Annotated in this window: 102 protein-coding genes (2 of these 102 only partly in view); 52 read left to right on the top strand and 50 right to left on the bottom strand. The window is 71.6% G+C overall.

The features are described from left to right. The 4 genes in view from GC092_RS13195 to GC092_RS13180 are tightly spaced (at most 41 nt apart) and all read left to right on the top strand, a layout consistent with a single transcriptional unit that may run on beyond the window. Nucleotides 1-1,002, top strand: the 3' portion of a protein-coding gene (locus GC092_RS13195; RefSeq protein ID WP_324012474.1) for an MFS transporter. The gene continues 336 nt to the left of window position 1, outside the view; only the last 1,002 of its 1,338 coding nucleotides appear in the window; its start codon lies beyond the left edge, outside the window; the stop codon is at nucleotides 1,000-1,002. Nucleotides 1,003-1,028: 26 nt separating this feature from the next. Continuing rightward, nucleotides 1,029-6,080, top strand: a complete 5,052-nt coding sequence (locus GC092_RS13190) for a family 78 glycoside hydrolase catalytic domain (RefSeq protein WP_324012472.1) — start codon at nucleotides 1,029-1,031, stop codon at nucleotides 6,078-6,080. Between the two features lie 41 nt (nucleotides 6,081-6,121). After that, on the top strand, nucleotides 6,122-7,147 hold the full coding sequence (locus GC092_RS13185) for an alpha/beta hydrolase (RefSeq protein WP_324012471.1): 1,026 nt from the start codon (nucleotides 6,122-6,124) through the stop codon (nucleotides 7,145-7,147). Continuing rightward, complete coding sequence (locus GC092_RS13180; RefSeq protein WP_324012469.1) at nucleotides 7,144-8,601, top strand: NAD-dependent epimerase/dehydratase family protein; 1,458 nt, start codon at nucleotides 7,144-7,146, stop codon at nucleotides 8,599-8,601. The genes GC092_RS13185 and GC092_RS13180 overlap by 4 nt, the downstream gene beginning before the upstream one ends. A 29-nt stretch (nucleotides 8,602-8,630) precedes the next feature. Here the strand turns inward: GC092_RS13180 and GC092_RS13175 are convergent, their stop codons facing one another. Then, nucleotides 8,631-9,425: a DNA/RNA non-specific endonuclease gene (locus tag GC092_RS13175; protein ID WP_324012468.1), complete on the bottom strand. Its 795-nt coding sequence runs from the start codon at nucleotides 9,423-9,425 to the stop codon at nucleotides 8,631-8,633. Between the two features lie 251 nt (nucleotides 9,426-9,676). Here GC092_RS13175 and GC092_RS13170 point away from each other — a divergent pair, with 251 nt between their 5' ends. From GC092_RS13170 to GC092_RS13135, 8 genes are all read left to right on the top strand, one after another. Further along, nucleotides 9,677-11,293 (top strand): ABC transporter substrate-binding protein, encoded by a 1,617-nt coding sequence (locus GC092_RS13170; protein WP_324012465.1) that lies wholly within the window; start codon nucleotides 9,677-9,679, stop codon nucleotides 11,291-11,293. A 62-nt stretch (nucleotides 11,294-11,355) separates the two neighbouring features. Then, nucleotides 11,356-12,381, top strand: coding sequence for an ABC transporter permease (locus GC092_RS13165; protein ID WP_324012464.1), 1,026 nt, complete (start codon nucleotides 11,356-11,358; stop codon nucleotides 12,379-12,381). Next, entirely contained in the window at nucleotides 12,375-13,289 is a 915-nt protein-coding gene (locus GC092_RS13160) for a carbohydrate ABC transporter permease (protein WP_416383275.1), read from the top strand. The genes GC092_RS13165 and GC092_RS13160 overlap by 7 nt, the downstream gene beginning before the upstream one ends. 3 nt (nucleotides 13,290-13,292) lie before the next feature. Next, entirely contained in the window at nucleotides 13,293-13,976 is a 684-nt protein-coding gene (locus GC092_RS13155; RefSeq protein WP_324012460.1) for a hypothetical protein, read from the top strand. Further along, nucleotides 13,973-15,190 (top strand): endo-1,4-beta-xylanase, encoded by a 1,218-nt coding sequence (locus tag GC092_RS13150; RefSeq protein WP_324012458.1) that lies wholly within the window; start codon nucleotides 13,973-13,975, stop codon nucleotides 15,188-15,190. Before GC092_RS13155 ends, GC092_RS13150 begins: the two co-directional genes overlap by 4 nt. A gap of 78 nt (nucleotides 15,191-15,268) precedes the next feature. Next, nucleotides 15,269-16,282 carry a LacI family DNA-binding transcriptional regulator gene (locus tag GC092_RS13145; RefSeq protein ID WP_282978964.1) on the top strand — a complete coding sequence of 338 codons (1,014 nt, stop codon included), beginning with the start codon at nucleotides 15,269-15,271 and terminating at the stop codon, nucleotides 16,280-16,282. Between the two features lie 75 nt (nucleotides 16,283-16,357). Next, complete coding sequence (locus tag GC092_RS13140; protein WP_324012456.1) at nucleotides 16,358-17,896, top strand: molybdopterin-dependent oxidoreductase; 1,539 nt, start codon at nucleotides 16,358-16,360, stop codon at nucleotides 17,894-17,896. A 70-nt stretch (nucleotides 17,897-17,966) separates the two neighbouring features. Further along, nucleotides 17,967-19,289 carry a DUF3500 domain-containing protein gene (locus GC092_RS13135; RefSeq protein WP_324012455.1) on the top strand — a complete coding sequence of 441 codons (1,323 nt, stop codon included), beginning with the start codon at nucleotides 17,967-17,969 and terminating at the stop codon, nucleotides 19,287-19,289. Nucleotides 19,290-19,295: 6 nt separating this feature from the next. On the opposite strand, the gene GC092_RS13130 is transcribed toward GC092_RS13135, so the two are convergent. Beyond that, entirely contained in the window at nucleotides 19,296-19,748 is a 453-nt protein-coding gene (locus GC092_RS13130; RefSeq protein WP_282978961.1) for an Lrp/AsnC family transcriptional regulator, read from the bottom strand. 62 nt (nucleotides 19,749-19,810) lie between these two features. On the opposite strand from GC092_RS13130, the gene GC092_RS13125 reads away from it, so the two are divergent. The 3 genes from GC092_RS13125 to GC092_RS13115 are packed head-to-tail and all read left to right on the top strand — an operon-like array spanning nucleotide 19,811 to nucleotide 21,416. After that, entirely contained in the window at nucleotides 19,811-20,521 is a 711-nt protein-coding gene (locus GC092_RS13125; RefSeq protein WP_324012452.1) for an AzlC family ABC transporter permease, read from the top strand. Further along, entirely contained in the window at nucleotides 20,514-20,843 is a 330-nt protein-coding gene (locus tag GC092_RS13120; RefSeq protein WP_324012447.1) for a branched-chain amino acid transport AzlD family protein, read from the top strand. Before GC092_RS13125 ends, GC092_RS13120 begins: the two co-directional genes overlap by 8 nt. A 33-nt stretch (nucleotides 20,844-20,876) precedes the next feature. Beyond that, the gene (locus GC092_RS13115; protein WP_324012446.1) at nucleotides 20,877-21,416 is read left to right on the top strand and encodes a YaeQ family protein; all 540 of its coding nucleotides are present in this window, start codon (nucleotides 20,877-20,879) and stop codon (nucleotides 21,414-21,416) included. Between the two features lie 75 nt (nucleotides 21,417-21,491). Here GC092_RS13115 and GC092_RS13110 read toward each other — a convergent pair whose 3' ends face one another. The 4 genes from GC092_RS13110 to GC092_RS13095 are packed head-to-tail and all read right to left on the bottom strand — an operon-like array spanning nucleotide 21,492 to nucleotide 23,714. Next, nucleotides 21,492-22,253, bottom strand: a complete 762-nt coding sequence (locus GC092_RS13110) for an ABC transporter permease (protein WP_324012445.1) — start codon at nucleotides 22,251-22,253, stop codon at nucleotides 21,492-21,494. Further along, nucleotides 22,250-23,017, bottom strand: a complete 768-nt coding sequence (locus GC092_RS13105; protein ID WP_271173097.1) for an ABC transporter ATP-binding protein — start codon at nucleotides 23,015-23,017, stop codon at nucleotides 22,250-22,252. Before GC092_RS13105 ends, GC092_RS13110 begins: the two co-directional genes overlap by 4 nt. Beyond that, entirely contained in the window at nucleotides 23,014-23,379 is a 366-nt protein-coding gene (locus GC092_RS13100) for a DUF1048 domain-containing protein (protein ID WP_324012444.1), read from the bottom strand. Before GC092_RS13100 ends, GC092_RS13105 begins: the two co-directional genes overlap by 4 nt. A 2-nt stretch (nucleotides 23,380-23,381) precedes the next feature. Then, on the bottom strand, nucleotides 23,382-23,714 hold the full coding sequence (locus GC092_RS13095) for a PadR family transcriptional regulator (protein ID WP_324012442.1): 333 nt from the start codon (nucleotides 23,712-23,714) through the stop codon (nucleotides 23,382-23,384). A gap of 192 nt (nucleotides 23,715-23,906) precedes the next feature. Between GC092_RS13095 and GC092_RS13090 the strand changes: the two genes are divergently transcribed. Both GC092_RS13090 and GC092_RS13085 read left to right on the top strand, forming a co-directional pair. Further along, the gene (locus GC092_RS13090) at nucleotides 23,907-25,928 is read left to right on the top strand and encodes an aldo/keto reductase (RefSeq protein WP_324012441.1); all 2,022 of its coding nucleotides are present in this window, start codon (nucleotides 23,907-23,909) and stop codon (nucleotides 25,926-25,928) included. Further along, nucleotides 25,907-26,944, top strand: coding sequence for a LacI family DNA-binding transcriptional regulator (locus GC092_RS13085; RefSeq protein WP_324012440.1), 1,038 nt, complete (start codon nucleotides 25,907-25,909; stop codon nucleotides 26,942-26,944). The genes GC092_RS13090 and GC092_RS13085 overlap by 22 nt, the downstream gene beginning before the upstream one ends. 30 nt (nucleotides 26,945-26,974) lie before the next feature. On the opposite strand, the gene GC092_RS13080 is transcribed toward GC092_RS13085, so the two are convergent. Continuing rightward, nucleotides 26,975-28,144, bottom strand: coding sequence for an RtcB family protein (locus tag GC092_RS13080; protein ID WP_324012439.1), 1,170 nt, complete (start codon nucleotides 28,142-28,144; stop codon nucleotides 26,975-26,977). A 385-nt stretch (nucleotides 28,145-28,529) separates the two neighbouring features. Here GC092_RS13080 and GC092_RS13075 point away from each other — a divergent pair, with 385 nt between their 5' ends. After that, entirely contained in the window at nucleotides 28,530-30,101 is a 1,572-nt protein-coding gene (locus tag GC092_RS13075; protein ID WP_324012437.1) for an HNH endonuclease signature motif containing protein, read from the top strand. On the opposite strand, the gene GC092_RS13070 is transcribed toward GC092_RS13075, so the two are convergent. The 4 genes from GC092_RS13070 to GC092_RS13055 form a co-directional block, all read right to left on the bottom strand. Further along, entirely contained in the window at nucleotides 30,002-30,784 is a 783-nt protein-coding gene (locus GC092_RS13070; protein ID WP_324012436.1) for a DUF429 domain-containing protein, read from the bottom strand. The genes GC092_RS13075 and GC092_RS13070 overlap by 100 nt on opposite strands. A 28-nt stretch (nucleotides 30,785-30,812) precedes the next feature. Then, nucleotides 30,813-31,925: a baeRF11 domain-containing protein gene (locus GC092_RS13065; protein WP_324012435.1), complete on the bottom strand. Its 1,113-nt coding sequence runs from the start codon at nucleotides 31,923-31,925 to the stop codon at nucleotides 30,813-30,815. Between the two features lie 64 nt (nucleotides 31,926-31,989). After that, on the bottom strand, nucleotides 31,990-33,405 hold the full coding sequence (locus tag GC092_RS13060) for an amino acid permease (RefSeq protein WP_324012433.1): 1,416 nt from the start codon (nucleotides 33,403-33,405) through the stop codon (nucleotides 31,990-31,992). Nucleotides 33,406-33,431: 26 nt separating this feature from the next. Beyond that, complete coding sequence (locus GC092_RS13055) at nucleotides 33,432-34,004, bottom strand: TetR/AcrR family transcriptional regulator (protein WP_282978941.1); 573 nt, start codon at nucleotides 34,002-34,004, stop codon at nucleotides 33,432-33,434. A gap of 65 nt (nucleotides 34,005-34,069) precedes the next feature. Between GC092_RS13055 and GC092_RS13050 the strand changes: the two genes are divergently transcribed. Next, nucleotides 34,070-35,257: an MFS transporter gene (locus GC092_RS13050; protein ID WP_271173087.1), complete on the top strand. Its 1,188-nt coding sequence runs from the start codon at nucleotides 34,070-34,072 to the stop codon at nucleotides 35,255-35,257. Between the two features lie 95 nt (nucleotides 35,258-35,352). Continuing rightward, entirely contained in the window at nucleotides 35,353-36,285 is a 933-nt protein-coding gene (locus GC092_RS13045) for an aldose 1-epimerase family protein (RefSeq protein WP_324012431.1), read from the top strand. A 9-nt stretch (nucleotides 36,286-36,294) separates the two neighbouring features. Here the strand turns inward: GC092_RS13045 and GC092_RS13040 are convergent, their stop codons facing one another. From GC092_RS13040 to GC092_RS13015, 6 genes are all read right to left on the bottom strand, one after another. After that, nucleotides 36,295-36,447, bottom strand: a complete 153-nt coding sequence (locus GC092_RS13040; protein ID WP_271173085.1) for a hypothetical protein — start codon at nucleotides 36,445-36,447, stop codon at nucleotides 36,295-36,297. A gap of 414 nt (nucleotides 36,448-36,861) precedes the next feature. Further along, a complete protein-coding gene (locus tag GC092_RS13035) occupies nucleotides 36,862-38,043 on the bottom strand; it encodes a thiolase family protein (RefSeq protein ID WP_324012429.1) in 1,182 nt (393 codons plus the stop codon). Between the two features lie 31 nt (nucleotides 38,044-38,074). Continuing rightward, entirely contained in the window at nucleotides 38,075-39,253 is a 1,179-nt protein-coding gene (locus tag GC092_RS13030; protein WP_324012428.1) for a bifunctional 2-methylcitrate synthase/citrate synthase, read from the bottom strand. Between the two features lie 13 nt (nucleotides 39,254-39,266). Beyond that, nucleotides 39,267-40,166, bottom strand: a complete 900-nt coding sequence (prpB, locus tag GC092_RS13025; RefSeq protein WP_324012426.1) for a methylisocitrate lyase — start codon at nucleotides 40,164-40,166, stop codon at nucleotides 39,267-39,269. Beyond that, nucleotides 40,166-41,692 carry an MmgE/PrpD family protein gene (locus GC092_RS13020; RefSeq protein ID WP_324012424.1) on the bottom strand — a complete coding sequence of 509 codons (1,527 nt, stop codon included), beginning with the start codon at nucleotides 41,690-41,692 and terminating at the stop codon, nucleotides 40,166-40,168. The genes prpB and GC092_RS13020 overlap by 1 nt, the downstream gene beginning before the upstream one ends. Before the next feature lie 76 nt (nucleotides 41,693-41,768). Continuing rightward, nucleotides 41,769-42,527 carry an SDR family NAD(P)-dependent oxidoreductase gene (locus GC092_RS13015; RefSeq protein WP_324012423.1) on the bottom strand — a complete coding sequence of 253 codons (759 nt, stop codon included), beginning with the start codon at nucleotides 42,525-42,527 and terminating at the stop codon, nucleotides 41,769-41,771. A gap of 156 nt (nucleotides 42,528-42,683) precedes the next feature. Here GC092_RS13015 and GC092_RS13010 point away from each other — a divergent pair, with 156 nt between their 5' ends. Together GC092_RS13010 and GC092_RS13005 are read left to right on the top strand one after the other, a co-directional pair. Next, on the top strand, nucleotides 42,684-43,433 hold the full coding sequence (locus tag GC092_RS13010) for an enoyl-CoA hydratase/isomerase family protein (RefSeq protein WP_324012421.1): 750 nt from the start codon (nucleotides 42,684-42,686) through the stop codon (nucleotides 43,431-43,433). Nucleotides 43,434-43,516: 83 nt separating this feature from the next. Beyond that, nucleotides 43,517-43,726, top strand: a complete 210-nt coding sequence (locus GC092_RS13005; protein WP_271174728.1) for a hypothetical protein — start codon at nucleotides 43,517-43,519, stop codon at nucleotides 43,724-43,726. A 58-nt stretch (nucleotides 43,727-43,784) separates the two neighbouring features. Here GC092_RS13005 and GC092_RS13000 read toward each other — a convergent pair whose 3' ends face one another. The 4 genes from GC092_RS13000 to GC092_RS12985 are packed head-to-tail and all read right to left on the bottom strand — an operon-like array spanning nucleotide 43,785 to nucleotide 46,991. Next, on the bottom strand, nucleotides 43,785-44,708 hold the full coding sequence (locus GC092_RS13000) for a carbohydrate ABC transporter permease (protein WP_324012419.1): 924 nt from the start codon (nucleotides 44,706-44,708) through the stop codon (nucleotides 43,785-43,787). Further along, nucleotides 44,705-45,598 carry a carbohydrate ABC transporter permease gene (locus tag GC092_RS12995; RefSeq protein ID WP_324012417.1) on the bottom strand — a complete coding sequence of 298 codons (894 nt, stop codon included), beginning with the start codon at nucleotides 45,596-45,598 and terminating at the stop codon, nucleotides 44,705-44,707. Before GC092_RS12995 ends, GC092_RS13000 begins: the two co-directional genes overlap by 4 nt. Continuing rightward, nucleotides 45,595-46,554 (bottom strand): ABC transporter substrate-binding protein, encoded by a 960-nt coding sequence (locus tag GC092_RS12990; RefSeq protein ID WP_324012416.1) that lies wholly within the window; start codon nucleotides 46,552-46,554, stop codon nucleotides 45,595-45,597. The genes GC092_RS12995 and GC092_RS12990 overlap by 4 nt, the downstream gene beginning before the upstream one ends. Further along, nucleotides 46,551-46,991 carry a hypothetical protein gene (locus GC092_RS12985; RefSeq protein ID WP_324012411.1) on the bottom strand — a complete coding sequence of 147 codons (441 nt, stop codon included), beginning with the start codon at nucleotides 46,989-46,991 and terminating at the stop codon, nucleotides 46,551-46,553. The genes GC092_RS12990 and GC092_RS12985 overlap by 4 nt, the downstream gene beginning before the upstream one ends. A 255-nt stretch (nucleotides 46,992-47,246) precedes the next feature. On the opposite strand from GC092_RS12985, the gene GC092_RS12980 reads away from it, so the two are divergent. Then, the gene (locus GC092_RS12980) at nucleotides 47,247-47,729 is read left to right on the top strand and encodes a YciE/YciF ferroxidase family protein (RefSeq protein WP_271174732.1); all 483 of its coding nucleotides are present in this window, start codon (nucleotides 47,247-47,249) and stop codon (nucleotides 47,727-47,729) included. Between the two features lie 69 nt (nucleotides 47,730-47,798). Here the strand turns inward: GC092_RS12980 and GC092_RS12975 are convergent, their stop codons facing one another. From GC092_RS12975 to GC092_RS12965, 3 genes are read right to left on the bottom strand one after another with little or no spacing between them, the layout of a single operon-like run. After that, the gene (locus GC092_RS12975; RefSeq protein ID WP_324012407.1) at nucleotides 47,799-49,463 is read right to left on the bottom strand and encodes an ABC-F family ATP-binding cassette domain-containing protein; all 1,665 of its coding nucleotides are present in this window, start codon (nucleotides 49,461-49,463) and stop codon (nucleotides 47,799-47,801) included. Nucleotides 49,464-49,510: 47 nt separating this feature from the next. Continuing rightward, nucleotides 49,511-50,188, bottom strand: a complete 678-nt coding sequence (locus GC092_RS12970; protein ID WP_324012406.1) for a DUF6766 family protein — start codon at nucleotides 50,186-50,188, stop codon at nucleotides 49,511-49,513. Between the two features lie 10 nt (nucleotides 50,189-50,198). Then, the gene (locus GC092_RS12965) at nucleotides 50,199-50,330 is read right to left on the bottom strand and encodes a hypothetical protein (protein WP_324012404.1); all 132 of its coding nucleotides are present in this window, start codon (nucleotides 50,328-50,330) and stop codon (nucleotides 50,199-50,201) included. Nucleotides 50,331-50,536: 206 nt separating this feature from the next. On the opposite strand from GC092_RS12965, the gene GC092_RS12960 reads away from it, so the two are divergent. Beyond that, the gene (locus GC092_RS12960) at nucleotides 50,537-51,016 is read left to right on the top strand and encodes an SRPBCC family protein (RefSeq protein WP_324012402.1); all 480 of its coding nucleotides are present in this window, start codon (nucleotides 50,537-50,539) and stop codon (nucleotides 51,014-51,016) included. 53 nt (nucleotides 51,017-51,069) lie between these two features. Next, nucleotides 51,070-51,396 (top strand): DUF7882 family protein, encoded by a 327-nt coding sequence (locus GC092_RS12955; RefSeq protein ID WP_271174737.1) that lies wholly within the window; start codon nucleotides 51,070-51,072, stop codon nucleotides 51,394-51,396. 4 nt (nucleotides 51,397-51,400) lie between these two features. On the opposite strand, the gene GC092_RS12950 is transcribed toward GC092_RS12955, so the two are convergent. After that, nucleotides 51,401-51,709, bottom strand: a complete 309-nt coding sequence (locus GC092_RS12950) for a DUF7882 family protein (protein ID WP_271174738.1) — start codon at nucleotides 51,707-51,709, stop codon at nucleotides 51,401-51,403. A gap of 81 nt (nucleotides 51,710-51,790) precedes the next feature. Between GC092_RS12950 and GC092_RS12945 the strand changes: the two genes are divergently transcribed. Both GC092_RS12945 and GC092_RS12940 read left to right on the top strand, forming a co-directional pair. Continuing rightward, a complete protein-coding gene (locus GC092_RS12945) occupies nucleotides 51,791-52,504 on the top strand; it encodes a GTP pyrophosphokinase (RefSeq protein ID WP_324012401.1) in 714 nt (237 codons plus the stop codon). A gap of 18 nt (nucleotides 52,505-52,522) precedes the next feature. Next, a complete protein-coding gene (locus GC092_RS12940) occupies nucleotides 52,523-53,008 on the top strand; it encodes a glutaminase (RefSeq protein ID WP_324012400.1) in 486 nt (161 codons plus the stop codon). A 64-nt stretch (nucleotides 53,009-53,072) separates the two neighbouring features. On the opposite strand, the gene GC092_RS12935 is transcribed toward GC092_RS12940, so the two are convergent. Continuing rightward, on the bottom strand, nucleotides 53,073-53,822 hold the full coding sequence (locus GC092_RS12935; RefSeq protein ID WP_324012399.1) for a LysR family substrate-binding domain-containing protein: 750 nt from the start codon (nucleotides 53,820-53,822) through the stop codon (nucleotides 53,073-53,075). 68 nt (nucleotides 53,823-53,890) lie between these two features. On the opposite strand from GC092_RS12935, the gene GC092_RS12930 reads away from it, so the two are divergent. Continuing rightward, the gene (locus GC092_RS12930) at nucleotides 53,891-54,418 is read left to right on the top strand and encodes a transferase (protein ID WP_271174743.1); all 528 of its coding nucleotides are present in this window, start codon (nucleotides 53,891-53,893) and stop codon (nucleotides 54,416-54,418) included. 38 nt (nucleotides 54,419-54,456) lie between these two features. Here the strand turns inward: GC092_RS12930 and GC092_RS12925 are convergent, their stop codons facing one another. The 3 genes from GC092_RS12925 to GC092_RS12915 are packed head-to-tail and all read right to left on the bottom strand — an operon-like array spanning nucleotide 54,457 to nucleotide 60,326. After that, nucleotides 54,457-54,885, bottom strand: coding sequence for a rhodanese-like domain-containing protein (locus GC092_RS12925; RefSeq protein ID WP_324012397.1), 429 nt, complete (start codon nucleotides 54,883-54,885; stop codon nucleotides 54,457-54,459). 60 nt (nucleotides 54,886-54,945) lie between these two features. Further along, the gene (locus GC092_RS12920; protein ID WP_324012395.1) at nucleotides 54,946-55,746 is read right to left on the bottom strand and encodes a DNA-formamidopyrimidine glycosylase family protein; all 801 of its coding nucleotides are present in this window, start codon (nucleotides 55,744-55,746) and stop codon (nucleotides 54,946-54,948) included. Beyond that, nucleotides 55,746-60,326: an ATP-dependent helicase gene (locus GC092_RS12915; protein WP_324012393.1), complete on the bottom strand. Its 4,581-nt coding sequence runs from the start codon at nucleotides 60,324-60,326 to the stop codon at nucleotides 55,746-55,748. Before GC092_RS12915 ends, GC092_RS12920 begins: the two co-directional genes overlap by 1 nt. Nucleotides 60,327-60,581: 255 nt before the next feature. On the opposite strand from GC092_RS12915, the gene GC092_RS12910 reads away from it, so the two are divergent. After that, nucleotides 60,582-63,239 (top strand): hypothetical protein, encoded by a 2,658-nt coding sequence (locus GC092_RS12910; RefSeq protein ID WP_324012391.1) that lies wholly within the window; start codon nucleotides 60,582-60,584, stop codon nucleotides 63,237-63,239. A gap of 51 nt (nucleotides 63,240-63,290) precedes the next feature. Here the strand turns inward: GC092_RS12910 and GC092_RS12905 are convergent, their stop codons facing one another. Together GC092_RS12905 and GC092_RS12900 are read right to left on the bottom strand one after the other, a co-directional pair. Next, nucleotides 63,291-64,934, bottom strand: a complete 1,644-nt coding sequence (locus GC092_RS12905) for an ABC-F family ATP-binding cassette domain-containing protein (RefSeq protein ID WP_324012390.1) — start codon at nucleotides 64,932-64,934, stop codon at nucleotides 63,291-63,293. 245 nt (nucleotides 64,935-65,179) lie between these two features. After that, nucleotides 65,180-65,815 carry an alpha/beta hydrolase gene (locus GC092_RS12900; protein WP_324012389.1) on the bottom strand — a complete coding sequence of 212 codons (636 nt, stop codon included), beginning with the start codon at nucleotides 65,813-65,815 and terminating at the stop codon, nucleotides 65,180-65,182. Nucleotides 65,816-65,863: 48 nt separating this feature from the next. On the opposite strand from GC092_RS12900, the gene GC092_RS12895 reads away from it, so the two are divergent. Beyond that, nucleotides 65,864-66,487 (top strand): NUDIX hydrolase family protein, encoded by a 624-nt coding sequence (locus GC092_RS12895; RefSeq protein ID WP_271174750.1) that lies wholly within the window; start codon nucleotides 65,864-65,866, stop codon nucleotides 66,485-66,487. Nucleotides 66,488-66,586: 99 nt separating this feature from the next. Beyond that, complete coding sequence (locus GC092_RS12890) at nucleotides 66,587-67,516, top strand: sulfite exporter TauE/SafE family protein (protein WP_324012387.1); 930 nt, start codon at nucleotides 66,587-66,589, stop codon at nucleotides 67,514-67,516. 9 nt (nucleotides 67,517-67,525) lie between these two features. Here the strand turns inward: GC092_RS12890 and GC092_RS12885 are convergent, their stop codons facing one another. From GC092_RS12885 to GC092_RS12850, 8 genes are all read right to left on the bottom strand, one after another. After that, nucleotides 67,526-67,969, bottom strand: a complete 444-nt coding sequence (locus GC092_RS12885; protein ID WP_271174752.1) for an RrF2 family transcriptional regulator — start codon at nucleotides 67,967-67,969, stop codon at nucleotides 67,526-67,528. A gap of 686 nt (nucleotides 67,970-68,655) precedes the next feature. Beyond that, on the bottom strand, nucleotides 68,656-68,976 hold the full coding sequence (gene fdxA, locus GC092_RS12880; protein ID WP_271172157.1) for a ferredoxin: 321 nt from the start codon (nucleotides 68,974-68,976) through the stop codon (nucleotides 68,656-68,658). Next, on the bottom strand, nucleotides 68,973-70,325 hold the full coding sequence (locus GC092_RS12875; protein ID WP_271174427.1) for an FAD-dependent oxidoreductase: 1,353 nt from the start codon (nucleotides 70,323-70,325) through the stop codon (nucleotides 68,973-68,975). The genes fdxA and GC092_RS12875 overlap by 4 nt, the downstream gene beginning before the upstream one ends. Beyond that, entirely contained in the window at nucleotides 70,322-71,116 is a 795-nt protein-coding gene (cobA, locus tag GC092_RS12870; protein ID WP_324012383.1) for a uroporphyrinogen-III C-methyltransferase, read from the bottom strand. The genes GC092_RS12875 and cobA overlap by 4 nt, the downstream gene beginning before the upstream one ends. Further along, a complete protein-coding gene (locus GC092_RS12865) occupies nucleotides 71,109-72,425 on the bottom strand; it encodes a sulfate adenylyltransferase subunit CysN (protein ID WP_324012381.1) in 1,317 nt (438 codons plus the stop codon). Before GC092_RS12865 ends, cobA begins: the two co-directional genes overlap by 8 nt. Next, the gene (gene cysD, locus GC092_RS12860) at nucleotides 72,425-73,357 is read right to left on the bottom strand and encodes a sulfate adenylyltransferase subunit CysD (protein WP_271174429.1); all 933 of its coding nucleotides are present in this window, start codon (nucleotides 73,355-73,357) and stop codon (nucleotides 72,425-72,427) included. Before cysD ends, GC092_RS12865 begins: the two co-directional genes overlap by 1 nt. Continuing rightward, nucleotides 73,354-74,097: a phosphoadenylyl-sulfate reductase gene (locus GC092_RS12855; protein ID WP_271174430.1), complete on the bottom strand. Its 744-nt coding sequence runs from the start codon at nucleotides 74,095-74,097 to the stop codon at nucleotides 73,354-73,356. The genes cysD and GC092_RS12855 overlap by 4 nt, the downstream gene beginning before the upstream one ends. Further along, nucleotides 74,094-75,827, bottom strand: a complete 1,734-nt coding sequence (locus GC092_RS12850) for a nitrite/sulfite reductase (RefSeq protein WP_324012380.1) — start codon at nucleotides 75,825-75,827, stop codon at nucleotides 74,094-74,096. Before GC092_RS12850 ends, GC092_RS12855 begins: the two co-directional genes overlap by 4 nt. Nucleotides 75,828-76,059: 232 nt before the next feature. Here GC092_RS12850 and GC092_RS12845 point away from each other — a divergent pair, with 232 nt between their 5' ends. Then, on the top strand, nucleotides 76,060-77,334 hold the full coding sequence (locus tag GC092_RS12845; RefSeq protein WP_324012379.1) for a sensor histidine kinase: 1,275 nt from the start codon (nucleotides 76,060-76,062) through the stop codon (nucleotides 77,332-77,334). Nucleotides 77,335-77,458: 124 nt separating this feature from the next. After that, on the top strand, nucleotides 77,459-78,094 hold the full coding sequence (locus tag GC092_RS12840) for a response regulator (RefSeq protein WP_271174433.1): 636 nt from the start codon (nucleotides 77,459-77,461) through the stop codon (nucleotides 78,092-78,094). 8 nt (nucleotides 78,095-78,102) lie between these two features. Here the strand turns inward: GC092_RS12840 and GC092_RS12835 are convergent, their stop codons facing one another. Further along, entirely contained in the window at nucleotides 78,103-79,104 is a 1,002-nt protein-coding gene (locus GC092_RS12835) for a LacI family DNA-binding transcriptional regulator (protein ID WP_324012377.1), read from the bottom strand. Nucleotides 79,105-79,399: 295 nt separating this feature from the next. Between GC092_RS12835 and GC092_RS12830 the strand changes: the two genes are divergently transcribed. The 3 genes from GC092_RS12830 to GC092_RS12820 all read left to right on the top strand — a co-directional run bounded on the left by GC092_RS12830 (nucleotide 79,400) and on the right by GC092_RS12820 (nucleotide 82,585). Further along, nucleotides 79,400-80,656: an ABC transporter substrate-binding protein gene (locus GC092_RS12830; protein WP_324012375.1), complete on the top strand. Its 1,257-nt coding sequence runs from the start codon at nucleotides 79,400-79,402 to the stop codon at nucleotides 80,654-80,656. A 64-nt stretch (nucleotides 80,657-80,720) separates the two neighbouring features. Then, nucleotides 80,721-81,680, top strand: a complete 960-nt coding sequence (locus GC092_RS12825; protein WP_324012373.1) for a carbohydrate ABC transporter permease — start codon at nucleotides 80,721-80,723, stop codon at nucleotides 81,678-81,680. Next, entirely contained in the window at nucleotides 81,680-82,585 is a 906-nt protein-coding gene (locus GC092_RS12820; RefSeq protein ID WP_324012372.1) for a carbohydrate ABC transporter permease, read from the top strand. The genes GC092_RS12825 and GC092_RS12820 overlap by 1 nt, the downstream gene beginning before the upstream one ends. Here the strand turns inward: GC092_RS12820 and GC092_RS12815 are convergent. Then, the gene (locus GC092_RS12815) at nucleotides 82,575-83,618 is read right to left on the bottom strand and encodes a LacI family DNA-binding transcriptional regulator (RefSeq protein ID WP_324012371.1); all 1,044 of its coding nucleotides are present in this window, start codon (nucleotides 83,616-83,618) and stop codon (nucleotides 82,575-82,577) included. The genes GC092_RS12820 and GC092_RS12815 overlap by 11 nt on opposite strands. Before the next feature lie 171 nt (nucleotides 83,619-83,789). Between GC092_RS12815 and GC092_RS12810 the strand changes: the two genes are divergently transcribed. Genes GC092_RS12810 through GC092_RS12800 form a run of 3 tightly spaced genes read left to right on the top strand, consistent with a single transcriptional unit; the run spans nucleotide 83,790 to nucleotide 86,866 of the window. After that, nucleotides 83,790-84,548, top strand: a complete 759-nt coding sequence (locus tag GC092_RS12810) for a ThuA domain-containing protein (RefSeq protein WP_324012370.1) — start codon at nucleotides 83,790-83,792, stop codon at nucleotides 84,546-84,548. A 57-nt stretch (nucleotides 84,549-84,605) separates the two neighbouring features. Then, complete coding sequence (locus tag GC092_RS12805; RefSeq protein WP_324012369.1) at nucleotides 84,606-85,403, top strand: ABC transporter ATP-binding protein; 798 nt, start codon at nucleotides 84,606-84,608, stop codon at nucleotides 85,401-85,403. Further along, nucleotides 85,400-86,866 carry an FtsX-like permease family protein gene (locus GC092_RS12800; RefSeq protein ID WP_324012367.1) on the top strand — a complete coding sequence of 489 codons (1,467 nt, stop codon included), beginning with the start codon at nucleotides 85,400-85,402 and terminating at the stop codon, nucleotides 86,864-86,866. The genes GC092_RS12805 and GC092_RS12800 overlap by 4 nt, the downstream gene beginning before the upstream one ends. Before the next feature lie 7 nt (nucleotides 86,867-86,873). Here GC092_RS12800 and GC092_RS12795 read toward each other — a convergent pair whose 3' ends face one another. Next, on the bottom strand, nucleotides 86,874-87,374 hold the full coding sequence (locus GC092_RS12795; protein WP_271174438.1) for a hypothetical protein: 501 nt from the start codon (nucleotides 87,372-87,374) through the stop codon (nucleotides 86,874-86,876). A 38-nt stretch (nucleotides 87,375-87,412) separates the two neighbouring features. Then, nucleotides 87,413-88,072, bottom strand: coding sequence for a DNA-binding response regulator (locus GC092_RS12790; protein WP_324012365.1), 660 nt, complete (start codon nucleotides 88,070-88,072; stop codon nucleotides 87,413-87,415). A 97-nt stretch (nucleotides 88,073-88,169) separates the two neighbouring features. Here GC092_RS12790 and GC092_RS12785 point away from each other — a divergent pair, with 97 nt between their 5' ends. Beyond that, nucleotides 88,170-89,099, top strand: a complete 930-nt coding sequence (locus tag GC092_RS12785; protein ID WP_324012363.1) for an oxidoreductase — start codon at nucleotides 88,170-88,172, stop codon at nucleotides 89,097-89,099. Here the strand turns inward: GC092_RS12785 and GC092_RS12780 are convergent. Then, on the bottom strand, nucleotides 89,083-89,604 hold the full coding sequence (locus tag GC092_RS12780; protein ID WP_324012361.1) for a GNAT family N-acetyltransferase: 522 nt from the start codon (nucleotides 89,602-89,604) through the stop codon (nucleotides 89,083-89,085). The genes GC092_RS12785 and GC092_RS12780 overlap by 17 nt on opposite strands. An 80-nt stretch (nucleotides 89,605-89,684) precedes the next feature. On the opposite strand from GC092_RS12780, the gene GC092_RS12775 reads away from it, so the two are divergent. Continuing rightward, a complete protein-coding gene (locus GC092_RS12775) occupies nucleotides 89,685-90,317 on the top strand; it encodes a 2-phosphosulfolactate phosphatase (protein WP_324012360.1) in 633 nt (210 codons plus the stop codon). A 502-nt stretch (nucleotides 90,318-90,819) separates the two neighbouring features. On the opposite strand, the gene GC092_RS12770 is transcribed toward GC092_RS12775, so the two are convergent. Then, entirely contained in the window at nucleotides 90,820-92,223 is a 1,404-nt protein-coding gene (locus GC092_RS12770) for a cation:dicarboxylate symporter family transporter (protein WP_324012358.1), read from the bottom strand. Between the two features lie 155 nt (nucleotides 92,224-92,378). Between GC092_RS12770 and GC092_RS12765 the strand changes: the two genes are divergently transcribed. Together GC092_RS12765 and GC092_RS12760 are read left to right on the top strand one after the other, a co-directional pair. Continuing rightward, nucleotides 92,379-94,070 (top strand): sensor histidine kinase, encoded by a 1,692-nt coding sequence (locus tag GC092_RS12765; protein WP_324012355.1) that lies wholly within the window; start codon nucleotides 92,379-92,381, stop codon nucleotides 94,068-94,070. Continuing rightward, nucleotides 94,067-94,756 carry a response regulator gene (locus GC092_RS12760; protein ID WP_324012352.1) on the top strand — a complete coding sequence of 230 codons (690 nt, stop codon included), beginning with the start codon at nucleotides 94,067-94,069 and terminating at the stop codon, nucleotides 94,754-94,756. The genes GC092_RS12765 and GC092_RS12760 overlap by 4 nt, the downstream gene beginning before the upstream one ends. 14 nt (nucleotides 94,757-94,770) lie before the next feature. Here the strand turns inward: GC092_RS12760 and GC092_RS12755 are convergent, their stop codons facing one another. After that, nucleotides 94,771-95,259, bottom strand: a complete 489-nt coding sequence (locus tag GC092_RS12755; RefSeq protein ID WP_271174452.1) for a SprT-like domain-containing protein — start codon at nucleotides 95,257-95,259, stop codon at nucleotides 94,771-94,773. A gap of 776 nt (nucleotides 95,260-96,035) precedes the next feature. Between GC092_RS12755 and erm the strand changes: the two genes are divergently transcribed. Then, nucleotides 96,036-96,803, top strand: coding sequence for a 23S ribosomal RNA methyltransferase Erm (gene erm, locus GC092_RS12750; protein ID WP_324012349.1), 768 nt, complete (start codon nucleotides 96,036-96,038; stop codon nucleotides 96,801-96,803). A gap of 3 nt (nucleotides 96,804-96,806) precedes the next feature. Here the strand turns inward: erm and GC092_RS12745 are convergent, their stop codons facing one another. The 3 genes from GC092_RS12745 to GC092_RS12735 all read right to left on the bottom strand — a co-directional run bounded on the left by GC092_RS12745 (nucleotide 96,807) and on the right by GC092_RS12735 (nucleotide 98,778). Further along, on the bottom strand, nucleotides 96,807-97,334 hold the full coding sequence (locus GC092_RS12745) for a hypothetical protein (RefSeq protein WP_271174454.1): 528 nt from the start codon (nucleotides 97,332-97,334) through the stop codon (nucleotides 96,807-96,809). A gap of 115 nt (nucleotides 97,335-97,449) precedes the next feature. Further along, nucleotides 97,450-98,310: a spermidine synthase gene (locus GC092_RS12740; RefSeq protein WP_324012347.1), complete on the bottom strand. Its 861-nt coding sequence runs from the start codon at nucleotides 98,308-98,310 to the stop codon at nucleotides 97,450-97,452. A gap of 54 nt (nucleotides 98,311-98,364) precedes the next feature. Next, nucleotides 98,365-98,778 (bottom strand): GIY-YIG nuclease family protein, encoded by a 414-nt coding sequence (locus GC092_RS12735; RefSeq protein WP_324012345.1) that lies wholly within the window; start codon nucleotides 98,776-98,778, stop codon nucleotides 98,365-98,367. A 338-nt stretch (nucleotides 98,779-99,116) separates the two neighbouring features. Between GC092_RS12735 and GC092_RS12730 the strand changes: the two genes are divergently transcribed. From GC092_RS12730 to GC092_RS12705, 6 genes are all read left to right on the top strand, one after another. Continuing rightward, nucleotides 99,117-102,611, top strand: coding sequence for a DNA-directed RNA polymerase subunit beta (locus tag GC092_RS12730; protein WP_324012344.1), 3,495 nt, complete (start codon nucleotides 99,117-99,119; stop codon nucleotides 102,609-102,611). 42 nt (nucleotides 102,612-102,653) lie between these two features. Further along, nucleotides 102,654-106,529, top strand: a complete 3,876-nt coding sequence (rpoC, locus tag GC092_RS12725; protein ID WP_271174458.1) for a DNA-directed RNA polymerase subunit beta' — start codon at nucleotides 102,654-102,656, stop codon at nucleotides 106,527-106,529. A 129-nt stretch (nucleotides 106,530-106,658) separates the two neighbouring features. Next, entirely contained in the window at nucleotides 106,659-106,838 is a 180-nt protein-coding gene (locus tag GC092_RS12720; protein ID WP_271174459.1) for a hypothetical protein, read from the top strand. 95 nt (nucleotides 106,839-106,933) lie between these two features. Further along, the gene (locus GC092_RS12715; protein WP_324012341.1) at nucleotides 106,934-108,190 is read left to right on the top strand and encodes a CvpA family protein; all 1,257 of its coding nucleotides are present in this window, start codon (nucleotides 106,934-106,936) and stop codon (nucleotides 108,188-108,190) included. After that, nucleotides 108,187-108,672 (top strand): DUF6121 family protein, encoded by a 486-nt coding sequence (locus GC092_RS12710; protein ID WP_324012339.1) that lies wholly within the window; start codon nucleotides 108,187-108,189, stop codon nucleotides 108,670-108,672. The genes GC092_RS12715 and GC092_RS12710 overlap by 4 nt, the downstream gene beginning before the upstream one ends. 45 nt (nucleotides 108,673-108,717) lie before the next feature. Further along, nucleotides 108,718-109,389 (top strand): spermidine/putrescine ABC transporter substrate-binding protein, encoded by a 672-nt coding sequence (locus GC092_RS12705; RefSeq protein WP_282980224.1) that lies wholly within the window; start codon nucleotides 108,718-108,720, stop codon nucleotides 109,387-109,389. A 77-nt stretch (nucleotides 109,390-109,466) separates the two neighbouring features. Here GC092_RS12705 and GC092_RS12700 read toward each other — a convergent pair whose 3' ends face one another. Further along, nucleotides 109,467-109,856 (bottom strand): META domain-containing protein, encoded by a 390-nt coding sequence (locus tag GC092_RS12700; RefSeq protein ID WP_324012338.1) that lies wholly within the window; start codon nucleotides 109,854-109,856, stop codon nucleotides 109,467-109,469. A gap of 174 nt (nucleotides 109,857-110,030) precedes the next feature. Between GC092_RS12700 and GC092_RS12695 the strand changes: the two genes are divergently transcribed. Continuing rightward, entirely contained in the window at nucleotides 110,031-112,148 is a 2,118-nt protein-coding gene (locus GC092_RS12695) for a trypsin-like serine protease (RefSeq protein ID WP_324012337.1), read from the top strand. A gap of 299 nt (nucleotides 112,149-112,447) precedes the next feature. Then, on the top strand, nucleotides 112,448-112,580 hold the 5' portion of the coding sequence (rpsL, locus tag GC092_RS12690) for a 30S ribosomal protein S12 (protein WP_067194597.1). Its footprint extends 236 nt past the window's final position; 133 of the gene's 369 nt are visible here — the first part of the coding sequence; its start codon is at nucleotides 112,448-112,450; the stop codon falls past the right edge of the window.

Raw genomic sequence — 112,580 nt, 5'->3', positions numbered from 1 at the left:
CGGCGACGCCCCTTCATGATCGGCGGCATGGTCGTGGGCGTCGCGTCGCTGGTGGTCATGGCGCTCGCCCCGAACGTGCTCGTCGTCGGGCTCGGCTGGATCCTCGCGCAATGGGGATGGGGTACGGCGCTGAGCAACCTCCAGATCTCCACAGCGGACCGCCTGCCGGAATCCCAGCGCGGCAAGGTCGCAGGGCTGACCAGCTTCGCCACGCAGATCGCGCCCGTGTTCGGTGTGATCCTCGCCCAGTTCTTCACGGGCGACCCGCTGCTGCTCTTCCTCGTGCCGGGCGCGGTCGGAGTCGTCTTCGTCGTGCTGTTCGTCACGCTCGTGCACGAGGACGACAGCCGAGGCCTGCCGAAGGACCCGATCACGGTCCTCCAGCTGCTCTCGAAGTACCTCTACGACCCGCGCAAGCACCCCGATTTCTCGTGGAACTGGCTGGGCAGGTTCCTCTTCTACACCGGCATCACGCTGAACACGACCTACACGGCGTTCTTCTTCGCCGACCGCCTCGGCATCGCCGTGGAATCGGTCGCGGGGATCATGGCATCCCTCAGCATGGCCGGAGTGCTCGCCGTGACACTGGGCGCGATCGGCGGGGGGTTCCTCTCCGACCGGCTGAAGCGGCGCCGGCTGTTCGTGCTGATCGGGGGGCTCATCATGGCCGGCGGGATGCTGGCACAGGCATACGCTCCCGACCTCGCTGTTCTCGTCGCCGGTTCGCTGGTGACGTCCGTCGGACTCGGGCTCTTCGCCGCGGTCGACCAGGCGCTGCTTCTGGACGTGCTCCCCGAGCGCGAGACCGACGCCGGCCGGTTCATGGGGATCACCGGGTTCGCCACGTCGATCCCCCAGTCGATCGCGCCGCTCGCCGCGTCCGGGATCCTCCTCATCGGGGCGGAGGGCGGCGACCGCAACTACACGCTGCTGTTCATCGTCGCCGCTGTCTCGGTGCTCCTGGCCGGCATCGCCGTCCTCCGCATCCGCTCCGTTCGCTGATCCCTCCTCTCAGAAAGCTCCACGCGATGTCGCTCACCCTCAGTCCCATCCGCTTCGAGCACTCCTCGAACGCCCTCGGAATCGGCCAGCCCCGGCCCCGTCTCTCCTGGGTCGTCACCGACGCGCCCGCCGACTGGTCGCAGTCGGCCTACGAGGTGCAGCAGCGCGACGGTGCGAGTGTGCGCGTCGACAGCCCGGACTCGGTTCTCGTGCCGTGGCCGTTCGAGCCCTTGGCGTCGCGCGAGCGCAGGGAGATCCGCGTCCGAGTGGTCGACGCGGACGGTTCCGCCAGCGACTGGTCCGCATGGGCGTGCGTCGAGGCCGGACTGCTGGAGCGGTCTGACTGGTCCGCGCAGATGGTCGGGCCCGCCGATTCCGCCGTCGCTTCACCCCTGGTGCGCGGGGCCTTCCGGACCCGCTCGGACAGCGAGGTGGTGCGGGCCAGGGTCTATGCCACCGCCCACGGGCTGTTCCAGCTGGAACTGAACGGACACCGGGTCGGCGACGACGAGCTCGCGCCGGGATGGACCGCCTACGAGTCGCGGCTCCGATACACCACGTACGACGTCACCGGTCTCGTGCGGAGTGGCGAGAACGCCATCGGCGCGTGGCTGGCGGATGGATGGTGGCGCGGCTACCTCGGGTGGGGTGGCAAGCGGGGCCTCTACGGCGACGACCTCGGCGTCATGGTCCAGCTGGAGGTCCACTACGCGGACGGCGCCCGGCAGACTGTCGCCTCCGGGACGGACTGGGTCGCGGGAAGGGGACCGATACACGCCGCGGATCTGTACAACGGCGAGGACTACGACGCGCGCGACTTCGATCCCGCGTGGTCGACGGTTGACGCCGCGACGGACGGCTGGACTCCCGTCGCCCTGCGCCCGCTCGGCGAGGTCGAGCTCTCGGCGCCCGACGGGCCTCCTGTCCGAGTCGTGGAGAGGATCCCCGTGCAGCGGGTGCTCACCTCGCCGTCGGGAGCGACCATCCTGGACTTCGGGCAGAACCTCGTCGGCAGACTGCGTCTCACCGTCGAGGGTGAAGCGGGCACCCGCGTCACCCTTCGCCATGCCGAGGTCCTCGAAGGCGGCGAGCTCGCGGTCGCGCCGCTGCGCGGAGCGAAGGCGACAGACAGCTACACGCTCGTCGGGGTCGGCACCGAGAGCTGGGCGCCGCGCTTCACGTTCCACGGGTTCCGGTACGCCGAGGTCACGGGCTGGCCCGGCCCGATCGACCCGGAGGCCGTGACGGCCGAGGTGCTGCACTCCGACATGCAGCGCACGGGATGGTTCGAGACCGACCATCCGCTCGTGAACCGCCTCCACGAGAACGTCGTATGGGGGATGAGGGGCAACTTCGTCGACGTCCCGACAGACTGCCCCCAGCGCGATGAGCGATTGGGGTGGACGGGCGACCTGCAGGTGTTCGCGCCCACCGCGACCTACCTCTACGACTCGGCCGGCTTCCTGGTGTCGTGGCTGAAGGATCTCGCGGCAGAGCAGAGGAAGTACGGCGGCACGACCATGGTCGTCCCGGCGATCGTCACCGGCTACACCGGCCCGACGGCGGGCTGGGCCGATGCCGCCACCGTCGTGCCGTGGACCCTGTACCAGGCCTACGGCGACATCGGAGTGCTCGAGACGCAGTTCGAGAGCATGGCAGCGTGGGTCGACGAGGTCACCGCCGCTGCCGGCCCTGACCGGATCTGGAGCGCGGGATTCCAGTTCGGCGACTGGCTCGACCCGACCGCGCCGGCCGACCGCCCCGAACAGGCCCAGACCTACCCCGAGATCGTGGCCACCGCCTACTTCGCGCGCTCCGCCCGGATCGTCGCGGACGCGGCGGCGCTGCTGGGGCGCTCTGCGGACGCCGAACGGTACGGCGCGCTGGCGAGCGAGGTGAAGGCGGCCTTCCATCGCGAGTACGTCTCGCGCTCCGGGCGCCTGCTGTCCGACTCCGCGACCGCGTACTCCCTCGCCCTGACGTTCGATCTCATCGACGACGCCGATGAGCGTCGCCACGCCGCCGACCGTCTCGCGGAGATCGTCGCGGGCAACGGGTACCGGATCCCGACGGGCTTCATCGGCACGCCGATCCTCACCGACGCGCTCAGCGCGAACGGGCACGCCGACACGGCGTACCGACTGCTGCTGCAGACCGAGGCGCCCTCATGGCTGTACACGGTCGAACAGGGAGCCACGACGATCTGGGAGCGGTGGGACTCGCTCCTGCCGGACGGGAGCGTCAATCCCAGCGGGATGACGTCCTTCAACCACTACGCGTTCGGCGCGGTGGCCGACTGGATGCACCGCGTCGTGGCCGGGCTCGCGGCCGCCGCTCCCGGATACCGACGGCTTCGCATCGCCCCGCAGCCGCCGCGTCGCGGCCTGAGCTCCGCTTCGGCGACCCTGCACACGCCATACGGAATCGCCTCGGCGGGCTGGGAGCTCCGCGATGGCGGGATCCTGGTCTCCACCACGATCCCGGTGGGAGTGAAGGCCGAGGTCGTCCTCCCCTCGGGCAGAGCGTTCGAGGTCGCCGCGGGTGAGCACCACTGGCAGGAGCCGTTCGAGGTGGATGCCGAGGTCGCGCGGGTGTACACGGTCGACTCGCGGATGGGCGACATCGTCGACCACAAGCCCGCACTCGACGTGCTCAAGGGCGTCATCGGCAAGTGGGTGCCGGGCGCCGCCGACCACATGTCCGGCGGGCTCCGGGGCCAGGAAGACCTCACACCGCGGCAGATCACGGGGATGCTCCCCGACCCGGCGGGGGTGCTCGCCGACCTCGAACGCGGATTCGCCGCTCTGAACGCCGGCGAGCCGATTCCCGCCGACGTGTTCACCGCCCCCGCGCCGATCGCGGCGGACTCGGACCTGCAGGAGAAGGCCATGCTGCTGTCCGGCCGCGACTTCTGGTCGACGCAGGAAGCCGCCGGAGTGCCGTCGATGATCATGGTCGACGGACCGCACGGCGTGCGTCGGCAGGACCGTGCGGTCGACAGCCTCGGCTTCAACGAGTCCCTGCCCGCCACGTGCTTCCCACCCGGGGTCGCGATGGGCTCGACGTGGGACCCGGAGCTGATGTGCGAGGTCGGGGTGGCACTGGGCGAGGAGGCTCGCGCGCTGAACGTGAACATGATCCTCGGGCCGGCGATCAACATCAAGCGATCCCCGCTCGGCGGCCGCACCTTCGAGTACCTGTCGGAGGATCCGCTGCTCACGGGGGTGCTCGCCACGGAGTACGTCCGTGGGGTGCAGTCCACCGGCGTCGGCACGTCGGTGAAGCACTTCGCCGCGAACAACCAGGAGACCGGGCGCATGCGCGTCAGCGTGGAAGCCGACCAGCGGACCCTGCGCGAGATCTACCTCCCCGCGTTCGAGCGCGTGGTGACGGAGGCCCGGCCGACCTCGGTGATGAGCGCGTACAACGCGATCAACGGCGTCTTCGCGTCGGAGAACCGCTGGCTGCTGACCGAGCTCCTCCGCGACGAGTGGGGCTTCGACGGTCTCGTGGTCTCAGACTGGGGTGCCATCAAGGACCGGGTCGAGGCCCTCCGCGCGGGGCTGGATCTCGAGATGCCGGGCACCGGCGACGAGGGTACGGAGGCGATCCTCCGGGCTGTGCGCGACGGCCGGCTCGACCGGGCCGTCGTCGAACAGGCCGCCGCGCGCGTGGCCGCGCTCGTCGACCGAACGCGGCTGCCAGACGAGCCGTCCGCGTTCGACGCGGAGGCGCACCACGCGCTGGCGCGGCGCGCTGCGGCCGCGGGCGTGGTGCTGCTGCGCAATGAGGACCAGACCCTGCCCCTGCGCGAGGGCCAGAAGGTCGCCGTCATCGGCACCCTCGCGGTCGAGCCGCAGTTCCAGGGCGGCGGCAGCTCGCATGTCACGCCGACGCGTCTCGACATCCCGCTCGACGAGCTGCGGGTCGCGCTCGGAGAGACGAGCGTCTCGTTCGCCCCGGGCTATGCGGACGACGGAGATCCGGCGCAGCTGCGTGCGGAGGCCGCAGAAGCGGCTGCTGCTGCCGACGTGGCCGTGGTGTTCGTCGGGCTCTCCGAGAAGGAGCAGTCAGAGGGCTTCGATCGTTCGACGATCGACCTGCCACAAGAGCATGTGGCCCTCATCCACGCCGTGGCCGGCCGTGCGCGTCGCACCGTCGTTGTGCTCTCCAACGGCGGCGTCGTCTCACTGGAGCCGTGGCATGACTTCGTGGACGCGATCGTCGAGGGATGGGCGCTGGGCCAGGCCGTCGGCGGGGCTCTCGCCGACGTGCTGACGGGGGCGGTGAACCCATCCGGCCGGCTGGCCGAGTCCATCCCGCTCCGGCTGCAGGACACCCCGTCGTACCTCAACTTCCCCGGCGAGAACGAGGTCGTCCGATACGGCGAAGGGGTCTTCGTCGGCTACCGGTACTACGCCACGGCCGACCGGCCGGTTCGGTACCCGTTCGGGCATGGCCTGTCGTACACGACGTTCGCTCACGACGTCGTCGAACTCGCCGTCACGGGCCCGGACGCGGCGGTCGTGCGGGTCGCCGTCCGCAACACGGGGCAGGCAGCCGGGGCGGAGGTCGTCCAGGTCTACGTCGCGCCCGCGCCCGCACCGGTGCGTCGCCCGGTCCGCGAGCTCGCGGCCTTCCGCAAGGTGCATCTCGAGCCGGGCGAGACCCGGACGGTGGAGATGGCCCTCGACAGGCGGGCGTTCGCCTACTGGGACACGCAGCGCGAACGCTGGCAGGTCGAGCCGGGCGAGTATCGCGTCGAGATCGGCCGATCGTCGGCGGACATCACGACCGCGGCGACCGTCACTCTCGACGGCGATGTCGACCGGCCGGCGCCTCTGAGCCTGGAATCCACGGTCGGCGACTGGTTCGGCCACCCCGTCGTCGGCCCGGCGCTCATGCAGGCCATGGTGTCCGAGGCCACCGCTGAGCAGAGAGCCGCCGCCGAAGACAGTGCAGACATGCTGCGGATGGTCGAGTCGATGCCGATGGCGCAGTTCGCGCGGTTCCCCGGTGTGGAGATCTCCGACGACGCGCTCGACCAGCTCATCGCCCTCAGCCGCTCCGGCAGCTGACGCCTGGCAACCCCACACACCCACTCGTCGAGGAGATGCTCATGACGACACCTGCCCGCCCACCGCTCGACCCGGCGCTCGCGACGATCGTCGAGATGGTGCCCGCCCTGTCAGCGCCGCTGACGCTTGAAGGCATCGCGGCATCCCGCGCGACGTCCTTCGACCCGCCGATCGATGACCTCCTGAGCGGGCGGGGCCTGGTCCGCTCCGATCACACCGTGCAGACTGCGGATGGCGGCCAGATCCTCGTCAGCGTCATCGCGCGCGCGGAGCACGGCGATCCCTCCGCGCCGGGCGTCCTCTGGATCCACGGAGGCGGCATGGTGGCAGGTGACAGGCACTCCGGCGTCGCACTGCCGCTTCAGTGGGTGGAGGAGCACGACGCTGTCCTCGCGAGCGTCGAGTACCGGCTGGCGCCTGAGCATCCGGACCCGATCCCCGTCGAGGACTGCTACACCGCGCTGTGCTGGTTCTCCGCCCACGCGGAGGATCTGGGGTTCGATCCGGAGCGGCTCCTGCTCGCGGGAGGAAGCGCGGGCGGCGGACTCGCGGCGGGGGTCGCGCTTCTGGCGCGCGACCGGCGGGGCCCGCAGATCGCTTGGCAGCTGCTGCAGTGCCCGATGCTCGACGACCGAGACCGGACCGTCTCGTCGCACCAGTTCGTCGATGGCGGGCCGTGGCCGCGCCGCAGCAACCAGACCGGCTGGAGAGCGCTGCTCGGAGATCGGGTGGGCGGGCCCGAGGTGTCGCACTACGCGGCGCCGGCCCGAGCTGCCGACCTCACCGGGCTGCCGCCGACATTCATCGACGTCGGCGACGCGGAGGTGTTCCGCGATGAGGCGGTGGAGTACGCGTCGCGACTCTGGCGGGCCGGGGTCAACTGCGAACTTCACGTCTGGCCCGGCGGTTTCCACGGGTTCTCGAATGTGCCTGGCGTGCCCGTCGCCGAGTCGGCGACGCGCGCCATCCACGACTGGGTGAGGCGTCGACTCCAGCCGCCGCTCGATCTGAGCGCGCAGCTGTTCGCAGCGAGCTCGTCGCCAGTCGGCCCGGAGCTCGAGTCGTGAGCCCCCGTCCGCCCCGCACCGTCCTCCTCACGGGCGCCACCGGGAACTGGGGGCGAGCGACGCTCCGCGCGTTCCGCGAGCACCCCGAGCTGACGGTCCGTGCGTTCGCGCTGCCGAATGCCGCCGATCGGAGCGTGCTCGACGAGTTCCGCGATATGCCGAATCTGCAGGTCGTGTGGGGCGACCTCGTCCGGTATGACGACGTGCTCGCCGCGGTCACCGGAGTCGACGTCGTGCTTCATGTCGGCGCCGTGGTCTCGCCCGCTGCCGACGAGAAGCCCGCGCTCGCCCGGCGCGTGAACATCGGGTCGATGCAGAACATCATCCGGGCCGTCCGCGCGCAGGACGACCCTGGATCGATCGCGGTGGTGGGGATCGGCTCCGTCGCCCAGACAGGCGACCGCCAGGAGCCGGTGCACTGGGGTCGGGTGGGAGATCCCCTGCGGGTCTCTCAGTTCGACGAGTACGGCCAGACGAAGATCGTCGCGGAGCGCCTCCTCATCGACTCGGGTCTGCCCCGCTGGGCGTGGCTCCGGCAGACCGGCATCTTCCACCCCGCGATGCTGGAGATCAGGGACCCGATCATGACCCACTCTCCGTTCGGCGGGGTCATGGAGTGGGTCTCGGTCGAGGACGCGGCGCGGCTGCTCGTGGGCATCTCGGCGTCCGATGTGCCCGAGGAGCTCTGGGGAGGCATCTACAACATCGGGGGCGGGGAGGGGTGGCGTCTGACCAACTGGGAGCTGCAGACAGCGCTCGGCGCGGCGATGGGCGTTGCCGACATCCGACGCTGGTATGACCGCAACTGGTTCGCGCTTCAGAACTTCCACGGCCAGTGGTACACAGACAGCGACCGGCTCGACGCGCTCGTTCCCTTTCGTCGCGACACGTTCGCCGAGGCCCTCGAGCGTGCGATCAGGTCCGCGCCCCGCTCCGTTCGGTCGGCGGGACGGGTGCCGTCGTGGATCGTCAAGAACCTGGTGATGCGCCCCCTCACTCGCCGGCCGCGGGGCACGATGGCCGCCGTGCGCACGCGGAACATCGAGGAGGTGTCCGCCCATTTCGGCTCATGGGAGCAGTGGGAGCGGATCGGCGGCTGGGAGACATTCATCCCGCCCGCACCCTCGAGGACTCCTGCGTTCCTGGACCACGGGTACGACGAGTCGAAGCCGTCGGCCGAGTGGGATGCCGACGACTACCGCGAAGCCGCGGCCTTCCGCGGCGGTGAGCTGCTCGGCGACGCCTCCGTCGGCGACGCGGCGACTCCGCTCATCTGGAGATGCGCGCTCGGACACGTCTTCGCGGGGAGTCCGAGGTTGATTCTCCGCGGGGGTCACTGGTGCCCCGAGTGCACGCGAGACCCCTCGAGCTATGAGCGCCAGGCGGAGGAGAACCTGTTCCTCCGCCAGGTGGTGGAGCCCGGCCTGGCGGTGTCGCGCCCGACGCCGGTCTGAACCCTCCCCGCCCGCACAGCCCACTCCGCTCACACGATGACGTCCTCCCGCGAGCTCAGCGCGCGCCATCCGCTCGCCCGCACCTCGGGGCGATCGAGCACGTCGGCGGTCGGCAGCAGTCCGAGGTCGAGCTCCGCGAGCTCGGCGATGTCGGCGATCGGCACCTGGAACGTGCGGAATGCGCCGAGCGGCGGCGTCGCGAACCGGCCGCCGCTCGTGTCGACGAGGTCGGTCTGATCGAGCACGAAACCGGCCGCCGCGAGCGCGCTGTCGGTGCGCCACGCGGCGATCTTCCAGAAGCGCAGCGGCACCCGGATGCCGCGATAGGGCGGGTCGTCGCCATCGAGCACCGGGGCGGTGAAGACCGAAAGACGCTGATCGGTCGTCTCGGCGTACGCGAGCACGTGGTTCTCGAGGCCGAGCCAGAGCTCCTTCGACTGGTTGAAGCCCGCGGCCTGGGGCGCGGCGTTCGTGTAGAAGAACGTCGCCTCCATCGCGGCGCGCGCGTCGTTCACCGAGCCCCAGCCCGGGTCTCGGCGGCGGACGAGGTGCCCGCGATCGAGGTCGTTGCCGGCATACACCGCGGGCCCGGTCTGCTCACGCTCGGGCACGCGCGGATCGAGGCGCCACTCGCCGCTGCGGCGCAGATCCTGCAGCTGAGCGCCGTCGATGTTCACGGCGGTGACCGCCGCCAGCCGGCGATCGGTGTCGAGGAGGACGGAGAACCGCGGATAGGCCAGCTCGCGGATGGCGCGAGCCGGATCGGGCGCGGGAAGGGGGAGATCGATGTCGAGGAAGTCGGACGCATAGCCGTCTGAGGTCACGCGAGCAGTCTCGCGCGGACCCCGGACACTGTCGACGCCTGGGTCACGCCGGATGCTCGAGGCGGGCTCCTCCCTCGCGCTAATTGTGGCTATTGACAACGTTTCGGGCCCGCCCTACTCTTCAGAAAGTCTCGAAGTCGCTTCCGATAGTTTCGGAGCCGCGAGCACAGCAGCCGATCTCGAAGAGGAGAATCATGGTTCGTTCCACGCGCCGGACAACGTGGGTCCGCGCAGTCGCAGCAGCGGGGGTGGTGGCCGGCCTCGTCGCGACGAGCGCCTGCACGGCAGAGGGCGGAGACGCCGCCGAAGTCGATGTCGATGCGCAGTCGGTCGGGGCGATGGAGGACTTCGCCGCCGACGAGCAGTTCACGGCGACGGAGCCGTTCGACCTCTCGATGCTCTGGACCGACTGGCCCGAGGTGCCGGTCACCGACGACTGGCAGATCTTCGACGTCATCGAGGAGCGGACAGGCGTCTCGATCGACCTCACCCACATCCCCTTCAGCGACGCGACCGAGAAGCGCAGCCTGCTGATCTCGGCCGGCGACGCCCCCACGGTCATCCCGCTCGTCTACACGGGCGAGGAGGAGCCGTTCGTCTCGTCGGGCGCCGTCCTCCCCATCAGCGACTACGTCGAGTACATGCCGAACTTCCAGAAGTACGTCGAGGAGTGGGACCTCGGCGCGATGGTCGAGCGGCTCAAGCAGTCCGACGGCAAGTACTACATGCTGCCGGGCCTGCAGGAGGTCTCGGTCCCGGTCTTCACGCTCATCATCCGCAAGGACGTGTTCGACGAGGTCGGCGCTCCGGCGCCCGAGACCTGGGAGGACCTCCGCACGGGCCTCGAGCTCATCAAGGAGAAGTACCCCGACTCGAAGCCCCTGGCCGACGGCTTCGAGGGCCAGTCGATGCTCAACTACGCGGCCCACGCGTTCGGCACGCAGGCCGGATGGGGCTTCGGCGACGGCACGATCTGGAACGAGGAGAAGGGCGAGCTCGAGTACGCCGGCACGTCCGAGGGCTACCGCTCGATGGTCGAGTACTTCCACGGGCTCGTCGAGGCCGACCTGCTCGACACCGAGTCGTTCACGGCGGCCGATGCGGGCGGCGGCGCGGCGAACGTCGCGGAGAAGATCGCGAACAACCAGGTCTTCGCCGCCTCCGGCTCGAACGGCACGGTGAACGAGTTCGCGGCGGCCCTCGACGCGGCCGGCGTGACCGACTACGAGCTGGTCCAGCTCGCGCCCCCGGGCGGAGAGGCGGGCATGCTCGTCGAGCCGCGCAACTTCTGGAACGGGTTCATGCTGAGCGCCGACATCGCGGAGTCGCCGAACTTCATCGCGACGCTGCAGTTCCTCGACTGGCTCTACTACAACCCCGAGGCGCGCGAGCTGCTCCGCTGGGGCGTCGAGGGAGAGACCTACGACAAGGCGGCCGACGGCACGATCACCCTGAAGCCCGAGTTCTCGTACGACGACTTCAACATCAACCCCGACGGCGCGACCGACATCAAGAAGGATCTCGGATGGGGCAACGACGTGCTCGCGGGATCGACCGAGTCGCGAGAGCTCAAGGAGTCGTACAACGCACCGCAGTTCGTCGAGTACATCGACACCGTCCTGTCGACGCGGACGCCGCGCGACCCGAACCCGCCCGCCCCGCTCGACGAGGCCGAGCTCGAGCAGGCGTCGCTCCTGTCGACGCCGCTCTCTGACGCGGTCCGCACCGCGACGCTGCAGTTCATCCTCGGAGACCGCGACCTCTCCGAGTGGGACGCGTACGTCGCGGAGCTGGAGGCCGCCGGCCTGCAGACCTATGTCGATCTCATCGACGGCGCGCGCGAGCGCTTCGCGGAGCAGAACGGCTGACGCACTCCGGGTCGCCGCCGCGCGCGCGGCGGCGACCCGGAACCCGTCGAAGGGATGACGACATGACCTCCACGACCACGGGTGCGGCGCTCGCCGCAGACCCGTCCTCCGCTCCGCCGGGCGCGACGACGACCCGCGTGATCACGACCGCGGGCGGGCCCCGCGGCCGCGCTGGGCGACGCGGCCGGACGCCCTGGCGCACCGCGCTGCGGCGGGACTGGCAGCTCTACGCCCTCGCCCTGCTGCCCCTGATCTTCTTCGCGATCTTCCGCTACGGCCCCATGATCGGCAACGTCATCGCGTTCCGCCGGTTCCGCCCCGGCGGGAGCATCCTCGGCGAGGAGTGGGTGGGCTTCCGCTACGTCGAGATGTTCATCAAGGACCCGGCCTTCTGGCAGGTGTTCGCGAACACGGCCATCCTCGGCGGCCTCACCCTCCTCGTGTGCTTCCCGCTGCCGATCATCCTCGCCCTCATGCTCAACGAGGTGCGCAAGCGCGCGTTCAAGCGCGTCGTGCAGTCGATCTCGTACCTGCCGCACTTCCTGTCGGTCGTGATCGTCGTCGGCATGGTCATGCAGCTGCTGTCGCTGCAGGGCACGGTCAACCAGATCATCACCGCGATGGGCGGCGAGGCCATCCCGTTCCTGCAGCGGCCGGAGTGGTTCCGCGCCGTCTACGTCGGGTCCGAGGCGTGGCAGACCGTCGGATGGGGGACCATCCTCTACCTCGCGGCGCTCACGACGATCGACGAGTCGCTCTACGAGGCCGCGCGCATCGACGGCGCGAACCGGCTGCAGCAGATCTGGCACGTGACGCTCCCGGGCATCCGGCCGACGATGATCACGCTGCTCATCCTCAACATCGGGTCGTTCCTCAACGTCGGGTTCGAGAAGGTGCTGCTCCTCTACAACCCGCTGACGTACTCGACGGGAGACGTCATCTCGACGTACCTGTACCGCGTCGGCCTCGTGTCGAACAACCTCAGCTACGCCGCCGCGATCGGACTCTTCCAGGCCCTCATCGGCCTCGTGATGGTCCTCGGCGCGAACTACCTGTCCCGGCGAATGGTGGGAACGAGCCTGTGGTGACTCTTGCTCAGCGGGCGCCGTCCCGCACTGTCGGCAATCGCGACTCCGTCGGGTACCGCGTGTTCACGGTCGTGAACACGGGCCTGCTCATCCTCGTGTGCCTCGCGATGCTCTATCCGTTCATCACGGTGCTCGCGCAGTCGTTCAGCTCGTCGGGCGCGATCAAGGCCGGGCAGGTGAGCTTCTGGCCCGTCGACTTCAACGTCGACACCTACGCGGCCGTGATCGGCAACGGGATGTTCTGGCGCAACTACGGCAACACCGTGCTCTACACGGTCGTCGGCACGGCGATCGCGATGGCGCTGACGACGTCGTACGCCTACGTCCTCTCGAAGCACCACCTCCGCGGGCGCCGTCTGCTCATCGGCATCGCCGTGTTCACGATGTTCTTCAACGGCGGCCTCGTGCCGAACTACGTGCTCATCTCGTCGCTCGGCATGAAGAACACGATGTGGGCGATCGTGCTGCCCGGCGCGATCTCGGTGTTCAACCTGCTCGTGATGAAGTCGTTCTTCGAGAACCTCCCGCACGAGCTCGAGGAGGCCGCGCAGATCGACGGGCTCGGGTGGTTCGGGATCTTCACGCGCATCGTCCTGCCGCTGTCGAAGGCCGTGATCGCGACGATGATCCTGTTCTACTCGGTCGCGTTCTGGAACGACTGGTTCAGCGCGTTCCTGTATCTCGACAAGAACGAGCTCTTCCCGGTCACGCTGTTCCTGCGGAACCTCATCGCGGGCGCCTCCACGACCGCGAGCGAGAGCGCGGCCGTGGGCAGCACCGCGGCCGACCTCAACGCGAACATCCAGTCGGTCACGATGATCCTCACGGTCATCCCGATCCTCTGCGTGTACCCGTTCGTGCAGCGCTACTTCGTCTCGGGCGTCATGCTCGGCTCGGTGAAGGGCTGACGGATGGCCGCCGAGCTCGTCGACGAGGTGGGCACCGGGGTCCTCTCCCGGGCCACGGCCGTCGTGTACCGCTGGATCGTCCTCGCGGCGTTCCTCGCGCTGCTGGGCGCGCCGACCCTGCTCGCGTGGATGGCGCTCGGCCTCGCCGACGGCGTCTCGCCGGCGCTCTACGTCGTGGCGCTCCTCCCGGTCGCGCCGGCTCTCTCGGCGGCGCTCTACGCGCAGCGCGCGTGGGCGGAGGCGCCCGACCTCCGCCCCGCGCGCGCCCTGTGGCGCGGGCTCGCGCGGAACGCGAAGGACGTCGCGCTCTGGTGGGCGCCCGTCCTCGCGGCGGCCGCGATCCTGGTCGTGAACGCGACCGGAGCGGATGCCGCGCCCGGCGGCGCCGTGCTGCGTCCGGTCGCGATCGTGCTGCTCGCGGTGCTCGCGCTCTGGTCGGGGCACCTGCTCGTCGTGACCGCGTACTTCTCGTTCCGCACGCGCGACGCCCTCCGGATCGCGGCGGCCGAGCTCTTCTCCCAGTGGCGCGCCACCCTCGGGTTCGCGTCGCTCGCGATCGTCGCGGCCGCGGTCGTGGCGCTCGCGTCCGAAGCCGTCCTCCTGCTGTGCGCGTGGGCCTTCGCGCTCCTCCTGCGCAGCGTCTCCCGTCCTGTCGAAGCCGATGTGAAAGCGAGATTCACCCGATGACCGATGTCCTCACCTCCTCCCGATACCGCCACCGCGAGGTGGACGCGAGCGTGCTCGTGCGCGGCGCCGACGGGGAGCCCCTCCGCGAGCACGACGTGACCGTGGCGCAGCTGCGCCACGAGATCGGGTTCGGATGCACGGCTCCCGGTGTGCCGGGGGAGGGGCCGCTCGCGCGCTGGCTCGACCTGTTCGACACGGCGACCCTGCAGTTCTACTGGGGGCGCTACGAGCCGGAGCCCGGGCAGACGAAGGAGGCCGAGCTGACGCGTCAGGCGCGCGCGCTGAGCGGGCACGGGGTGCGGCTCAAGGGCCATCCGCTCGTCTGGCACACGGTCAAGGCGCCCTGGGTCGACGCCCTCCCGCTGGATGAGGCCGAGGCGGCCCTGCGCGGCCGCATCCGCCGCGAGGTGAGCGCGTTCGCGGGGCTCGTCGACACGTGGGACGTCGTCAACGAGGCCGTGATCATGCCCCGCTTCGAGAACGAGCCCGACGGCATCCGCAACGCCATCACGCGCCTGTGCGAGAAGCACGGACGCGTGGAGTTCATCCGGATGGCCGTCGACGAGGCGCGCGCGGTCAACCCCGACGCGGTGCTCGTCCTCAACGACTTCGATCTCGGGCCCGACTACGAGCGGCTCATCGAGGAGGTGCTCGACGCGGGCGTGCGCATCGACGCGATCGGCCTGCAGTCGCACATGCACCAGGGCTTCCGCGGCGAGGAGCAGGTGCACGCCATCTGCGAGCGCTTCGCGCGCTTCGGGCTGCCCCTGCACTGGACCGAGACGTCCCTCGTCTCGGGCGACCTCATGCCGAAGCACATAGACGACCTCAACGACTACGTCGTCGAGGACTGGCCGTCGACCCCGGAAGGGGAGGAGCGGCAGGCCGACGAGATCGTGCGGCACTACCGCACGCTCGTCGAGCATCCGTCGGTCGCGGCCATCACCTACTGGGGCTTCGACGACGCCACGGCGTGGCTGAACGCGCCGAGCGGCCTCATCCGCCGCGACGGCTCGCCGAAGCCCGCGTACGACGCGCTGCGCGATCTGGTCCGCGGCGAGTGGTGGCTCGAGCCGACGACCGTGCGGACCGACGCCGACGGCCGGCTTCCGCTGCGGGCGTTCGCGGGCGAGTTCGAGGTGACCGCCGCCGGGCGGCGCGGCGTGCTCTCGGCGGCCGCGGGCGCTTCGGACGCCGAGGTCGAGCTGCGCTGATCCGAGGGTGCCGGGGCCTGCGAGCCCCGGCACCCTCGGGCATAGGATGTTCCGGAAGTCTCGGCGGGGAGGGTGCGGATGCCACGAGGCGGCGCGACGATCGCGACGATCGCCAGAGAGGTCGGCGTCTCGGTGCCCACGGTCTCGCGCGTGCTCAACGGGCGCAGCGACGTCGCCCCCGCGACGCGTCGCCGCGTCGAGGAGGCCCTCGCGCGGCACGACTACCGCAAGCCGGTCGGGCCGGCGTCCCCCACGAAGACCGCGGGGCTCCTCGACCTCGTGTTCCACGAGTTCGGCAGCTCGTGGGCGCAGGAGATCATCGTCGGCGTCGAGAAGGCGGCGGCGCCGCGTCGCGTCGGCGTCGTGCTCAGCGAGCTCGGCGGCTCCCACCGCCCGCCGCAGGAGTGGATCGACAGCATCACGGCCCGCGGCACGCGCGGCGTGCTCCTCGTGCTCTCGCGCCTCGACGACACGCAGCAGCGGCAGCTCATGGCCCGGTCGATCCCCTTCGTCGTGCTCGACACCGACGGCGAGACTCCCGCCGGCGTGCCCACCGTGGGGTCGAACAACTGGAGCGGCGGCCTCGCGGCGACGCGGCACCTCATCGAGCTCGGGCATCGCCGCGTCGCCATCATCTCGGGGCCGGAGAACGTGCTGTGCTCGCGCGCCCGTGTCGACGGCTTCCGCAGCGCGCACACCGAGATCGGGCTCGACGTCGACCCGTCGCTCGTCCGCTGGGGCACGTTCGAGGTCGAGGGCGGCTACGAGCACGGGCTCGAGCTCCTGCGCCGCCCGGATCGGCCGACCGCGGTGTTCGCGGGGTCCGACGTGCAGGCACTCGGGTTCATCCGCGCGGCGCACGAGCTCGGCCTGCGGGTGCCCGAGGACGTCTCCGTCGTCGGCTACGACGACCTGCCGCTCGCGTCGTGGCTCGCGCCGTCGCTCACGACCGTGCGCCAGCCGCTCGCCGAGATGGCCGCGCTCGCGACGCAGATGCTCATCGCGCTCTCGGATGGCGAGCCCCTCGCGTCGCAGAAGGTCGAGCTCGGGACCGAGCTCATCATCCGGGAGTCGACCGCCCCGCCGGCGTGAGACGCCCTCCCGCCGCGCCCGCATCCGCGCGATGATGGGAGCGGGCCGCTTCTCGGCTCCGATCGCGGGAGAGCGATGACGACACGGGCGGGCGACATCGCCGCGGACGCCGGGCAGAGGCGACGCGCGGCGGGAGCCGGCGCGGCCGCCGTGATCCTCGGCGCCGGCCTCGGCGAGCTCATCGCCGCATGGTGGGCTCCGGCGTCGCGGCCGACCGCGGTCGTCGGCGCGGCGCTCATCGATCTCGCGCCGCCGTGGGCCAAGGATCTCGCGATCGCGCTGTTCGGCACTGCCGACAAGATCGCCCTGCTCGTCGGCATCGCGCTCGTGCTCGCCGCGGTCGGCGCCGGGGCCGGGCTGCTGCAGCGCGCGCGGCCGCACTGGGGCGCCGTCGCCCTCCTCGCGGTCGGACTGGTCGGGGTCGCGGCCGCCCTCACGCGGGCCGACGCCGACGCGCTCTCCGCGGTCCCGTCCGCCGTCGCGGGGATCCTGTCCGCGGCGGCCCTCGCCGTCCTGGTGCCGGCGCGCCGCGGAGGCCCGCGCGGCGACGGGCTCTCGCGGCGGCGATTCCTCCTGCTCACCGTGTCCGCGGCGGTCGTGGGTGCGGCGGCCGCGGTCGCGTCGACGACGAGCCGCGTCGCGAGCAGCGCGGTCGCGGCCATCCGCGACGCCCTCGTGCTGCCGCGCGCGTCGACGCGCGCGACGGTGCCCGCGTCGGCGTCCCTCGACATCGAGGGGATCGCGCCCGTGATCACCCCGAACGACGCGTTCTACCGCATCGACACCGCCCTCGTCGTGCCCGAGCTCGCCCCCGCCGACTGGAGGCTCCGCATCCACGGCCTCGTCGACCATCCGTACGAGCTCACCTGGGACGACCTCATGGCCCTGCCGCTCGAGGAGTCGGTCACGACGCTCGCGTGCGTGTCGAACCCCGTTGGCGGCGACCTCATCGGCAATGCCGTCTGGCTGGGGTATCCCGTGCGCGAGCTCCTCGCGCGGGCGGCGCCGCAGCCCGATGCCGACATGGTGCTGTCGCGCTCGGTCGACGGCTTCACGGCGGGAACGCCGCTCGAGGCGCTCACCGACGCGCGGAACGCGATCCTCGCGGTCGGGATGAACGGCGAGCCCCTCCCGCTCGCGCACGGCTTCCCCGCGCGGCTCGTCGTGCCCGGCCTCTACGGCTACGTGTCCGCGACGAAGTGGGTGGTCGAGCTGGAGGTCACGCGCTTCGATCGCGCGCGGGCGTACTGGACGGATCGCGGATGGTCCGAGCGCGGCCCGATCAAGCTGCAGTCGCGCATCGACGTGCCGCGCAGCGGCGCTGTCGCGGCGGGCCGGGTCGTCATCGCGGGCGTCGCGTGGCAGCAGCATGTGGGGGTCGCGCGCGTCGAGGTGAGTGTCGACGACGGCGCATGGCAGGACGCCGAGCTCGCGACGGCGATCTCCGACGACACGTGGGTGCAGTGGTCCGCCGCGGCCGATCTCGCTCCCGGGGAGCACACCATCCGCTGCCGCGCCGTGAGCGCGGACGGCGAGGTGCAGACGGGGGAGGCGGCGCCGGTCGTCCCCGACGGCGCGACCGGCTGGCACACGGTGCGCGTCACGGCGCGCTGACCCCGGGGTCGAATCCGGCTCATGGATCGGCCATAGAGGCCGCATAGATCGGGTTCCTACCGTCGAGGGCATGGATCAGAACCCCCAACTCAACCAGCCGCGACACCGTCCCGTCTTCCGTCGCAAGCCTCTCTGGATCGCCTCGACGCTCGTCGTCGGAGGGCTCGCGCTCGCGGGCTGCTCGGCCGTCGCGCAGACAGCAACCGATACGACGTCTGAGTCATCGTCGACGACCGCCTCCGCGTCGACCGCCTCGACCGCAGGGGACGCGATCATCACGGCCTCGACGGGCTCGGAGGATGCGACGACGACGCAGGAGACGATCGCCGACACGACGGCCGCGGTGGAAGCGTTCCTCGCGACGCTGTCGGACGAGCAGGTCGAGGCGGTGACGTACGACTACGACGACGAGACGAAGACGACGTCCTGGTCGAACTTCCCGGTGACGTTCGTCGAGCGCGCGGGCCTCAACCTGGCGGAGCTGACCGATGAGCAGCAGGAGGCCGCGATGGCCGTGCTCGAGGCGCTGCTGAGCGACGACGCGTACGCCACGGTGACGGCGATCATGGGCGGAGACCAGTACCTGCTGGAGAACAGCAGCACGACCGAGACGTCGCTGGGCCAGTACTACATCGCGTTCTTCGGCGACGCGTCCGACACGGACGCGTACGCGGTGCAGTTCGGCGGACACCACCTCGGCATCAACGCCGACCTGAACGGCTCGGAGAACGCGATCACCTTCGCGCCGACGCATCTCGGGGTGCAGCCGGCGGTGTACACGAACGAGGATGGCGAGGAGGTGCAGCCCTTCGACGCGATCTACACCGACGCGTTCGCCTTCTACGGCAGTCTCACGGCGGAGCAGCAGGCGACGCTGACCTCGGGCGATGTGACGTTCTGCGCTCCCGGCGACACCTGCGAGTACGAGAGCGGTGCCGGTCTCTCGGGAGCGGACCTCACGGACGAGCAGAAGGAGCTGCTGCTCGAGCTCATCGCGAACTGGGCGGGCATGGCCGACGAGGAGACCACCGAGACCGAGCTGGCCGAGATCGAGGCGACGCTCGATGAGACGGTCATCGCCTGGTCGGGCGAGACGACGTACGACATGAGCACGGGAGACGGGATCAGCTTCTCGATCTCGGGCCCGAATGTCTACCTCGCGTTCCAGGCGCAGAGCGGTTCGGCCGGTGCTGACGTGGAGGGCGTGTCAACCAGCGGGTGGGGTCACGTGCACACGATCTACCGCGATCCGTCGAACGACTACGCGAACAGCGTCGAGCAGCAGGCGGCGACCGGCGGCATGGGCGGCGGCGCACCCGGCGGAGAGATGCCGTCGGGCGAGCCGCCCGCCGACGGAGAGGCGCCCTCGGGTGCGGCAGCCGAGGGGAGCTGACCCCGCCTACTCCTTGACGAGCCACATCGTCTGATGCGACGTGATGCGGTTGACGGCGGGCAGGCGCGAGAGCTTCGGCAGGGTCTCGAGCGCGTACTGGTCCTGATCCGCGACGAGGATGCGCAGGTAGTAGTCGGGCTGCCCGAACATGCGGCGCAGCTCGAAGACCTCGGGCACGGCGCTCGCGGCGGCCTCGAAGTCCTCGATCGTCTGGCCGTCGTTGACGGCGATGTCGATCGACGCGATCACCTCGAAGCCGCGCCCCGCGGCCTTCGGGTCGAGCACGGCTCGGTACCCGCGGATGACTCCGGTCGCCTCGAGGCGCTGCACGCGGCGCAGGCACGGGGCCGGCGTGAGGCCGACGCGGCGGGCGAGCTCGAGGTTCGTCAGACGCGCGTCCGCCGTGAGCTCGCGGATGATTGCGTGGTCGATGTCATCCAGCTCGTGTTTATTGCGCATGATCTGATTATCCCGCCTGATCTCGCAAGCACTGTGCGCGCTGATTTCCTTACGATTGCGGTGTGATCACATCCGTCCGCTCCGCGCGCGCGACCGGCGACATCCGGGCCGGCGCGCGCACGGTCGCCCCGGCCTGCCTCGCGGTGATCCCGCTCGGGCTCGCGCTCGGCGTCCTCGTCGTCCAGTCGGGGCTCGACTGGTGGTGGGGGCCCGTCATCGCGGCGTTCGTGTTCGCCGGCTCGCTCGAGTTCCTCCTCGTGGGGATGATCGCGGCCGCCGCGCCGCTCGCGCAGATCGCGGTGAGCGCCCTGCTCGTGAACTTCCGTCACGTGTTCTATGCGCTCTCCTTCCCGCTGCACCGCGTGCGCGGACGCGGCGCGCGGGCCTACAGCACGTTCGCGCTCACCGACGAGGCCTATGCCCTCACCGCGACGCCGGAGTCCGCGGGCTGGAGCGGTGCGCGCATCCTCGCGATCCAGGGACTCTTCCACGGCTCCTGGGTGGCGAGCGTCGCGGCGGGCTCGGCGCTCGGCGTGCTCATCCCGCCGCAGGTCGTGGGGCTCGACTTCGCCGTGACGGCGCTGTTCGTCGTCCTGAGCATCGATGCGTACCGCATCCGGCGGTCCATCCCGGTCGCCGTGGTCGCCCTGCTCTGCGCGCTCATCGCCGCGGTCGTGACGCCGCACGACATGCTGCTCACGGCCATGGGCCTGTTCCTCGCGGCGCTCGTCGGGCGGTTCCTCATCGAGCGGAAGGGGTCGCGCCGTGGATGAGCGGTACATCGCCGCGGCGATCGCGATCTCGGGGCTCATCACGTGGGCGCTGCGCGCGGTGCCCTTCGCACTGCTGCGTCCGCTGCGCGACAGCGAGCTGCTCGCCTACGTGGGCGAGCGGATGCCGCTCGGCGTGATGGTCATCCTCGCGGTCTACACGCTGCACGACGTCCGCCCGGAGATGGCGTCGGCGCTGCCGCCCCTTGTCGCACTGGCGGTCACGGTCGCCCTGCACCTGTGGCGCGGCAACGCCGTGCTCAGCCTCTTCGCCGGCACGGTCGTGTGCACCGTGGTCGCCTCGACGCTCGCGGCCTGGGCCTGACCGCGGGGTCGGCGGCCGATAGGCTCGGTCTCCATGGCCATCGGCGCGACGATCCACACCTTCACGGTCCAGCTGGCGGACGTCGACCGCGGCGTGTACGACGAGCTCGTCCTCCGCGTCGCGCGCCATCCGTCCGAGACGGACGCCTACATGGCGACGCGGGTGCTGGCGTACTGCCTCGAGCACGCGGAGGGGATCGCGTTCGGCGAGGGAGTCTCGTCGACGGATGAGCCCGCCGTGCTCGTGCGCGATCTCACCGGCGCGATCACCGCGTGGATCGAGGTCGGCGCGCCCGACGCCGAGCGGCTCCACTTCGCGAGCAAGCTCGCCGAGCGCACCGCGGTGTACACCCACCGCGACCCCGCGAAGGTCGTCGCGGCGCTCGCGGGCAAGACGATCCACCGGGCCGACGACATCGTCGTGCACAGCTTCGACCCGGGTTTCATCGACGATCTCGTGCGCGTGCTCGAGCGGCGCAACACGATGACCGTCTCGGTCTCCGACCGGCACCTCTACGTCGACCTCAACGGGTCGAGCTTCAGCTCCGCCGTCCAGGATCACGCGATCGCCTGACGCGAAGAGCCCCGTCCCGTCCGAATCTGCTCGGACGAGACGGGGCTCGGGTGCGGTCGATGCGACGTGCCCGCCTCACGCGAACCGGCGGCGGTACACGGCCAGGGATGCGAGATACGCGACGACGAGGATCCCGATGCACCACGCGAGCGCGACCCACAGGTCGGCGCCCACAGGCTGCTCCGCGAGGAGGCTCCGGATGCTGTTCACGATCGACGTCACGGGCTGGTTCTCGGCGAACCAGCGCACGGGCCCCGGCATCGACTCCGTGGGGACGAACGCCGAGCTGATGAACGGCAGGAAGATGAGCGGGTACGAGAACGCACTCGCGCCATCCACCGTCTTGGCCGAGAGGCCCGCGATCACGGCGACCCACGTGAGCGCGAGGGTGAAGACCGTGACGATCCCGGCGACCCCGAGCCAGGCGCCGAATCCCGCGGGCGAGCGGAAGCCCATCAGCAGGGCCACGAGCACGACCACGAGCACCGACACGAGGTTCGCGAGGACCGAGGTCGCCACGTGGGCCCACAGGACGGCCGAGCGCGCGATCGGCATCGACTGGAACCGCTCGAGGATGCCGCCCTGCAGATCCATGAAGAGCCGGTACGCCGTGTAGGCGATGCCCGACGCCACGGTGATGAGCAGGATGCCCGGCAGCAGGTAGTCGACGTACGATCCCGCTCCCGTCTCGATCGCGCCGCCGAGCACGAAGACGAACAGCAGCATGAGCGCGATCGGCGTGACCACCGTCGTGATGATGGTGTCGGGGCTGCGCCCGATGTGCCGCAGCGAGCGCCCGGTGAGGACGGCCGTGTCGGCGAGGACATGCGCGGTCATGCCGCTTCTCCTTCCGTGTCGCCCACGAGCGCGAGGAACACGTCCTCGAGGCTGGGCTGCTTCTCGATGTACTCCACCTCGGCCGGCGGCAGCAGCCGCTTGAGCTCGGCGAGCGTGCCGTTCACGATGATCCGGCCGCGGTGCAGGATGGCGATGCGGTCGGCGAGCTGCTCGGCCTCGTCGAGGTACTGCGTCGTGAGCAGGACGGTCGTGCCGCCGGCCGCGAGCTCCCTGACCGTCTCCCACACCTCGATGCGCGCCTCGGGGTCGAGGCCGGTGGTCGGCTCGTCGAGGAAGATGATCGACGGATCGCCGATCAGGCTCATCGCGATGTCGAGGCGGCGGCGCATGCCGCCCGAGTACTCGCCCGCCTTGCGGTCGCCCGCGGCCGTGAGCGAGAAGCGCTCGAGCAGCTCGTCCGCGACGGCGCGCGGGTTCGGCAGGTGACGCAGTCGCGCCACGAGAACGAGGTTCTCGCGGCCCGTCAGCACCTCGTCGACCGCCGCGAACTGGCCCGTGAGGCTGATCGCCTCGCGGACCTGCCCGGCCTGCGTCGCGACGTCGAGCCCCGCGACCTGCGCACGGCCGGCGTCGGCCGCGAGCAGAGTCGAGAGGATCCTCACGAGCGTCGTCTTGCCGGCGCCGTTCGATCCGAGCAGCGCGAAGATGCTGCCGGGCGCCACCTCGAAGTCGACGCCGCGCAGGACGGCGAGGTCCTTGTAGGACTTCTCGATCCCCTGCACGCGGATGGCCGGCGCGGTCATGATCGCCCTCCCGTCGCGTCGTCGACGGCCTTCCGGAGCCGCTCGCGCTCCCGGTCGATCCACTGACGGCTCCGATACGAGCGCACGAACTCGTCCGCGAACTCGACCGGGTCGTCGCCCACGATCTCGCGCACGGCCATCCCGTCGACCGCCGCGCGCTCGAAGAGGTCGGCGAGGTCGCCGAGCATCGTGATCATCGTGTCGCCGTCGGTGATGCCGCCCTGGTACATGAGGTAGCGGTCGACCGCCTGCGCGACCGTGCGGTGCGGCTCGGGGAGCTCCTCGATCCGCGCCTTGTACTGCCGGTACTGCTTCTTCTGCTCGAGCGAGCCCGTGAGGGCTTCGATCCACTTCGCTGCCATGGTCACCTCTCCTTGTCGTCGTGGAGCTGTTCGATGCGCTCTGCGAGGAAGCTCCACGTCCTCCAGAACTCGGCAAGCTGCTCGCGCCCCTGCGGGTTGAGCGAGTACACCTTGCGCGGCGGGCCCTTCTCCGACGGGACCTTCTCGACGTCGACGAACCCCTTCTGCTCGATCCGGACGAGCAGGGCGTAGACGGTGCCCTCGACGAGGTCCGTGAACCCCTGCTCGCGCAGCCGGGCCGTGATCTCGTAGCCGTACGCGGGCCGCCCGGCCAGGAGCGCGAGCACGATGCCCTCGAGCGTGCCCTTGAGCATCTCGGTCATCTGATTGCCCATCGCTCACCTCCTCTACTCTGTGTTGCTGACTACCACTAGACGGTAACACTGAGTACCGGTACTTGGCAACACTGAATACTGAATTCTGTGGAACACGCCGTGAGCGTTCACGGAACTCTTGACCTCACCGCGCGGTGTGCCTATCGTGGTGCACGCCGTGAACGTTCACGGCCTTCGATCGAAAGGACGATGGTGACCTCTCCTCAGCTGGCTTCCGCAGACCCCTCGACGCGACCGACCACGGGCGGATGGGCGGTGCTCGGCCCCGGGCAGATCGCGCGACGGTTCCTCGGCGAGCTCTCCGAGAACGGCGGCGGCCTCGTCGCCGTCGGCAGCTCCGACAGCGGCCGTGCCCGCGCGTTCGCCGACGAGGCGGAGGAGCGCGGGGCGACGGATGTGACCGCGGGCACGTACGAGGAAGCCCTCGCCGACCCGCGTGTCGCCGCGGTCTACGTCTCCGCCGTGCACACCGCGCACCCGGCGCTCGTCGTCGCCGCGATCGACGCGGGGAAGGCCGTGCTGTGCGAGAAGCCGCTCTCGGTGAACCACGGCACGACGATGGCCCTCGTCGACGCGGCCCGCGAGGCCGGCGTGCCGCTCGTCGAGGCGTACATGTACCGGTTCCACCCGCAGACCCGCGCGGTGCTCGACCTCGTCCGGGAGGGCGCGATCGGCCGGGTCGTGCACGTCGACGCGTCGTTCGCGTTCCGCGTCCCGCAGCGCGGGGGCCGCCTCTTCGATCCGGCGGTGGCCGGCGGCGGCATCCTCGACGTCGGCGGCTACCCCGCGACGATGGTCTCCGCGATCGTCGATGCGGCCGAGGGCGCGCACGCGTCGGAGCCGGTCGACCTCTCGGCGACGGGCGACGTCGGCCCCACGGGGGTCGACGAGTGGACGGTCGCGCGCGCGACCTATCGCGGCGGCATCACCGCGACGCTCTCGGCCGGCGTCCGGGCCACCGCGCCGAACGACGTCACGATCCTCGGCGAGAAGGGGCGCATCCGCATCCCGGAGCCCTGGGTGCCCACGGGCGCGACGACGATCGAGCTCACGACCGTCGACGAGGGCGAGCGCGTCATCGAGATCGACGCGGCGCCGGCCTACGCGCTCGAGGCGCAGGCGACGCTCGCTGCCCTGCGCGACGGCGCTCTCGAGGCGGCCGAGATGACGTCGGCCGAGACCCTCGCGACCGCGCGCACCCTCGACCGCTGGCGTGCGGCCATCCGCCTGCGCTACCCCTTCGAGGCGGAGACCGCCGACATCCCGCCCGTGCGCCCGCTCGTCGTCTCGGACGCGGCGATGCGGTACGGCGAGATCCCGGGCGTCGGCAAGCGCGTCTCGCGCCTCGTCATGGGCGTCGACAACCAGCCCGACCTCGCCCACGCGTCGGCGATGTTCGACCACTACTTCGCGCAGGGAGGCAACGCGTTCGACACGGCGTACATCTACGGCGACGGCGCGCTGGAGGGGCGCCTGGGCCGGTGGATCGCGAACCGCGGGGTGCGCGAGGACGTCGTCGTCATCACGAAGGGCGGCCACACGCCGCACTGCGACCCCGAGTCGGTGTCGCGTCAGCTGCTCGAGAGCCTCGAGCGCCAGGGCACGGACTACGCCGACATCTACATGCTGCACCGCGACAATCCCGACGTGCCGGTGGGCGAGTTCGTCGACGTGCTGGACGAGCACTTCCGCGCCGGGCGCATCCGCGTGTACGGCGGCTCGAACTGGACACCCGCGCGCATCGACGAGGCGAACGCCTACGCGCGCGCGAACGGGCGCCAGGGCTTCACGGTGGTGAGCAATCACTTCGGCCTCGCCGAGGCGCTCGACGTCCCGTGGGAGGGCTGCGTGCACGCGACCGACGCCGCATCCAAGCGCTGGCTCGCCGAGCGCGGCATCCCGCTGCTGCCGTGGTCGTCGCAGGCCCGCGGGTTCTTCACGGGGCGTGCGCGGCCCGACGACCTCAGCGACCCCGAGCTCGTGCGCTGCTACTACAGCGACGAGAACTTCGAGCGGCTGCGTCGCGCCGAGCAGCTGGGCGCCGACCGGGGCGTGCCCGCCACCGCCATCGCGCTCGCGTACGTGCTCGCGCAGCCCTTCCCGACGTTCCCCCTCTTCGGCCCGCGTACGATCGAGGAGGCCCGGTCGTCGATGCGGGGCCTGTCCATCGAGCTCACGGCCGAAGAGGTGGCATGGCTGGACCTTCGCAGCTGACGGGAGCGGACGACCCCGCGCCCGCGGGGTCGTCCGCCGCCGGGCGCCGACGCGCGACGATCCTCGACGTGGCCGCTGCCGCCGGCGTCTCGCGGCAGACCGTGACGCGCGCCATGAACGACATGAGCGGCATCAGCGCCGAGACCAAGCGGCGGGTCATGGAGGCTGCGCGCGAGCTGTCGTATCGGCCGTCGCGCTTCGGCCGAGGCCTTGTGACAGGCGGCGCGCGGCAGCTGGGTCTCGTCGTGAACGACCTGCGCAACCCGTACTCTCCCGAGCTCGCGGCGGCCGTCGTGCGGCTCGCGGCGGACGAGGGATGGAACGTCATGCTCGTCGACATCGGTCTTGCGAGCGACGCGGATCGCCTCCTCGCGTCGCTGCGCGAGCAGGCGGATGTCGTCGTCGGCTATCTCGGGGAGTGGTCGACCGGGTGGGGGAGCGGCCTCGCGACGACGCCGCTCATCCAGCTGGATGCGGGCGAGACCACCGAGCACGCGGGCGTGCGGCTCGACCCCGTCGCCGCGATCGGCGATCTCGTCGCGCACCTCGTGGCGGTGGGCGTGCGGCGCCCCGTCGTGCTCGACGCCTCGGCGCCGCGCGAGCCCAGCGCGCGCGGCGCGGCGATGGCGGCGGCGTTCCGCGAGCACGGCGTGGAGGCCGAGGTCGTGCACGCGGCGTCGTCGAGCGCCGAGCACGCGTCCGCCGTCACCGCCCAGGTCGTGCGGCGGGCAGCGCCTCCCGACGCGCTTCTGGCGTTCAACGACCTGATGGCGCTCGGCGCGCTGTCGGCCTGCCGCCATGCGGGCCTCGACGTGCCGCGCGACATCCGCGTGGCGGGGGTCGACGGTCTCACGATCGGGACCCTCGTCGCCCCGACCCTCACGACGCTGGCCGTCGACTTCGACGAGGTCGCCCGCCACACCCTCGAGCTCGCCGTCGCACTCCGCGACGGCGACGCCGACGTCGATCGCTTCCGCGTCGTCCCGCATCGTCTCGTCCTGCGCGAGTCGGCGTAGCGAGGGCGGGGCCGCGGCCCCGCCCTCGCCTCAGTCGCCCTTCACGTTCACGAGCTGGCGCAGCGTGTGCCGCACCGAGACGAGATCGGCTGCGTCGGCCATCACCTGATCGATCGGCTTGTACGCCTGCGGGATCTCGTCGATGAACGCCTCGGTGTCGCGGTACTCGATGCCGGCCATCGCCTCGCGCAGCTGCTCGCGCGTGAACGTGCGGCGCGCAGCCGACCGCGAGTACTCGCGGCCGGCGCCGTGCGGCGAGGAGTTCAGCGCGAGGGCGTTCCCCTTGCCTTCGACGACGTACGACGCGGTCCCCATGGATCCCGGGATGAGCCCGGGGCGACCGGCGTCCGCCAGGATCGCTCCCTTGCGGGACACCCAGACGCGCTCGCCGAAGTGCATCTCCGACTCCGTGAAGTTGTGGTGGCAGTTGATGCGCTCGAGCTCGTCGACCTCGGCGTCGAGGAAGCGGCCGAGCTGGTTCGCGACGCGGTCCATCATCTCCTCGCGGTTGAGCAGCGCGAACCGCTGCGCCCACCGCAGCTCCCTGATGTAGCGGTCGAACTCGTCCGTTCCCTCGACGAGGTAGGCCAGGTCGATGTGCGGCAGGTCGAGCTCGTCGCGCCGGGCCAGGCTCTTGGCGACGGCGATGTGATGCTGCGCGATCCGGTTCCCGACCGCGCGTGAGCCGGAGTGCAGGAACATCCACACGGCATCCGTCTCGTCGACCGAGACCTCGATGAAGTGGTTGCCGCTGCCGAGCGATCCGAGCTGCAGCCGCCATCTCCTCGCGCGCTTCGCGGGATCGAAGCCCGCCTCGGCGGCGAGCTGCTCGAGCTCGGCCACCCGCGGCTCGGCGGTGGCGACGACCTTGCGGTTGTCGTGCCCAGCCGAGAGCGGGATGGCGCGCTCGATCTGCTCGCGGAGCTCGCGCAGATCGCGCGAGACGAGATCCGCGCGCGTGAACGGCGTGCGCACTGCGATCATCCCGCAGCCGATGTCGACGCCGACCGCGGCCGGCATGATCGCGCTGCGTGTCGGGATGACCGATCCGACGGTCGCGCCGAGCCCGAGATGCGCGTCCGGCATGAGCGCCACGTGGGGGTGGATGAACGGCATGCGCGAGGACGTGCGCGCCTGCTCGACCGTCTGCTCGTCGATCAGGCTCGCCCACGACAGCAGGCGTTCCGAGAGCCTCTCCATGATTCCTTTCCTTCGATCCGCGGGTCCTGGTCCCCGGACCTCCTCCGCGTGACGGAAAGGAGACGCCCCGGACCTGTGCGGTGCGGGGCGTGATGCGAGCGGGTGCTGCTACACGGCCGGCGCCGGAGGGGTCGACGAAGAGCGGTTCTGGGGCTTGCTGCCCAGGACCGCCTGGCGAAGCTCCCGCTGCGGGCTCATCGCGTCGTCCTCTCGACTCGCTGCGTGTGCCGGTCGGCACAGCCTTGCGACCCTACCGGCGGGCCGTGTCGGTGCGCAAGGGGCCGTCTCGGAATCGCGAACCGATGCGAACGGATGTCCGCACGCGAGTTATCCACAGATCGAGATCTTTCGGTGGAATGTCCGAGGCGGTCGGTACTCTGGAGGCATGTCGAAGACGACGTCGCCGAGCGGGTTCTCGAGCGTTCCGTGGGAGTTCACGGACGACGAGATCGCGTCGACCCGCGCGCTGTGCGGGCGCCTGGAGACCTCGCGGCGACTGCGCGCGCAGGCCGATGCGATGGAGATCGAGGCGCTTGCCGAGGCCGCACGGATCGCTCGGGTGCAGCGGGAGCGCGCGGGCGGACCCTCGTCGTACGACTTCCCGTTCCGCTCGATGGCGAGCGAGACCGCGGGCGTGCTGCACGAGGCGAAGTCGCGGATGATGACGAAGCTCGCAGACGCGGAGGTGCTGGTCGAGCGGTACCCCGCGACGGTTCAGGCGCTGGCTGAAGGCCGGATCACCGTGCGGCACGTCGACGTGATCCGGCGGGCGGGGGAGCGGCTTCCCGAAGAGCTCGACCAGGAGTACGAGGAGGCGGCGATCGGGTTCGCCGAGACCGCCTCGCCCGGCCAGTTGCGGGCCTTCGCGATCGAGCTCGCTGAGCGACTGTGCCCGACGCCGATCGCCGACCGGCATGCCGCCGCACGCGCGCGTCGACGGGTCCGCGTGGATGACCTCGAAGACGGCGTGAGCAGAGTCGAGCTGATCACCTCCACAGTCGAGGTCCACGCGGCGCGGGACCGCATCCGGAGCATGGCCCGAGCGATCGTCGCCGACAACCGCCGCGCGCGGAAGGCGGCGGAAGCGGAAGGCGGGCCGGAGGCGGCAGCGGAGGTCGACCCGCGCACGCAGTCGCAGATCGAGGCGGACCTGTGGACGGACCTGGCGCTGACGGGCCGGCCGTCCGCGCACGCGCTCCGCGAGGGCGGCGCGCTCGACGTTATCCAGGCGAACGTGCAGATCGTCATCCCCGTCGAGACGCTGGTGGGGCTCGACGACGAGGCCGCCTTCGTCGCCGGGCACGGTCCGGTCGACCCGGAGACGGCGCGGCGCCTGGCCGGACACGCGGCGGGGTGGGACCGGGTGTTCCTGCGTCCTGACACCGGAGCCCTCCTCACGGTGGACCGATACGCCCCCACCGCTGCGCAGCGCCGGTTCCTCCTCGCGCGGGACGAATCGTGCCGTGGCCCGGGGTGCGAGAACCGAGCGGCGACGGCGGATCTCGACCATACGATCCCGTATCTGCGCGGTGGGGAGACGTGCGTGGGCAATCTGGAGTGCCTGTGCGAGGGCTGTCACCTCGACAAGCACCACTCGCCGTGGACCGTCCGCCAGGTCAGCCCCGGGGTGCTCGAGTGGGTCAGCCCGATCGGGCGGACCTCGGTCGATCGCCCGAGACCCCAGGTCCGGTTCGAGTCCCTTCCGGAGCCGAGGGCGAGATCCGGCGCCGCGCCGCCGGGGGAGTGGCCGTCTCTCGAGGACGAGGTCGAGATCGATGCTGACCTCGAGGTCGACGTGCCGATCCCCGATGTGCTGCCGGACGCGCCTCCGTTCGATGAGGCCTGGCAGCAGCTGCTCTATGACGAATGGGTTGCCGAGATCGAGGCGGACGAGCTCGACCTGCTCGTCAGCGAGTCGAGCGGCGCGGTCGGGAGTGCGATCCATCCCTCGGTCTGAGCCGCGGGGCGCAGCTCGTCGGGTACGGGGAGGGTGTGCCCGAGTGCGTGGGCGCGCGCGTTGAGCGCCGCCGCGAGCGCGTCGAGTGCATCGTCGGAACGGCCGAGCAGATCGCGCTGACCATCGTCGACGTCGAGCCACGGGGCGAGGCCGAGGAGCGACTCCGCGGCCCGCATCCGCGCGTCCGGCTGGGTCTTGTAGCCAGCTGTCTGCACACCCCAGAGTCGCAGGGCCGCGGCGGGGTAGACCTCGACCAGCCTTCCCGCGCCCGAGCGGTCGATGCGCTCGCCTGCCGCCTCGAAGGCGGCGAGCAGCTCCGCGCAGTGCATGGCGGTCATCCCGAGTCGGTCCGTCGAGACGCTCAGCGGCCACCGCCCGGTCACCTCCCGCACCGCCCGATCGGTGTGACGATAGGCGAGCCGACGGCGCCAGTCACTCCCGGAGAGCGATCGCGGCGACATCTCACCGCGCTCGTGCGCGGAGACGAAGGCGACGAACTCGGCCGGCCAGCCGAATGCGCAGTCGATCGCCACGACGTCCGCCCCCTGTGCGAGCGCGACGATCTGCACGTCGTCGATTCCGACGGCGAGGCTCGTGAGCCGAGCGGAGCCATCCGTCCACTCGATCCCGGCCGCGGCCGTCCGCTGGGCCTCCGCTGCGAGGTCGACGCCGATCGTGAGCACGCCCCCACCCTATGGGCGCCAGAGCCCCCTATCGCGGCGTCGGCACGGTGAACCGCAGGACGGCGGCGAGCGGGGCGCCGTCGGTGAGATCCTCGCGCCGGACAGCCCGGACCTCGCCGCCCGACTCGAGGACGCGCGCGATGACGTCCTCGATGAGGGCCGCATCCTCGCCGTCCTCCACGACGCGGCCGAACTCGTCGAGCGTCCCGGGCAGATCGGCCGCGTGGTCGAATCGCAGCTCGGCGATCGCGGCAGCGGCCGCGGCGGCCGCGACCTCCTCGAGGCGCGACGTCGCGAGGCCCTGCGAGCGCAGCTCGCCGAAGCGCTCCTTCCACTGCTCGGTCGCGGCCCGGCGGCGATCCTCGAGAATGGCGCGAGCCTCGTCGCCGAGCCGACGATCGTCGAGCGAATCGGGATGCGCGGGGATCGCGGTCTCGAGCAGCGCATCGTGCGTGTTCTGCGCGCGGTACGCGGTTGCCAGATCGTCGGAGATCGAGAGGATGAGCGGGACGCCGCGCGGGACGATGCGGACCACCTCGTCCTGCACGGCGCGACAGAAGCGCTCGCGCTCGTTCTGATCTCCGTCGGCCCCGCGAGCGCGGTCGCGGTCGAGCTGTCCGTCGTTGTCGGCGCGCGCGAACACGAGGTCGAGGTCGTCGGGGAGGTCGAGCGGGTGCTCGACGAGCGATCCGTCGGCCTGCAGCTCGGTCAGGCGCGCGCGGTGCTTCGACAGCTGCAGCACGAAGGCGCACGGATGGTGGTCGCGCGTGCGCAGGAGCGCGCGGATCGCGAAGCGCGAGCCCACACGGACCTGATCCTGCACGGGGAACGGCAGCCGGAACGCCTCGCGCCGCTCAGGTGAGGCGAGCAGGAGGAGGGAGCGGGACTGGTGCTCCCAGAACCCGTCGTCGTCGAGCGTCTCCCGGAGTCGGCGGATCACGGCGCGCTGCTCCTCGGCCGGGATCCCGCGCTGCGCGAGACGATCGGCGACCTGGTCGATCGCATCGCGCAGCGCGATCCGCACGCGCTCATGATCCGCCGGAACCGGGGACGACTCCAGGGCGATGGTCGCGCTCGCGGGGTGACGATGCGCGAGGAGGTCGAGCAGTCGGTCGTCGTCGGGGATGTCCACGGTGAGCATGGGGCGACGATAGGCAGAGCCCCCGGGGAGGACGGGAGGGGGTTGCGGATCCGCCCGGGGCGGGTTAGGCGGCGTCGGCCCGCTTCGCCCGGCGCACGCGGATCTCGTACGCCGCGAGCAGGACGCCGATCCAGACCGGCCCGATGACGACCGCCGTGCGGTACTGCGGCGAGAACGCCATGAGCACGACGACGCCTGCGAGGAAGGCCAGGACGATCCACGGCGCGACCCGCGCGAACGGAAGCGGGAAGGCCAGCGCGGCCGCGGCATCCGGACCGATCCGCCGGCGGAACCTCATCTGCGTGATGACGATCATGCCCCAGTTGATGATCGCGGCGATGAGCGCGATCGACAGCAGGTACTGGAACGCGAACTCGGGCCACAGGAACACGACGACGACCGCGATCACGGTGACGGCCGACGACGTGAGCACTCCGGCGACGGGCGCGCCGCGGCGGGAGAGCCGGCCGAGATACGCGGGCGCGCTGCCCCGCTGCGCGAGCGAGTAGAGCATGCGCCCGTTCGAGTAGAGACCCGAGTTGTAGACCGACACGACCGCCGTGAGCACGACGAGGTTGAGGATGTGCGCGGCGCCCGGAATGCCCACGCGGTCGAAGATCTGCACGAACGGGCTCGTCTCGCCGTCGAGGAGCGACCACGGCACGACCGACATGATCACCGCGAGCGCGCCGATGTAGAAGATGAGGATCCGCAGGACGACCTGGTTCACGGCCTTCGGGATCGTGCGCTCCGGGTCTGCCGCCTCGCCCGCGGTCACGGCGACGAGCTCGGTGCCGCCAAACGAGAACGCGACGATCGCGAGCGAGGCGATGGTGCCGCCCACGCCGAGGGGGAAGAAGCCTCCGTCATCGACGAGATGCGCGAAGCTCGGCGTCGGCAGATCGGCGCTGCTGTTGATCCCGAGCACCACGACGACGACGCCGAGGACGATCATCGCGATCACGGCCGCGACCTTGATGATCGCGAACCAGAACTCGAACTCGCCGAACGCGCGCACGCCGATGAGGTTCACGCCCGTGATGAGCACGAGCACGATCGCCGCCGAGACCCACGTCGGAACGGCAGGGAGCCAGTAGTTGACGAACGATCCGACGACGGAGAGCTCGACCATCGCGACCGCGATGTAGTTGAACCAGTAGTTCCAGCCCGACACGAAGCCCGCGCGCGGGCTCCAGTTGCGGTGCGCGTAGTGGCTGAAGGCTCCCGAGACGGGCTCGTCGACCGACATCTCCCCGAGCGCGCGGATGATGAGGAAGATCACCGCGCCCACGACGAGGTACGCCAGGAGGACGGATGGCCCCGCGACGCCGATCGCGTCGGATGACCCGTAGAAGAGCCCCGTCCCGATCGCGCCGCCCAGCGCGATCATCTGGATGTGGCGGCTGCGCAGCTCGCGCTTCAGGCCGCCGTCGCCGCTGCCGACGGCGCGGGAGGCCGCGGGGATCCTTCGGGTGCTCATCCCTCCATCCTCGCGGATGCGGGCGCTCAGCCCTCGCGCGCCTGGAGTCCGACGACGACCGCGTGCACGGTGGCGGCCACGAGGGAGCGGTCGAGCGGGCGGTGCTCGAACGTGCGGTGCATGGGCCAGCCCTCGACGAGCGCGTCGAGGGCGCGCGCGACGTCGGGCGAGAAGTGGAGGGTGAGGCTGTCGCGGCTGCGCAGGAGCCACGTGCGCGCGAGCTCGGCGACGGCGGCGTTGTGATTGCCGTACGCGTACATCTCGAAGAGCAGGACCATCTCGCGCGGCACCGCGTACTCCGCGCCGCAGATGAGGTCGACGACGGCGGCCTCCGCCTCGGCAGGGCCGGCTGCCTCCTCGAGGCTGCGCCGGTAGCGCGCCGACATCTCGACGGACAGGCTCTCGAACGCCTGCTCGAGGATGTCCTCGAGGCTCGAGAAGTAGTACGTGAGCGACCCGAGCGGCACCTCGGCGCGCGCCGCGATGCGCCGATGCGTGGTCTTGTGCACCCCGACCTCGGCGATGACGTCGAGGGCGGCCTCGAGGATGCGCGACCGGCGGTCGGGGTCGTTCGGAACCTGCCTGCGGCTGCCGCTCATGCCGACCAATCTCTCATGTCCGTGGACTCGGCCCCTCCCGCGCCTGAGTGTGTACCATCGTACAAGTGACCCCTGCCATCCGTCAGCGCCGGAACGCGCTCTTCGTGATGTTCCTCCTCCCCGGAATCGGCATCTCGTCGTGGGTGACGCGGACGCCCGACGTGCAGCGGCTGCTCGGCGCGCGCATCGACGAGATGGGATTCATCCTCTTCGGGCTCTCGGTCGGATCGATGATCGGCATCCTGTCCTCGGGTGCGCTCGTCGCCCGGTTCGGGACGCGCCCCGTGATCGCCGTCGGGACGCTCTCGAGCGCGACCGGCGTGGCGGTCGTGGGGCTCGGGGCGGCCCTCGGGATCGCACCGCTCGTCGCGGTCGGGCTCGGCCTGTTCGGGCTCGGGATGGGCGGCGCCGAGGTGGCGCTGAACGTCGAGGGCGCCGAGGTCGAGCAGGCGATCGGCCGCTCCGTCATGCCGCTCATGCACGGCTTCTTCAGCCTCGGCACGGTCGTCGGGGCAGTCGCGGGCATGCTGCTCACGGCCGCGGCGTTCCCCGTCGCCGTGCATCTCGCCGTCGTCGCCGCGCTCATCGCGGTGGTGCTCGCCGCGGCCATCCGCAACGTCCCGAGCGGCATCGGCCGCCGCGCGACGCCGCGCGAGCGCGGTCGACGCGCCCCGCGCGCCGCAGTCTGGCGGGACCCCGGCCTCCTCCTCGTGAGCGGCATCATCCTCGCCCTCGCGATGGCGGAGGGGACAGCGGGCGACTGGCTGCCGATCCTCATGGTCGAGGGGCACGGCGTCGATGCGGCGCTCGGGTCGGGTGTCTATGCGATCTTCGCGGTCTCGATGACCGTCGGCCGCTTCGCCGGCGGGCGCTTCGTCGACCGCTTCGGGCGCCCGACGGTGCTCGCCGCGAGCGCGCTGCTCGGGGCGATCGGGCTCGCGGTCGTCATCTTCGTCGACAGCCAGGCGGCCGCCGCGGCCGCGGTCGTGCTGTGGGGTCTCGGCACGTCGCTGGGCTTCCCGCTCGCGCTCTCGGTCGCGGGCGACTCGGGCGAGGACACGGCCGCGCGCGTCTCGTTCGCGGCGACGATCGGCTACGTCGCGTTCCTCGTCGGACCGCCCGTGCTCGGCCTGCTCGGCGAGCACTTCGGGCTGCGCGCGGCCCTCATCGTGGTGCTCGCGCTCGTCGCGGTCGCGATCTTCCTCGCACCGGGCGCGCGCACCCCGGCCGAGCGCGAGCTCGCGCGCCGCTGAGGGCGGCTCCGCACGTCGGGTTCGCGCGCGCGCCTCGGACGCGGGATACTGGCGATCGCGCGAATGTGAGCGCGCACATCCGATGAGGGAGCGAAATGACCACGCACGCCGATGTCTCGGGCACTCAGCACATCCTGCGAGCGGGCGGATATGAGGCCGCCGTCGCGAGCGTGGGGGCCACGCTCCGCGCGCTGACCTTCGAGGGGCGCGACCTCGTCGTGCCGTTCCGCGCGGACGAGGTGCGTCCGGCGTATCGCGGCACGACGCTCGCGCCGTGGCCGAACCGCGTGGTCGACGGGCGCTACCGCTTCGACGGCGTCGAGTACCAGCTCGCCCTCACGGAGCCGTCGCGCGGCCACGCGCTGCACGGGCTCCTCTCCTGGGCCGGCTTCCGCATCGTCGAGGAGAGCGGCGCCCACGTGACGCTCGCCGCGACGATCGAGCCGCAGGAGGCGTACCCGTGGCGCGTCACGGTCACCACGACCTACGCGCTCGACCCCGACTTCGGTCTCACGCAGACCGTCTCGGCGGTCAACGAGAGCGCTGCGCGCGCCCCGTTCGGCACGGGCCCGCACCCGTATCTCGTCGGCGGCGCCGGCGCGGTCGACGACTGGATGCTCTCCCTCCCGGCCGACACCGTGCTGAACGTCACGGAGGACCGGCTGTCGCCGACGGGGCTCGCCCCCGTGACCGACGATGCCGAGCGCTTCGACTTCCGCGACGCGCGCCGCATCGGCGCCGTCGAGATCGACCACGCCTACACGGGCCTCGCGCGGCAGGGGGCGCTGGCCGTCGTCTCGCTGACGGATGGCGACGGCTCGGGCGTGCGGATGTCCTGGGACGAGCGCTGCCCGTGGGTGCAGATCCACACCGCCGACCTGCCCGGCCGCGGCGCGGGCCACCGCGCCGGTCTCGCGGTCGAGCCGATGACGTGCCCGCCCGACGCCTTCAACTCGGGCACGGACCTCGTCCTCCTCGAGCCGGGAGCGCCCGTCGAGGTCGCGTCCTGGACGATCGCCGCGATCTGAGCTCCGCGCTCAGTCGTCCTCGCCCTCGGCCTGCGAGGGATGCCCGAACTCGATCGGATCGCTCGACGACTCGATCTCGTCGGGGTCCTCGCCCTCGGCCTGGGAGGGGTGACGGTGCTCGGGGTCCGAGGGACGTGAGGGCTGGTCGGGGAACGTGCTCATGTCGCACCTCTCTCTTCGGATGAGGCCAGTCTCCCGCGCGGCGCGCCCGTTCGGAAGGCCTTGACAGCGCAGCGCCCCCTCCGTCGATGGAGGGGGCGCTGCCGCGCGTCGTCGCGGGAGGTGCGGGGGAGGATCAGTCGTCCTCGCCCTCCGCCTGCGACGGGTGGCGGTCGAACCACGCCGGAACCGCGGCGAAGTCGAAGGCGTCGGTGTCGTACTCGAGGGCCGGAGCGTTCATGGTGTTCTCCTTCTGTCGGCGATCTGGGGGCGGTCGGTGCCGCGTCGAGTCCAGGATGCGCCCCCCGCAAGGGGTGCGGGAGAAGAAACTTCGCGAAGAAAACGCCGTTCTTTAGAGTTTGCGCAAGATGAGGCGCCGCTCGGCGCCGGAACCGTGCGTAGGAAAGCGCTTGCCGCTCACCCGTCCCAGCGGCGCAGCAGAGCGGCGATCGCCTGGCCGCCGCCGATGCAGAGCGTGACGACCGCGAACTCGAGGTCGCGGCGGCGCAGATCGAGAGCCGCGCGCACCGCGAGGATGGCTCCGGTCGCGCCGACGGGATGGCCCAGGGCGATCGCGCCGCCGTAGGGGTTCGTCCGGGCGGGGTCGAGGCCGGCGTCGCGGATGACCGCGACGGCCTGCGCGGCGAACGCCTCGTTCACCTCGAAGACGTCGACGTCCTGCGGCGCGAGCCCCGTCCGCTCGAACAGGCGGGCCAGCGCGATGACGGGCGCGTACCCCATGAGGCCGGGCTCGATGCCCGCGGTCGCGACCGCTTCGATCGTCGCGAGCGCGTCGAGCCCGCGCGCGCGGACATCCGATGCGCGCAGGAGCACGGTCGCGGCCGCGCCGTCGTTGATCCCGGAGGCGTTGCCGGCCGTGACCGTGCCGCCCTCCTGGAAGGCGGGCCGCAGGCGCGAGAGCGCCTCGAGGGTCGTGTCGGGGCGCGGATGCTCGTCCTGCGACACCTCGACCGGCGTGCGCCCGGCCGTCGTCACGGGCACGATCTCCTCCGCGAAGGCCGTGCGCGCGGCGTCGCTCGCGGCTCGCCGCTGGCTCTCGAGCGCGAACGCGTCCTGCTCGGCCCGGGACACGCCGTACCGCTCGGCGACGGTCTCGGCCGTCGTGCCCATGTGGCGGCCGCTGAACGGGTCGGTGAGGATCGCGAGGGTCCCGTCGCGCAGGGCGCGGTCGCCGAAGCGCGCGTTGCCGCGGGCGTCGTCGACGAGGAAGGGCGTGCGCGACATGCTCTCGTCGCCGCCCGCGACGACGACGTCGACGTCGCCCCAGAGGAGCTCCTGCGCGCCCGACCAGATCGCCTGCAGGCCCGAGCCGCACAGCCGGTTCACGGTGAGGGCGGGCACGCTCGGGGCGAGCCCGGCCGCGAGCGCGACGCGGCGCGCGTTGTAGGCGTCGGCTCCGTACTGCGCGACGCAGCCCATCACGACCTCGCCGACCTCCGCGCCGTCGACGGCGGCGCGGCGCAGCGTCTCGCGGACCGCGGCGGCGCCGAGCAGATGCGCGTCGGTGTCGCGGAACGCTCCCGCGAACGACCCCACGGGCGTGCGCGCTCCCGATACGATCGCGACCTTCTCGGACATCCGGACCTCCTCGTCCTGGCGTCGGCCGGTGTCAGGCCGACTCCTCCGCGCGCTCGGCGATCTCGCGGTCGATCTCGTCGGGCTCGTAGCCGGGCACCCCGCGCTGGGCGGGGCCGGTGTACGCCGAGAGCGGGCGGATGAGCGCGTTCGACGCGGCCTGCTCCATGATGTGCGCGGTCCACCCCGTCACGCGCGCCGCGACGAAGAGCGGCGTGAAGGTCAGCGTGTCGAAGCCGATGAGGCTGTACGCCGGGCCCGACGGGTAGTCGAGGTTGGGGTAGATGCCCTTGCGGTTCACGAACTCGGTCTCGAGCGCCGTGTAGAGCTCGAGCACCTCGGGCCGGTCGTAGTGCGCGACGAGCGACTCGAGCGCGGCGCGCATGGTCGGAACGCGCGAGTCGCCGCGCTTGTACACGCGGTGCCCGAAGCCCATGATCTTGCGCTTCTGCGCGAGCGCGTCGTCGAGCCACGGCACGACGTTCGACGCCTCGCCGATCTCGTCGAAGATGTCGAGCACGGCCTCGTTCGCGCCGCCGTGCAGCGGGCCCTTGAGCGCGCCGATGGCCGCCGTGACCGCGGAGTACAGGTCGCTGAGCGTCGACGTCACGACCCGCGCGGTGAACGTCGAGGCGTTGAAGGAGTGCTCGGCGTACAGGATCATCGAGCGGTTGAACGCGTCGACGACGACGGGGTGCGGTTCCTCGCCGAAGGTCATCCACAGGAGGTTCGCCGCGTAGTCGAGGTCGTCGCGCGGAGGGATGGCCTCGAGCCCGCGGCGGCGGCGCTGGCCGTACGCGACGATCGCGGGGAGGGCCGCGAAGAGGCGCAGGCTGCGGTCGAGGTTCTGCTCGGCCGTGCCGCCCGAGGCCACGGCGCTGAGGCCGCCGAGCTCGGCGGCGCCGAGGGCGCTCACCGCGGTGCGGACCTCGTCCATGGGGTGCGCGGCCGTCGGGACGAGGTCGATGACGGCCTTGACCTCGGGCGCGAGCGCGCGATGGCGCCGCTCCTCGGCCCGCAGGGTCGCGAGCTCGTCGTCGGTCGGCAGCTCGCCGTGCCACAGCAGGTGGGCGACCGCCTCGAACGGCTGCGTCGCGGCGAGCTCCTGCACGGGGTAGCCGCGGTAGAGCAGGCTGTTCGTCTCGGGGTCGACCTTCGACACGGCCGTCTCGTCGACGACGACGCCCACGAGCCCCTTCTTGATGTCCGTCATGTTCGCGCTCCTGTCACTTCTCGATCGTGAAGTCGTAGACGCCGGCGTCGAACCGGCTGTATCCGGAGTAGTCGATGAGCTCGTAGAGGTCGGCGCGGTGCTGCATCGCGCCGACCTGGGCGTCGAGGCTGCCGTCCGCGTTCAGGGTGTCGAGGGCGCGCTCGGCCGCGCCCATGGCCATCCGCAGCAGCGAGACGGGCCAGATGACCATCCGCACGCCCGCGTCGCGCAGCTGGTCGACGGTGAACAGGTCGCTCTTTCCGAACTCGGTCATGTTCGCGAGCACCGGCACGTCGAGGGCCGACGCGACCGCCTCGAACTCGCGGAGGTCCTTCATCGCCTCGGGGAAGATCGCGTCCGCACCCGCGTCGACGAGGGCCTTCGCGCGGTCGATCGCGGCGTCGAGGCCGGCGATCGCGCGGATGTCGGTGCGCGCCATGATGAGGAGGTTCCCGTCGCGGCGGGCATCGGCGGCGGCGCGGATGCGCTGGGTCGCGGTCGAGAGGTCGACGACCTCCTTGCCGTCGAGGTGGCCGCACCGCTTGGGGTTCACCTGGTCCTCGATGTGGAGGCCCGCGACGCCCGCGTCCTCGAGGGTCTGGACGGTGCGCGCGACGTTCATCGGCTCGCCGAAGCCCGTGTCGGCGTCGACGATCGCGGGCAGCTCGGTCATCCGCGCGATCTGACCCGCGCGCTGCGCGACCTCGGTCAGCGTCGTGAGCCCGATGTCGGGCAGCCCGAGATCGGCCGACAGCACGGCGCCCGAGATGTACACGCCGTCGAACCCCTTGCGCTCGATGAGACGCGCGGAGAGCGGGTTGAAGGCGCCGGGGAAGCGGAGCAGCTCGCCCGACGCGAGCCGCTCGCGGAGCAGGCGGCGCTTCTCGTGCGCCGGCGTCTGCGCGTACAGCATCAGAAGAGTCCCTTCGGCAGGGCGACGGCCTCGAGCACGCCCGCGCGCGCGACGATCGTGAGCTGGGCGACCTCGGCGGGGGTGAGCTCGGGCAGGCGCTGCGCGAGGTCGAGGAACCGCTCGATCTCGATGTCGTCGAGCACGGGCTCCGCGAGCGTGCGGAACTTGCGCACGTAGTCCGCACGCGCGAACGGACGTGCTCCGAGCGGGTGCGCGTCGGCGACCGCGATCTCGTCGACGACGGTCGTGCCGTCCGCGAGGACGATCTCGACCCGCCCGCCGAACGCCTTCTCGTCGGGATCCTCGGAGTGGTAGCGGCGGGTCCACTCCGGGTCCTCGGTCGTGGTGATCTTGCGCCAGAGCGCGACGGTGTCGCCGCGCGCGGCCCGCTCGGGCGCATACGAGTCGACGTGGTGCCACCCGCCGTCCTGCAGCGCGACGGCGAAGATGTAGGGGATCGAGTGGTCGAGCGTCTCGCGCGACGCCGTCGGGTCGTACTTCTGCGGGTCGCCCGAGCCCGAGCCGATGACGACGTGCGTGTGGTGCGACGTGTGCAGCACGATCGAGCGGATGTTCTCGGGATCGCGCAGCTCGGGGCGGGCGGAGCCGAGGCGTCGCGCGAGGTCGATCCACGCCTGCGCCTGGTATTCGGCCGAGTGCTCCTTCGTGTACGAGTCGAGGATGGCGCGCTTCGGCTCCCCGGGCGCGGGCAGGGGCACCTCGTAGCGGCCCTCTGGTCCGTCGAGGAGCCATGCGATCACGCCGTCCTCGCCCTCGTAGATGGGGGAGGGCGAGGTCTGCCCGCGCATGGCGCGGTCGACCGCCTCGACGGCCATCTTCCCGGCGAAGGCGGGCGCATGCGCCTTCCACGTCGAGATCTCGCCCTTGCGGGACTGCCGCGTGGCAGTCGTCGTGTGGAGCGCCTGCGACACGGCCTGGAAGACGACCTCGGGCGCGAGGCCGAGCAGCGTCCCGATGCCCGCGGCGGCCGACGGCCCGAGGTGCGCGACGTGGTCGATCTTGTGCTTGTGGAGGCTGATCGCGCGCACGAGGTCCATCTGGATCTCGTAGCCGGTCGCGATCCCGCGGACGAGCGCGTGGCCGTCCGCGCCGACATGCTGAGCGACCGCGACGAGCGGCGGGATGTTGTCGCCGGGGTGCGAGTACTCGGCCGCGAGGAACGTGTCGTGGTAGTCGAGCTCGCGCACCGCGACGCCGTTCGCCCACGCCGCCCACTCGGGGCTCGTGTGCTCGTCGAGCGCGCAGCCGAACACGGTCGCGCCCGCTCCGCCGCGCGAGACCGGGTGGTCGAGCGCCTGGGCGCGGGCCGCGACGACGGGGCCGCGCGTGAGCGATGCCGCAGCGACCGCGGCGTTGTCGATCACGCGGTTGATCACCATGTCGACGACGTCGTCCTCGACCTCCACGGGGTCCGCGGCGACCTCGGCGATCCGCCAGGCCAGCTGCTGCTCGCGGGGGAGCGGCTCCTCGCTGCGGTACGTGCGGACGGGGTGGATGACGGTCATCGGCAGGCCTCCGTGGTCGTGAAGCGGATGTCTCCAGGGTGCCACGGCGCGGGGCGACCGGGCGCGGGGGCCGCGATCACCGCGGGGGCATGCGGATCGCGCCGTCGAGGCGGATCGTCTCGCCGTTGATCATGGCGTTCTCGACGATGTGCGCAGCGAGCGCCGCGAACTCCTCGGGGCGCCCGAGGCGCGCCGGGTGCGGCACAGCGGCGGCGAGCGACGCGCGCACCTCGTCGGGCAGCGACGCGAGCATGGGCGTGTCGAACGTGCCGGGGGCGATGGTCGCGACGCGGATGAGCTTCGACGCGAGATCGCGCGCGGCGACGAGGGTCATGCCGGCGACGCCCGCCTTCGACGCCGTGTAGGGGATCTGGCCGATCTGCCCCTCGAACGCCGCGACCGACGCGGTGAGCACGCACACGCCGCGTTCGCCGTCCTGCGGCTCGTTGCGGGCCATCCGCGCGGCCGCGAGGCGGAGCACGTTGAACGTGCCCACGAGGTTCACGCGCACGACCTGCTCGAACGCCTCGAGCGATCCGGGCGAGCCGTCGCGCTCGACCAGCCGGACGGGCGTGATGCGCCCGGCGCAGTGCACGAGCGCGCGCAGGGGGCCGCGGGTCTCGGCGGCGTCGAGGGCGGCGTCCACCTGGGCGGCGTCGACGACATCGGCCGGCGCGAACGTGCCGCCGATCTCCGCTGCCGCCGCCTCTCCGGGAGCGCCAGGAAGGTCGACGACGACGACGTGCGCCCCCGCCTGCGCGAGACGCCGCGCGGTCGCGAGACCGAGCCCCGACGCGCCTCCCGTCACCACCGCCGATGCGCCAGCGAGCTCCATCGCCCCACCCCGCTCTGTCTCGTCCGAGCGCGTGCCGCGCCGTCGTCTGTCTGGCTCGACGCTACCGGCGAAGCGCGCGGGCGGGAAGAGCGGGCCGGATGTCCGTGGCAGGATGGCCGGGGCCGCGTCGCCGAGGACGCGGGAGGGAGGAAGCCGATGGACGCCGTGCTGCTCGAGGTCGCCGATGCCGTCGCGACGATCACGCTGAACCGGCCGGAGCGGCTGAACGTGCTCGACATCGGGATCGCCGAGGCGCTCGCGGACGCCGCGCAGCGCGCCGCCGCCTCCGACGCCGAGATCGTCGTGGTCACCGGCACGGGCCGCGCGTTCACCGCGGGCGGAGACGTGCAGGCGATGGCCGCGTCCGACGACCGCTCCGCCTTCATGCTCGACCTCGTCGGGGCGGCCAACCGCGCGATGACGGCGCTGCGGGCGGTGCGGCAGCCCGTGGTCGCGCGCGTGAACGGCATCGTCGCGGGCGCCGGGATCGGCATCATGCTCGCCGCCGACGTCGCGGTCGCCGTCGACACGGCCACGTTCACGCCGGCGTACGGCGCGATCGGCCTCGTGCCCGACTGCGGCGCGACCGCTCTGCTGTCACGCGCCATCGGGGAGCGGCGTGCGCGCGACCTCCTCCTCACCGGTCGCCGGATCGACGCCGCGACGGCGCTCGAGTGGGGGCTCCTCACGCGGGTCGTGTCCCCCGAGGAGCTCGACGGATCCGTCGCCGACGTGCTCTCGGCCATCCGGAGCGCGGGTCCGACCGCGCCGTCCGCGACGAAGGAGCTCCTCGATCTCGACGGATCGTACGCCGACGCGCTGGCCGCGGAGCGCGCGGCGATCGCGCGCGAGGCCGCGACGCCGTTCGCCGCCGCGCGCCTGGAGGCGTTCGCCCGACGCGGCTAGCACCGTCGGGGAAGCCCTGTCAATCGGATGGAAGCCCGCGGCCCCGCGGATCTACCGTTCGAGCACCGACGGAAGGAGCTGTCATGGCCGACGAACTGCCTCCCATCCGGGAGTGGTGGTCGCACCTCGCGGCCGAGGCGAAGGAGTTCCTCCTGGAGTACCCGGCGGCGCCGCTGGTCGGCACCGTCCGGCAGGAGGTCTCGAACGCATCGGGCGTGCTGGTCGAGGACGGGACGAAGCTCAGCGATGAGGACGTCCAGTTCATCCGCAGCGAGGCGGGCGCCGCAGCCTGACGGCAGCGCTCGCCTGAGGAGGCGCCCGGCGGCCGAGGCCGCCGGGCGCCTCCGCGCGTCACCCCTTCACACCGCCGGCGACGACGCCCTCCACGATGTGCCGCTGGGCGAGGAAGAAGAGGATGATCATCGGCACCGTCGTGATGACGCTCGCCGTGACGAGGATCTCCCAGTGCCACTCGCCGCCGAAGCCGAAGGCGTCGACGAGCGCCTTGAGACCTCGCGGGATGGTGAAGGTCGCCGAGTCGCGGAGGTAGATGAGGGCGCGCATGAGGTCGGTCCACACCGCCTGCACCTCGAAGACCAGCGTGACCGCGATGGCGGGGCGCGACAGCGGCATCGCGATGCGCCAGAACAGCTGCCACGCGTTCGCCCCGTCGACGCGAGCGGCGTCGAAGAGATCGCGCGGGAGCGACAGCATGAACTGGCGCAGGAGGAAGATGTAGAACGCGCTGCCGAACAGGTTGTGCGCCCACATCGGGGTGAGCGTGCCGACCTGCCCGAGCGCGTTCCAGATGAGGAACGTCGGGATCATCGTCACCGCCCCGGGGAGCATCATCGAGCCGAGGACGAGTGCGAAGAGCACGCCGCGGCCGCGGAAGCGGTAGTACGCGAAGCCCCACGCGACCATCGCGCTCGAGAGCGTCACCGCCGTCGCGGCGAGCACCGTGACGACCGCGGTGTTGAGCAGCCACAGCGCGACCGGCGCCTCCTGCCAGACCTGCACGTAGTTGTCCCACGTGAAGGTCCGGGGGATGAGCCGGTTGTCGAACACCTCGCCGCGCGGCTTGAACGACGCGCTCACGAGCCACGCGAAGGGGTAGGCGAACACGATCCCGGCCGCGACGAGCGCGATCCAGGTCACCCAGCGCCCGACGCGGCGGCGCAGCGGCACGGGACGCCGGCCCCGCTCGGCCGCGGTCGTCGGGGACGCCTCGGCGCGCGCGACCGCGGGCGCTGGCGCCTCGAGCCCGGCGGTCATCGCGCACCCCCCTCGTAGTACACGAGGCGGCGCGAGACGATCACCTGGACGGCCGTCACCACCATGACGATGAGGAACAGCAGCCACGCGAGCGCCGACGCGTATCCCATGTGGAGGAACTCGAACGCCTGCTGGAACAGGTAGATGACGTAGAACAGCGCGGCATCGTTGGCGTAGGTCGTGTTGCCCGCGCCGAAGAACGCCGTGTACGCCTCGTCGAAGGTCTGCAGCCCCGCGATCGTGTTCACGACGACGACGAAGAACAGCGCGGGGCTGATCATCGGCAGGGTCACGCTCGTGAGCCTGCGCCACGCGCCCGCCCCGTCGAGCCGCGCCGACTCGTAGAGCTCCTCGGGGACGCCGCGCAGCGCCGCGAGCAGGATGAGCACCGACGAGCCGACGGTCCACAGGCTCATGATGACGAGGCCCGGCTTCACCCACGAGCCGTCCGTCGTCCACGACGGTCCGTCGATGCCGACGGCGCCGAGCGCGGAGTTGAACAGCCCGCTCTGCCCGTTGAAGAGCAGGAGGAACAGGATGCCCACGGCGACCGGCGGGGTCATCTTCGGGAGGAAGAAGACCGTGCGGAAGAAGCCGGATGCCCGCCCCGCGCGCTGCAGCAGGACGGCGAGCACGAGCGACACGATCACGTAGGCCGGCACCTGGACGGCCGTGAAGAACAACGTGTTGCCGAGCGCGAGGGAGACCTTCGGGTCCGAGAACAGCTCGGCGTAGTTGTCGAACCCGACGAACGACGGATCGTTGATGACGTCGTAGTCCGTCAGCGACAGGTAGGCGCTGTAGAGGATGGGCCAGGCGGTGAAGACGGCGAAGCCGATGATCCAGGGACTGAGGAAGAGCAGAGCCGCGCGCGTCTCGCGCGCCCTCACGACCCCTCCTCGACCTTGGCCCAGGCCTCGTCGAGCGCCTCCTGGGCGGTCTCCTGGGCGCGGGCGAGCGCATCGGCCGCCTCTGCGTCGCCCGACAGCACGTCGTTGATCGCGTCGTTGAGCGCGGCCTCGAACTCCGCGTCGGCGGGGTTCGCCGGCAGGGTGAAGGTGTGCTCGTTGGCCTCGTAGACGGCCTCGACCGCGCTGTCCCACGGCTCCCCGCCCGAGGTCACCATCTCGCGGATCTGCTCGTCGGCCTCGGCGTTGCCGGTGAGGATGCCCGTGAACGGCTTGCCCTCCTCCTCGCGGAGGTCGAGGCGAGCCTCGGCAGCCGCGATCCAGGCGTCGACCGACGTCATGGCGCGCGCCCAGCGGCACGCGGCCTCGGGGTTCTCAGCGCCGGAGGGGATCGCCCAGGCCGAGCCGGACGCGTAGGCGATCGGCTCGCCCTCGTGGTCGCGGACCGTGTCGAAGACCATCGGCGCGTCCGGGGAGACGTCGTTGAGCACGTTGACGTACCACTGCTCCATCGGCATCGCGCCGAGGACGCCCGTCGCGAACTGGTTGCCCTCGCCGAAGAAGTCGGCGGAGTCGCGCAGCGCCTTGACGTCGCCGAAGCCGCCCTGCGCGTCGTAGATGCCGACGGCCCACTCGAGCGCCTCGATCGCCGCGGGATCGTCGAGGTTCGCCTCGCGGCCATCCTCGCTGAGCAGCTCGACGCCGTTGGCACGCGCCCACAGCGGGAAGAACTCGGGCAGCTTGCTGTCGACGCCGATCACCGAGAGCGAGCCGTCGCGCTGCATGAGCGCCTCGTTGGCGGCGGACATGGCCTCCCAGTCCGAGCCGTTCACGTCGTCGACCGACAGCCCCGCCTCCTCCAGGAGGTCGGCGTTCGCCATCGTGATCTGCACGGTGTTGAACTCGGGCACGCCGTAGACCTCGCCGCCCAGCGTCACCTGCTCGAGCGCGGGCCCGACGAACGCGTCGGCGTCGATGCCCTCGCCCTCGAAGCAGCTGCCGAGGGGAGGATGGCGCCGCGTGCGGCGAGCGAGCCGATCTGGTCGCGGTTCGCGTAGATGAGGTCGGGCGGGGACCCCGTCGCGGCGGCCGACAGGAACTGCTGCAGGTCGAGCTCGCCCTCCGTGAGCTTCACCTCGACGCCGTCCCCGAGCTGCTGCTCGGCGAAGTCCATGCGCGAGGTCGCGACCTCGTCGACGCCCGAGAAGCCCATGACCGAGAGCTCGCCGTCGAGGGTCGCGTCGGAGGAGTACTCGGCGTCGTCGGCGCCGCTCTGGCCGCCCGTGCCGACGGCGCATCCCGCGAGCGTCACGAGCGCCGCCGCGCCCACGGCGGTCGTGACGAGAAGCGGATGGGAGTGCCTTCGTGTGCGCATGATGCGGCTCCTTCGCGATCGGCCCGGTCGGGGCCACTTCCTCCTCGGGTGCTGCGGCACCCGGACGGTGCCGAGGCTAGGAGCGGGCCGGGGCGCGGGGAACCGGCTTGACAGAAGCGCTTCCATGGCGTTGACCGCGCACCGCGCGCATTAGCAGGGCGCGCGGTGCGCTGGCAAGCGGCTGGGCGGGAGAGACGACCGCCCCTAGCGTCGAAGGCAGCCGGCACAGGCCGGCCGTCGACAGAAGGAGGACGCATGAGCCAGGTCAACCTCGAGACCCCCGAGGACCTGCTGCGGCTGCAGCTGCGCACCGCGCTGACGATGGAGGACGACTCGCTCGCGGCACTCGGCGAGCTCGCGGAGGCGGCGGCGTCGCCCGATGTGAAGAAGCTGTTCCGGCATCACGCCGATGAGACGAAGCAGCAGATCGAGAACCTGAAGAAGGTCTTCCAGCTGCTCGAGGTGCCCGAGTCGACCGCCGCGTCCCCCAGCACGAAGGGCATCAGCAAGCAGGCCGAGTCGCTCATCGCGAAGACCGCGAAGCCGCTGCGCGACCAGGTGACCCTCTCGGCCGCGCTCGGCAACGAGCACTACGAGATGGCCGCCTACCAGTCGCTCATCATCCCCGTGACCGCGCTCGGGGCATCCGATGCGCTCAAGCTGCTCGAGGAGAACCGGGAGCAGGAGGTGCACACGAGCGAGGAGCTCGCGACGCGCCTCAAGGAGCTCGTGTCCTGAGAGCGTGAGGGGCGCGGGCGCCGGACGGCTGTGTGAGAGCCTCCGGCGCCCGTCGCCGTCTCCGCGGGGTCACCGCTCGGTGACGACGCCGGCCTCGACGTGCCAGCGCCGCTCGGTGCGCACGTTCTCGAGCATCCGGCGATCGTGCGTGACGAGGAGCAGGGTGCCCTCGTAGCCGTCCAGCGCCTGCTCGAGCTGCTCGATCGCGGGCAGGTCGAGGTGGTTCGTCGGCTCGTCGAGGACGAGGAGGTTCACGCCGACCGCCTGGAGCACCGCGAGGCCCGCACGGGTGCGCTCTCCGGGCGACAGATCTCCGACGGGCCGGGACACGTGGTCGGCGCGCAGACCGAACTTGGCCAGCAGGGTGCGCACCTCGGCCGGGGTGAGCACGGGGACGATCTCCTCGAAGCGCCGAGCGAGCGGCGTCGCCCCGGCCAGGAGCGAGCGCGCCTGGTCGATCTCGCCGATCCGCACGCTCGCGCCGAGGCTCGCCGATCCCTCGTCGGGAGCGATCCTCCCGAGCAGCGCGGCGAGGAGCGTCGACTTGCCCGCGCCGTTCGGCCCGGTGATGCCGATGCGGTCGCCCGCGTCGACCTGCAGCGACACGGGACCGAGGGCGAAGTCGCCGCGCCGGAACACGGCCCCGGTCAGCGTCGAGACGACCGTGCTCGAGCGCGGCGCGGCGCCGATCGTGAACTGCAGCTGCCATTCCTTGCGCGGCTCCTCGACCTCCTCGAGTCGCGCGATCCGGCTCTCCATCTGGCGCACCTTCTGCGCCTGCTTCTCCGACGACTCCGTCGACGCCCTGCGACGCAGCTTGTCGCTGTCGGGTGCCTTCCGGAGCGCGTTCCGAACGCCCTGGCTCGACCACTCCCGCTGCACGCGCGCGCGGGCGACGAGGTCGGCCTTCTTCTCCGCGAACTCGTCGTACGCCTCGCGGGCGTGACGGCGCGCGACCTCGCGCTCCTCGAGGTACGCGTCGTACCCGCCGCCGAACACGCGGTTCGACGACTGCGCGAGGTCGAGCTCGAGCACGCGCGTGACGCAGCGCGAGAGGAACTCGCGGTCGTGGCTCACGAGCACGACGCCCCCGCGGACCCCCTTCACGAACGCCTCGAGACGCGCGAGGCCGTCGAGATCGAGATCGTTCGTCGGCTCGTCGAGCAGCACGAGGTCGAAGCGCGAGAGGAGGAGCGCCGCGAGACCCACCCGTGCGGCCTGACCGCCGGAGAGGGAGGTCATCGGGGTGCGGCCCGCCGCCTCGCCGTCCAGCTCGAGACCGAGATCGGCGAGGACCGCGGGGATGCGCTCGTCGAGGTCGGCCGCTCCGCTCGCGAGCCAGCGATCGAGCGCCGATGCGTACGCGTCTGCGGGGTCGACGCCCGCGGGATGGGCGGCCGGGTCGGCGAGCGCCGCCGCCGCGGCCTCGAGCTCCGCGCTCGCCGCCTGGCACCCCGTGCGCCGCGCGAGGTACGCCGCGACGCTCTCGCCCTCGACGCGCTCGTGCTCCTGCGGCAGGTAGCCGACGAACGCGTCGGCGGGAGAGAGCGACACCGTGCCGGCCTGCGGCTCGAGCACACCGCCGAGGATGCGCAGCAGCGTCGACTTGCCCGCTCCGTTCACGCCGACGACCCCGACCACGTCGCCGGGGGACACCGTGAGGTCCACCCCCGAGAAGAGCGTCCGATGGCCGTATCCGCCGGCGATCCCGCCGGCCACGAGGGTCGCGGTCATCCGGCCATCCTCTCAGACCGCGCTCGCACGGCCCTCCGAGGAGGGCGTCACTCCGACTCGATCGACGACTCCGCGTGCGGGGCCCCGACGGGCTTCGACTCGGCGGACCCGCGCTGGCGGAGGTAGATCGAGAAGGCGACCATGCAGCCGACCGCGAGGAACTCGGACTGCCAGTTCTGCAGCGTCCGGTTCCAGAACTCCGGCCCCGCGACGTACGCGAGCCAGGTCATCGCGGGCTCGCCGTGCTGCGCGGCCTCGTCGTTCGCGACCACGAGCCCGCCGAGCGACTGCGCGAACCAGGAGAGCACGAAGATCGCGCCCATGACGATGAGCATCGAGTTGCCGTAGAGCCTCTGGCGCCAGTCGCGCAGCTTCGCCCAGGCGGGGGAGTCGGCTCGAGCGTGCTCGCCCACGAGCTGCTCCTCGTCGGAGCCGGGGCCCTCGTCATCGGGGCGCTTGGACTCGGGCGAGCCGCGCTGGATGAGCCACACGGTCGCGAGGATGAAGAGGAAGAACTGCAGGAACTCGCTCTGCCAGTTCTCGGCGACGTCGACGAGGAACGCCGACGACGTGACGAACTCGCCGAGCGGGATCTCGGGCTGGCCGTGGCGGACGAGCTCCTCGTTGTTGTTCGCGTGGCCCACGAACGCCTGCCCGACGAGGGTCGCGACGAAGATCGCGAGGAAGAAGAGCGACAGCGCGTTGTCGCGGATGAAGCGCGGCATGGACCCCTCCTCAGCGCCCGGTCAGCGGAAGGACGATCATGATCGCGAGTCCGACCGCGACGATCGAGAACCAGGACCAGAACACGACGCGCATCCCGACGGTCTCGTCGTCATCGGATGCGCCCTTGACCTGTGCTGCCATGCCGTCACCCTATGGCGCTTCTCCGCCGCGCGGGAGGAGGTTGACGGCGCGCGACGCGCCCGGCTAGGACAGGGTGGGTGCCGCGCACCCAGCCGGTACAACGTGAGGAGTGTGGCGTCAACCGGGGTACCGGACAGGAAGCGGATGCGTAGCGTGAGGAGCGAGGGGGCGGCGACCTGGGGACGGAGCCGCCGGGAGGAGGCACCATGGCCACATCGCTGAGCGCAGAGATCGACGTGGAGGCGCCGCTCGAAGAGGTCTACAACCAGTGGACCCAGATCGAGACCTTCCCGGAGTACCTCGGCGCGGTGAGATCCGTCCGCCAGATCGACGAGGTGCGCTCGCGCTGGTCGGTGACGATCGGCGGATTCACCGAGGATTTCTACGCCGACATCGTCGATCAGGTGCCGGACGACCACATCGTCTGGCAGAGCACCGACGGGATCTTCCACGTCGGGCGGGTCGACTTCGCGCCCATCGAGAACGGCACGCGCGTGACGCTCCGCATGGTGTGGGAGCCGGAGGGGATGCTCGAGTCGTTCGGAGCGGCGATCGGCGTCGACTCCGCACAGGCGCAGCGGGACCTCGAGCGGTTCAAGGAGTTCATGGAGTCGCGCGGCACCGCGACGGGCGGATGGCGCGGCGAGGTGCACCGGGACAGGCCCGGCCCGGCCGACGCGATCTGACGCGGCGTGACGAAGCCGTGATTTTCGACGCCTGTACCGGTTAGAGTCGCTTCGTGGGCAAATTCATCTACGGACTGGGCGGCGACTCCGTCGAAATGGACGACCGTACCCTTGCGCATCTGCGCATCGTGGTCATGAACAAGCTCCGCCGTTCCGAGCCCTTCATGTTCGATGCGTCCCTGGGCGAGGGCACGGGGCGTCGCAGCTTCTGGCTGCACCCCGCGGTGCCCCTGCAGTTCCAGTTCTCCGGCGGGCGCTCGCCGCGGCTCAACCGCGTGTGGCTGGATGAGCTCATGAAGGCCGCGAGCGGGCCGTCGGGGCTCACGATCATGCCCGAGCCGGCGGAGCCGGCCGAGGCGCCCGGCGGCGACCCGCTCTGACCCGTCAGCCGTGCGTCGGCGGCTCCTCGACGAGCTGGATGCCGCCGAGCGCGTTGGCCGAGACGGCGAGGTCCTCGAGCCACTGGCGGTCGAGCTCGGGGGCGACGGGCTCCTCGAACTCGAAGCGCAGCGGGATCGCAGGGTGCACCCAGATGGTGCTGCGGCCCTCGGGTTCGCCCTCGCGGTGGCGCCACGAGACGGAGAAGCTCTCGTCGCGGCGCAGCTTGCTGATGATCACGACCTTGAGGTGAGCGAGAGCACGGTCTTCGACGGAGATCGGCGTCGCGGATGCGCCGTAGTAGAGAGTGCCCATGGCCCCAGGCTAACGCCGCGCCCGGGTGCTCCAGGCGGATCTCACAGGGATCCCATAGCGCACGACCCTAGCGTGGGCCTCATGAGCTCGATCCCCGTCGACGAGGACATGCTGGAGCACGCTCGCTCGCTCCGCGATGAGATGCAGCGGTTCCTCAACGAGTACCGCTTCGGGATGCGCGAGATCGAGACGAAGCTCTCCATCCTCCGCGAGGACTTCGAGCACCAGCACGCCTACAACCCGATCGAGCACGTCTCGAGCCGCCTCAAGTCGATGGACAGCATCGCCGAGAAGGCCGACCGCAAGGGCATCGATCCGACGATCGAGGCCATCCGCGCGAGCATCCTCGACATCGCGGGCGTCCGCGTCACCTGCAGCTTCGTGACCGACGCGTACCGACTCTTCGAGCTGCTCGTGAGCCAGGACGACATCAGCGTGCGCGAGGTCAAGGACTACATCGCCCACCCGAAGGCGAACGGCTACAAGAGCCTCCACGCGATCGTCGAGGTGCCGGTGTTCCTGTCGACGGGCATGGTGTCGGTTCCCGTCGAGGTGCAGTTCCGCACGATCGCGATGGACTTCTGGGCGAGCCTCGAGCACAAGATCTACTACAAGTACGACAAGCAGGTGCCGGCGCGGCTCATCGACAGCCTGCGCGACGCGGCCGTCACGGCCGCAGAGCTCGACGACCGGATGGAGCGCCTGCACCGCGAGCTGCACGGCGAGCGCCCGGCCCCGATCGCGCCGCTGTCGATCCTCCCGCGCTCGGGCGGCGACGGGCCGACCGCCGCGTAGCGGGCTATCGTGGGGCGGGTGGACGACCTCCGCTCGCTGCTCGCCGATGCGCGCGACCGTCTTCGCGGCATCCCCCGCGAGGGCCTCGGGCAGCTGCGCGAGCCGGGGCGCCTGCGCGGAGCGCTCGGCGCGCGCCCGCGGATCGTGCGGGTCGGCGAGGGATGGCATCTCGGCGTCCTCCTGCTGACCGACGACGGGCTCCTCGCGACGGGCGAGATCCTGCGCGCCGCCGAGGAGGTGCGCCGCGGCTACGCGGCCGAGTCGCAGCGGCGGCGCGCGGAGCTGCGGGCGATGGCGTTCCGCGGCGGGTTCGCCGAGGGGGAGACGCTCCACCTCGGATGGTCCGCGATCGACGTCGACGCGGTCGCCGACGGCGGGGCGGATGGCCCGCTGTCATGGCAGAACGGCGTGCTCAGCGTGCGCTGGTCGCCTGCGGGCTTCCTCCGCCCGCTGGCTCCCTACCTCGATGAGCAGATCGACCTGCTCACGGCACCTCGCACCTGACCCGGGGTCTGTCAACCCCCGGAATCGGGGTCGGAGCGCTCGTTAGCGTGGGCGGATGACCAGGTCAGCGGGAGGAGTTCGCGGTGCGTCCTCGGATGATGCCGACGAAGTCCTGGATGTCCGCGGAGTCGCGGTCGCGCCGCCACGCGAAGACGACCGACGAGACCGGGCCGCCGACGAGCGGCCGGTACGTCACGTCGCGCCGGTGGTGCAGCCGGGCGAGGGACATCGGCACGATGGCGATGCCGACGCCCGTGGCGACCGTCGCGATCGCATCCGCGGTCGTCTCGATCGTGTCGAAGCGCGGCGGCACGGTGCCCGGGAGGTCGAACGGGCCGAGCACATCGTCGCCCGGCACGATGAGCACGGAGCCGTCGAGGTCGGACGCCTCGAGCTCGTCGACGACCGTCAGGTCGGACTCGCTCGACATCACGACGACCGGCACCTCGTCGTACAGCGCGATGACGTGGAGGCCGTCGTCATCGATCGGGCGTCGCGCGATCGCGGCGTCGACGCGCCCGTCGTCGAGCGCCCTGCGCTGCTCCGCGACCTCGAGCGGCACGAGCTCGAGGGCGACCTCGGGCCTGCGGCTGCTCCAGCGGTCCACCCAGCGACCGGGAGTCGCGCCGGGCACGGCGCCGAGACGGAAGGTGCGGGGCGCTTCCGGCTCCGGCGCGGGCGCCGTCTTCGGGCCGGGGGTCGTCTTCGGCGCGGGGGTCGTGCGCCCGGGAGCGCGTCGGCCTGTGGACCGGCCGCGCGCACCGCCGCGGGCGGCGCCGCCGCGGCGAGGTGCCGATCCCTTCCCGTGCGCCATGCCGCAAGCCTACGCGGGCCGACCCCGCGAGGCGATCTGACCATCCGATTCCGCCGATCAACACCAGAATGCCCCCGTCGAGCCGGGTGCATCGAGCAGCAGCGAAAGCGTCCATTCAGGGGAATACCTGCCGGGACGCCGGCGTTGTCGCAGATGTCCGGCCTCGCCCGGGGCCGCAGAAGGGCATCGTGGGAAAGAACTACGTCGACATCGAGAATGACCACGGCGAACTGCTGCGCTATCGCAAGCACGTGAACGGACGTGGACTGATCGCCACAGGAGCGAAGGTCCATCCGGACGCGCGTGTGGAAGCGGGCGCTTATGTCGAACCGGGGGCGCGGATCTCCGCGGGCGCGCGCGTCGCGCGCGGCGCGTGGATCGACGCCAACGCGCTCATCGGGCCGAAGGCGACGATCGAGGTCGGGGCGCACATCGGCCCCGGCGCCATGATCGGCGCGAACGCCCACATCGGCGTGCGCACGACCGTGGGAGAGGGCGCGCGGGTCGCGCCCGGCTCCCGCATCGGCGACGACGAGAGCATCCGGGACGGCGCAGCCGTCGCCACCGACCGCAAGGGCTTCCTGCTCGCCGCATGAGGCCGCACGGCCCCGGCTCAGCCGGGGCCGTCTCGCTGTCAGCAGGCGCAGGACGGCGCGGCGACCGGCGCGACGAGCGGATCGGCCGCGCGGACGACCGGGCCGTCGGCGCTCTCGACGGGATAGCCCTCGCGCGCCCAGTACTCGAAGCCGCCGATCATGAGGCGCACGTCGTAGCCGAGCTGCGCGAACGCGAGCGCGGCCTTGTGTCCGCCGTTGCAGCCCGGGCTCCAGCAGTACACGACGACCGGAGTGCCGTGCGGGATCTCGGCCGAAGCTCGCGCGGCGATCTCGCGCGTGGGCAGGTGGATCGCGCCCACCGCATGACCCTGATCCCAGGCGGCCTGCGAGCGGGTGTCGACGAGGGCGAACGCGGCGCCCGCCTGCTGGTCGGCGAAGACGTCGGACGGGTCGGTCTCGAAGGAGAGCTTCGCGCGGAAGTGGGCGGCGGCTGCGGAGTTCGTCATGGCACGCACGCTATCGGCGAGCCGGATGGCCGCCGCGCGATCCGCTCGCATCTGGCAGGATCACGCCGCTGATCGGCCGTCGTCGGCCTCCGGCTGGCAGCGTGGGCACCAGTACACGCGGCGCTCGCGGGTCGGGTCGGGCCCCATCGCGGTCTTGCGGATAGGCGTCCCGCAGCGACGGCACGGCTGCCGGTCGCGCCCGTAGACCCACATCGCCCGGCCGGGCCGCGCATCCCCCGTGAACGAGCGCGTGCGCTGATCGACGTTGCGCCGGATGGTCCGCGCGCCGAGCGCGACGAGGGCCGCGGTGTCGACCTCGGACATCGGGCGCGTGGGGGCGATGCCGCGCAGGAAGAGCAGCTCGTTCACGTACTCCGTGCCGAACCCGGCGACGTTGCGCTGGTCGAGGAGCGCGACGTGCGCCGCGCGTGTGTCGGCGGCGAGGCGCCGCGCGGCCTCGTCCGGGTCCCAGTCGGGGGCGAGCGGGTCGGGTCCGAGGTAGCCGACCGCCGCCTCCTCGTCGCGCGTGAGCAGCAGCTCGACGATGCCGAGCTCGAATCCGACCGTCTCGACGCCGGGTGCCGAGACGATCGCGCGCGCCTGGTAGGCCGGGCGGCGCCAGCGGGCGCCCTGCGCGTACACATGCCACTCGCCCTCCATCCGCAGGTGCGTGTGCAGCGTGTGCTCGCCGATGCGGTGGAGGACGTGCTTGCCGCGCGCGACGACCTCGTGCACGGTCTCGCCGCGCAGGTCGGCGGTCGCCGCCTGCGGCACGCGGAGGTCGAACCGCGTGACCACGCGGCCGGCGAGGGCGGCGTGCAGTCGACGCGCTGCGCGGTGGACGGTGTCGCCCTCGGGCATCAGCCGCGCTCCCGGCGCAGCGTGAGGCCCTTCGTCGACTCGACGAACCCCGCTGCGCGCAGAGCCCGGCCGAGCGTCGTCCCGAAGACGAACTCGCCGTTGACCTGCTCGACGGTGAGGGTCTCCAGCCGCCGCGATCGTGCGGTCGCGACGAGGTCTCGGCACGCCGCGGCGAGCACCTCCTCGTCGTCGGCGAACTGGAGCACCGTGCGTCCGCCGCGCTCGAGGTACAGGACGAGGGCGCCGTCGACGAGCACGACGAGGCCGCCCGCCTTGCGGCCCGGGCGGTGCTTGACGGCCTCGAGCGCGGGCCATCCGAGTGCCGCGCCGTAGGGGTTCGCGGGGTCGGTCGCCGCGAGGGTGAGCGCGCGCAGCGGAGCGGGCTCGGGCACGGCGGCGAACTGGCGGAGCCGGTCGATCGTCGAGGACGCCGCGAACTGCGCCGCGCCGAGCTGCTCGATGAGGTAGCCGCGTCGGCAGTGGCCGGCCTGCTCGAAGCCGGCGAGGATGCGGTAGACCTGCGCGAAGCCGCCCGGCACCTGCTCGCTCTGCACCGATCCGCGCGTGACGACGCCGTAGCGGTCGAGGAGGAGCGAAGCGCTCGCGGTGGCGCGCGCCGCGGCATCCGGCTCGGGCCGGGGGACGAGCGACCAGCGTCCGCCGAGCGCGGGCGGCCGCGGCGGCGCCGACGTCGTCGGGCGGAAGGTCGCTCCTCGGTACATCCGCGCGCGGGGGGTGCGGCGCGCGACCTTGTGGCTCTGCGAGCCGCCGCCGAGGAGCGTGCGCAGCGGCGCGAACGTGTCGTTCGTCACGCGCCCCGTCCAGACGAGGTTCCAGAGCGCCTCCACGACCGACTGCTCGTTCTCGGCTCCCGTCGCCTCGCGCAGCTGGCTCGCGAAGTAGGCGCCTCCGCCCGCGAGCGCGGCGACGAGCTGCGCCTCGAGCGAGCCCTCGGCGAGCTCGCCGTCGACGTCGGGGACCGTGAACGAGGCCGCGTCTGCGGGGTGCAGCGCGATCCATCCGTCTCGCCCCGGCAGGGATCCGTGCCCTGACCAGACGACCTCTCCGGTCGCGGTGAGCTCGTCGAGCATGGACGGCGCGTAGTCGCGCACGCGCGAGGGCAGGACGAGCGACTCCCAGGCGCTCGCCGGGATGGGGACGCCGGCGAGCTGGTCGACGACCGCGACGACGCCGTCGATCCCCTCGAGCGGGCGCACGATGTGCTGCCAGTCGGGGAGGAAGCGCGCGTAGGCGTCGGGCGCGACCGGCTCGACGCTTCCGCGCAGCGCCGCGAGCGAGCGCATCCGGATGCGCCGCAGCGCCTCCGCATCGCACCACTCCACCTCGTCGGACAGCGGCACGCCGTCGCGCTCGGGCAGGAAGAACCCGCTGGACAGTCGACCCTGCGCCTCGAGTCGCTGCAGCGTGTGGCGCGCGACCGCAGCGCCGACACCGAGACGGGTCGCGACGGCGTCGGTCGTGAACGGCCCGTGGGTGCGCGCGTACCGCGACACGAGGTCGGCGAGCGGATCGGCGACCGGCTCGAGGAAGGCGACCGGGATGCCGACGGGGAGCGCGGTGCCCAGCCCGTCGCGGAGGCGTCCGGCATCCTCGATCGCCGCGAAGCGGTCGGCTCCCGCGATCTGCACGCGGATGGCGCGACGCGCATCGACGAGGGCGGCGAGGTGCGCGGGCGCGTCGGCGGCGTCCTCCAGGCGCGCGGCGACCTCGTCGGCCGCGAGCGGACCCAGCACGCGCAGCAGGTCGGCCGTGCCCTCGACGCCGTGCGCGCGGCGGTCGGGTGCGAGCCGCTGCGCCTCGGCCTCGTACTGCGCGAGCACGTCGGGGTCGAGCAGCTCGCGCATCTCGACCTTGCCGAGCAGCTCGCTCAGGAGCGCGGGGTCGACGGACAGGGCGGCGGCGCGCCGCTCGGCGAGCGGGGAGTCGCCCTCGTACATGAACGCGCCGACGTAGCCGAAGAGCAGATCGCGCGCGAAGGGCGACGGCTGGGACGGCTCGGTCTCGATGAGCCGGATGCGCCGCTCGCCGATCCCGCGCGCGACGCGGAGCAGCGCGGGCAGGTCGTAGACATCCTGGAGGACCTCGCGGAGGGTCTCGAGGATGATCGGGAAGGTCGGGTGGCGCTTGGCCACCTCGAGCAGCGCAGCCGAGCGCTGGCGCTGCTGCCACAGCGGCATGCGCTTGCCCGGGTTGAGACGCGGCATGAGGAGGGCGCGTGCCGCGCACTCGCGGAACCGCGACGCGAAGAGCGCGGAGCCGCCGACCTCGTCGGTGACGATCTGCTCGAGCTCGTCGGGGTCGAACACGAACAGCTCGGCGCCAGGCGGCTCGGACTCGGTGTCGGGGATGCGCGCGATGATGCCGTCGTCGCTCGCGACGGCGGATCCCTCGACGCCGAGGCGCTCGCGGATGCGCGCGTTGACGGCAAGGGCCCACGGCGAGTGCACGTGCATGCCGTAGGGGGAATGCAGGATGATCCGCCAGTCGCCGACCTCGTCACGCCCGCGCTCGACGGTCAGCGTGCGGTCGGTCGGCAGCGTTCCGGTCGCCTCGCGCTGCTCGGCGAGGTACGCGAGGAGGTTGCCGCGCGCCTTCTCGTCGAGGCCGGCCTCGATGAGGCGCTGCTCCGCGCGGTCGGCGGGAGCGCTCGTGATCTCGCGCGAGAAGCGGCCGAGGGCCTCGCCGAGCTCGGCGGGGCGGCCTAGCCCGTCTCCGTGCCAGAACGGGACCTTGCCGGGCTGGCCGAACGCGGGCAGCACGTTGACGCGGTCGTGCGTGATCTCGACGATGCGCCAGCTCGTCGTCCCCAGCGTGAAGACGTCGTTCACGCGCGACTCGTAGACCATCTCCTCGTCGAGCTCGCCGACGCGCGCGTTGCGGGTCTCGCCCGCGATGAAGACCCCGAACAGGCCGCGGTCGGGGATCGTCCCGCCGCTCGTGACGGCGAGGCGCTGCGAGCCGGGGCGCCCGGCGATCGTGCCGGCGTCGCGGTCCCACACGACGCGGGGCCGCAGCTCGGCGAACTCGTCGGAGGGGTAGCGGCCGGCGAGCAGGTCGAGCGTCGCCTCGAACGCGCTGCGCGGCAGGGTGCGGAACGGGGCGCTGCGCCGGACGATCTCGTACCACCGCTCGACCTCGATCTCGCCGAGCGCGGAGGCCGCGACCGTCTGCTGGGCGAGGATGTCGAGCGGGTTCTGCGGGACGGCGATCGCCTCGATCTGGCCGTGGAGCATCCGCTCGGTGACGATCGCGGTGTGCAGCACGTCGCCGCGATGCTTCGGGAACAGCGCAGCGCGGCTGATCTCGCCGACCTGATGGCCCGCGCGGCCGACCCGCTGGAGGCCGCTCGCGGCGCTCGGCGGCGCCTCGACCTGGATGACGAGGTCGACCGCGCCCATGTCGATGCCGAGCTCGAGGCTGCTCGTCGCGACGACGCACCGCAGCGCACCCGACTTGAGCTCCTCCTCGACGACGGCGCGCTGCTCCTTCGAGACGGACCCGTGGTGCGCCTTGGCGAGCACGGGCTCGGCGCCCGCCGTCTGGCCGGCCTGGGCCATCATCGCGGCGGGGAGGGCGGGATCGGGCAGATCGAGGCCCAGGCGCTCGGCGTAGATCTCGTTGAGGCGGCCCGTCAGGCGCTCGGCGAGACGCCGCGAGTTGGCGAAGACGATCGTCGAGCGGTGCGCGAGCACGCGGTCGACGATCGCCTCCTCGACGTGCGGCCAGACCGACCCGGTGATCTCGGTGGTCTCGGGCAGGAACCAGTCCTCGCCGTCCTCGCCCTGCTCGGCGCCGGATGGCGGCGCGCTGCCCGCGGCCGGCGGCGGGTTCTGCATGTCGTCGATCGGCACCGTCACCGACAGCTCGAAGGTCTTCGACGCCTTCGGCGCGACGATCTCGACGGGGGCCGACCCGCCGAGGAACCGCGCGACCTCGTCGATGGGGCGCACGGTCGCCGACAGCCCGATGCGCTGCGCGGGCCGCTCGAGCAGCTCGTCGAGACGCTCGAGGCTCACCGCGAGGTGGGCGCCGCGCTTGGTCGCCGCGACCGCGTGGACCTCGTCGACGATCACGGTGTGCACGCCGCGCAGGGTCTCCCGCGCCTGGCTCGTGAGCATGAGGTAGAGCGACTCGGGCGTCGTGATGAGGATGTCCGGCGGGTGCCGGACGAGCCGCTGCCGGTCGGCCGACGGGGTGTCGCCCGAGCGCACCCCCACGCTCACGGTCGGCGCCTCGATCCCGAGACGCCGCGCCGCCTGCGCGATGCCGACGAGCGGCGAGCGCAGGTTGCGCTCGACGTCGACGCCGAGGGCCTTGAGCGGCGAGACGTAGAGGATGCGCGTGCGCTCGGCGTCGTCCTGCGCCTTCTCGCGGAACACCTGGTCGATCGCCCACAGGAACGACGACAGGGTCTTGCCGGAGCCCGTGGGCGCGACGACGAGGGCGTGGCGGCCCTTCGAGACGGCATCCCACGCGCCGCGCTGGGCGTCGGTCGGCGCCGCGAACGCGCCGCGGAACCACTCCCGCGTCGCCTCGCCGAACCGATCGAGCACATCCACGCATCCATCCTCTCCCGGACCGCCGACATCCGGCTCGGTCGATCGCGGTCCGGTTCACCCGACCCGGAGCAGGAAGATCCGCCCATCGCAGGACGGATGCTGACGGATCGTCCTTCTCTCGGCGGATTCTCCGGCTCCCGCGGCGACGCGGGAGCGGGCGGACGAGCCGGATATCGGTGTCATCGGAATTGCGCGGTGTCGGCGGACACCGATATGTCTAAGGAGCGCGATCGCGCACCACGAGGGGGGAATCACATGACCATGAACGACCATCCGCCGTCCTCGGACGACGTCCAGCCCGAGCCGCCGGTTCCGCCGGTCGAGCCGGAGCCCATCCCGCCGGTCGAGCCGGAGCCTGCGCCGCCGGTCGAGCCGGAGCCCGCGCCGGCCCCGCCCGTCGAACCGGCTCCCGAACCGCCGGTCGAGCCCGGCCAGCCCGAGCCGCCCGTCGAGCCCGGCCCGCCTCATCCGCCGGCGCCGCCCGTCCCGCCGCTGCCGCCTCAGCCCGGACCGCCGGAGCCCCCGCAGGCCGCGTCGCCCGACGCCGCCGCACCCGCCGCACCTGCGGCGGTCCTCCCGTCGCTGCGCCCGACGCAGCTGCCGCGGACCCTGCTCATCGGCGCGCTCACGACTGCGGGGATCGCCCTCGGCACGACGATCGTCGCCGGCCTCCTGCTCGCCCTCGCCGCGCTCGCGCCCCTCGCCGACGCGCTCGAGAGCATGGGCGGCTCGAGCGCCTCGCCTGACGCCGGCGCTGGCGTGCTCATCGGCTTCGTCTTCGTGTGCGCCGGACTCGTCCTGGGCGGCGAGATCAGCGTGCAGCTGGGCGGATCCGCCGGCATGTTCAGCGCGTCCGGCGGCGGATCCGCGTGGGTCTTCCCGCTCGTCCTCACCCTCGCGGTCCTCGTCGTGACCGCGTGGTGGTCGTGGCGTCTCGAACGCCGCGATCCGCAGCAGACCGTGTGGCATCGGCTCATCGCGAGCGCCGCGGCGGGACTCGCCGCGTCGCTCGTCCTGCTCCTGCTCGTCGCGATCCTGTCGCCGCGCGTCGAGGAGGCGGGATCATCCTTCCTGCTGACGAGCGCGGGCTTCCGGCTCGTCGCGGTCGGCACGCTCCTCCTCACCGCGGCCGGCTTCCTCGGTCGCGAGCTCGGGCGCCGCACGGCGCAGGGCGAAGGCCCGGTGGCGGCCATCCGCCGGAACGTCGCGGCGCTTCCGGCGATCATCCGCGAGCCGCTCGTGGTCGCGACGATCTTCGCGGTCGTGTTCACCCCGCTCGCGATCATCGGCGGCGCGATCGGGCTCGTCCAGCAGGACATGGCCGGCGCCATCCCGCTCCTTCTCGTCTTCTGCCTGAACGTCGCCGCGGCCCTTGCGGTGATCGCCCAGCTGGGCGGCATCGAGGCGAGCGCCGGCACGAGCGGCTTCGGCGGCGCGAGCGAGCTCTACACGGTGTTCGGCGCGGGCCAGTGGTGGCTGTGGCTCGCCGTGCTCGTCGCGCTCGTCACGGCGGTTCTCGCAGCGGTGCGCATCGGAGTGCGGCGGCCGCGCGGCGCGCAGGTCGACCTCGCGCGGATGTGGCAGCTGCCGGCTGGCGCGCTGATCGGATGGATCGTGTTCGCGCTGCTGCTGTTCGGCGCGTCGGCCGCGGGGGCAGGCAGCATGATGTTCTTCTCCGGCGAGGGGACGGTCGCCCTGTCGATCGCGTGGTGGTCGCTGCTCGTCCTCCTCGTGTGGGCCGCCGCGATCTCGTTCGGGGCGCAGGTGCTGCCGGCGGTCGTGTACGGGCTCTCGCCTCGCCTGCTCGAGGTCATCGGCGGGCGCGCGGCCGTCGCGACCTGGCTCTCGGGGGGCGCGCCGGCGCCGGTCGCGGGCGGCCCTGCCGGCGAGGCCGCGGTGACGGCTCCGGCCGCGCCGCCGGCGCCGCCGGCTCCGATGAGCCCGCGCACGAAGAAGGCGCTCGCGTGGACGGGCGGGGCCGTGGCCCTGGTGGCGGTGCTCGGCGTCGGCGCGGCCGTCGCGCTGTCGGTCGTGAACGCCGGCCGGGGGCCCGCCGCCGCCGTCGAGCAGTACGTCGGCCTCATCGCCGACGGACAGGCGGAGGCCGCGAGTGCGCTCGTCGACCCGAACGTCTCGAACGCCGAGCGCGCGTTCCTCACCGACGAGGTGCTGTCGGCCGCGGCGGAGCGCATCTCCGACGTCGAGGTCGCGGACGGTGCGGGCGAAGGCGACGTGCGATACGTCGACGTGACCTACCGCCTCGACGGCGTCGAGCAGAGCGCGTCGCTGGAGGTGGAGCGTCTCGACAACGAGTGGCTCGTGCTCGAGCGCTGGCGCGTCGCGACACCGCTGCTGACCGAGGTCTTCGTGTACGCCGACGGCGGGGGAGCGCGGATCGGCGGCGTGGACGTGCCGTTCGACGAGTCCGGACAGGCGACCGTCGCGGTGTATCCGGGCGCGTACGACGTCGAGCCCGCCTCGTCGGCGTTCTTCGAGGCCGATCCGGTCCGCGTGATCGCGGCAGGTCCGGCGGGCTTCGAGGGCGGCGCCGCCGAGATCGACTTCCGCCCGACGTCGGCGCTCCAGGACGAGGTCGACGCGCAGGTGAAGGCGCTCCTCGACGAATGCGCCGAGCAGACGGTCGGGCAGCCCGAGGACTGCCCGTTCCAGGTGTACGTGTATCCGGACGACACCCCGGTGACGTGGAGCATCGCGACGTACCCGTCGATCGAGATCGCGGAGGACGGCACGTACTTCACCGCCTCGGAGGGCGTCGCCGAGGCGACCTACATCGACTCCGGGTTCTTCTCGGACGATGAGGAGGTCACGGAGGAGCGCGACATCTCCTTCAGCGGCGGCATCGAGATCGACGGCGACGCCGTGACGGTCACCTCCGACGGCTACTGGTGGTGACCGGGTGACGGCGGCGGCCTGCGCCGCCGCCGTCACCTCGCCGGTCGCCCGTCAGGCGACCGGGGCCAGCTCGCGCTCGGACAGCCGGCCGTCGCGCAGCTCGAGCACCGCATCGGGAGCGAGCCGCGCGAGGAAGGACTCGTCGTGGCTCACGATGAGCACCGCGCCCCGGTAGGCGCGGAGCGCGTCGAGCAGCTGCTCGGCCGTGTCGATGTCGAGGTTGTTGGTCGGCTCGTCGAGCACGAGCAGCTGCGGCGGCGGATCGGCCAGCAGCAGCCGCGCGAGCGCCACGCGGAAGCGCTCGCCGCCCGAGAGGCTCCGCACCGGGCGCTCGACGGTCGCTCCGCGCAGGAGGAACCGCGCGAGGCGGTTCCGCAGCTCGCGGTCGGGTGTGTCCGGCGCGGCCGCGCGCACGGCGTCGAGCACCGACGCCTCCTCGACGAGACCGTCGACCCGCTGCGGCAGGTACCCGACGTGCTCGACGTGGAGCGCGGCGTGCAGGCCGGCGCCGGGCCGTGCCTGCTCGGCGTCCGGCGTCGGAACGGCCTCGTCGCACCACGCGACCGGAAGGCCGAGCAGCCTCCGCAGCAGCGTCGACTTGCCTGCCCCGTTCGGACCGGTCAGGGCGATGCGCTCGGGGCCCTGCACGACCCACGAGCGCTCGCCGTCGCCGATCGTCGCGACGCGGCGCCCGGCGGCCACACCCGGATCGGGCAGGTCGATGCGCACCGCGTCGTCGTCGCGCAGGCGCCGTTCCGCGGCCTCGTGCGCCTCCCGGGCCGCTGACTCCTTCTCGCGCATCTCGGTGCTGAGACGACCCGCTGACACCTCAGCGGCCATCCGCCGGCCGTGCGAGACGATCTTCGGGACGCGCTTCTCGGCCTCGGCCTTCCGCGCGGTGCGTGCGCGGCGGGCGAGCTTGACCTCGGACTCGATGCGCTGGCGCTTCTCCTTCCTGAGCGCCTTGTCGGCGTCGCGCTCGGCCTGCGCGGCGGCCTCCTGCTCCGCGTCGAGCCACGCTCGCCACGCGGAGTAGGGGCCGCCGAACACGCTGAGCTCGTCGCGGTACAGCTCGGCGGTGTCGTCCATGAGCTCGAGCAGCTCGAGATCGTGCGACACGACGACGAGCGCGCCGCGCCATCCCCGCACCATGTCGTGCAGCCGGAGGCGCGCGTCGCGGTCGAGGTTGTTGGTCGGCTCGTCGAGCAGGGTGATCGCGGCGGAGCGCAGGCGGATGCCCGCGATCGCCACGAGGACGGCCTCGCCTCCCGAGAGGCTCCCGACCGTGCGGTCGAGCGCCTCGGGCGGGAGCCCGGCGTCGGCGAGCGCGGCGTGCGCGCGCGACTCGATGTCCCAGTCGTCTCCGACGGCGTCGAAGTGGGCCGGGTCGACGTCGCCCGACTCGATCGCGCGCAACGCGGCGAGCGGACGGGCGATGCCGAGGAGCTCGGCGACCGGGCGGTCGACATCGAGTGTGAGCCGCTGGGGGAGGTAGGCGATGTCCCCGGTGCGGACGATATGGCCGCTGGTCGGGGTCAGCTCGCCGGCCGCGAGCCGCAGCAGCGTGGACTTGCCGGATCCGTTCCGGCCGACGAGGCCCGTGCGTCCGTCGCCGAACGTGCCGGACACGTCCGACAGGGCGACCGAGCCGTCAGGCCAGATGAAGGAAAGGTGATCGAGAGTGAGAGCGGGCATGAGGGACCTCCGGTGTGCGAGTGTGCGGATGCACTGACACCGGACGCTCGCCGAAGGACTTCGGCGGACGGCTCGTGGCGGGTCCGAGAGAAGGACCGGCCCGGTTGCTCCGAGGGAGAACGGCGAGCGTCGACGGTTCAGCGCGTGAGCGCGTGAGCGTCGATCAGCTTCAACGGATTCTCCAGACCTCGGGGACAGGACCCGACCACTGTACACACTCCGTCGCGGGCGCGCCAGGGTCGGCGTCAGATCCGCTTCTCGAGGAACACCCTCAGGTCGTCGAGCTCCGTCGGCGACACGGCGTGCCCGAGGCCGGGGTAGATGCGCCCGGCGAGGTCGGCGTGCGCGGGCAGCCAGTCGGTCGTGTGCACGATGAGCCCCTCCGGGATGACCGTGTCGTGCGTCCCGCGGCCCCAGAAGACGGGAGGGCGCCGCGCGGCGAGCGCCGCATCTCCCTCGAGCTCGCCCGGGGTGACGTAGCCCGAGAGATTCGCGCAGAACGCGAAGCGCTCGGGTGCGAGCCGCATGGCCTGCAGCGAGATCGCGCCGCCCTGCGAGAAGCCGATGAGGCCCACGACGGCATCCGGCCCGAGCGCCGCGTCGACCCACTCGAGGAAGCGGTGGGCGGCCTCGGTCGTGCGCTCGGGCGAGCGGCCCTCGAGGCCCTCGATCGGGTACCAGGAGTAGCCCGGCTGCGGCCACGGCATCCCCAGCGGGGCGCGGACCGCCGCGTACACGAAGGCGTCGGGCAGCATCGTCGAGAGCCCGAAGAGGTCGCTCTCGTCGGCGCCGTAGCCGTGCAGCAGCACGATCACGGGCCGGCCGTCGGGCTCTCCTGACCAGCGCACGACGGCGTCGTCCAGAGCAGGCGTCGCTTCCATGGTCTCCATCGTGACGCACGTCGGCGACATCCGGGGTAGAAAGGACGCATGCCGGTCCGCACGCCTGACCCCGATCCCGAAGAGCTCCCCGAGGAGCCGCAGCTGCCATCCGACCTGGGCGCGAGCGGGATCGGCGCGGTGCCGGGAGGCTCGTCGAACCCGGGCTGGCTGAGCGAGTTCGAGCTCGAGGCCGTGCGCCGCCGCCTTCCGATGCTGTACGTCGAGGCCATCCCGGTGCGCACGGATGGCGTGGGCCAGGTGACCGACGTCGGGATCCTCCTGCGCGCCTCGAGCATGGGCGAGATCAAGCGCACGATCGTCTCCGGCCGTGTCCGTTACGGCGAGACGGTGCGCGACGCGCTGTTCCGGCATCTCGAGAACGACCTCGGGCCGATGGCGTTCCCGCTGCTGCCGCCGCAGCCGACGCCGTTCACGGTCGCGGAGTACTTCCCGATCCCGGGCGTCACGGCGTTCCACGACGACCGTCAGCACGCCGTGTCGCTCGCGTTCGTCGTGCCCGTGACGGGCACGTGCGAGCCGCGGCAGGATGCGCTCGAGGTGACGTGGCTCACGCCCGACGAGGCGGCCTCGGACGCGCTCGCCGCCGAGATGGAGGGCGGGCGCGGCTCGCTTATCCGGATGGCCCTGGCGTCGGTCGGCGCCCTCCGCTGAGCCCCGCGGCGACCGCATGTGTCGCCGTATGACGCGCTGTGTTACGGCCGCGCGTAATGTCCTACCTCGACGGTGGGGATAGCCCCTAGCGTCGTCGGCATGCAGACACTCGTGCTCCTCGCCCTGATCGGCCTCGCAGGCTTCGCAGCTCAGCTCGTCGACGGCGCCCTGGGCATGGCGTACGGGGTCACGTCCACGACCCTGCTGCTCACGATCGGCGCGGCGCCCGCCGCGGCCAGCGCCTCGGTGCACCTCGCGGAGATCGGCACAACGCTCGCGTCGGGCATCTCGCACTGGCGCTTCGGCAACGTCGACTGGAAGACCGTCTTCAAGATCGGCGTGCCCGGCGCGCTCGGCGCCTTCGCGGGCGCGACCTTCCTCTCGGGACTGTCGACGGAAGCGGCCGCGCCGCTCACGTCGGGCATCCTCCTGGCCCTCGGCACCTACATCCTCATCCGGTTCACCGTGCAGGGCCTCCCGAAGCGCCGCACCGACAAGCCGCTCCCGCTCGCCTTCCTCGCGCCGCTCGGCATCGTCGGCGGCTTCCTCGACGCCTCGGGCGGTGGCGGATGGGGCCCGGTCGGCACGCCGGCGCTGCTCTCGAGCGGCCGTCTCGAGCCGCGCAAGGTCATCGGCACGATCGACACGAGCGAGTTCCTCGTCGCGATCGCGGCGTCGCTCGGCTTCCTCCTCGGCCTCGGCTCAGCGGGCTTCGACTTCGGCTGGGTGCTCGCGCTCCTCGCGGGCGGCGTCGCGGCGGCGCCCCTCGCCGCGTGGCTCGTGCGCAAGCTGCCGCCGCGCATCCTCGGGTCCCTCGTCGGCGGGATCATCGTCCTGACCAACACCCGGACCATCCTGCGCAGCCTCGAGGTGGGCGATGCGACGGTGAACCTCGCGCTCGTCGGGATCGCCGTCGTGTGGGCCGCGGCGGTCGCCTGGTCGGTGCGCGCTCACCTCATCGCGCGTCGCGCCGAGAAGGCCGCCGACGCGGAGGCGCCGGCCGCGCAGCCTGCGCTCGTCGCCGACTAGACCGGGTCTCTAGGGGCTCTGCCAGGCGGCCGGGTCCTCGGTCAGCGCGGCGACGTCGGCCGGCAGCCGATCGTCGGCGAGGTCGGCGAGGCTCGTCCCCTCGAGCACGCTGCGCACGTTCGCCCGCAGCGCGACCCACAGCTGCAGGAGTGCGCCCTCCTCGGCCATGTCGGATGGCCGCTGATCGCGGACGAAGACGAGCGGACCATCCACAGCGCGGATGACGTCGGCCACGGTCACCTCGGCCGCCGGGCGGGCCAGCTCGTAGCCGCCGCCGGCGCCGCGACGGCTCGACACGATCCCGGCCCGCACGAGGGACGTCAGGATGCCCTCGAGGAACTTCGCGGGGATGCCCTCGTCCGATGCGATCGTCGGCGAGGCGAGGCGCTCCGTCGCGCGCGCGAGCAGCACGCACGCGCGCACGGCGTATTCGGCACGAGCGGAGATGCGCATCCCTCGATCATGGCACGGGGTCCGGTGCTCTCCGTCCGGTGTCGCCGGTGGGGGTGGCGGTGGTGGTGGCGGTGGTGGTGGCGGTGGTGGTGGCGGTGGTGTGGCTGCGGCTGTTGGCCGTGGCTGTTCGGGTCGCAGTTGGCGTCGGTATTCGGCCGTTTGGGGCCGCGAGGTGCGACTTGGCGGTGGCCGTGGCCGTTCGGGTCGCAGTTGGCGTCGGTATTTGGCCGTTTGGGGCCGCGAGGTGCGACTTGGCGGTGGCCGTGGCCGTTCGGGTCGCAGTTGGCGTCGGTACTTGGCCGTTTGGGGCCGCGAACTGCGACCTGGCGGTGCCGGTGGCGTGGGCGTTCGGTTGCGGTGGGTGTCGGCGGTGGCCGTGGCCGTTCGGGTCGCAGTTGGCGTCGGTATTCGGTCGTTTGGGGCCGCGACGTGCGACTTGGCGGTGGCCGTGGCTGTCCGGGTCGCAGTTGGCGTCGGTATTCGGCCGTTTGGGGCCGCGAACTGCGACCTGGCGGTGGCCGTGGCCGTCCGGGTCGCAGTTGGCGTCGGTATTCGGCCGTTTGAGGCCGCGAAGTGCGACCTGGCCACCAGCGACCCGGCCACCACGGACCGGCAACCCGGCCACCGGGGCGCGTCGTGGCACGGCGAAGGCCCCGAGCCGAAGCCCGGGGCCTTTCGCGGATGGCCTACTCGCCCTGGGGCGGGAGGGCGGCGATGAGCGGGTGGTCCTTCTCGATCACGCCGACCTTCGACGCCCCGCCGGGCGAGCCGATGTCGTCGAAGAACTCCACGTTCGCCTTGTAGTAGTCCTGCCACTCGTCGGGCAGGTCGTCCTCGTAGTAGATCGCCTCGACCGGGCACACCGGCTCGCACGCACCGCAGTCGACGCACTCGTCCGGATGGATGTACAGCGACCGCTCGCCCTCGTAGATGCAGTCGACCGGGCACTCATCGATGCAGGCGCGGTCCTTGACATCGACGCAGGGGAGCGCGATGACGTACGTCACGAGCGTGCGAGCGCGTCGGCGCGCGAGATCTCGACCTGCTCCTCGCGGGGCACGACCTTGACGCGCTCCCGCTGGTGGCGGTGCGTCTCGCCGAGCGTGCGCTCGTGCGCGTCGAGGGCGAGCCATCCCTGCCACGTGGTGTACTCGACGTCGCGCTCGTCGAGGAGCGCGACGACGTCGTCGGCCGCGGGGGCCGTGAGCGATCCGGCGGCCGCGTCCTCGACGAGGTGCTCGACCGTCTCCATCGCGTCGGACTTCGTGTGGCCGATGAGGCCGACGGGCCCGCGCTTGATCCATCCCGTGGCGTACAGGCCGGGAACGCCGTCGACACGGCCCTCGACGTTCGGGATGACGCCGCGGGCGGCGTCGAACGGCGCGCCCTCGACGCGCGTGCCGTAGTAGCCGACGGCGCGGTACACGGCCTGCAGCGGGTAGTCGACGAACGCGCCCGTGCCGACGACCCGGTCGCCCTCGACGCGCGTGCGCTCGAACCGCATGCCCTCGACGCGCTCGTCGCCGAGCACCTCGGCGGGCGCGTGCCAGAAGTGGAGGTGCAGGCGGCGGGGAGCGCCGGTGAGCTCGCGTCCGCGCCACGAGTTCAGCGTGCGGAGCATGATCTTCATCTGGTTGTTCGGCGCCGCGGCCGGGTCGACGCCCTCGAAGTCGGCGTCGTCGAGCACGATGTCGACGCCGCGCACCTCGCCGAGCTCGCGCAGCTCGATCGGCGTGAACTTGATGTCGGCGGGTCCGCGACGGCCGAACACGTGCACATCCGTCACCGCCGAGCCCTCGAGGCCCTCGAGGACGTTGTCGGGCACCTCGGTCGAGCGGAGGTCCTCGGGCAGCTTCGCGAGCACGCGGGCGACGTCGAGCGCGACGTTGCCGTTGCCGATGACCGCCACCTGCTGCGCGTCGAGCGGCCACGTGCGCGGCACGTCCGGGTGGCCGTCGAACCACGCGACGAAGTCGGCGGCGCCGTACGATCCCGCCTTGTCGATGCCGGGGATGTCGAGGGCCGCGTCGCGGATGGCTCCGGTCGCGAGGATGACGGCGTGGTACCGCTCCTGGAGCTCCTCGATCGACACGTCGCGGCCGACCTCGATGTTGCCGAGGAAGCGGATGCGGCCCGAGTCGAGCATCTCGTGCAGCGAGTTGACGATGCCCTTGATGCGCGGATGGTCGGGGGCGACTCCGTAGCGGATGAGTCCGTAGGGCGCGGGGAGCGACTCCAGCAGGTCGATCGAGACCGATCCGCCCGCCTCCTCGACGGCGTTCGCGAGGAGGTTGCCGGCGTAGATCCCGGCAGGGCCCGCGCCGACGATCGCGACGCGCAGGTTGTCGAGGCTCACAGGGCTGCCTTTCGTTCGGAGTCGCGACGCACCGCGTCGACGAGCTCGGATGGTGCATAGGGGCTGAGGGTGACCACGTCGCCGATGACGACGACGGCCGGGTTGCGCACCTTCCGCTGAGCGGCCTGGTGCGCGATGGTCTGCAGGGTGCCGAAGGTGACGCGCTGCCGGGGCCCGTATCCATCCTCCACGATCGCGACCGGGCAGTCGCCGCCGCGGCGGCCGGCTCCCAGCACATGCGCGGAATGGGGGAGGGTGCCCACGCCCATGAGCAGCACGACCGTGTGGTCGCGGCCGCCGCCGACCTCGTCGATCTGTTCGTGCCCGGAGACGACCGTGAAGGAGGTCGCGAGCCCGCGTTGCGTGAGGGGGATGCTCGCGATCGCCGGCACGGCGCTCGCGCTCGTGACGCCCGGCACGACCTCGACGTGCAGGCCGGCCTCGCGGCAGCGGAACAGCTCCTCGCCGCCGCGGCCGAACACGAAGGGGTCGCCGCCCTTGAGCCGCACGACGTCGCGCCCGGAGAGGGCGATCTCGACGAGCAGCTCCGAGATGGCCTCCTGCGGGATCGGATGGTGGCCCGGCGTCTTCCCGACGTCGATGACCTCCGCACGGAGCTCGATGCCCTCGGCTGCGAGGCCGTCGAGCACGCCGCGCGCGCCCAGGCGGTCGGCGACGATGACGTCGGCGCTCTCGAGCGCGCGGAGGCCGCGCACGGTGAGGAGGCCGGCGTCGCCCGGACCCGCTCCGACGAGGGTGACGCGCCCCTCGCGGCGCGCGGTCTCAGTCACGGACGGTGCCGGCGGCGATCGTGTGGCCGTCGGCGGGCCGGATGACGAGGAACGAGCCCGAGTGGCGGGACACGCTGTACGGCTCGAGGGGGAGCGCCTCGGCGAGGCGGATCCGCGCGCGGCCGATCTCGTTCGCGCCGAGCTGGTCGGCCGGCACGTGCGCGAGGGAGTCGAGGTCGCGGCGCTCGACGATCTCGTCGACGATCGCCTGCACGGTCTTCGTGCCGTGCTTGACGAGCACGCGGGCACCCTGCGTGAGGGGGCGCTCGTCGAGGAGGAACAGCTGCGCGTCGATCTCGCGCGAGAGCTGCGGCGGGGCGTCCTCCGCCACGATCACGCTGCCGCGCGCGGCGTCGACGTCGTCGGCGAGGCGCACGGCGACCGACTGCGGCGCGGCCGCCTCGTCGACCTCGACGCCCGCGATCTCGACCGCGGTCACGGTGGTCGAGATGCCCGCGGGCAGGACGCGCACGCGGTCTCCCGCGCGCACGGTTCCCGACGCGATGCGGCCGGCCGATGCGCGGTAGTCGCGAAGGCGCTCGACGGCGTCGGGGTCGGCCGCGGCGATCTCGGGCGAGACGGCGCCCTGCGGGCGCAGGACGATCTGCACGGGAAGCCGGAACGGCTCGAGCTCGCGCTCCTCGGCGTCGGCGGCCGGCAGCTGCTCGAGGAGCTCGAGGAGCGACGGGCCCGTGTACCAGGGCGTGCGCGCCGAGCGCTCGACGATGTTGTCGCCCTCGAGGGCGGAGACGGGGAGCACGTGCACGTCGGCGACGCCGAGCTCGTCGGTGACCTCGCGCACCTGGCGCTCGACGGGTGCGAAGGCGTCCTCCGCGAAGCCGAGGAGGTCGATCTTGTTGACCGCCACGATGACGTGCGGGACGCGCAGGAGCGCCGTCACGGCGAGGTGCCGGCGGGTCTGCTCGAGCACGCCCTTGCGGCCGTCGATGAGCACGACGACGGCGTCGGCCGTCGTGGCGCCCGTGACCATGTTGCGCGTGTACTGCACGTGGCCGGGGCAGTCGGCGAGGATGAAGCTGCGCTCGGCGGTCGCGAAGTAGCGGTAGGCGACGTCGATCGTGATGCCCTGCTCGCGCTCGGCGCGCAGGCCGTCGGTGAGCAGCGCGAAGTCGATGCCGTCTGCGCCCGCGAAGCCGCGCTCGCGCGAGGTGCGCGCGACCTGCTCGAGCTGGTCCGCGAGGATGGCCTTGGAGTCGTGGAGCAGCCGGCCCACGAGCGTGGACTTGCCGTCGTCGACCGACCCGGCGGTCGCGAACCGGAAGAGGGTGGAGGGGGCGAGCGTGCTCATCAGAAGTAGCCGTCCTTCTTGCGGTCTTCCATCGCCGCTTCGCTGATCCTGTCGTCGGCGCGGGTCGCGCCGCGCTCGGTGAGGGTCGACACCGCCACCTCGGCGACGATGTCCGAGATGCCCGAGGCGGCCGACTCGACGGCGCCCGTGCAGCTCATGTCGCCGACCGTGCGGTAGCGCACCGTGCGGGTCTCGACCGTCTCGTCGGCACGGGGCTCGGAGAACGGGCCCACGGCCATCCACATGCCGTCGCGACGGTAGACCTCGCGCTCGTGCGCGAAGTAGAGGGGCGGCAGGGCGATGCCCTCGCGCTCGATGTAGCGCCAGATGTCGAGCTCGGTCCAGTTCGAGATCGGGAAGACGCGCACGTGCTGGCCGGGCGTGTGGCGGCCGTTGTAGAGGCTCCAGAGCTCGGGGCGCTGGTTGCGCGGGTCCCACTGGCCGAACTCGTCGCGGAGGGAGAAGATGCGCTCCTTGGCGCGCGCCTTGTCCTCGTCGCGGCGGGCGCCCCCGAAGACCGCGTCGTGCTTGCCGGCCGCGATGGCGTCGAGCAGCGGCTGCGTCTGCAGCGGATTGCGGGTGCCGTCGGCGCGCTCGAGGAGGCGGCCGTCGTCGATATAGTCCTGCACGCTCGCGACCTCGAGCGTGAGGCCGAGGCGCTCGACGGTCTCGTCGCGGAAGCGGATGACCTCGGGGAAGTTGTGCCCCGTGTCGACGTGCAGCACGGGGAACGGCACGCGCCCGGGCAGGAACGCCTTGGCGGCGAGGTGCAGCACGACGACGGAGTCCTTGCCGCCCGAGAAGAGCAGCACGGGGCGCTCGAACTCGGCGACGACCTCGCGGATGACGTGGATGGCCTCCGCCTCGAGCAGGTCGAGCGTGCTCAGGCGCGTGGCCGGCGCGGCGGCGGTCGCGGTCAGGGTGTCGCTCATGTGTGGAGTCCGCATTCGGTCTTGTCGAGTCCGGCCCAGCGGCCGGAGCGGGGGTCTTCGCCCGGGGCGACGGGCTTCGTGCAGGGGCGGCATCCGATCGAGGGATAGCCGAAGTTGAGCAGGAGGTTCATCGGCACCTGGTGGAGCGATGCATAGGCCTGCAGGTCGTCCCACGTCCACGCGGCGACCGGGTTCACCTTGACGAGGCCGTTCTTCGCGTCCCACGTGACGAGCGGCGTGTTGACGCGCGTGGGCGCCTCCTCGCGGCGCACGCCCGTGAACCACACCTCGTAGCCCTGCAGGGCGTCGTGGAGCGGGGCGACCTTGCGCAGCGCGCAGCACTGGGCGGGGTCGCGTGCGAAGAGGTCCTTGCCGTGCGCGGCGTCCTGCTCGGCGACGGTCTGCTCGGGGAGCACGTCGACGATGCGCACGTCGAGGCGGCGCTCGACCTCGTCGCGCGTCGCGACGGTCTCGACGAAGTGGTAGCCCGTGTCGAGGAAGAGCACGTCGACACCGGGCAGCTGCTCGGCGACGAGGTGCGGAAGGGCGGCGTCGGCCATCGAGCACGCGACGGCGACGGCGCCGAGGCCGAAGTTGCGCGCGACCCAGTCGACGACCTGCGCGGGCGTGGCCTCGTGGTCGGTGAGGCTGCCGAGCTCGGCGGCGCCGGCCTCGGCGAGGGCCTCGAGCTCGGCGGCGGAGCGGCGCGTCTGCAGACGCGGCGCGAGGCTGACGGTCATCGCAGGACCTCCTCATCGACGCGGTGGGCCCACTGCGCGAAGCTCTCGTCGCCCTCGCGGCTCTCCGCATAGCGGGTGGCGATGCGCTCGACGTAGTCGGCGATGCCGGTGGCCTCGACCTTGAGCCCGCGCACGGTGCGGCCGAGGCCGGCCTCCTCGCGGTCGTGGGCGGTGAGCCCGCCGCCGAGGTGCACCTGGTAGCCCGGGACCTTGTTGCCGTCGTCATCCGTGATGATCTGGCCCTTGAGCCCGATGTCGGCGGTCTGGATGCGCGCGCACGAGTTGGGGCATCCGTTGATGTGCAGGCTGAGCGGCGCGGGGAGGTCGACCCCCGCGAGCCGCTTCTCGAGCTCGAGGACGGCGATCCGCGCGTTCTCCTTCGTCTCGACGATCGCGAGCTTGCAGAACTCGATGCCCGTGCACGCGATCGTGCCGCGGCGGATGAGGCTCGGTCGCGCGCTGAGGCCGAGCTCGTCGAGCCCGGCGATGAGCGACTCGACGCGGTCCTCGGCGATGTCGAGGAAGACGAGCTTCTGGTGCGGGGTCGTGCGCAGCCGCGTCGAGCCGTGCGCCTCGAGCAGGTCGGCGAGAGCTGCGAGCTGCGTGCCCGACGTGCGCCCGACGATGGGCGTCGCGCCCACGTAGAAGAGGCCGTCCTTCTGGCGGTGCACGCCGATGTGGTCGCCGGGGGTCGGCGGCTTCGGGGCGGCCGGGCCGTCGGCGAGGCGGTAGCCGAGGTACTCGGTCTCGAGGACCTCGCGGAACTTCTCCACGCCCCAGTCGGCGAGGAGGAACTTCAGACGCGCCTTGTTGCGGAGGCGACGGTAGCCGTAGTCGCGGAAGATGCGCGCGACGCCGTACCAGACCTCGGCGACCTGGTCGGGGGAGGCCCACGCGCCGAGGCGCTCGCCGAGGCGCGGCACGGTCGACAGCGCGCCGCCGACCCACACGTCGTAGCCGACGCCGTGCTCGGGGTGCTCGACGGCGACGAACGCGACGTCGTTGATCTCGTGGACGACGTCCTGGCTCGGATGGCCGGTGAGCGCGGTCTTGAACTTGCGCGGGAGGTTGGCGAGCTCGGGGTCGCCGATGAACCGGCGCGTGATCTCGTCGATCTGCGGGGTCGGGTCGATGAGCTCGTCGGCCGCGATGCCCGCGACGGGAGAGCCGAGGACGACGCGGGGGACGTCGCCGCAGGCCTCGGTGGTCGACAGGCCGACGCTCTCGAGGCGGCGCCAGATCTCCGGCATGTCCTCGACCTGCACCCAGTGCAGCTGGATGTTCTGGCGGTCGGTGAGGTCGGCCGTGCCGCGCGCGAAGTCGTTCGAGATGCCCGCGATCACGCGCAGCTGCTCGGTCGTGAGCTGGCCGCCGTCGATGCGGACCCGCAGCATGAAGTACTCGTCCTCGAGCTCGTGCGGCTCGAGGGTCGCGGTCTTGCCGCCGTCGATCCCGGGCTTGCGCTGGGTGTAGAGGCCCCACCAGCGGAAGCGGCCGTGCAGGTCGGTCGGGTCGATCGAGGAGAAGCCGCCCTGCGCGTAGACGGTCTCGATGCGCTCGCGCACGTTGAGGCCGTTGTCCTCCTGCTTGAACTGCTCGTTGGCGTTCAGCGGCTCGGTGCCGTCGATCTTCCACTGCCCGTTCGGCTTGCTCGACGGGCGAGGCGGACGGATGCGCGCCCCGCGCGCCGCCGCCGGTGCGGCCTGCGTGCCGGTCTCGCTCAAGGTCATGCTCGTCTCCCGCTCGCTCGATGTGGGTCGAGCTTAGGGAGCGGAGGGTGAGGGGCTCGCGCGCATGCGCAACAGACCGTCACACGCGGCGAAACAGAGCGTCACATGACGCAACGCAGGTCGTCCTCGGGGCTGCAGCGCGGCCATCCGCTCAGCCGTGCGACTCGCGAGGGATGGCGGATACGCCGCACGGCGGATGCCACGCCGCGCGCCGGCCCGTACCGTGGTGTGGATGGACGGCGCCGGAACGAGCACGAGCACGCCCCTGCGCACACGGTGGCGGGGGCTCTTCCGACGCGTGTCGGCGGCGCAGTGGATCCTCGACGGCTTCACGGGCGCGTTCTTCCTCCTCTTCGCGGCCGTGCTGCTGCCGACCTACGACGACGGCTTCTCGTGGATCGGGGGCGCGGCGACGCTCGCGCTCATGACGACCGCGCTCATGCTGAGCCGCTCCGCACCGGCGCTGTCGCTCGCGGTCGCGTGGATCGGCGCGTTCGTGCAGATGGGCACGGGGCAGCAGCCGATGGCGGCGAACGTCGCGATCTTCGTCGTGCTCTTCGCGGTCGCCGCCTACGGCTCGCGCGTCGTCTTCTGGGTGGGGTTCGCCTCGGCGTGCGCGGGGGCGCTCTGCGTCGCGCTCTACCTGTTCGTCTTCGGTCCCGCGATCGCGGGCATCGGCTACGTCGGATACGTCGGCGGAGCGAGCTCGCCGCTGCAGGCGGTGCTGTCGCTCATGCTCGTGTTCGGCGCGGCGCTCTTCAGCCTGCTTCTGGCCTGGACGCTCGGCGCCCTCTTCCGCGTCGTCATCCGAAACCGCGAGACGCGGCGCGCGCAGCTGCTCGCCGAGGAGCGGGCCACGGCGGAGGAGGAGCGCGGGCGCATCGCGCGCGACATGCACGACGTCGTCGCGCACTCGCTCGCGGTGGTCATCGCGCAGGCCGATGGCGCCCGGTACGCGGCCGCCGCGGACCCCGAGGCCGCGACCCAGGCGCTCGCGACGATCAGTCAGACCGCGCGCTCCGCGCTGTCGGATGTGCGGATGCTCCTGACCCAGCTGCGGCATCGGCAGGCCGAGGGGCCGCAGCCGACGATCGCCGACCTCGAGCAGCTGTACGCGCACGTGCGCGCCGCGGGCGTCGACCTCCGGGTGACGGTCGACCCCGCGCCGCCCGGCGAGCCGCCGGCGTCCGTGCAGCTCGCCGTGTACCGCATCCTGCAGGAGGCGACGACGAACGCGATGCGGCACGGCGACGGCGGGCCCGTGCACGTCCACCTCGCGTGGCTGCCGGGAAGCGTCGCGCTGTCGGTGCGCAACCGGAGGGTCTCGTCGGACACGCATCCGGTGCCGGTCACGACGGCGCGGACGAAGGTGCTCCACGCTCCGCCCGTGCAGTCGGCGGGCCACGGGCTCATCGGCATGCGCGAGCGCGCCGAGCTCGTCGGCGGCCGGTTCGATGCCGGCCCGCAGGGCGCCGACTGGGTCGTGCAGGCGACGCTCCCCGTATGACCCGCCCGTCCCGGCGCGCCCCGATCCTGCGTGTCTCGTTTCGTGCGGGTATGGCGCCGGGAAAGCCGGGGAAAGTGAGACACGTGCGGGTGCGTGAAAGAGTGGAGCGACGAAGGGGAGACGGATGATCAGGGTCGTGCTCGTGGATGACCAGGCGCTGTTCCGCGCCGGGATCCGGATGGTCGTGGCGTCGCAGCCCGACCTCGAGGTCGTCGGCGAGGCGGGCGACGGGCAGGAGGCGATCGCCGTCGTGCGGGCGACCCGTCCCGATGTCGTCCTCATGGACATCCGCATGCCCGTCATGGACGGCCTCGCCGCGACCTCGCACCTCCTCGCCGAGCCCGACCCGCCCAAGGTCGTCATGCTCACGACATTCGACCTCGACGAGGCCGCGGCGCGCGCGATCCGGGAAGGGGCGAGCGGCTTCCTGCTGAAGGACGCCGACCCCGAGTTCCTCCTCGCGGCGATCCGCACCGTCCATGCCGGGTCGTCGGTCATCGCGGCATCCGCGACACGGGAGCTCTTCGCGCACTTCGCGGAGGCGCCGCGGCCCGCGCCGCCCGCGTTCGGCGAGCTGACCGACCGCGAGAAGGAGATCTTCGCGCTCGCCGCCCGCGGGCTCAGCAACGCCGAGATCGCCCAGCGCGAGTTCCTCAGCGAGGCGACCGTGAAGACGCACATCAGCCGCATCCTCACGAAGCTCGCCCTGCGCGACCGCGTGCAGCTCGTCGTCTTCGCGTTCGAGCACGGCCTGGCCTGAAGCCGCCCCTACAGCGACTCGCGCCGCACGAGGGACGTCGACAGGGTCTGGATCCTCTCGGCGGGCAGCCCGCGGATGGTCGCCAGAAGGGTCTCCGCGGCGGCTCTCCCCATCGCCTCGAGCGGCTGGCGGATGGTCGTGAGCGGCGGATCCGAGGTGGCCGCGAGCAGGACGTCGTCGAATCCGACGACGGAGACATCGGCGGGCACCCTGCGCCCCGCAGCCTGCAGCGCCCTGAGCGCCCCCGCGGCCATGAGGTCCGACGCGGCGAAGACCCCGTCGAGATCGGGCTCTCTGCGGAGGAGCCGGGCCATCGCGGCCGTGCCGCTGTCGAGACTGAAGTCGCCGTGCACGATCGGCCCGGGGGCGATCCCGTGCCGTGCGAGCTCGTCCGTCCATCCGCGGGTGCGCTCGCGAGCCTGCTCGAGGTCGAGCGGCCCCGTGATGATCCCGATGGAGCGGCGGCCGGCCTCGACGAGCGCGCGCGCCGCGAGCACGCCGCCGCCGTAGTTGTCGGAGTCGACGATGATGGGCTCCGGCCCGATGTCGGCGTGCGGGCGTCCGACCCAGGCGATCGGCACGGGGGAGTCCGCCAGGCGCTCGACGAGGTGCGAGATCTCGTGCTGGAGGATCACGATCGCGCCGTCCAGCGCCCCCGAGCGCAGGAAGCGCGGGACGCGCTCGATGTCCTCCTGGTCGGCCGGCAGGAGGACGGGCTGCACCTCGCCGACGGACAGGGCCTTCGCGGCCCCCTTCATCACGGCAGCGAAGAACGTGCCGCTCAGACCCCCGAGCTCCTCGAACGCGACGACGAGCCCCACCGCCCCCGCTCGTCCGCCGCGGAGGGCACGGGCCGCGACGTTGGTCTCGTACCCCAGGCGCTGCGCCTCGCGCTCGACCGCGCTGGTCATCACCGGGTCGACGTTCGTCGCGCCGGCGAGCACCCGTGCCGCCGTGGCGCGTGAGACGCCCGCCGCCCGGGCGACATCGACGATGGTGGGTCGGACCATGGCTCCTCCACGGAGTTCATCCCCTCGAAGATCGATCTCTCCGACAGGCTGATCATTGCACGTTCTCTGCGCGGCCGAGGCGAGGCCGCTGGCCGCGCGCAACCCCCATGTTACGGATGGGGTGGACGCGTGGCGGATCCAGGGAATCGCGCGCCTCGCAGGACGCGGGTTGCTCCCGTCTCGGATGTGGATTACTGTGACCGCGAACGAGAGAACGATCTCTCGCGCGGGTTCTCTCGAGACGCCCCGCCATCCCCGAAGAAGAGGAGCTGTTGTGAATCGTCGCAGTCTGGCGTTGCCCATCGCGGCAATCGGTGCTCTCGCCCTGGCGCTGTCCGGGTGCACGTCGGGAGGATCAGGATCAGCCTCGGACGACCCGAACGCGGAGTTCGAGTTCTGGTCGTTCACCGGGATCGGGCAGAAGGACTCGGTCGACCGCTACCTCGAGCAGAATCCCGACGCGAAGGTCAAGCTGACCGAGGTCGGCAGCACGACGGAGACGGCCACTGCCCTGACCGCCGCGCTCGCCGGGGGCAAGGTCCCCGACCTCGTGATGATCCAGAACGACGACCTGCCGAAGTTCGTGGAGAACCCGGGCAACTTCGTCGACCTGCGCACGCTCGGCGGAGACGACATCGGCGAGGGGTACCTCGACTGGGCCGTCGAGGGGGCGACCGCGGAGGACGGCTCGATCATCGGGATCCCGACGGACGTCGGCGGCCTGGCCTTCGCCTACCGCGCCGACCTGTTCGAGGCGGCGGGGCTGCCGACCGATCCGGACGAGGTCGCGCAGATGTGGGCGACCTGGGACGACTTCATCGCGATGGGCGAGAAGTACACCGAGGCGACAGGGGAGCCCTTCGTCGACAACGTCGAGACGAGCGTCTTCTTCTCGACGGTGAACCAGGTCACGGAGAAGTACTACTCCGACGACGGCGAGCTCATCTACGACTCGAATCCGCAGGTCGAGGAGGCCTTCGACGTCGCGGTCCGCACCTACGAGGCCGGCATCAGCGCGGGCATCGCCGCCTGGTCCTCGGGGTGGGGGCCGGGCAAGGCGAACGGATCCTTCGCGGTGACGACCGCTCCGTCATGGATCCTGTCCGGTCTCAAGACGGACGCCCCCGACACCGAGGGCAAATGGCGCATCGCCTCGATCCCCGGCACCGGCGGCAACTGGGGCGGAAGCGTCATCGCGATCCCTGCCCGCGCGGACAACCCCGCCGCCGCGTGGCAGTACATCGAGACGATGCTCTCTCCGGAGGGGCAGACCGAGCACTTCTCCGTCACGGGCACGTTCCCGGCGGCCAAGGCCGCGCTCGAGAGCGACGAGGTGCGGCAGTACACCGACCCGTTCTTCGGCGACTCGCCGATCGGCGAGATCATGAGCGAGTCCGTGACCCAGTTCAACTCGTTCTACAACGGGCCGGACACGAGTGCGATCGGCGCGGCCCTCCTGAACGCGCTCGTCGACATGGAGGCCGGCAACGTCCCGCCCGACGAGGCCTGGCAGACCGGCCTCGACAGCGTCAGGGCCGCGCTGGGCGGCTGACCCACCGTTCGATCGACGGCGACCCGCCTGTCGGCGGGTCGCCGTCCTCACCGAGGCAGGACCCATGACCGCCACTGCGACCGCCATCCGCGCACCGCGGATCAGCCCCGAGCGGGCATCCGCTCGCCCCATCAGACAGCCGCTCGCCGAGCGCATCGCGCCGTACCTCTACATCGCGCCGTTCTTCGTGATCTTCGCGATCTTCGGGCTCTTCCCGCTCCTGTTCACCTTCTACGTGGCGCTGTTCGACTGGAACCCGGTCGGCGAGCAGACGTTCGTCGGCCTGGCCAACTTCGAGCGCCTCTTCCAGGATCCCCGGTTCTGGAACGCGTTCGTCAACACGTTCGGCATCTTCCTCATCTCGACCATCCCGCAGCTCCTCCTGGCGCTCGGGCTCGCGCACCTGCTCAACCACGCCGCGCTGAAGTTCGCGAACTTCTTCCGCATGGCGCTCCTCGTGCCGTACATCACCTCCGTCGCGGCGACGGCGCTCGTCTTCGCGCAGATCTTCGACAAGAACTTCGGGCTCATCAACTGGATCCTCGATCTCGTCGGGGCGCCGGCGGTGAACTTCCTGTCGTCTCAGGTCGGATCCTGGATCGTCATCTCGTCCATGGTGATGTGGCGCTGGTTCGGGTACAACGCACTCCTCTATCTCGCCGGGCTGCAGGCGCTTCCGCGCGAGATGTACGAGGCCGCCTCGGTCGACGGAGCATCCGGATGGCAGCAGTTCATCCACCTCACGATCCCGTCGCTGCGCCCGATCATCATCTTCACCGTGATCATGTCCACGATCGGCGGACTGCAGATCTTCACCGAGCCGCTCCTCGTGGCCCCCGAGTCGGGCCTCACCTGCGGCGGCGGCCGGCAGTGCCAGACCCTCGCGCTGTTCCTCTACGAGCAGGGCTTCGGGCAGTTCGAGTTCGGCTACGGGTCGGCGATCGGGGTGGCGCTGTTCGTCATCGTCGTCGTCGCGTCGCTGATCAACTTCTTCCTCACGACCCGCACCAGGAGGGCACGCTGATGTCGCAGCTGACAGACGAGGGCGCGCTCGCCGCGCCGCGCACGGAGGCGATCGTCACGGGCCGCCGCACGCGCAACGGCGGCCGCGTCGGCCGGGTCGGATGGCCGGTGTACGCGCTGCTGATCGTCGCGGTCCTGATCAGCGTGTTCCCGCTGTACTACATGTTCGTGATCGCGTCGGTCGGCGCGACGGCCGTCACGTCGAGCCCTCCGCGGCTCTACCCGGGCTTCAACTTCTTCGACATCGCGGCCAAGGTGTTCGAGACGGTGCCCTTCTTCCAGTCCCTGCTCAACAGCGTGTTCGTCTCGCTCGTGGTGGCCGTCGCCACGGCGCTGCTGTGCGCGCTGGCCGGCTTCGCCTTCGCGAAGCTGACCTTCCCCGGGCGGAACGTGCTGTTCCTCATCGTGCTGCTGACGATGACGGTGCCGGCACAGCTGAGCGTGATCCCGCAGTACCTGATCATCTCGTGGCTGTCGTGGGTCGATACGCTCCAGGCCATCATCGTGCCCGGGCTCGCGAGCGCCTTCGGCATCTTCTGGATGCGCCAGCACCTCGCGACGACGCTGAACGACGAGCTGATGGCCGCCGCGCGCATCGACGGTGCGAGCAGCTGGCAGATCTTCTGGCGCATCGGGTTCCCGATCGTCCGACCGGCGGCGTTCGTGCTGGGTCTCATCACCTTCACGGGCGTGTGGAACGACTTCATGTGGCCGTTCATCGTGCTCAAGTCGCCCGAGCTCTTCACCGTGCAGATCGCCCTCAAGCAGCTTCAGGCGAACCGGACCATCGACCTCGCGCTCACCATGGGCGGCTCGTTCATGGCCACCCTCCCGCTGCTCATCGTGTTCTTCTTCGTCGGGCGCCGCATGGTGGCGGGGATCATGGACGGCGCGTTCAAGGGCTGAGGCCGGCGCGCCCCGCGCGTCGGGTCGACGCGCGCTCGACGAGCTCGGTCGGCATGACGATCGGCTCCGTGCTGAGATCCTCGCCCGCGGCCGCGCGGGCGAGGATCCGCACCGCCTCCGACGCGGCCTCGCGGATGGGCTGTCGGATGGTCGTGAGCGGCGGGTGAAGCCAGCGCGCGCTGCGCACGTCGTCGAATCCCACCACGAGGACGTCGTGCGGGATGCTCCGCCCGCTCTGGGCGACCGCGCGGTAGACGCCTGCGGCCATCTCGTCCGAGCACGAGAAGACGCCGATGGGGCCGTCGCCGCCGAGCTCGCCGAGCTCGGCGAGCGCCCGCGTGCACGCGCGCTGGGCGTCCCACGCGCTCCAGTCGGCGCTCGTGCGCACGTACGGGGCACCGGGCGCGGCGTCCTCGAGGGCGCGCGTGAACCCGTCGACGCGGGCGCGGCCGTACCGATACGACGGGGCTCCGCCGATCGCGATGAAGCGGCGTGCGCCGTTCTGCACGAGGTGCCGCGCGGCGGCCTCGCCACCCGCGGCATCCGTGATGCGCAGGCTCGGGAGCGGGCGCGAGGCCTCGGATGGCGGCTCCATGAGCACGAGCGGGATGCCCGCCGCGCGCATGGTCGCGATCTGGGTGCTGGTCGGGACGATGAGCCCGATGATGACTCCCGCCGAGCCGCGCGACCGGATCCGCTCCGGCCAGTCGTCCGCGGGATCGTCGCGCTCCGTCGTCAGCACGAGGTCGTAGCCGAGCGCGGACGCCGTCGTGCGAGCGCCCGCCGTGATCTCCTGCGTGTAGGGGTCGTGGAAGTGCCCGAGCACGAGGTCGATCAGGGAGGTGCCGCGCCGCGGGCGGCCTCGCCGCCGGCCCACGGCCGAGTAGCCGAGCTCCGCGGCGGCGCGTGCGATCCGCGCACGGGTGTCGTCTGACATCTCCCCGCTCCCTCGCAGCGCCCGGGAGGCCGTCGCCACGCTCACGCCGGCTCGCTCGGCGACGGACGTCAGGGTCACATCCGGCGTGAGGCGCATGCCGACATTTTTGCGCAAACCCGCCCGCTCGACCACCGCCCGGTGGCAGGGTTTCCCCACGCGTACATCCCGTCGAGGTGGAAGGGACGAGTCCATGACGACGACAGGACCGACAGCGATGATCGAGAGCCGCGCCGACCTGCGGCCCGCCGGTTCCGGGAAGGCGGCTGTATGAGGGCCCGTCGGGCGCTCATCGTCCGCGGCGGCGGGGAGGGACATCGCCCCGTCGAGGCGACGGACCTCTTCGTGCCGTTCCTCGCGGAGAGCGGGTTCGAGGTCCGCATCTCGGAGTCGAGCGAGATCTATGCCGACCAGGCGGAGATGGAGCGCACCGACCTCATCGTGCAGTGCGTGACGGCGTCCGAGATCTCCCCCGAGGCGCTGGCCGGGCTGCGCGGTGCCGTCGCGCGCGGCACGGGCCTCGCGGGCTGGCACGGCGGCATCGTCGACTCGTATCCGGGCAGTGCGGGCTACCGGCAGCTGATCGGGGCGCGCGCGGTGGCGCACCCGGCCCGACGGGTCGACGGCCGCCGAGGCGACGCGCACGACGACGTGCTCTGCTACACCGTGGACATCGCCGATCGCGGCCGCTCGCACGAGATCATGACCGGTCTCGAGGACTTCACGCTGCGCACCGAGCAGTACTGGGTGCTCGCCGACGACGGCAACGACGTCCTGGCGACGACGACCTACCCGGCGTTGCCCTCGCGCCCGTGGCAGTGGACGGCGACCGCGCCGGCGGTCTGGACGCGGCGCTGGGGCAGAGGCCGTGTCTTCGTCGCCACGCCCGGCCACAGTCTCCGCGTGCTCCGGGATGTCAGCGTGCGCACGATCATCGAGCGCGGGATGCTGTGGGCGAGTCGCCCGATGACGGAGGAGCCGGCCGACCCGATCCTCCGCGAGGCGCGCGGGATCATCCTCGCGATGTAGCGGGATGAGCCGGGCGGGCGATGACCGCGACGGGGGTCGGTTCCTAGCGTCGTAGGCATGGAGATCACGACCACCGACATGGGGCTCGCCGCGCGCGTGCAGCAGCTCACCAAGCAGTACGGCGCCGGCGAGAACGGCGTCCGTGCTCTCGACGGCGTCAGCGTCGGCATCCGACGCGGCCAGTTCACCGCCATCATGGGGCCGTCCGGCTCGGGCAAGTCCACGCTCATGCACATCATGGCGGGGCTCGACGCGCCCTCGAGCGGACGCGTCTGGATCGGCGACACCGAGATCACGGGGATGCGCGACGAGGAGCTGACGATCCTCCGTCGGCGCCGCGTGGGATTCGTCTTCCAGGCGTTCAACCTCGTGCCGACGCTCGACGTGCAGGCCAACATCCAGCTCCCCTTCGACCTGGATGGCCGCAAGCCGTCGAGCGCCGAGCGCGCGCGCATCGACGGGCTCATCGAGACGCTCGGCCTCGCGCCGCGCCTGCGCCACAAGCCGCACGAGCTGAGCGGCGGGCAGCAGCAGCGCGTCGCGATCGCGCGGGCGCTCGCGACGGCCCCCGACCTGCTCTTCGCCGACGAGCCCACCGGCAACCTCGACTCCCGCACGGGGCGCGAGGTGCTCGCCCTCCTCGCCGCCGCGAGCCGCGAGCACGGCCAGAGCATCGCGATGGTGACGCACGATCCGTTCGCCGCGAGCTACGCCGACCGCGTGCTCTTCCTCGGCGACGGCCGCATCGTCGCCGACAAGCCGCGGCAGACGCCCGAGCAGATCTCGGCGCACATGCTCGCGGCGGAGACCGCTCCCGCGACGTCGGCCATCCCCACGGCGGGAGCCGCGCGATGACCGCGGTCGCCGCGGCACCTGACCGGATGGCCGCTGTCCGGCCATCCGCTCGGCTCGCCTTCCTGCGCGAGCGCGGCATGGGCGCGAGCGTGCTCGTCGCCGCGCTGTCGGCGGCGTTCGGCGTGACCCTCGTGACGACGACCGGCTACATCGGCGCCGTCCTGCAGAACGACCCGTACATCGGCGACTCCGAGACGCTCGCGATCGTCGTCGCCATCCTCAGCGTGCTCCTCACCGCGGTCGCGATGTACGTCGCCGCGGTCGTGACGGCCAACACGTTCTCGACGATCGTCGCGGGTCGCGTGCGCCGGATCGCCCTCATGCGCCTCATCGGCGCGTCCGCGCGCTCGCAGCGCTCCGAGGTCGGCCGCCAGGGCCTTGTCGTCGGGGCGATCGGCGCCCTCATCGGGCTCGCTGCGGGCGTGGGGCTCTCCTACGCGGGAACGGCGCTGGGCGATCGCCTGCTCGGCGTCGCGGGGCACGGCTACGTCGTCGCGCAGCCCGTGCTCGTGCTCCCCGCGGCGATCGTCGTGCTCACGACGTGGGCGGCCGCGTGGGTCGGCTCGCGTCGCGTGCTCACCGTCACGCCGCTCCAGGCGCTCGGCGGGTCCGTCGAGCGGACCCACGACGCGGTCTCGCAGCGCCCCGCGCGCAACGTGCTCGCGATCGTGCTCTTCGCGATCGGCGCCGTGCTCCTCGGGGTCGGCGTCGTGGGCGGGTTCGTGACGCCGCTCGGCGTCCTCCCGGCCTTCGCGGGCGGGCTCCTCTCGTTCACGGGACTCGTCCTCGGCGCGACGACGGTCATGCCTCCCGTGCTCCGGATGGTCGGGCGCTGGTTCGGCAGGTCGGCGACCGCGGTGCTCGCGTCCGAGAACGCGCTGCGTCATCCGGAGCGCTCGAGCCGCATGTCGATCGGCGTGGTCATGGGCGTGACGCTCGTGACGATGTTCGCCGTCGCGACCGAGACCGCCAAGGCGGTGCTCACGGCGAATGCGGGCGGCGAGCTCGACAGCGAGTTCTCGGTGATCATGGACACCTTCGCGAACATCATGATGGGGCTCGTCGCGGTGTCGGCCGTCATCGCGGCGGTCGGCCTCGTGAACCTCCTCACGATCGGCGTCGTGCAGCGGCGTCGCGAGCTCGGGCTGCTGCGCTCGCTCGGCCTCTCCGGCCGCCAGGTGCGCGCGATGGTGCTCCTCGAGGCGACGCACATCACGCTCGCCTCGCTCGTCACGGGCCTCGTGCTCGGGATCGCCTACGGATGGGCCGGGGCGCAGTCGCTGCTCGGGTCGGTGCCGACGTACCCCGGCGGCCCGGCCGGCTCGCTCGTCCTGCCCGCTGTGCCGTGGGCGCCCGTGCTCGCGATCGTCGCCGCGATGGCCGTGCTCACCGTGGTCGCGGCGGTCACGCCGACGCGACTGGCCACGAGCATCGCACCCGTCGAGGCGCTGGCCGCCGACTGACGGGAGCTCAGCCGGCCTCGGCCGCGTCCGCCTCCGGATCGAACGCCCACGTGCGGGCGAGCTTCCGCAGGCGGACGCCGCGCACCTGCCACATGGCCCACAGCGGCAGCCAGAGCAGGGGAGCGGTCGGACCGCCGATCGTGAGCCGCTCGCGCCACAGCGTCCGGCCATCCGCCGTCGCCGAGACCGCCATCTGGTGGTCCCAGACGTCGAGGGAGCCGAGGGGACCGGTGAGCGGCATCCCCACGTCGCGGAGGATGCGGACGGCGCCGCCCTCCTTCTCGCGGTCGACGGTCGCGATGAGCTGAGAGCCGAGCGGGATGGCCCCCGTGTCGAGCTGGACGGCCGCGTCCGACCCCGACTCCCACTGGAGCGGCATCGGATCGGCGCCGAGCGGCCGCATGCGCACGATCGGGCCGTAGAGCTCCGCGAGCACGGCGGGCGAGTGCAGCGCACGCCAGGCGGCGTCGGCGTCGCAGTCGAGGACGAGCTTCTGCAGGATCCGCATGCTCCAGTGTCGCACCGGCGGCGCCGCGGCGGCGGAGGCTAGACGAGTCCGAGTTCGCGGGCGCGCACGCCGGCCTGGAAGCGCGACTCCGCGCCGAGCGCCTCCATGAGCTCGGCCACGCGACGGCGGTAGGTGCGCACGCTGAGCCCGAGGGCGCGCGCGGCCGACTCGTCCTTCACACCCTGGCTGAGCAGGTCGAGCACCTGCGGGGCGAGCTCGCGGATCTCGGCGCTCGCCGCATCGTGCACATCGAGGTCGGTCGAAGCGCGCCACGCGGCCTCGAACAGCGACGTGACCCCCTGCACCGCGTCGCGCTGCGTGAGGATGCTGTAGCTGCGCACCCCGGCGCGCCGGTCTCCCGCGAGGATGGCCACGCGCCGGTCGAGGATGATCGTCTCGTTCACCTCGTCGGATGTCACGCGGATCGACACGGCGGGGTGATGCCGGATCGCGGCCATCCGCTGCGCCCAGCCCGGGTCGAAGAGGGCGCCGCTGCGGAAGACCTTCCGCACCCTCGCATCGCGAGCCGGCTCGGGCATCGCGGCGGGGCCATCCGCCTCCCAGCGCCAGCTCGCGAACTCGTTGGCGGCGCACGTGATCTCGCGCGCGGTCGCGAACAGGTGGGCGGTCCGGCGCATCACCTCGGCCTCGCCGCGCACGACGGTCACGCTCTCGTCGGTCCGGGTCATGGTCGGCATGCCCTCCATGCTCGTCAGCGGCCGCGTGCCGCAGCCCCTCGTGGCAACAACCTGCCACGGGAGCGGATTCCCGTCGCGGCCGTCGCACGCTGAGGGCATGACCGCACAGAATGACACCCTCGCCCCCTCCGCAGCGCTCTCCGGCACCTGGCAGCTCGGCGACCGCACGGTCAACCGCCTCGGCTTCGGCGCGATGCGCCTGACCGGCATGCCATGGGACCCGAAGCCGCGCGACCGCTCCGACGCCATCGCGGTGCTGCGCCGCGCCGTCGAGCTCGGCGTGAACCACATCGACACGGCGGCCTTCTACTTCTTCGCGACGCGATCCGCCAACGAGCTGATCGCGACGGCGCTCCAGCCCTACGGAGACGAGCTCGTCCTCGCGACGAAGGTCGGAGCCTCCCGCAGCCGCGAGGGCGAGTTCGAGCCCTACGCGCGACCCGAGCAGCTCCGCGCGCAGGTCGAGGAGAACATCCGCCAGCTGGGTGTCGAGCAGCTCGACCTCGTCAACCTGCGCTGGGGCGCCGGCCTGGAGAAGGAGGAGGGGTCGCTCGCCGACCACCTCGGCGCCCTCGTCGAGCTGCAGGGCGCGGGTCTGCTTCGCAGCATCGGCGTCTCGAACGTCACGGCAGGGCAGCTGCGCGAGGCCCTGGAGGTCGCGCCGGTCGTCTGCGTGCAGAACCGCTACGGGCTCGCCGACCGGGTGGACGACGACGTGCTCGAGCTCGCGCGTGAGCGCGGCATCGCGTTCGTCCCGTTCTTCGCGATGGGGGCGGCGGTGCCGGGCGCGCTGCCGGGCGGCGGCCACGACGACACCGGCGCCGCCGAGGTCGCGGAGGTGGCGGAGGCGCACGAGGCGACCCCCGCGCAGATCCGGCTCGCCTGGACGCTCCACCGCGCGCCGAACGTCCTCGCGATCCCGGGCACGGGCGACCTCGGGCACCTCGAGGAGAACGTCGCGGCCGGCGCCATCCGCCTCGCCGACGACGAGCTCGCGCTCCTCGACGGCGTCACCTCCGGGCGCTGACGTCCGATCCGGCGTCCCTGGCCATCCGCAGCTCGGGGAGGGGCGTGCCGTCGGCCGCGTCCTCGACGCGCTCGACGCCGTCGAGCGTGAAGCCGTGCTTCTCGTAGAAGCGGATGGCCCGGGCGTTGCCCGCGAGCACCCACAGGTAGGCGGGGCGGTCGCCGATCGCCTCGCGGATCAGCGCGTCGGCGACGCCCGAGCCGTGGCGATCGGGGTCGAGGTAGAGCGCGTACAGCTCCCGCTCGGCGGGCGGCTCGGGATCGCGGGCCGGGCCCGACGACGCGAACCCGAGCACGCGCGCCCCCTCGAGCGCGATCCACGTCGGATTGCGGTTCTGTCGGAGGATGCGCTCCCACCGCCGAGCTCGTGCGGGCACCGACAGGCGCGAGAGCGTCTCGGCTGGCAGGAGGTGGGCGTAGGCGATGCGCCAGGTGCGGATGTGCACCTCCGCGAGCCCTCGGGCGTCGTCGGGTCGCGCTCGCCGGATCTCGATCGTCGTCTCCACCTCAGCACGATGCCGCATCCGGCCGCGCCCGCGCCAGGGGCTTGCGCCGAGCACTCGGGGCGGTCGGGGAGAATCGAGGGATGGCCTCCGCGTTCGATCAGTCCTCGTATCAGGTGCGCTTCGACTGGGGCGTCGACGGGCTGCGGCGCCTCGCGCCCGCCGACGTCGTGATCGTGGTCGATGTCATCCGCTTCACCTCGAACGTCGCCGCCGCGGTCGCACGCGGCGAGCAGGTCGCGCTGGCCGACGCGCACGCCGTCTCGATCAACGGCGCCGCGGTCGCGCAGGCCGCCGCTGGGCTGGAGCACGCACCGGTCGTGCTCGCCGGTGCTCTGCGCAACGCGGCGGCCGTGGCCCGCGCCGTGCTCGCCGAGCAGGAGCGCCGCGGCGCCCGCACTAGCATCGCCGTCATCGCGGCCGGCGAGAGGGATGGCGCCGGGCTGCGGTTCACGGTCGAGGACCAGCTCGGCGCGGGCGCCGTGATCGCCGCACTGTCGGACCTCGGCATCGACCACTCCTCGCCCGAGGCCGTGGTGCCGGCCGAGTCGTTCCGGGCGCTCCGCCGCGCGGTGAAGCACCTGCTGACCGCGAGCGGCTCGGGCCGGGAGCTCGAGGGCGACCCACGGCACGCCGACGTGAAGCCCGCCGCGGCGATCGACGACCTCGACGTCGTGCCCGTGCTGCGGGACGGGGTGTTCACGGCCCTGGGCTGAGGGGCGCGGCGCTGTTCAGGTCGCAGTTTTGGCCGCTATTCGGCCGTTTGGGGACGGTTTTTGCGACCTGGGCGGGGTGGGTGGGGGCCGAAGGCGCTCGGTTGAGGGGCTGGCCCTGTTCAGGTCGCGGTTTCGGCCGCTATTCGGCCGTTTTGGGGGCGGTTTTTGCGACCTGGACGGGGTGGCGGGGTCGGGCCCTGTTCAGGTCGCAGTTTCGGCCGCTATTGGGCCCGTTGGGGACGGTTACTGCGACCTGGGCGGGGTGGCGGCGCGCGGCCCTGTTCAGGTCGCAGTTTCGGCCGCTATTGGGCCGTTTTGGGGACGGTTCTTGCGACCTGGCGGGGTGGCGGGGGCGGGGCCCTGTTCAGGTCGCAGTTCCGGCCGCTATTCGGCCGTTTGGGGACGGTTTTTGCGACCTGGGCGGGGTGGGTGGCGCGCGACGTCCGCGCACGACGCGGCCCCGGCCATCCGACCGGGGCCGCGTCGCAGCGGATGAGCGGGACTACCGCCCGGCGCGCACCTCGTCGGTGCGGATCACGCGCGAGATGGGCGACGGGCCCTGTCCGTCCTCGGGGAGCTCCGGCAGGTTCGAGAAGTCGGGCTCGTCGTGGTCGTCGGTCATCGTCTCCTCGTCGAACGGCCGCTCGCCGCGGAGCACCTGGCGCGCCTGGTCGCGGTCGAACTCGCGCGTCCACGTCGCGATGACGATCGACGCGACGGCGTTGCCCGTGAAGTTCGTGAGCGCGCGGGCCTCCGACATGAAGCGGTCGATTCCCGTGATGATGCCGACGCCGTCGACGAGGTCGGGGCGGTAGGTCTGCAGGCCGCCCGCGAGGGTGGCGAGGCCCGCGCCGGTGACGCCCGCGGCGCCCTTCGACGCGATGATCATGAAGACGAGCAGCCCGATCTGCTCCGAGATCGACAGCGGCGTGCCCATCGCGGTGGCGATGAACAGCGACGCCATCGTGAGGTAGATCGCGGTGCCGTCGAGGTTGAACGAGTAGCCGGTGGGCACCGTGATGCCGGCGACGGGCTTCGAGACGCCGAGGTGCTCCATCTTGGCGATGAGGCGGGGCAGGGCCGACTCCGACGACGACGTGCTCACGATGAGGAGGTACTCGCGGGCGAGGTACTTCATCACGGAGAAGATGTTGATGCGCGCGGTGAACCACAGCACGGCGGCGAGCACGACGCCGATGAAGAGGATGCACGTGACGTAGAAGCCGATCATCAGCGTCCCGAGCGCGAGCACGGCGCCCCATCCGGTCGAGCCGACGACGCCGGCGATCGCGCCGAAGGCGCCGATCGGGGCGACCCAGAGGATCATGGTCAGCACGCGGAAGACGACGGCCTGCACGAGGCGGATGCCCTCGAGGATGCGCTCGCCCTTGGCGCCGAGGCGCTGGATGGCGAAGCCGACGAGCAGCGAGACGAAGAGCACCTGCAGGACCGACTCGCCCGTGAGCGGCGAGAAGAGCGTTGCCGGGATGATGCCCATGAGGAAGTCGGTCGTCGACTCGGCCTCGCCCTCGACCTCGTAGCCCGGGTTGCTGAGCTGGAGCCCCTCGCCGGGGTGGATGAGGTTGCCGACTACGAGGCCGATGAGCAGCGCGAAGGTCGACATCACGAGGAAGTAGCCGAGCGCGAGCCCGCCGACCTTGCCGACGGTCGCGGCCTTCGCGATGGAGCCGATGCCGAGCACGATCGTGCAGAAGATCACCGGGGCGATCATCATCTTGATGAGGCCGACGAAGGCCTTGCCGATCCAGGCGAGCGATGCGCCGAAGTCGGGCCAGATGAGTCCGACCGCGATGCCCGCGACCACGGCGATGATGACCGCGATGTAGAGCCAGTGCTGCTTGTCGATGCCGCGCCTGCGCTGCGCGGCCTGTGGCGTCGTCGCCATGGTGCGTCCTCTCCTTCGGGGCACCGGAGCCTCGGGTTCGCGGTCCGGCGTGCGGGGTTCATCCTGTTCCGGGGCGGATGGCCCGGACGACTTGCGTGCATAGTGTTCGCGTCGAGAGGCGGATGGCGAGGGCGCGCGGCCGACACAATGGGGGGATGGCACGACGAGGCGCCGGGATCGGCGCGCGCGGACGACGACGCAGCGTGGCGGCGTGGGTGCTCGGCGTGCAGACAGCCGTGCTGCTCGCCGGCGGGGCGATCGTGTTCGGCGTGCTCGCGTGGGACGCGCAGACCGCGGCGCACGCGGACGCCGAGGAGCGCTCGACGAGCCTCGTGCTCACCCTCGCGAGCGAGCCGACGGTGATCGAGGTCGTCTCCGCCGCTCACGAGCGCATCGGCGCCGACCCGGAGGGCGCCGTCGCGACGGCGTCGGCCGAGCTGCAGCCGTACGTCGAGCGGATCATCGCCGCGACGGGCGTCTCGTACGTGACGATCATGGACACCGATCGCACCCGCTACACGCACGCCGACCCCGCGCGGATCGGCGGCGCGTTCATCGGCACGATCGCGCCCGCCCTCGAGGGGGAGACGTTCACCGAGGTGTACTCCGGCACGCTCGGGCCCTCGGTGCGCGCGGTCGCTCCCGTCGCGGACGACGGCGAGATCGTCGGCCTCGTCTCGGCCGGCGTGACACTCGAGAACGTGACCGGGTCCATCCTGCTGCGTCTGCAGCTCGTCGGCCTCGCCACGCTCGCGGTCGTGGGGCTGGGAGCGCTCGCGACCATCCTGCTGTTCCGCCGCCTCTACCGCGTGACCGACGGCCGCGATCCCGATGAGCTCGCGCGGCTCTTCGCCGCGCACGAGGCGGTGCTCCACTCGCTCGAGGAGGGCCTGCTGCTCGTCGAGCGCCCGCGATCGGATGGCGCGGCGCGCGTCGTGCTCGCGAACGACCAGGCGGGCGTGCTGCTCGGGATCGCGGAGGAGCCGCCGTTCGCGGTCGACGATCCGGCCCTCCCGGCCGAGGTGCGCGACGTGCTCACCGGGCGAGACGGCGGAGCCGTCGTCCGGGTGGGTGCGCGCGAGCTCGTCGTCGACCGGTCGGAGATCGAGCTCGGCGGCCGTCGCGCGGAGATCCTCGCGCTCCGCGATCGCACGGAGCTGCGGCGGATGGCCGGCGAGCTGTCGTCAGTCAAGACGATCTCCGATGCGCTGCGCGCGCAGGCGCACGAGTTCGACAACCGCCTGCACGCGATCGCGTCGCTCATCGAGCTCGGGCGACCCGACGAGGCGCTCGCGTTCGCGGCGTCGGAGCGCGACCTCGGGCAGCGGCTGGCCGACCGCGTGCTGCACGCCGTGGATGAGCCGGTCATCGCGGCGCTCGTGCTCGGCAAGGTCGCGCAGGCGCATGAGCGGGCCGTGGAGATGCACTTCGAGACCCACCTCGCCCCGGGAACGCATGGCCTCCCGCCGGCCGACGTCGTGACCATCCTCGGCAACCTCATCGACAACGCGATCGAGGCGTCGGCGAGGCGGGCGGCACGCACGGGCGTCCGCGATGCCTGGGTGGAGGTGTATCTCGGCGAGACGGAGGACGATGCGCTCGTGTTCCAGGTGACCGACAGCGGAGACGGCGTCGCGGAGGACGACCGCGAGCGCATCTTCGAGCGCGGGTTCTCGACGAAGTCCGACGACGCGCAGGACCACGGCTACGGTCTCGCGCTCGCGCGTCAGGCCGCGCGCGGGCTGGGCGGCGACATCGAGGTCGCCGAGGCTCCGGGCGGGGGAGCCGTCTTCACGGCGACGCTGCCGCGGCCGGATGGCGCGGGGGCCGCGGGGGAGCGGTCATGACGCCGATCCGGGTCCTCGTCGTCGAGGACGACCCCCGCACGGCGCAGGCGCACGGCGCGTACCTGGCCCGCCTCGACGGATTCGCGCTCGTCGGGACCGCGCACACCGCGGCATCCGCGCGCCGGGCCATCCGCGATGCATACGCGACCGACGATCGCATCCATCTCGTGCTGCTCGACCTCAACCTGCCGGATGGCCACGGGCTCGAGCTGTGCCGCGAGCTGCGGGCGGCGGGGATCGCGATCGACGTCATCGCCGTCACGGCCGTGCGCGAGCTCGGCGCGGTGCGGCAGGCGGTCGCCGTCGGCGTCGTGCAGTACCTCATCAAGCCGTTCACGTTCGACGTGTTCGCGGCGAAGCTGCGGGCGTACCGCGAGTACTTCGAGCGGATGCGGTCGCCCGTGTCGGCGCTCAGCCAGCGCGAGGTGGACACGGCGTTCGCGGCGCTGCGGACGACGAACCTGCCCGGACTGCCGAAGGGCCTCTCTCAGGAGACGCTCGACGCGGTCACGGAGCTCATCGCGGCCGAGGGGCTCTCGGCATCCGAGGTGGCCGACGTGCTCGGACTGTCGCGGGTGACGGCGCGCCGGTACCTGGAGTTTCTCGCCGACGGGGGCGTCGTGGCGCGCTCGCCGCGTCACGGCGGCCGCGGGCGCCCCGAGCTGGAGTACCGGCGCGTCGAGTGAGGAGGCCCGGGGTCTTACCGCGGCGTCATCGCGGCGACGCGGTCGGCGCGCGTGATCTCTCGACGCTCCCACGTGAAGAGGAAGCGCCGGTCGAACGTCGGCGCGCACTTCACGCACGACGACGCCCGCGCCGGACGCCGATGCCGGTACACCGTGTGGCCGCCCGGGCACGTGCCGACCCAGGGCGCGAGTTCGGTCGCCGTCTCGCCGTCGTGCGTCGTGCCGCCGACGTAGCCGAGGTCGCGGGCGATGCGCTTCCAGGCCTTGCCGTGCCCCGCGGCGCGCCCCGCGAGGGCGTGCGCGACCTCATGCAGCAGGGTCTGGTGGTTCGTGTCGTCGTCGTACCGTGCGGCGAGGTAGCGCGAGACGGTGATCCGCTTGCGTGAGAAGTCGCACTGGCCGGCCCGGCGCTTGGCGTTGTCGAAGGCGAAGCTCCAGCTCTCGTCGAGGTGCTGGGCGATGAGGGCTTCGGCCCATCGGGTGACGCGCTGCAGATCCGACACGCTTCGAGGCTAAGCGCCCCCGCCGACAACGCGGCCCAGCGCCGGCCGCCGGGTGGGCGTGTGTCGCGCGCGGCGTGGGGGCGGAGGTGCGGAGGCGTTGGGCGTGGGGGCGAGGGCGGGGGGCGTGGGGCGTGGGCTTCCATGTCTCACTTTGCGCGGCCATCCGCCGGTCTTTCTGGTCCGCCGTGAGACACGCGTGGTTCGCCGGGGTCACCTGCCCCGGCACCAGGCACGTCGTGTCTCACTTGGTGCGGGTATCCCGCGGCTTATCCCGCCGTGGGTGAGACATGTGTCGTCGGCAGGGCCACCGTGTCTCGGTCAGTGCGGGTATCGGCCGGTCTTTCCCGCCGGAAGTGAGACACGCAACGCCCCCCAACCGCCCGTGTCTCACTTGGTGCGGGTATCCCGCGGCTTATCCCGCCAGAAGTGAGACACGCAACGCCCCCCACCCGCCCGTGTCTCGCCCGCCGCGGCTATCCGCCCGTCTTTCCCGCCGGAAGTGAGACACGCAACGCCCCCACACCCCGTGTCTCACGCCTCACCGCCATCCGCCCGTCCTTCCCGCCGAGAGTGAGACACGCATAGACTGGGGCGCATGGGGACTCTGTGCAGCGCGCTGACGGCGTGCGTCTACGTCCGCGACCGCCGCGCCTGACGGCGCGTTCGCAGGTCGACCTTCTCCGCGCCGTCGTTCCGGATGCCATCGCGCCCGGACGCGCGTCCTCGCTCACGCCCGACGTGCCCGGGCGCTCCGAATCCTTCCCTGGAGCGCTCGCATGCGACCCCGATCCATCCATGGCGGACGCCATGAACTCGGACAGAACTTCCTCATCCACCAGCCCACCATCGACCGGCTCGTCGCCCTCGTCGCCGACACCACCGGCTCGGTGCTCGAGATCGGCGCGGGAGACGGCGCCCTCACCCGCCGCCTCGCCACGCTGCCGCGCGACCTCACGGCGCTCGAGATCGACGAGACGCGGGTGCGCGGGCTCCGCCGCCGCCTGCCCGGTGTGCGGATCGTCCGCGCCGACGCGCTCGGCCATCCGCTCGACGCCGACGTCGTCGTGGGCAACCTGCCGTTCCACCTGACGACGCCCCTGCTGCGTCACCTCCTCGCGGCGCGGCGCTGGACCGACGCCGTGCTCCTCACCCAGTGGGAGGTCGCGCGCAAGCGGGCGGGCGTCGGCGGCGCGACCCTCATGACGGCGCAGGCCGCGCCGTGGTTCGCCTTCGCGCTGCACGGGCGCGTCCCGGCGCGGGGCTTCCGCCCGGTGCCCGGCGTCGACGGCGGCATCCTGACGATCTCGCGCCGGGTGACCCCGCTCATCCCGATTGGGGAGCGACGCGGCTACGAGCGCTTCGTGCGCTCCGCCTTCACCGGCCAGGGGCGGGGGATGGCCGAGATCCTGCGCCGTGCGACGGGTGCGGATGGCCGCAGCGCGCGCCGTGCGCTCGCGGCGTGCGGCATCGACGCGGCGCGTCTCCCGCGCGATCTCCAGCCCGAGGACTGGGCGGCGCTGTGGCGGGAGGTGTCGCGGCGGTAGCCGTCAGCTCGCGACGGCGGAGCGGGGGCGACGGCGCTCGGCGGCCTCGATCGCCGACATCGTCGCCTCGAGCTGCTGCTCGGGGGCGCCCATCTCCTGGCGCAGGAAGAGCACGCGCTTGAAGTCCTGGCGGGCGCCCTCGAAGTCGCCCGCGTCGAAGCGCGTCTTGCCGCGGTGCTGGAGCGCGAAGGCGGCGATGCCCGCCCACTCCTGGCCCTCGGCCTCCTCGATGCAGGTCGACAGCTCGTACTCGGCGGCCGCGTACGCGCCGCGGAACTGCTGCACCGTCGCGTGCAGCACGCGGGCGCGCAGGAGGTCCTTGCGGGTTCCGGCCATCCGCGCGACGCGGACGGCCTGCTCCGAGATCGAGAGGGCCTCGTCGAGCTCGCCGAGCACCTTCAGCAGCCACACCCGCTCGAGCAGAGCGGGAAGGCTCCGCTGCGGGCCGATCTCCGCGAGGCGCTCGCGGCACTCGGCGGGGTCGACGACCTCACGAAGGGTCTCCGGATCGTATCCGTGGATGTAGCTCAATTCCCACTCCCTTCCGCGCAGTCGCCTGTCCAGTGTGCAACGCGTCCGCGCATCCGCCGGGCAGGCACACCGGGCCGGGTCGGATCGATCGCGGATCGGAAGAAACGCGTCCGCGTCAGCGCTCGAAGAGCGACGCGGACGGCTTGGGCGAGGCCGTCGCATCCGCGTCGGTCGCGGGGATGGCGCCGCGCACGAACTCGTCGATCTCGCGGCCCTCGGCGACCTTCGCGGGGTGCGGCCCGGCCGCCATGAGCCGCGGCAGCCACTCGGTCGGGAGGGGTGCGGACGACGCCGCGACGACGAGGTTGCCGAAGCGCCGGCCCTTGAGCACCTGCACCTCGGCGAGCACGACGACGTGCGGCAGCACGTCGCGGATGGTTGCCACCTGCCTCCGCGCGAACGCGAGGCCCGCGCCATCCGCGACGTTGACGAGCAGCACGCCGTGCGGCGCGAGGAGCGCGGCGGCCGCGCGGTAGAACTCGACCGTCGTGAGGTGCGCGGGCGTCTGCGCGCCCGAGTACACGTCGGAGACGAGCAGGTCGACCTGCCCCGTCAGGGCGGAGGGGAGTCGTCCGAGGCCCTCGCGCGCATCGCCGATCCGGATGCGGATGGCCGCGCCGCGGGGGAGCGGGAGCTGCGCGCGGACGAGGTCGACGAGCGCCTGCTCGAGCTCGACGACCTGCTGCCGCGAGCCCGGCCGCGTCGCGTCGATGTACCGCGGGATCGTGAGGCCCCCGCCGCCGAGGTGCACGGCCGTGAGCGGGCCGGGCGGCAGCTGGTCGATGACCGCGCCCATCCGCGCGACGTACTCGAAGTGCAGGTGCGTCGGATCGTCGAGGTCGACGTGCGACTGCGGGGTGCCGTCGACGATCAGCTCCCAGCCCGAGCCGAACTCGCTCGGCGCGATCCGCGCGATCGACCCGTCCGACAGACGCGCCTGCGGCTCGTCGCGCTCGTCTCTCCGCTGGCGTCCCATGCGTCCATCCTCTCGCGGGGCGATGCGTCTCGCGCCGCAGGGCCTCTCGCGGGGTCAGGGACGGTGCGCGTCGGCGAGCCAGCGCAGGTACCGGTGCCACGGATCGCCGTCGGCGAGCGAGGCGATGTGCGCGAGCAGCTCGGGCGCGGCCGTGAACCACTCGCCGCCCTCGCGCAGGTGCGCGAACTGCGCATGCCGGGCCTGCTCGACCGGCCTCCCGCCCTGCTCGAACGCGAGCAGCTCCTCGTGGCGGATGGCGCGGAGCCGGCGGCGGGGATCGGCCGACGTCCCGATCTTCACGCGCTCGGCGTAGCGGAGGTAGTAGACGACCTCGACGCGCGGCGGGGCGAGGTCCGCGTCGGGAGCGTCGCCGACGATCCATCCGCACCGTCCGCACCGCGGCCATCCGCCGACGCGCTCGCCCTCGCGCCCTCCGCAGAAGGCGCACGGGTCGGCCAGTGTCGTCACCCGCCGAGGCTACGCCGGGGCTCCGACACTCGCGCCGCGACCGGCGCCCTCACCCGCGCCGCCATCGGCTCCCGAGTCGGCCCGCAGCGCCGCCGGGCGCGCATTTATACCGGACAGTCCGAGCGAGGTCAAGGACTCCGCTTGCCACGGCGCGTCAGAGGGTCTATGCTTGAGATTTGCGCTCTTATGGGTCATCCATGCCTTCATATGGTGGTCGGCTGGCTCCCGTGATCCCCGCAGATAGCGGCGTGCGAATCACAGGATAGACCCGAAGCGCACCTCACCTGTCGACAAGGAATCTAGCGGCCCCGCACGCGGGGCTCATGGAGGTTTTCCCCTTGGCTGCTGCGCGCAACGCATCCACCACCACCCCGAAGAACGGACGCGGAGCATCCCGCCTCTCGTTCGCCAAGATCTCCGACACGCTCACGGTCCCCGACCTGCTGGCGCTGCAGACCGAGTCGTTCGACTGGCTCGTCGGCAACGAGGCCTGGAAGGCCCGCGTCGCCGAGGCGAAGGCCGCCGGACGCACCGACGTGCCCGAGCGGAGCGGTCTCGACGAGATCTTCGAGGAGATCTCGCCCATCGAGGACCTGAGCGAGACGATGCAGCTCTCGTTCACCAACCCCTACCTCGAGCCCGAGAAGTACACGATCGAGGAGTGCAAGGACCGCGGCAAGACCTACGCGGCCCCGCTCTACGTCGAGGCCGAGTTCATGAACCACCAGACCGGTGAGATCAAGACTCAGACGGTCTTCATGGGCGACTTCCCGCTGCAGACCGACAAGGGCACGTTCATCATCAACGGCACCGAGCGTGTCGTGGTGTCGCAGCTCGTCCGCTCGCCCGGCGTCTACTTCGACAAGACCCCCGACAAGACGTCCGACAAGGACATCGTGTCGGCGCGCGTCATCCCCAGCCGCGGCGCCTGGCTCGAGTTCGAGATCGACAAGCGCGACCAGGTCGGCGTCCGCATCGACCGCAAGCGCAAGCAGTCGGTCACGGTGTTCCTCAAGGCCCTCGGCCTCTCGAGCGACGACATCCTCGCCGAGTTCGCCGGCATCTCCTCGATCGAGGAGACCCTCGCGAAGGACACGATCCTCACGCAGGAGGAGGCGCTCCGCGACATCTACCGCAAGCTGCGTCCGGGCGAGCAGGTCGCCGCCGAGGCAGCGCGCTCGCTGCTCGACAACTTCTACTTCAACCCGAAGCGCTACGACCTCGCCAAGGTCGGCCGCTACAAGCTGAACCAGAAGCTCGGCCTCGACAAGCCGCTCACCGACTCGGTGCTCACGGTCGAGGACATCGTCGCGACGATCAAGTACCTCGTCCGCCTGCACCGCGGCGACGAGACCTTCGAGGGCGTCCGCAAGGGCGGCGAGGTCGTCGACCTCCGCATCGAGGTCGACGACATCGACAACTTCGGCAACCGTCGCATCCGCGCGGTGGGCGAGCTCATCCAGAACCAGGTCCGCACCGGTCTGTCGCGCATGGAGCGCGTCGTCCGCGAGCGCATGACCACGCAGGACATCGAGGCGATCACGCCGCAGACCCTGATCAACGTGCGCCCCGTCGTCGCCGCGATCAAGGAGTTCTTCGGAACGTCGCAGCTGTCGCAGTTCATGGACCAGAACAACCCGCTCGCGGGTCTGACCCACAAGCGCCGCCTGTCGGCGCTGGGCCCCGGCGGTCTCTCGCGCGACCGCGCGGGCGTCGAGGTCCGTGACGTCCACCCGTCGCACTACGGCCGCATGTGCCCGATCGAGACGCCGGAAGGCCCGAACATCGGCCTCATCGGCTCGCTCGCGTCGTTCGCGCGCATCAACGCGTTCGGCTTCATCGAGACGCCGTACCGCCGCGTCGTCGACGGCCGCGTGACGAACGAGATCGACTACCTCACCGCCGCCGAGGAGACGCGCTTCAACGTCGCCCAGGCCAACGCGGTCCTCAACGAGGACGGCACGTTCGCCGACGAGCGCGTGCTCGCGCGTCAGCGCGGCAACGAGGTCGACCTCGTGCCCGCCGACGAGGTGTCGTACATGGACGTCTCGCCGCGCCAGATGGTGTCGGTCGGAACCTCGCTCATCCCGTTCCTCGAGCACGACGACGCGAACCGCGCGCTCATGGGCGCCAACATGCAGCGTCAGGCCGTTCCGCTCCTCGTCGCCGAGTCGCCGCTGGTCGGCACCGGCATGGAGGGCTACGCGGCCATCGACGCGGGCGACTCGATCATCGCCGACAAGGCGGGCGTCGTCACCGACGTCACGAGCGACTACGTCTCGGTGCAGCTCGACGAGGGCGGCCGCCGCGACTACTTCCTGCGCAAGTTCGACCGCTCGAACCAGGGCAACTGCTACAACCAGCGTGCGATCGTGACCGCGGGCGAGCGCGTCGAGGTCGGCGAGGTCATCGCGGATGGCCCGGCGACGGAGAACGGCGAGCTCGCGCTCGGCAAGAACCTGCTTGTCGGGTTCATGTCGTGGGAGGGCCACAACTTCGAGGACGCGATCATCCTCAGCCAGAACCTCGTGAAGGACGACACCCTCACCTCGATCCACATCGAGGAGTACGAGGTCGACGCCCGTGACACGAAGCTCGGCAAGGAGGAGATCACCCGCGACCTCCCCAACGTGAGCCCCGAGCTCCTGAAGGACCTCGACGAGCGCGGCATCATCCGCATCGGCGCCGAGGTCCGCCCCGGCGACATCCTCGTCGGCAAGGTCACGCCCAAGGGCGAGACCGAGCTCTCGGCCGAGGAGCGCCTGCTCCGCGCGATCTTCAACGAGAAGAGCCGCGAGGTCCGCGACACGTCGCTCAAGGTGCCGCACGGCGAGCAGGGCACGATCATCGCGGTCAAGGAGTTCAACGCCGAGGAGGGCGACGACGAGCTCGGCTCGGGCGTCAACCGCCGCGTCGTGGTCTACATCGCCCAGAAGCGCAAGATCACCGAGGGCGACAAGCTCGCCGGCCGTCACGGCAACAAGGGCGTCATCGCGAAGATCCTCCCCGTCGAGGACATGCCGTTCCTCGCCGACGGAACGCCGCTCGACGTCGTGCTGAACCCGATGGGCATCCCCGGCCGAATGAACTTCGGCCAGGTCCTCGAGACGCACCTCGGCTGGATCGCCAAGCAGGGCTGGAAGATCGAGGGCGAGCCCGAGTGGGCCGTGCACATCCCCGAGGACGCCCGCGAGGTCGCCCCCGGCACGAAGGTCGCGACCCCCGTGTTCGACGGCGCCTACGAGTCCGAGATCGCGGGTCTGCTCGACTCGACGCTCCCGACGCGCGACGGCGACCGCCTCATCGACCGCTCGGGCAAGGCGCAGCTCTTCGACGGCCGCACCGGCGAGCCCTACCCGGCTCCGATCTCGGTCGGCTACATGTACATCCTGAAGCTGCACCACCTCGTCGACGACAAGATCCACGCGCGCTCGACGGGCCCGTACTCGATGATCACCCAGCAGCCGCTCGGTGGTAAGGCGCAGTTCGGCGGTCAGCGCTTCGGCGAGATGGAGGTGTGGGCCCTCGAGGCCTACGGCGCCGCGTACGCGCTGCAGGAGCTCCTCACGGTCAAGTCCGACGACATCCTCGGCCGCGTCAAGGTGTACGAGGCCATCGTCAAGGGCGAGAACATCCCCGAGCCCGGCATCCCCGAGTCCTTCAAGGTGCTCATGAAGGAGATGCAGTCGCTCTGCCTGAACGTCGAGGTCCTCTCGTCCGACGGCACGGCGGTCAACCTCCGCGACACCGACGACGAGGCCTTCCGCGCTGCGGAGGAGCTCGGCATCAACATCTCCAGCCGATTCGAGTCCGCCTCGATCGACGAGATCTGATCCGGCCAGCCGATTTAGAGATTTCCGAATACAGGAGAACTAGTGCTCGACGCAACAACTTTCGATGAGCTTCGCATCGGCCTGGCCACCGCCGACGACATCCGTCGCTGGTCCTTCGGCGAGGTCAAGAAGCCCGAGACCATCAACTACCGCACGCTGAAGCCGGAGAAGGACGGCCTCTTCGGCGAGCAGATCTTCGGTCCCAGCCGCGACTGGGAGTGCGCCTGCGGCAAGTACAAGCGCGTCCGCTTCAAGGGCATCGTCTGCGAGCGCTGCGGCGTGGAGGTCACCAAGAGCTCCGTCCGCCGTGAGCGCATGGGCCACATCGAGCTCGCCGCGCCCGTGACGCACATCTGGTACTTCAAGGGCGTTCCGTCGCGCCTCGGGTACCTGCTCGACATGGCGCCGAAGGACCTCGAGAAGGTCATCTACTTCGCCGCCTACATGGTCATCTCGGTCGACGAGGAGGCGCGTCACCGCGACATGCCGACTCACGAGAACAACCTGCGTCTCGAGATCAAGAACCTGAACGACCGTCGTGACTCGCGCATCGCGGCTCGCCTCCAGAAGCTGGAGGAGGAGCTCGCGGCTCTCGAGGCCGAGGACGCCAAGGCAGACCAGAAGAAGAAGGTCCGCGACGCCGCCGAGAAGGAGATGGCGACCATCCGCAAGCGCGCGGACGAGTCCATCGCCAAGCTCGAGCGGATGTGGGAGGAGTTCCGCTCCCTCAAGGTCGGCGAGCTCAAGGCGGAGGACGACGTCTTCCAGGAGCTCCAGGACCGCTTCGGCCAGTACTTCGAGGCGCACATGGGCGCCGAGGCGATCCAGCGTCGCCTCGCGGAGTTCGACCTGGAGGCCGAGGCCGAGTCGCTGCGCAACCAGATCGCCGAGGGCAAGGGCCAGCGCAAGATCCGTGCGATCAAGCGCCTCAAGGTCGTCAACTCGTTCATCTCGACCGGCATGACGCCGGCCGCGATGGTGCTCGACGTCGTCCCGGTCATCCCGCCGGAGCTGCGCCCGATGGTCCAGCTCGACGGCGGCCGCTTCGCCACGAGCGACCTGAACGACCTCTACCGTCGCGTGATCAACCGCAACAACCGCCTGCGCCGCCTTCTCGACCTCGGGGCTCCCGAGATCATCGTGAACAACGAGAAGCGCATGCTGCAGGAGGCCGTCGACGCGCTGTTCGACAACGGCCGCCGCGGTCGCCCCGTCACCGGCACCGGCAACCGCGCCCTCAAGTCCCTGAGCGACATGCTCAAGGGCAAGCAGGGTCGCTTCCGCCAGAACCTGCTCGGAAAGCGCGTCGACTACTCGGGCCGTTCGGTCATCGTCGTCGGCCCGCAGCTCAAGCTGCACCAGTGCGGTCTGCCCAAGCAGATGGCGCTCGAGCTGTTCAAGCCGTTCGTGATCAAGCGCCTGATCGACCTCGGTCACTCGCAGAACATCAAGGCCGCCAAGCGCGCGGTCGAGCGCACGCGTCCCGAGGTGTGGGATGTGCTCGAGGAGATCATCCGCGAGCGCCCGGTTCTCCTGAACCGCGCCCCCACGCTGCACCGTCTGGGCATCCAGGCGTTCGAGCCGCAGCTCGTCGAGGGCAAGGCCATCCAGCTGCACCCGCTCGTCTGCGCGGCGTTCAATGCCGACTTCGACGGCGACCAGATGGCCGTGCACCTTCCGCTGTCGGTCGAGGCTCAGGCCGAGGCGCGCATCCTCATGCTCGCGTCGAACAACATCCTGAAGCCGTCGGACGGCCGTCCGGTGACCCTGCCCTCGCAGGACATGATCATCGGCCTGCACCACCTGACCACGCTCAAGGACGGCGCGACCGGCGAGGGCCGCGTGTTCGGCTCGGTGTGGGAGGCGCAGCTCGCCAAGGAGGAGGGCACGCTCGACCTCCAGGCGAAGGTCCGCATCCGCATCCCGGGTCTCGAGTTCCTCGAGGGCCAGGCTCCGGAGGGCTACGACAAGCACGGCCTCGTCGACACCTCGCTCGGCCAGGCGATCTTCAACGACCAGCTGCCGAAGGGCTACCCCTTCGTGCGCGAGCAGGCCGACAAGGGCAAGCTCTCGCAGATCGTGAACAAGCTGGCCGAGGAGTACCCGAAGGTCGTCGTGGCGGAGACGCTCGACAAGATCAAGGACGCGGGCTTCTACTGGGCCACGCGCTCGGGTGTCACGGTCGCGCTCAGCGACGTGCTCACGCCGCCGAACAAGGCCGAGATCGTCGCGCGCTACGAGCAGCAGGCCGCGAAGGTCACCGCTCAGTACGAGAAGGGCCTCACGACCGACGAGGAGCGCCGCACCGAGCTGGTCCGCATCTGGACCGAGGCGACGGACGAGATCCAGAAGGAGATGCGCGCCAACTTCCCGGCCGACAACACCATCAACCGCATGGTGTCGTCGGGTGCCCGTGGTAACTGGCTGCAGATCCGGAACATCGCGGGTATCCGCGGTCTGGTGAACAACCCGAAGGGCGAGATCATCCCCCGCCCGATCATCTCGTCGTACCGCGAGGGTCTGTCGGTGGCGGAGTACTTCATCGCCACGCACGGTGCCCGCAAGGGTCTCGCCGACACGGCTCTCCGTACGGCCGACTCGGGCTACCTCACGCGTCGTCTCGTCGACGTCTCGCAGGATGTCATCATCCGCGAGGAGGACTGCGGCACGTCGAAGGGCCTCGAGTACCCGATCGCCGCTGCCGACGCGTCGGGCGTGCTCGTGCGCGACGCGAACGTCGAGAACTCGGTGTTCGCGCGCAGCCTCGCGGTCGACGTGGTCGGGGAGGACGGCACCGTCCTCGCGCAGGCCGGCCAGGACGTCGGCGACGTGCTGATCGACCAGCTCGTGGAGTCGGGCGTCACCTCGATCAAGGTGCGCTCGGTGCTCACGTGCGACTCGGCGGTCGGCGTCTGCGCCCGCTGCTACGGCCGCTCGCTCGCGACCGGCAACCTGGTCGACATCGGCGAGGCCGTCGGCATCATCGCGGCCCAGTCGATCGGCGAGCCCGGCACGCAGCTCACGATGCGCACGTTCCACACCGGTGGATCGGCGTCGGCAGACGACATCACGCAGGGTCTTCCCCGCGTGCAGGAGCTGTTCGAGGCCCGCACCCCGAAGGGCGCTTCGCCCATCGCGGAGGCGGATGGCCGCATCACGATCGAGGAGACCGAGAAGCAGAAGAAGGTCATCCTCACGCCCGACAACGGCGACGAGCCGCACGTCTACCCGGTGCTGAAGCGCGCGACGCTTCTCGTCGAGGACGGCCAGCACGTCAAGGTCGGCGACCCGCTTCAGGTCGGCACGCTCGACCCGAAGGAGATCATGCGCGTGCAGGGCGCCCGCGAGGTGCAGAAGTACCTCGTCGGCGGCGTGCAGGGCGTGTACCGCTCGCAGGGTGTGCCGATCCACGACAAGCACATCGAGGTCATCGTGCGCCAGATGCTGCGGAAGGTCACCGTGGTCGACCACGGCGAGACCGACCTGCTGCCGGGCGAGATGGTCGACATGCGCCGCTACCAGGACATCAACCGCGCGGCGATCGCCGAGGGCAAGCGCCCCGCGTCGGGTCGTCCCGAGCTGATGGGTATCACGAAGGCGTCGCTCGCGACGGAGTCGTGGCTGTCGGCCGCGTCGTTCCAGGAGACGACGCGCGTGCTCACCGAGGCCGCCATGCAGGGCAAGCGCGACCCGCTGATCGGTCTCAAGGAGAACGTCATCATCGGAAAGCTCATCCCCGCGGGGACGGGCCTGTCGAAGTACCGCGATGTCGTGGTCGAGGCGACGGAGGAGGCGAAGAGCGAGCGGTACCCCAACCGCATCTTCGCGTCGGACGGCGCCTACGCCGAGGGCGACTACTCGTTCGTCGACTTCGACGCGTTCTCGACCGACGACTTCACGCCCGGGACGTACAACTGATCCGGCTGTGAAGCATTGAGGAGGCCCCGGGGTTCGCCCCGGGGCCTCCTTCGTCGTCCGGGGCCGGATGGCACTCCCGGCAGACGCGTGTCGCGCGCGGGGGCCGGGTGCGGGCTCTACCCTGGTGCCATGGCGATCGGGGGACGCAATCTCGCAGCCACGTGGATCGCGGGGCTGCTCATCGTGGGGATCATCGGCGCGATCCTGTGGGTCGCGTTCCCGTCGCTGCACATCGTCGGCGACTGGGTCGTCGCGGCGGTCGACTTCTTCTTCGACTGGCTCCGCTCGATCACGCCGACACGCCCGTAGAGCCCGACATTCCGCGGCGAGGCTCCGGCGACACGCCGCGCCGCGTAGGTATTCTCGCGGGCAGGGGAGAGTCCCCGTCGTGAGGAGTGCTTCTGATGAGCGACGCCCAGGGTTCGAACGGCGGACCGCGCAACGGCGATCCCATCGAGGAGTCGGCACCCGCCGACGCGCCCGAGACCGCCGTGCCCGAGAACGACGACGCCCGCGCGGCCGACGCGTGGTCGCCCGCGGATGGCCAGGGCGCGGAGAGCGCTGAGGTCGCGAATTCGGACGAGCGCGTCGCGGGCACCTTCACGGAGTCCGCGGAGCCCGCCCCCGCTGCGCCCGCGTCGAGCGAGGCTCCGGTGGCCGACTCCGAGGCAGGGCCTGCCGACGCGGCCATCCCGGCGGCGTCGTCGGACGAGCTCCACATGCCGGCCGCTCCCGAGGACGACGCCACGGCCGCCGATGCGCCCGTCGCGGACGCTCCCGCCGATGCACCCGCGTCCACGCACATCCCGCCGGTCGACAACGACCACGACGGCGAGCCCGACTACGCGGCCCTGGCCGCCGAGCTCGAGGAGTTCGAGCGCCGCAACGCGGACGCGAGCGACTCCTTCTCCGCGCCGGGAGCCGCAGGGCCCACGGCCGCGGGCGTCGCAGCAGCGGGTGCCGCCGACGCGCAGGACAAGCGGAACGACCCGTGGTTCGAGCCGGCCAAGACCGAGACGTTCTCGGCCTCGGAGCCGGCGGTCACGGCATCGGAGCCCGTGGTCGAGCCGCAGACGACGGCTGCCCCGGTCGCACCCCAGCCGATCTTCGTGCAGGCGCCCGAGCCGCCGAAGGTCCGCGGCAACCGCGGCGCGGCCGGCCTCATCGGCCTCGTCGCCGCGATCGTCTTCGCCATCCTCTACTTCGCCGCGACCCTCGGCTGGCGCCTGCTCGCCGGCGAGGCCGAGCTCTCGACCATCGCCGAGCCCGCCGTCGCGCTCCTCACGAGCTTCGAGTTCTGGGTTCCCGTGGTCGTGTTCTGGCTCGGCTTCTGGCTGCTCGGCGCCCTCGTGAACCGCGCCCGCTGGGGCAAGTGGGTCATCTTCGGCCTCCTCGTGGGCGTGATCTCCTACGGCGGGCACCTCCTCGGCCAGCTGTTCCAGGCCCCGTTCTGGATGCTCACGCCGTCGCAGGGGTCGGAGCTCGTCGCCGAGAGCCTGCTGTCGCCGGTCGCGATCGTCGCGTTCATCCTCGGCCGCGAGATCACGATCTGGTTCGGAGCCTGGGCCGCCCGCCGCGGCGCCAAGGTCACGGCGCAGAACGCCGAGGCTCAGGCCGAGTACGAGCGCACGCTCGAGGCAGGTCCGCAGCTCTCGCAGTGACCGCACCTCTTCGCGAAGGCGAGGGGCTTCCCGCAGGGACGCTCCTCGCCTTCGCTGTCGCTGCCGACGGCGCGCTCGTCGTCTGCGGGCTCGGCTTCGGCAGCCTCCTCACGGGCAGCGATGTCATCGAGACCCCGGGCATCGGGATCGTCCCGGCCGCTCTCGCGGTCGTCGTGAGCATCGCGGTGTTCGGCCTCGCGCTGTGGCCCGCGCTGCGCATCCCTCATCCGACCTTCGTCCGCGTGATCGGGGTGCTGTTCGCGTCCGCCGCGGCCTACGGCGCGGCGCTCTGGCTGCTCGCGCTCGCGTTCGGCGCGGGCATCGCGTCGGCGACGGCCGCGGTCGCCGACGTGACGATCGGATGGCCGGTGCCGGTCATCGCCGGCGCCGCGGCGGTCGCGGCCTGGGGCGCGATCGCCGTGCGGCGCACGCGCGCGCGGCGCCCCCTCTGGCCGTGGGAGCGCCACGATGACGACGAGTAGCCGAGAGTCCGCACCGCGAGAGCCCGGGCGTCATACCCTGTGATCATGGAGCGCGCGCTCGACTCGCAGGTGGCGCAGGCGGTGGATGCCTGGCTCCGCTGGCTGCCGCGCTGGCAGCCGGCGACGCACCGCGGTCGATCCGCGCCCTGCCGCCGCTGCTTCGGCTCGCCCGTGCTCTCCGCCGCGGGGGTCGGATCGGATGTCCCGCACGGCGTCCAGCACGGCCTCTCGACCCGCATGAAGAAGATCGTCGACCTCGCGGTCGCCGAGTACACCGCGCGGAACCTGCCGCTTCTCCAGCTCGAGCTCGACCAGCAGGCGGCGCGGAATCAGGCGCGCTCGTATCGTCCGGGGGAGGACCTCGCCCCCGAGTACGAGGGGCTGCCGCTCGACCCGGATCCCGTGCCGGGCGCGCCGTTCCTCTTCACGATCGAGGGGCTCGCGAGCGAGGCCGACGCCGAGGTGCCGAGCCTGCCGCCGCTCTCCGACGAGGCCAAGGAGGCTCTCCGCCGCGAGGTCGGTCTGGCTGACGAGTATGCGAACCTCGTCGGGCGCGAGATCTGCTCGCTGCTCCTGGGGCACCGACTGCGGATCCAGGCCGCGATCGTGGAGTTCGTCGAGCCTCAGGTCGAGGCCATGCTGGCCGAGCTGACGCGCTCCCTCGACACGCCGTTCGGGCCCGACGACTTCCTCTCCGGGCCGGGCAAGACCCCCTGAAACGCGACATCCCCGCCTCCGAGGAGACGGGGATGTGTCCATTTCGGTGGGCAGTTGTGCCCATCGAAATCGTCGAATCAGCTCTCGCGAGCGAGCGATCCGAGGGGCTCGCCGGTCTTGTCGAAGACCTCGAGAGTGGTCTCTCCGACCGTGATCGTCTTGACCTTCGAGAGCCATGTGTCGACCCCGGGGCAGGCCCTCAGCGTGCTCGCCGCGAACGTCACGGTGACGGTGTCGCCGTCCTGCTCGTAGCGGCCGCCGATGCCGTTGCACCCGTCGTTTCCCTGGAATTTCCCGTCCTCCGAGAAGGTCAGGTACGGCTCGTTCTCCTCGCTGCTCTGCCAGGTTCCGACAACCGAGTTCACGTCTTCCACCCCTTCTCCGCTGGTCGCGTTCGACGCGCAGCCGGCGAGCGCGAATCCCGCGAGCATCATCGCCGCTGCGGCCGTGATCCGCTTCCTGACCATGTCGTCCCCCGTTCATGTCGGCGAATGTGGACTTGCGTTTCATAGTAGGTGTGCGGATACTCTGGGTTCGCTGTGTCTCTCCCGAGAGACCCAAGCTTCCGGGGGCTGTGGGCCGAACCAGGCCTGGACCCCTGTTCCGAGAAGTTCGCACAAACGAGATCTGGGGGACTGGGTTTGAAGTCTTCAATTACGCGCGTCGCGCGTCTGGGAGCGCTGGGCGTCGCATCGGCGCTGGCGTTCGGCGGTGTCGCCGCGACGTCGGCGACCGCCGCTGAGGGCGCGGTCGCGCCGACGGAGGGCGACGCGTTCAAGACGCTGGCTCTCGAGCTCTTCAAGGACGAGGCCGTCACGGGCGTTCTCCATGACGGCGATGGCAACATCATCGTCCAGCGCCTCGAGGAGGGCGCGGACTCCGCCTCGGCGAAGTTCGACGCTTCGGCGGTCGCCGCAGAGATTGCCAAGGCGTACGAGAACGTCGAGGTGGTACCGGTCTCGGCAGACGAGCTCGCGAAGCCCACCGCTTCGACGGATGTCGTCGGCGGCGCGGGCATCTTCCTCACCTCGGACGGCCAGGACGGCGGGCTCTGCTCGGTGGGCTTCCCCGCCTGGACCCCTGACGGCAAGCCCGCCGTGCTCACTGCTGGACACTGCACCAGCGACGGCGCATTCGACCGCGTGTTCCTCACGGACCCCAAGGGCGACACGGCCGGCGGCGGCGCGGAGGACAACTCCACGATCTCGGTCACCCACGAGCTGGGCACCGAAGCGTTCACCCAGTTCGGTGGCGCGGGCAACACCGCCGGCGAGCCCGGCAACGCGACCGACGTCGCGGCGATCGATGTCACGAACGACGCGCTCGCGCTCATCCCCGGCATGACGAACTGGGAGAACACCGACGACCTGTCCGCGTCGCTCGCGACGAAGATCACGGGCGTTGGCGAGGCAGAGTTCGGACAGACGATCCAGCGGTCGGGTCGCACCACCGGCTACTCGTCGGGTCCGGTCGACACCGACGACATCAACCCCTACCTCGAGTACGAGGGCTACCTCGAGGTCGAGGGTCGCCTCGTCAAGGGCTTCGCGGCCCAGACCGAGGTCATCCCCGGCGACTCGGGCGGCACGGTCCTCCAGGGCAGCACCGCCGTCGGCATCGCTTCGGCGACCTTCACCTTCAACGGTGAGGAGCACATGTGGGCTGCCGACCTGAAGGCGGCGCTTGAGGCGACGCCGGGCTACACGGTCAAGCTCGACCTGCCCGAGGCGAAGGTCACCTCTATCGACTCTGGCGAGAACATCTCGTGGAACGCCGAGCTCTCGGGCACGGCCGGCGCGAACGCCGAGGTCGAGTACGCGTTCGTGAAGCAGGGCGCGAAGGCGTCCTGGGAGAACAGCGCGAAGACGAAGGCCGACGGCGAGGGCAACTGGAAGCTCACCGGCCCCGCGACCCCCGGCGACTACACGATCTACGCCCGCTCGACGAGCGGCTTCAACACGTCCGACGTCACGTCGATCGACGTGCAGGTCTTCCCGACCGCTCCCGGCATCACCTCGCCCGAGAACGGCAAGACCTACACCGACCCGGTGACGAAGATCACGGGCAACGCTGCGCCGAACACCGAGGTCACGCTCTCGGGTGACGTCAACGCCAAGGTCACGTCGGACGCCGACGGCAACTGGTCGCACAGCGTCGACCTCGCCGACCGCCGCGAGTACACCGTCAGCGCGCAGCAGACGATCAACGGCAAGACCTCGGACCGCACCACGGTGACCTTCACGGTCGGCGCGGCTGCTCCCGCGGCGCCGGAGTTCATCAACCCGGTCGACGGCGGCTCGTACGTCGAGGGCCAGGTCCCGACGACGATCACCGGCACCGGCACGAACGGCGCCACGGTCGAGCTCCGCGTGGGCGACAAGGTCGTCGGCACGGGCACGGTCGACGCCAACGTCTGGTCGATCAAGATCGAGCAGCTGCCGGTCGGCGAGCACAAGCTCGCCGCTCGCCAGATCGTCGACGGCGTGGCGAGCACCGACGCCGTGATCACCATCACGGTGACGGCCGCTCCGCAGGAGCCGCAGCAGCCTGAGCAGCCGCAGGGTGAGGAGAGCCCGACCCCGGCTCCCCAGGACCCGCAGCAGCCCCAGAAGCCCGAGCAGGAGCAGGACGGCAAGCTCGCTCCCACGGGCGCGGAGTTCAACGCCACGGCTCCGATCGCCATGGGCCTCGGCCTCGCGGTCGTCGCCGGCGGTGTCCTCCTCATCGCGCGTCGGCGTCAGCTGAACTCGGAGCGCTGAGCACGAGTTAGCGCATAGCGCAGAAGGGGCGTCCCGGACGGGGCGCCCCTTCTTCGCGCGTGCGGTACCACGGACAGCGCCGCGGCCATCCGATCGCCGTTTGACCGCGTGTCGCGCGACCCGTATCATAGGACGGGTGTGCGTACACGCGTCTGCGTGCGTGCCCACGATCGGGATGGGCCTGCGAACAGGTCACCCCCACGGCATATCCACCAGAAGTCTCTCGCTCTTTCGGCGTGGGGGTGGGTTTTCGTGAAACATCACGCGCTGTCACCGTGCAGCAATGAACAAGGAGAAACGTGCCAACTATTCAGCAGTTGGTTCGCAAGGGCCGTACGCCGAAGGTCTCGAAGACCAAGGCTCCGGCGCTGAAGGCGAACCCGCAGCAGGCGGGTGTCTGCACCCGCGTCTACACGACCACGCCCAAGAAGC

The sequence above is a fragment of the Microbacterium sp. JZ37 genome (genome assembly GCF_035188445.1).
Classification (GTDB): Bacteria; Actinomycetota; Actinomycetes; order Actinomycetales; family Microbacteriaceae; genus Microbacterium; species Microbacterium barkeri.
The sequence above is the reverse complement of the archived record's forward strand: the minus strand, read 5'-3'. Positions and strand labels throughout refer to the sequence as shown.

What these genes read in the sequence shown, in the direction of transcription:
- GC092_RS13190 (WP_324012472.1), top strand. Translation starts at nt 1,029, where the DNA reads ATGTCGCTCACCCTCAGTCCCATCCGCTTCGAGCACTCCTCGAACGCC.
- GC092_RS13185 (WP_324012471.1), top strand. Translation starts at nt 6,122, where the DNA reads ATGACGACACCTGCCCGCCCACCGCTCGACCCGGCGCTCGCGACGATC.
- GC092_RS13165 (WP_324012464.1), top strand. Translation starts at nt 11,356, where the DNA reads ATGACCTCCACGACCACGGGTGCGGCGCTCGCCGCAGACCCGTCCTCC.
- GC092_RS13155 (WP_324012460.1), top strand. Translation starts at nt 13,293, where the DNA reads ATGGCCGCCGAGCTCGTCGACGAGGTGGGCACCGGGGTCCTCTCCCGG.
- GC092_RS13150 (WP_324012458.1), top strand. Translation starts at nt 13,973, where the DNA reads ATGACCGATGTCCTCACCTCCTCCCGATACCGCCACCGCGAGGTGGAC.
- GC092_RS13145 (WP_282978964.1), top strand. Translation starts at nt 15,269, where the DNA reads ATGCCACGAGGCGGCGCGACGATCGCGACGATCGCCAGAGAGGTCGGC.
- GC092_RS13140 (WP_324012456.1), top strand. Translation starts at nt 16,358, where the DNA reads ATGACGACACGGGCGGGCGACATCGCCGCGGACGCCGGGCAGAGGCGA.
- GC092_RS13135 (WP_324012455.1), top strand. Translation starts at nt 17,967, where the DNA reads ATGGATCAGAACCCCCAACTCAACCAGCCGCGACACCGTCCCGTCTTC.
- GC092_RS13130 (WP_282978961.1), bottom strand. Translation starts at nt 19,748, where the DNA reads ATGCGCAATAAACACGAGCTGGATGACATCGACCACGCAATCATCCGC.
- GC092_RS13115 (WP_324012446.1), top strand. Translation starts at nt 20,877, where the DNA reads ATGGCCATCGGCGCGACGATCCACACCTTCACGGTCCAGCTGGCGGAC.
- GC092_RS13110 (WP_324012445.1), bottom strand. Translation starts at nt 22,253, where the DNA reads ATGACCGCGCATGTCCTCGCCGACACGGCCGTCCTCACCGGGCGCTCG.
- GC092_RS13105 (WP_271173097.1), bottom strand. Translation starts at nt 23,017, where the DNA reads ATGACCGCGCCGGCCATCCGCGTGCAGGGGATCGAGAAGTCCTACAAG.
- GC092_RS13100 (WP_324012444.1), bottom strand. Translation starts at nt 23,379, where the DNA reads ATGGCAGCGAAGTGGATCGAAGCCCTCACGGGCTCGCTCGAGCAGAAG.
- GC092_RS13095 (WP_324012442.1), bottom strand. Translation starts at nt 23,714, where the DNA reads ATGGGCAATCAGATGACCGAGATGCTCAAGGGCACGCTCGAGGGCATC.
- GC092_RS13085 (WP_324012440.1), top strand. Translation starts at nt 25,907, where the DNA reads ATGGCTGGACCTTCGCAGCTGACGGGAGCGGACGACCCCGCGCCCGCG.
- GC092_RS13080 (WP_324012439.1), bottom strand. Translation starts at nt 28,144, where the DNA reads ATGGAGAGGCTCTCGGAACGCCTGCTGTCGTGGGCGAGCCTGATCGAC.
- GC092_RS13075 (WP_324012437.1), top strand. Translation starts at nt 28,530, where the DNA reads ATGTCGAAGACGACGTCGCCGAGCGGGTTCTCGAGCGTTCCGTGGGAG.
- GC092_RS13065 (WP_324012435.1), bottom strand. Translation starts at nt 31,925, where the DNA reads ATGCTCACCGTGGACATCCCCGACGACGACCGACTGCTCGACCTCCTC.
- GC092_RS13060 (WP_324012433.1), bottom strand. Translation starts at nt 33,405, where the DNA reads ATGAGCACCCGAAGGATCCCCGCGGCCTCCCGCGCCGTCGGCAGCGGC.
- GC092_RS13055 (WP_282978941.1), bottom strand. Translation starts at nt 34,004, where the DNA reads ATGAGCGGCAGCCGCAGGCAGGTTCCGAACGACCCCGACCGCCGGTCG.
- GC092_RS13045 (WP_324012431.1), top strand. Translation starts at nt 35,353, where the DNA reads ATGACCACGCACGCCGATGTCTCGGGCACTCAGCACATCCTGCGAGCG.
- GC092_RS13040 (WP_271173085.1), bottom strand. Translation starts at nt 36,447, where the DNA reads ATGAGCACGTTCCCCGACCAGCCCTCACGTCCCTCGGACCCCGAGCAC.
- GC092_RS13035 (WP_324012429.1), bottom strand. Translation starts at nt 38,043, where the DNA reads ATGTCCGAGAAGGTCGCGATCGTATCGGGAGCGCGCACGCCCGTGGGG.
- GC092_RS13030 (WP_324012428.1), bottom strand. Translation starts at nt 39,253, where the DNA reads ATGACGGACATCAAGAAGGGGCTCGTGGGCGTCGTCGTCGACGAGACG.
- prpB (WP_324012426.1), bottom strand. Translation starts at nt 40,166, where the DNA reads ATGCTGTACGCGCAGACGCCGGCGCACGAGAAGCGCCGCCTGCTCCGC.
- GC092_RS13020 (WP_324012424.1), bottom strand. Translation starts at nt 41,692, where the DNA reads ATGACCGTCATCCACCCCGTCCGCACGTACCGCAGCGAGGAGCCGCTC.
- GC092_RS13015 (WP_324012423.1), bottom strand. Translation starts at nt 42,527, where the DNA reads ATGGAGCTCGCTGGCGCATCGGCGGTGGTGACGGGAGGCGCGTCGGGG.
- GC092_RS13010 (WP_324012421.1), top strand. Translation starts at nt 42,684, where the DNA reads ATGGACGCCGTGCTGCTCGAGGTCGCCGATGCCGTCGCGACGATCACG.
- GC092_RS13005 (WP_271174728.1), top strand. Translation starts at nt 43,517, where the DNA reads ATGGCCGACGAACTGCCTCCCATCCGGGAGTGGTGGTCGCACCTCGCG.
- GC092_RS13000 (WP_324012419.1), bottom strand. Translation starts at nt 44,708, where the DNA reads ATGACCGCCGGGCTCGAGGCGCCAGCGCCCGCGGTCGCGCGCGCCGAG.
- GC092_RS12985 (WP_324012411.1), bottom strand. Translation starts at nt 46,991, where the DNA reads ATGCGCACACGAAGGCACTCCCATCCGCTTCTCGTCACGACCGCCGTG.
- GC092_RS12980 (WP_271174732.1), top strand. Translation starts at nt 47,247, where the DNA reads ATGAGCCAGGTCAACCTCGAGACCCCCGAGGACCTGCTGCGGCTGCAG.
- GC092_RS12975 (WP_324012407.1), bottom strand. Translation starts at nt 49,463, where the DNA reads ATGACCGCGACCCTCGTGGCCGGCGGGATCGCCGGCGGATACGGCCAT.
- GC092_RS12970 (WP_324012406.1), bottom strand. Translation starts at nt 50,188, where the DNA reads ATGCCGCGCTTCATCCGCGACAACGCGCTGTCGCTCTTCTTCCTCGCG.
- GC092_RS12965 (WP_324012404.1), bottom strand. Translation starts at nt 50,330, where the DNA reads ATGGCAGCACAGGTCAAGGGCGCATCCGATGACGACGAGACCGTCGGG.
- GC092_RS12960 (WP_324012402.1), top strand. Translation starts at nt 50,537, where the DNA reads ATGGCCACATCGCTGAGCGCAGAGATCGACGTGGAGGCGCCGCTCGAA.
- GC092_RS12950 (WP_271174738.1), bottom strand. Translation starts at nt 51,709, where the DNA reads ATGGGCACTCTCTACTACGGCGCATCCGCGACGCCGATCTCCGTCGAA.
- GC092_RS12945 (WP_324012401.1), top strand. Translation starts at nt 51,791, where the DNA reads ATGAGCTCGATCCCCGTCGACGAGGACATGCTGGAGCACGCTCGCTCG.
- GC092_RS12935 (WP_324012399.1), bottom strand. Translation starts at nt 53,822, where the DNA reads ATGGCGCACGGGAAGGGATCGGCACCTCGCCGCGGCGGCGCCGCCCGC.
- GC092_RS12930 (WP_271174743.1), top strand. Translation starts at nt 53,891, where the DNA reads ATGCCCCCGTCGAGCCGGGTGCATCGAGCAGCAGCGAAAGCGTCCATT.
- GC092_RS12925 (WP_324012397.1), bottom strand. Translation starts at nt 54,885, where the DNA reads ATGACGAACTCCGCAGCCGCCGCCCACTTCCGCGCGAAGCTCTCCTTC.
- GC092_RS12920 (WP_324012395.1), bottom strand. Translation starts at nt 55,746, where the DNA reads ATGCCCGAGGGCGACACCGTCCACCGCGCAGCGCGTCGACTGCACGCC.
- GC092_RS12910 (WP_324012391.1), top strand. Translation starts at nt 60,582, where the DNA reads ATGACCATGAACGACCATCCGCCGTCCTCGGACGACGTCCAGCCCGAG.
- GC092_RS12905 (WP_324012390.1), bottom strand. Translation starts at nt 64,934, where the DNA reads ATGCCCGCTCTCACTCTCGATCACCTTTCCTTCATCTGGCCTGACGGC.
- GC092_RS12900 (WP_324012389.1), bottom strand. Translation starts at nt 65,815, where the DNA reads ATGGAAGCGACGCCTGCTCTGGACGACGCCGTCGTGCGCTGGTCAGGA.
- GC092_RS12895 (WP_271174750.1), top strand. Translation starts at nt 65,864, where the DNA reads ATGCCGGTCCGCACGCCTGACCCCGATCCCGAAGAGCTCCCCGAGGAG.
- GC092_RS12890 (WP_324012387.1), top strand. Translation starts at nt 66,587, where the DNA reads ATGCAGACACTCGTGCTCCTCGCCCTGATCGGCCTCGCAGGCTTCGCA.
- GC092_RS12885 (WP_271174752.1), bottom strand. Translation starts at nt 67,969, where the DNA reads ATGCGCATCTCCGCTCGTGCCGAATACGCCGTGCGCGCGTGCGTGCTG.
- GC092_RS12865 (WP_324012381.1), bottom strand. Translation starts at nt 72,425, where the DNA reads ATGAGCACGCTCGCCCCCTCCACCCTCTTCCGGTTCGCGACCGCCGGG.
- cysD (WP_271174429.1), bottom strand. Translation starts at nt 73,357, where the DNA reads ATGAGCGACACCCTGACCGCGACCGCCGCCGCGCCGGCCACGCGCCTG.
- GC092_RS12855 (WP_271174430.1), bottom strand. Translation starts at nt 74,097, where the DNA reads ATGACCGTCAGCCTCGCGCCGCGTCTGCAGACGCGCCGCTCCGCCGCC.
- GC092_RS12850 (WP_324012380.1), bottom strand. Translation starts at nt 75,827, where the DNA reads ATGACCTTGAGCGAGACCGGCACGCAGGCCGCACCGGCGGCGGCGCGC.
- GC092_RS12845 (WP_324012379.1), top strand. Translation starts at nt 76,060, where the DNA reads ATGGACGGCGCCGGAACGAGCACGAGCACGCCCCTGCGCACACGGTGG.
- GC092_RS12840 (WP_271174433.1), top strand. Translation starts at nt 77,459, where the DNA reads ATGATCAGGGTCGTGCTCGTGGATGACCAGGCGCTGTTCCGCGCCGGG.
- GC092_RS12835 (WP_324012377.1), bottom strand. Translation starts at nt 79,104, where the DNA reads ATGGTCCGACCCACCATCGTCGATGTCGCCCGGGCGGCGGGCGTCTCA.
- GC092_RS12825 (WP_324012373.1), top strand. Translation starts at nt 80,721, where the DNA reads ATGACCGCCACTGCGACCGCCATCCGCGCACCGCGGATCAGCCCCGAG.
- GC092_RS12820 (WP_324012372.1), top strand. Translation starts at nt 81,680, where the DNA reads ATGTCGCAGCTGACAGACGAGGGCGCGCTCGCCGCGCCGCGCACGGAG.
- GC092_RS12815 (WP_324012371.1), bottom strand. Translation starts at nt 83,618, where the DNA reads ATGCGCCTCACGCCGGATGTGACCCTGACGTCCGTCGCCGAGCGAGCC.
- GC092_RS12810 (WP_324012370.1), top strand. Translation starts at nt 83,790, where the DNA reads ATGAGGGCCCGTCGGGCGCTCATCGTCCGCGGCGGCGGGGAGGGACAT.
- GC092_RS12805 (WP_324012369.1), top strand. Translation starts at nt 84,606, where the DNA reads ATGGAGATCACGACCACCGACATGGGGCTCGCCGCGCGCGTGCAGCAG.
- GC092_RS12800 (WP_324012367.1), top strand. Translation starts at nt 85,400, where the DNA reads ATGACCGCGGTCGCCGCGGCACCTGACCGGATGGCCGCTGTCCGGCCA.
- GC092_RS12795 (WP_271174438.1), bottom strand. Translation starts at nt 87,374, where the DNA reads ATGCGGATCCTGCAGAAGCTCGTCCTCGACTGCGACGCCGACGCCGCC.
- GC092_RS12790 (WP_324012365.1), bottom strand. Translation starts at nt 88,072, where the DNA reads ATGCCGACCATGACCCGGACCGACGAGAGCGTGACCGTCGTGCGCGGC.
- GC092_RS12785 (WP_324012363.1), top strand. Translation starts at nt 88,170, where the DNA reads ATGACCGCACAGAATGACACCCTCGCCCCCTCCGCAGCGCTCTCCGGC.
- GC092_RS12775 (WP_324012360.1), top strand. Translation starts at nt 89,685, where the DNA reads ATGGCCTCCGCGTTCGATCAGTCCTCGTATCAGGTGCGCTTCGACTGG.
- GC092_RS12770 (WP_324012358.1), bottom strand. Translation starts at nt 92,223, where the DNA reads ATGGCGACGACGCCACAGGCCGCGCAGCGCAGGCGCGGCATCGACAAG.
- GC092_RS12765 (WP_324012355.1), top strand. Translation starts at nt 92,379, where the DNA reads ATGGCACGACGAGGCGCCGGGATCGGCGCGCGCGGACGACGACGCAGC.
- GC092_RS12760 (WP_324012352.1), top strand. Translation starts at nt 94,067, where the DNA reads ATGACGCCGATCCGGGTCCTCGTCGTCGAGGACGACCCCCGCACGGCG.
- erm (WP_324012349.1), top strand. Translation starts at nt 96,036, where the DNA reads ATGCGACCCCGATCCATCCATGGCGGACGCCATGAACTCGGACAGAAC.
- GC092_RS12740 (WP_324012347.1), bottom strand. Translation starts at nt 98,310, where the DNA reads ATGGGACGCCAGCGGAGAGACGAGCGCGACGAGCCGCAGGCGCGTCTG.
- GC092_RS12720 (WP_271174459.1), top strand. Translation starts at nt 106,659, where the DNA reads ATGGCGATCGGGGGACGCAATCTCGCAGCCACGTGGATCGCGGGGCTG.
- GC092_RS12715 (WP_324012341.1), top strand. Translation starts at nt 106,934, where the DNA reads ATGAGCGACGCCCAGGGTTCGAACGGCGGACCGCGCAACGGCGATCCC.
- GC092_RS12705 (WP_282980224.1), top strand. Translation starts at nt 108,718, where the DNA reads ATGGAGCGCGCGCTCGACTCGCAGGTGGCGCAGGCGGTGGATGCCTGG.
- GC092_RS12700 (WP_324012338.1), bottom strand. Translation starts at nt 109,856, where the DNA reads ATGGTCAGGAAGCGGATCACGGCCGCAGCGGCGATGATGCTCGCGGGA.